The following is a 115,343-nucleotide window of genomic DNA, read 5'->3' as shown; positions in this document are numbered from 1 at the left end:
TCGTTAATGCATGACGGGGCGAGGAATGCGCCCCGTAGAGAGTAAAGCACTGTACTTAAAAACGCGTTGGTACGCGTGGTCAGCCACTCGGTGGCTGGTTTACTGCATTCATTTGTTGTCATTGCCTAAGCGATTCATCGCCTGTGCCATGGCCTGTCCGCTGCTGCGCATGGTTTGCTGATAATGGGCTGCTGCGCTGACAAAGGCCGCGAGCAGTTTTTTATCCTGTTGATGTTGGAAATATTCCGGGTGCCATTGCACGCCAAGACAAAAATCATAACCGTCACATTCTATGCCTTCGATAACGCCATCCGGCGCGACGGCATTAATGCGGCAGCCATCGCCCACCGTTTTCACGGCCTGATGGTGGGAGCTGTTGACCTCATAACGTAATGAATCAACACAGCGGCTGAGCAGGGTGCCCACAAAGATTTCTACTTCATGACGCGCGCGTTTTTTGCCACCGGCATTTTCAGTATCGACCGTGGTGCTGTGTTCGAGTGCGTGGGGAAGTGCATCGGGGATGTGCTGATGCAGTGTGCCGCCGGTAAGTACCGCCAGCAGTTGCTGACCACCACAGATGCCGAGCAGCGGCATATTACGGCGCATAGCGCCCTGCACAATGGCAGTTTCAAATTCAGTGCGTGCCGGTTTCAGGCGAATGTGCTCGCTCGATTGCCGTTCGTTGAACAACGAAGGTGGAACGTCAAAGGCACCGCCGGTCACCACAATGGCATCGCATAACGAGAGATACTCTTCAGCCAGCTCGCCGTAATGGGGCAGCGCCAGCGGTACGGCACCCAGCCCTGCCAGAGTGTCCAGGTAATTCTGGCGCAATGCATACCATGGGGAATCTGAGTACCCGCCACTCTCTTCACTATCCAGCGTCACCCCAATCACCGGTTTAGAATGAAATTTTGTGCCCATAATAATCTGCCGCGCCCCGAAGTTAGCTCAAAGAGAAACGAGAAGAAAAAGACTTTATCTCAACATATCAACAGGCCGGGGGCAGAAACAATACAAATCATCAATGGGAGAGGTATTTAGAATTTACCACTGTAATCGGGTGTTTGCGGGAGTTCGCGCACCCTATTACAAGGTTGTCCTATCATCAGGCAGTACAGACCCCCCACTTACCCAATTAGCTGTTAGAATTCATACAGTCGTGAGAAACATATGAAATCAATTGCTAACGTAATCTTTACGTTGTCCTAAAAACAGCCCGCGGCTATTTTCGCGATAATGTATCCTTCTGGTTGAAGGACCTAATTCAGCTGTTTTATCCTCATTTTTACTGCGAAACCAAGAAATTTATGCTGCCAAATGCCTCTTCCCGCTCTCAACGCCGCACAAGATTGTGGTTTGTCATTGCTGTGATCATCGCGGCTATTTTGGTCTGGTATTTTGCCTTCCATCACAGTTCGTCAACCACTGCCGGGAAAAATGGCGGGCCAGGACGTGGCGGAATGCGCGGAGGAATGAACGGTGCTGCGATGACCGGCGGCTCAACGCCGGTGCAGGCGGGAAAAGCCGAGCAGGCCGATGTGCCCGTATTTTTGCGAGCGCTGGGTACGGTTGTGGCCAATGCGACGGTGACGGTCACCAGCCGGGTTGACGGGCAACTGATGAAAGTCTATTTCACCGAAGGCCAGAAAGTGGAGCAAGGTCAACTGTTGGCGCAGATTGATCCGCGCAGTTATCAGGCAACGCTGGAGCAGTATCAGGGTGATTTAGCGCAGAATCAGGCACTGGCCAAAAGCGCCGAGCTCACGCTGGCCCGCTACAAAAAACTCTACGCGCAGGACTCTCTGGCGCGTCAGGATCTGGAAAGTCAGATGGCGACCGCCGGCCAGTACGCCGGTGCCGTGAAGGCCGATCAGGCACAGATTGCCGCTGCAAAACTGAATCTGGAATTTGCCAAAATCACCGCGCCGGTTAGCGGGCATGTCGGTTTGCGTCTGGTTGACCCGGGCAATATGGTGAGCAGCAGCTCGACGACCGGCATCGTCACCATCACCCAAACTCAGCCAATTGCCGTCACGTTCAGCGTGCCGCAAAGTAACGTGCAAACTCTGCTCAAAGCATTGCGCGGCGGCCAACAGCTGCCGACCACTGCCTTTGATCAGGATGGCAGCGGCGTGCTTGGACAAGGCAAACTGCAATTTATCAGTAACGAAATCGACACCAGCACCGGTAGCATTAAGCTGAAAGCGCTGTTCGATAACCATGATGAAAAGCTCTATCCGAACCAGTTTGTGAATGCCCGTTTACAGGTGGGGACTCTGGAGAAGACCACCGTGATCCCGGCTGCCTCTTTACAGCTGAGTGCTGCGGGAGATTTTGTCTACGTGGTGAAGGCCGATAGCACGGTCGAGCGACGCCAGGTGAAATCAGGCCCACCTTTCGGCGATAACAAAGTTGTCGTGCTGTCCGGTATTGTACCGGGCGAACAGGTGGTCACCACCGGTATTGACCGCCTGAACAATGGCAGCAAAGTGCAGGTTGTCACCGCCAGCGCCGCCGGTGAAGCCGCAGCGCCGAAAGAACCCTCTGTCAGTAATGCCACCGCCGGAAACACCACCACCGGTAAAGACAGCGGGTCGAAATGAATCCTTCACGCCTCTTTATACAAAGGCCGGTCGCCACCATTTTGCTGATGGTTGCGGTGCTGCTGTCGGGCATTTTTGCCTACAACATGCTTTCTACCTCGGCGCTGCCGCAGGTGGATTATCCGACGATACAGGTGACTACGCTCTATCCAGGCGCCAGCCCGGACGTTATGGCGTCGGGCATTACGGCGCCGCTTGAGCGCCAATTGGGGCAAATGGCGGGCCTGAGTCAGATGTACTCCTCCAGCGCCAGCGGTTCATCGATCATCACGCTTAAATTCTCGTTAGATCTCTCGCTGGACGTCGCTGAGCAGGAAGTGCAGGCGGCCATTAATGCCGCCGACAGCCTGCTGCCGAAAGACCTGCCCAATCCGCCGACCTACAAAAAGGTCAACCCGGCCGACAGTGCAGTGCTGACGCTGGCCGTGACCTCTGAATCACTGCCGCTGACGAAAGTGCAGGATTTGGTGAATACCCGCGTGGCGCTGAAGCTGTCGCAAATCTCCGGCGTCGGTATGGTGACGCTGGCGGGCGGTAATCAGCCAGCCGTTCGGGTACAGGTCAATCCGCGCGCGCTGGCGGCACACAGCCTGACGCTGGAAGATATCAACACGCTGATTGGCAACAGCAACGTCAACGGCTCCAAAGGCGGCTTTGACGGCAAATATCATTCGGTCACCATCGATGCCAACGATCAACTGCGCACCGCTGCTGAGTACGGCAATCTGATTATCACTTATCAGAACGGTGCGGCGCTGCGTTTGCGCGACATCGCCACACTTTCCGAAGCGCCGGAGAATCAGTACCTGTCGGCGTGGGCCAATAAACAACCGGCGATCATCATCAGCGTACAGCGCCAGCCGGGAGCCAACGTGATTTCGGTGGTGGATGCCATTAAACAGCAGTTGCCGAAATTGCAGGAAGCGCTACCGGACTCGGTCAACGTCACGATTTTGTCTGACCGTACCCAGACCATCCGCGCCTCCATCAGTGACGTACAGTTTGAACTGATGCTGTCGATTGCGCTGGTGGTGATGGTCACTTTCCTGTTCCTGCGCAACGTCGCGGCGACCCTCATTCCGAGCGTCGCTGTGCCCCTTTCGCTGGTTGGCACATTCGGCGTGATGTACCTGTGCGGATTTAGCCTGAACAATCTGTCGCTGATGGCGCTGACCGTTGCGACCGGCTTTGTTATTGATGACGCCATCGTGGTAGTGGAGAACATTACGCGGCGGCTGGAAGAAGGCGAAACGCCGATGCAGGCGGCGCTGAAAGGCTCGGCGCAGATCGGTTTTACCATCATTTCCCTGACGTTCTCGCTGATCGCCGTGCTGATCCCGCTACTGTTTATGGGCGACGTGGTGGGGCGGTTATTCCGCGAGTTTGCTATTACGCTGGCGGTGTCGATTCTGGTGTCGATGGTGGTTTCGCTAACCCTGACGCCGATGCTGTGCGCCTATTTACTGCGCCATATTCCCGAAGAGAAACAGAGCCGTTTTTACCGTAAAGGCGGGCAGCTATTCGACAAGCTGATTGCCGGCTATGACCGTATGCTGATCGTGGTGCTTAATCATCAACGTCTGACCTTGCTGGTGGCCGCCGCTACGCTGGTGTTCACCGCATTGCTGTATGTGATTGTGCCGAAAGGCTTCTTCCCGTCGCAGGATACCGGGATGATTCAGGGGATCACGCAGGCGTCACAGGATGTCTCCTTCGGCGAAATGGGCCGCCGCCAGCAGTTGCTAACCGCCGCCATTTTACAGGATCCGGCAGTTGACAGCGTATCTTCGACCATTGGCGTGGACGGTAACAACACCAGCCTGAACAGCGGGCGGCTGCAAATTAACCTGAAGTCTTTTGCTCAGCGTGACGAACGTGCTCCCGCGATCATTGCTCGTCTTAAGCAGGAAACAGCTTCGGTGCCAGGGATTGAGCTGTATATGCAGTCTTCGCAGGATCTCACGGTCGATGACCAGGTTACGCCAAGCCAGTACCAGTTCACGCTCGACGATGCCGACAGCGAAAATCTGGTCACCTGGACGCCGAAACTGATTGAGAAACTGAGTCAGCAGCCGGAGTTCAGCGATGTGGTCAGCAACCTGCAAAATCAGGGGCAGGTGGCCTACGTTGAATTGGACCGCGATGCCGCTGCGCGTTTTGGTATTACCGCTTCTGACGTCGATACCGCGCTGTATAATGCTTTTGGCCAGCGGCTGGTTTCCACCATTTTTACTCAGTCAAACCAATACCGGGTGGTGCTCGAAGTTGCGCCGCAGTTCCAGCAGTCTCCGGCCTCGTTTGAGGATATCTATCTGGCGACCAGCAACACTGACGCCTCTTCATCGTCGGATGCAAACAGTACTTCCACCACGAGCGCGTCGGGTTCCACCACCAGCACTTCCGCCAGCAACACGTCCAGCAATTCGACGGCGGGCATGGTAAAACTGACGTCGATTGCCAAAATACATCTGCGCACCGGTGCATTGTTGCAGGCACGTCTCAATCAGTTCCCGGCGGTGACCGTCTCTTTCAACCTCAAAGACGGTTATTCGCTGGAGCAGGCGCAGGCGACCATCAAACAAAGCGTGGCGGATCTTTCCCTGCCGGACAGTATTACTCTGCGTTATCAGGGGGCGGCATCATCCTTTGAAAGCGCTACCGGGAATACGCTGTGGCTGATCCTCGCCGCATTACTGACCATGTACGTGGTGCTCGGTATTCTGTATGAAAGCTTTATTCATCCGGTGACAATCCTCTCGACGCTGCCGTCGGCGGCGGTGGGCGCACTGCTCACCTTGTTGTTCGCCAATACCGAGTTCAGTCTGATTGCGCTTATCGGTGTGATCCTGCTGATCGGCATCGTCAAGAAAAACGCCATCATGATGATCGACTTTGCGCTCGAGGCCGAAAACAAACACGGCATGTCGCCGCGGGAGGCGATCCATCAGGCCTGTTTACTGCGTTTTCGGCCGATCCTGATGACCACTATGGCGGCACTACTCGGTGCGTTGCCGTTGATGCTGGCCAGCGGATCCGGTGCGGAACTGCGCCAGCCGCTGGGGCTGGTGATTGTCGGCGGCCTGATCTTCAGTCAGTTACTGACGTTGTTCTCTACGCCGGTGATTTACCTGATGTTTGATCGCCTGGCGACCCGCTGGAATCCGCGTCTGAAAAGAAAGCGTGCGCTTCAGGCTGAAAAAAAACAGGACCGTCAGCAATCGGCCGGTAATCAATAGATGAACATCTCGCGCTTTTTCATCTTCCGCCCGGTGGCGACGCTGCTGCTGACCGGTGCCATTGTGCTGCTGGGCCTGCTCGGTTACCGCCTGCTGCCGGTTGCACCGTTGCCGCAGGTGGATCTGCCGGTGATCATGGTCAGCGCCAGCCTGCCTGGTGCCAGCCCGGAAACCATGGCCGCTACGGTGGCGACGCCGCTTGAACGCGCTTTAGGGCAGATTGCCGGCGTCAGCGAAATGACGTCCAGCAGTTCGCAGAGCAAAACCACCGTGATATTGCAGTTTGATCTCGACCGTGAGATCAACGGCGCTGCGCGTGATGTACAGGCGGCAATTAACGCCTCGCGGGCTCTGTTGCCAAGCAGCATGCCGTCGTTGCCAACCTACCGTAAAGCTAACCCGTCGGACGCGCCGATCATCATGTTGGCGCTCACCTCGGCCACGCGCAGCAAAGGCGAGCTGTACGATATTGCTTCAAGCCAACTGCAGCAGAAAATTGCTCAGGTTGACGGTGTCGGCCAGGTATCGCTGGTCGGCTCTGCGCTGCCTGGCGTGCGTATCGATCTTCGCCCGGAAGCCGTCAGCCAGTATGGCATCTCACTCGACACTATCCGGTCCGCGATTGCTAACAGCACCACCAATCTGCCGAAGGGTATTTTACAAGGTTCCGGACAGTCCTGGATGATTGAAGGCAATGGTCAGCAAAGCACGGCAGCCCAGTACAAAACGCTGATTGTGACTTACATTAACGGCGCGGCAATTCGCCTGAGCGACATCGCCAATGTGTATGATTCTGTGGAAGATAAATACAACGTTGGCTACTACAACAGTACGCCGTCGGTGATGATTGGTGTTACCCGTCAGGCAGGTGCCAACATGCTGGAGACCATTCGTGCCATCAAAAGCGCGTTGCCCCAGATGGAAGAGAGCTTGCCGGGCGACGTGGCGCTACACATCGCGCTCGACCGTTCTGGTACTATTTCCGGTTCGCTGCGTGCCACCGAAGTGACGCTGCTTGAAGCCACGGTGTTGGTTATCGCGGTAGTATTTGTTTTCCTGCGCAATTTACAAGCGGTGATCATTCCTGCGCTGGCATTGCCAGTGTCGCTCATCGGCACCTGCTCGGTGATGTACCTGCTGGGATACAGCCTGGATAACCTGTCGCTGATGGCACTGATCATCGCCACCGGCTTTGTGGTCGATGACGCCATTGTGGTGCTGGAAAATATCACCCGCCACATTGAGGAGGGACTGGGGCCGGTGCGTGCCGCCATTAAAGGGGCGCAAGAAGTCAGCTTTACCGTGCTGTCGATGACGCTCTCACTGGTTGCCGTCTTCATTCCGCTGCTGCTGATGGACGGCCTGCTCGGACGGCTGTTTCGCGAGTTCGCAGTGACGCTGACCGTGTCGCTGATCATCTCCATGCTGGTGTCGCTCAGCCTGACGCCGATGCTATGCGCCCGTTTTCTGCGCCGCAAACCGGCGGTGGAAAAACGCCAACCGCGTATTTACCGCATTATTGAGAATGCGCTGAACCGCCTGCTGGCAGCGTATGCCGCCGCGCTGGGCTGGGTAATGCGCCATCAACTGATCACCATGTTTGGCCTGCTGCTGACCATCATTCTCAACGTCTACCTTTATACCGTGGTGGAAAAAGGCTTCTTCCCCAATCAGGACACCGGCATGCTAATGGGCATGATGCGCGCCGATCAGAACACGTCCTTCCAGTCGATTCAGCCCAAGGTGCTGGAATACAGTAAAATTATCCAGGACGATCCGGCTGTTGATGCGGTGATGAGTTCGGCGGGCAGCGGCGGGTTCGGGTCACGCAATACCGCGACGTTCTTCGTACGGTTAAAAGATTACAAACAGCGTACCGCTAACGCTAATGAAGTGGTTAACCGGCTGATGGAGAAAACCAGCAAGCTGGCCGGGGCACAGCTGTTCCTGATGGCGGCGCAGGACTTACGCGTCGGCGCACGCAGCGCCAATGCGCAATATCAGTACAGCTTACAGGCGGATGACTTATCGCTGTTGCGCGAATGGGCGCCGAAAGTGAAAGCCGCGTTCGAGAAACTGCCGCAGCTGACTGGCGTAGATACTGACTCGCAGACCGGTGGGCAGGAAGTGATGCTGACGATTGACCGCGATAAGGCTTCGCGTCTTGGCGTCAATATTAAGATGATCGACACGTTGTTGAACAATGCCTTTAGTCAGCGGCAAATCGCGACCATCTACAAAACGCTTAACCAGTATCACGTGGTGATGGGTCTGACGGACGACTACACCAGCAATCCTGACGTGCTCAATCAGCTGTATGTTATTACTGACTCCGGCAATCAGGTGCCGCTCTCGGCCTTTGCCCAATTTAGCGGAGCCAACGCGCCGCTGTCTGTGGCGCATCAGGGGCAATCGGCCACCACTACGCTGGCCTTTAATCTGGCTGACGGAGTAGCACTTGGCGACGCGCAGGGTTTGATTAAAACCGCGATGGCGCAAATTGGTCTGCCTGACACCATTCAGGCCGGATTTGCCGGTACCGCGCAGGCGTTTGGCTCCTCGGTTAGCATGATGCCGTGGCTGATTCTGGCGGCGCTGGCGGCGGTGTATATCGTGCTCGGCGTCTTATATGAAAGCTATATTCATCCGCTGACGATTCTCTCCACGTTGCCGTCCGCCGGGCTTGGTGCGTTATTGCTGATGTTAATGACCGGTACGCAACTGACGGTGATCGCGCTGATCGGGATTTTGCTGTTGATTGGCATTGTGAAGAAGAATGCGATCATGATGATCGACTTCGCGCTCGACGCCGAACGCCGCCTTGGACTGTCACCGCAGCAGGCGATCACGCAGGCCTGCCTGATGCGTTTCCGCCCGATCCTGATGACCACGCTGGCCGCGTTCTTCGGCGCTTTACCGCTGGCACTTGGCAGCGGCGGCGACGCTGACCTGCGCAGCCCGCTGGGACTGGCCATTGCTGGTGGGCTGGCATTGAGCCAGATATTGACCCTGTTCACCACGCCGGTGGTCTATCTGTATATGGACCGGTCGAGCCGCGCGACGCGCCGTTTCTGGCATCGTCTGCGCCCTCATGCGTCATCACCACAGGCTGATTTACATGACTAGTCTCTTCATGACTAAGAAATTTATGACTCATTCTTTGAAAAGCGAAAAGATTCTGATGACATCCGCTAACACCCGTTCCGTTCTATTCCGCTTGGCACCTCTGGCGTTTGCATTGCTGATCAGTGCCTGTACCGTCGGCCCTGATTATCAGCGGCCATCGGCTCCGCTTTCGCTGGAATTTAAAGAAGCCAAAGGTTGGACTGCGGCGGTACCGCAGGACAATCACACCAAGGGTGATTGGTGGACGGTGTATCAGGACCCGGAGCTGTCGTCTTTGTTGAGTCAGGTGCAGATTTCCAACCAAAATGTCGCACAATATGCCGCACAGTACCGGCAGGCGCAGGCGCTGGTGACAGAGGCGCGATCCGGTCTGTATCCGTCCGCTGATGCCACCGTGGGCAGCACCCGCAGCGGTACCTCTTCGGCGATCACTAAGCAACAATCGGCGCAACTCAGTGCCAGTTGGGAGCTTGATTTATGGGGCAAATTACGCCGCACGGTGGAAGAGGACAAGGCCAGCGCACAGGCCAGTAAGGCCGATCTTGCTGACGCCACGCTCAGCGCGCAGTCTGAACTGGCGCAGGATTATTTCCAGCTGCGTGTGATGGACCAACAAATTGCGCTGTATAACCGCAGTATTGCGGCCTATGAGCGTTATCAGACCATTATTCAGAATCAATATACCGGTGGGAATACATCGCGGGCCACGTTGGCGCAGGCGCAAACCCAGTTGGAAAGCGCCCGCGCCTCGGCGTTGCAGATACAGTGGCAGCGCGCACAGATGGAGCACGCCATTGCGGTGTTAATGGGCAAGCCTCCTGCGCAGTTCACCCTGACAGCGCGCGAGATCAAATTCACTTTACCGTCGATTCCGCCGGGATTGCCGTCGCAATTGCTACAGCGTCGCCCTGACATTGCAGCGGCTGAACGCACCATGGCTTCGGCCAATGCGGCGGTTGGCGTGGCAACTGCCGCTTATTATCCGGACCTGACGTTGAGTGCCAGCGGCGGTTTCGCCAGTAATGCTTTTCATAATCTGTTCTCCCTGCCGAACAGGGTCTGGTCGTTGGGGCCGGAACTGAGCCAGACCGTGCTGGATTTTGGCGCGACACGTAGCAAAGTGGCCCAGTCTGAGGCGGCCTATGATGCACAGGTTGCCGCCTATCGGCAGAGCGTGCTCAGTGCCTTGCAGGAAGTCGAAGATTATCTGGTTGAGTTGCATACCCTTGATGCACAAACCCTGGCCCAGCAACGCGCCGCCGACGCTGCCAAAGAGTCAGCCCGCGTTACCTACAATCAATATCAGGCGGGGATGATCGATTATCTCGACGTCGCCAGCACAGAAAACACCAGCCTCTCTCAGCAGCAAAATGTGCTGTCGTTGCTCAGCACCCAGATGGTCACCAGCGTCAAACTGATCGCCGCACTTGGCGGCGGATGGAACGGAGACGTCGGGGAGTAAATGCACCTGCATTATCTCTACACCAGAGACAGGTTTATGTGTCTTTGGTGTAGAGATAATCCCATAGAAATTCTGGAAGATTTACCGCATAAATCGCTCTGCAAGCTTGTCGTCACTCTGCGCAAAGATATGCTCTGAACAGTCCATTCTACTGAGAAGGGATATTCATGGCTGCGTGGTGATAAACATGTTTAATGCTTCAAAACATAAAGAACTACGTCAAAAACTCAGAGGAAATCTGACTCACCCAGAGTTTGTTTTATGGCAGGCTGTTCGGGGGAAAGCGCTGGGCGTAAAATTCCGCCGCCAGCACGGTGTTGGGAATTATATTGTTGATTTCTACGCGCCAGAAGTTGGGCTAATTATTGAGCTTGATGGTGAAAGCCATTTTAGCGTGCAAGGAATTCGGGCTGATGAACTGCGAACTCGTTTTTTGCAGGATTCAGGGATGACGGTTGTACGCTTTACAAACCTTCAGGTCATGCGGGATCTTCCAGCCGTTCTTATGTATTTGCAGAATAAAATTGAGAGTCTGAAAGTTTTACTGTAAGCCTGGAGTCGCCAGCCAAACCCCCTCCCCGCCTCCCCCTTGGCAGGTGGAGGGGCTAAAAACCAAACCTGAAAGCAGCTCGGTCGGCTCCTTCCCCTCTCACGAGGGGAAGGTAGGGATGGGGTGTGGGTTTCAGGTACTCAGTCGCCAGCCAAACCCCCTCCCAGCCTCCCCTTGACAGGGGAGGAGCTAAAAGCCAAACCTGAAAGCAGCTCGGTCTGCTCCTTCCCCTCTCACGAGGGGAAGGCGGGGATGGGGTGTGGGTTTTAGGAATATAACGTTAGCGCTTACCTACTTTCGCGACATCTCTTGGCGGGAGTTTACCATTCAGATACTCAACTTATTTACTTGAATCCCAATACATCCTTTTAAACCGGACAACTTCCATCTAAACAGAAAATAAATTTTCTTTGGGATTTATTTGGCTATTTACCAACATAATATTTCATATTATCTCATCTCCATTCCTTTGGTTTATCCCGTTTTGGGATTATTTTTCTGATGGTTTACTCTTCCTGGCAGGCGTATTCATTATTCACAGGAAAGGATGCTTTATGAAAACTAAACTCTCACGTACCGACTGGCATCAGGCCGATATCATTGCCTCACTGCGTAAGCGTGGTACTACGCTGGCGGCGGTTTCGCGCGCAGCGGGGCTGAGTTCTTCGACATTGGCGAATGCGCTTTCCCGTCCATGGCCGAAAGGGGAGAAGATTATTGCCGAAGCGCTGGACGTGAACCCAGCCGTGATATGGCCGAGCCGCTATTTTGATGCGCAAGGTGAGCGGGTGGTGAAGGTTATGCGCAGAAAAAGTGTAGCGGTATAAGCTTTGCTATAAGCCAGCAACACAAATGCCGACGGCAGTTGGCATTTTCCATCACATCAAAAATTCCAGCCATGAATACCCACCAAACTGTGATCCCTTTCATACTCTTGACCTCTATGTCTATACAACTATACATTCAATGACTTTACTCAATTAACGGCGCTTTTTTGCCAATTGACTGAGGGAAAACGGATGATGAAATTAGGCAGCAAAATCCACGATCTGGGTAAAGCGCTGATGACGCCGATTTCGGTGATCGCTGCGGCGGGGATTTTTCTCGGGCTGGCTGCGGCCTTACAAAACCCGGCAGTAACCGGTGAGTCCTTCGCACAAATAAAATCCCTGCAACTGATTATCGGTTTTATCCGCCAGGTTTCAGGTACGCTGTTTGCCAACTTACCGCTGTTTTTTGCAGTAGCCACGGCGATGGGGCTGGCGAATGCGGAGAAGGCGACGGCCGCTTTTTCCGCAGTGATTGGTTTTGTCGGTCTTCACGTTGGGGTTAATTACAGTCTGCTGGCGCAGAACATCACGCCAGAGACCATCACCATCGCCAAACTTACTGCCAAAGGCATGACTGAAAGTGATGCGATGATCTATGCGGCGGAGTTCACCAATACGCTGGGTATTTTCACTTATAACATGAGTGTGCTGGGCGGGGTGTTGGTGGGGTTGATCACCATGTGGCTGCACAACCGCTTCTATACCATTGTGCTGCCGACCGCGATCGCCTTCTTCGGCGGACGGCGTTTTGTGCCGATTATTACCATATTAGTACTGCCGATTGTCGGGGTCCTGATGTCACTTATCTGGCCGACGGTTGCGCAGGGAATTCAATGGGTCGGTGAGTTGATTGGCCGCACCGGAGAGATCGGCACTTTTATTTATGCCACTTCTGAACGGCTGCTGATCCCGACCGGCCTGCATCACATCATTAATGAGACCGTGCGCTTTACGCCGATTGGTGGTGTCACCACGATAGATAATCAGACCATTGTTGGTGCCCTGAATATTTTTAACGCCTCGCTGGCCGATCCTGGCGCGATAAGCGATCAGGTGACTCAGCAGGCCACTCGTTTTCTGGCGCAGGGCAAAATTCCGGTGATGATGTTTGGGCTGCCTGCCGCTGCGCTGGCGATGTATCACTGTGCTCGCCCGGAGCATAAAGGGCGTGTCAAAGCGCTGATGCTGGCGGGTGCGTTGGCCTCTTTCACCACAGGTATTACCGAACCACTGGAGTTCTGTTTCATCTTTGTCTCACCGCTGCTGTATGTCATGCATGCCGTGCTGACCGGTATCTCATTTGTGCTGATGCAGATGATGCATGTGATGATTGGTAATGTGCAGGGCGGGGCGATCGACTTCCTGATCTTCGGCGTGCTGGGCGGGGCGAAAACTCACTGGTGGTATCCGTTGATCCTCGGGTTCATTTATGCACCGCTCTATTACTTCAGTTTCCGCTGGGTGATCCTGCGTATGCGGATCAAAACGCCGGGGCGAGAGGATGAAAACGATGCCGATGAGCGCGCCGCACCTGCGCAAGGTAACGAGAAGACCCAAAATATTATTATCGGCCTGGGCGGGGAGGGTAATATTACACAGGTCGACTGCTGCTTTACCCGTTTACGGGTGAAGGTTAAAGATATGACGCAGATTCAGGATGATACCCTGTTGAAAACGGGGGCGATGGGGGTGAAACGGGTGACGGAAAATGATGTGCATGTGATTTACGGCCCGCAGGTTGAACAGGTGGCTAATCTGGTCAAAGCACAACTTTCCGGCATTGCTTAACGCTTCTGCCTACAACCAGGTTTGGCCCTCAGGTCACTCCTGGTCCTTACGTTTGACGATGGCACGGATACTGAAATTGTAGTGCTGCTGGTTGTAATAGACGTCAGAGACTTCAAACAGCGTGCCATCAGTGAATTCCGCCACGGCGCGGGAATGTAACACCGGCTCATCACGCGAAAGATTCAGCGCCAGACGAATTTTATTCGACGGCAATTCGGCCGATATCTGCTTATTACTGCCCAGTGGGTCATAACCTTTCGAGCGCAGATAAGCGTATTTTGATGTGGTCAGTGCCTGGCGGGTCATGTCCGGGAACATATCCGCCAGCAGCCAGCACTGTTCGTACACAAAAGGTTCCTGACCGAGTAAGCGTAACCTGACCATAAAATACAGCGAGGTACCCACTGGCACATTCAGCGCAGCAGAGATATCGGCGTCTGCGGCGATTTGTTTGAACTCCAACACGCGGTTTTCTATCGGTTGGTTGATTTCGATGGCCAGTTCACTGGCGGTGAGATGACGATCCAGAGGAAGATTAACTTTGCTGATTTTACTTTTTTTGACCACAAAAGTACCCCGGCCACGAAAACGCTCCACCTGCCCCTGACGTACCAGATAGTCCACCGCTTTACGTGCCGTCATACGAGAAACACCATAAATTTCGCATAGCGCGGCTTCGGTTGGAATAGGATCTCCCGGCTGGAACTCACCGGTATTGATCTTTTCAGTAAGCTGTTGTTCTATCTGTAGATAAAGTGGTATGAACGAGGTTTTGTCGATTTTCATCAGGCCTCCGATTGTCAGCGTAAATTGTATAGTGGGGTATACATTTGAACAAATTAAAAGCGAAAATTTGTGCGCTGGGATGGGTTTTATGGCAGGAACGAAAATGAAAACAACCAAACCCCGGTCGGGGTTTGGTTAGCGGTATTTACTCAGGCAGTAACGCCGATGAGGAGAATTGGCTGCCGCCCTCTTCCTGGCTTTTGAAGCGCCAGCAATGCTGGTGATATTTCGCCACGCTGTTACGGTGCGCCACGCTTATCACCGAAGTTTCAGGCAATTCGCTGACCAGCAGGCTGTACATCCGTTGCTCGGTTTCGTCATCCAGCGCGCTGGTGGCTTCGTCAAGGAACAAAATAGCCGGCTGAATAAGCAGCGCTCGAGCGAACGAGAGGCGCTGTTGTTCGCCTGGCGACAGGCGCTGGCTCCAGTTGGCGTAATCATCCAGCACACTTTGCAGATGCGGCAGACAACACTGCTCAAGCACCTTGTTAAGCTGGTCATCAGTGTAGTCGCGACTGGAATCTGGGTAGCTCAGCGCTTCGCGCAGAGTGCCAATCGGGATGTAGCTGCGTTGCGGCAGGAAAAGATGACTTTTACCGGCGGCAAGATGAATGCGTCCTGCGCCGTAGGGCCATATTCCGGCAATGGCGCGCAGTAGCGTGGATTTACCGCACCCTGAAGGACCGGCAATCAGCACGCGTTCACCGGCCTTAAGGCTGGCGGAAACGTTGCAAAATAGCGGGCTACCATTGGGGAGTTTCAGGGTGAGATCGTCGAGTTGCAGATCGACCTTCTCTGATTCAAGCACGCTGATACCGCGGGGTTGCGCGTTAACCTGCTCGATGGCCGCATTGAAACCAGCCAGACGGTTGACGCAGGCTTTCCAGCTCGCGAGATCGGTAAATGCATTGATAAACCAGGAGAGCGAACCCTGTACCTGCCCGAAAGCTGAGGCAATTTGCATCAGTGCGCCCATCTGAATCGCGCCGGAGAAATAGCGCGGAGAGGCCACCAGAATAGGGAATATATTGGCGAACTGGGCGTAGAAGGTTGATGCGACGTTGAGACTACGGGTGACCTTCATAATCGACCACCAGTTGGTCTTTATCGAATCAAACTTGCCGGACAGCTGCTCGCGCTCGCTTTTCTCACCGTGATAAAGTGCAATCGCATCGCTGTTTTCCCGAACACGGATCAGGCCGAAACGGAAGTTGGCTTCGAACCACTCTTGGTTAAATCCAAGGCGAACCAACGGTTTACCCACCCACCAGACAATGACTGAGCCGACAATGGCATACAGCAAAGCGAACCACAGCATATAGCCGGGAATGGTTATCTCATGCGAAGAGATGGCAAAGGTCAGCGGGCCGCTGATTGACCACAAAATAAACACGAAGGAGAACAGCGTGACTACGCTCGATAACAGCCCCAGCACCAGCGACAGCGTACCGCTGGTCAGCGCGTTGAGATCGTCGGATATACGTTGGTCCGGGTTATCAACCTGATGTTGATACTCCGTGTAATAATAGGCGTGATTGCCCAGCCACTTGTCCATATACTCTTCAGTCATCCAGCGCCGCCAGCTCATTTGCAGGCCTTGTGTCAGATAGACTTTATAGATGGCAATGACGATAAAGATCAGTGCCAGCCAGGTAAATTTAAACAACTGGGCTTTGAATATCGGATAGTTTCTGTTTTGCAGAGCATCATAAAACACCCGGCTCCATTCATTTAACAGGACGCTGAGGTAGACGCTAGCCAGCGAAAGGATAACGATAGTGGTCAACATGCCCCATGCACGCCATTTTTCTTCAGAGAGCCAATAAGGCTTAATGAGTTGCCAAACGGCACGCCACGGTGCCGATTTCCCAGGTTTATTAGTCATAGTTGCCGTGTTTCAAAGAGTTAAATGGAGAATGAATCATCATCCCAGAATGAGCGACCCAGTGCGAGAGGGCAATCGCACACATGTAAGGATGTTTTTCACGCGGTAAAGTTCAATCCCGCGCTAATAAAAGGGTTTTTGATGAAAGTGGCATTGAGTTTACTGCTGGTGGCGGGTTGGTCAGTGAGTCTTCAGGCATTGGCGAAGATCGATGAACCCGACATCAATGGCGACTGTTTGAAAGCCGGAATTTATGCTTCCGCCGGAAAAGTGGCCTATCAGCAGGGCGAATACGACAAAGCCCGTGAGGTCTTTCGCGATCAGGTGGCGTGGAGTGAGTTCTGCCACAAACCGCAGGAGAGTATCGCCACTGCTTATAACAACATTGCGCTGACCTATATTCGTCAGGAGCAGTATCGCAAAGCCAAAGCCTGGCTGATGCTGGCGCCGGATAATAAGAAATCCCAATACAATCTCAGCCAGATTAAACCGAAGCTGGATGCCCAGCCAGCAGTCCCTAGCGTTGCCGGTGAGTATTGGCAATATGCGGGTTTCGGCAATTGGAACGAAGTCGACGTTAAAGCCGAAGAGGCTCAATTTAGAATTGATTTCAGCGGAATGTATATGGGACTGATGTCACTCTATTACGGTCCGAACACCGGTGAGTTCTCTGTGGTGACTACGGTGAAAGAGGGCAAAGCGGTATATCGCGAAGCTGACGACCAGAGTGCGAGTGGCGGGCAATGTTTGGTCAGCATGGATTTCGCGGCCGAACAGGTCAATCTGCATACGACAGGGGACTGCGGTTTCGGCATGAATGTGCAGGCCGAGGGACCTTTCGTGAGAGTGTCGCCATAAATCTCTGATATTTTCCCTTAGTCCCGCTTAAGCCTCCACCTCGTCGCGGAGGGTTAAGCGGCTCTATAACAGCAATAATCAGAATCGAAGGCTTACTGTGGCCACTTCATTTCTCCCTTCAATACTTTGGCGCTCATTACCAGAGATGAATCATCCTTTAACTGCGAGTAATGACCTTTCATCGCGGCGATGAGGGCGGTGGAGTCTTTGGCCTTTGGCAGCTCTTTTTCCAGCGTCAAAAGATAATCTTTGGTGAATTTAACTGACTCCAACGTATGCGGTGCGCCTGGCAGAAAGTGGCCCGGCACGACGGTGGACGGTTTTAGCGCGGCAATCTGATCCAGTGCTGCAACCCACTGTTGGCGAGATTCAACCGTCTGGTTGTCGGCAACCCACAGATGCATGTTATTGCCATCGACCAGCACGCCACCTACCACCGCTTTCAGCGATGGGATCCACACGAAGGTACGGTCAGCGACCTGGCCCTTCACTTCAAACTTCTTGCCTTCCAGCTCAAAACTGTTGCCTTTCAGCGCTTCCGGGACAATCACCGCTTTCGGCGCATTGTCTTTTAACTGCGGGCCCCAAAAGGCCATTTTGCCTTGTTTGGTGGCGTTGATCTCATCGACAGTAGCCTGAGTGGCAAGGATCTTAGCCTTCGGGAAAGCCGCGTGGATCACATCCAGGCCGAAGTAGTAATCAGGGTCTGACTGGCTGATATACACCGTGGTCAGGTTTTTGCCGCTGGCTTTAATTTTCTCAACCAATTTTTCAGCGTCGTTACGCTGGAACTGCGCGTCGATTAATACCGCGTCTTTTTCGCCGGTAATGATTTCAGATGACACCGGGAAGATGCCGTTCTTGCCCGGATTGTAGACTTCCATTTTTAAATCGGCGGCATGGGTGGACAGACTGGTGCCAAGTAATAACGCGGCGGTCAGGGCTAATTTGTTCAGGCGCATAAGCGTTCCTCAGAGACGATAACGAAGTAAAAATAATAACCTTTGGTAAGTACATACTCTACGTTGCATAAAGCGTGAGAAAAACCGGATAATACACAACTGTTTGTTGCACAAATCGGACGAATACATGGACAGAGTGACTGCTGCTGAAGTTTTTGTCGCCATTGTCGAACGTGGAAGTATGGTCAGTGCCGCTGAGTCACTGAATATGTCGCGGGCGATGGTGACGCGCTATTTATCTGAAATGGAAAAATGGTCAGGCGCGCGGCTGCTGCACCGCTCGACCCGCAAATTGAGTTTAACGGATGCCGGTGAAAACACCCTGGCACGCTGTCGTAAAATGCTGGCGGTGGCGGCGGAGATGGTTAGCGTCGGGGAAAGTCAGGACGATGCCCTGCACGGATCACTTCGCCTGAGTTGTTCGCAATCTTTTGGCCAAGGTGCGGTGGTGATCGCCGTGGCCGAGTTTCTGCGCCGTCATCCGCAGGTCAACGTAGATCTGCAACTGGAGAGCCGGGCGATCAATCTGGTGGAAGATCGCATCGATCTGGCGCTGCGCATCACCAACGATCTTGATCCCAATCTGATAGCCCGCCCGCTGGCGCAGTGTCCGTCAGTCGTCTGTGCTGCACCGGCCTATCTGGCAGCGCAGGGTACGCCGCAAAAACCTCAGGATTTAGCATTGCACAACTGCCTGACGTACAGCTATTTCGGCAAAAGTCTGTGGCAGTTTGAGCGCGATGGCGAGAAAACGGCGGTGCCCGTGAGCGGCAATCTCAGCGCCAATGAATCGTTGGTGCTACTGACCGGTGCAGTGGAAGGTGCAGGCATTGTGATGCAGCCCTATTACTCTGCCGCGCCGCTGGTCGCCAGCGGACAGTTAGTGATGCTGCTGCCGCAGTGGCAACCGCAAAACATGGGGATCTATGCGATTTATGCGTCCCGTCGGCAAATGCCCGCTGCGCTGCGGGCGTTGTTGGACTTCCTGGTAGCGTGGTTCGCGGGGCATCCACGCTGGTTGTCACTGAGTACTGAAAAATAGCCCGGAAAAACGTTGTCAGTGCTATTTTTGAAATCATTATGAGCGTTTTTTAATATATAAAAATCATGCAGTTAATTTTAGTTTCATGTCAATTCGTGCCATCGTCACCGGTCAAAACTGGTCAAAAGTGTGATCTGCGTGGTATTTCTGTGCCGCTATGCAACATTGTTCTGAATAATAAATAAACCAACGGGGAATTCTATGCCTGTTTCACTTCTGGCACTGGCGCTCAGCGCGTTTGCCATCGGCACAACCGAATTTGTCATCATGGGGTTGTTGCCCAATGTGGCGAACGATTTACAGGTCAGCATTCCACTGGCGGGCTGGCTTATCAGCGGATATGCGCTGGGTGTGGCAATCGGTGCGCCGATCATGGCGGTACTGACCGCGAAATTACCGCGCAAGAAAACCCTGCTGTTACTGATGGTGATCTTCATCTTCGGTAACCTGATGTGTGCCCTGTCTTACAGCTACGGCTTCCTGATGCTGGCGCGGGTGATCACAGCGCTTTGCCACGGTGCCTTCTTCGGCATCGGTGCCGTGGTGGCCGCCAATTTGGTGGCACCTAACCGCCGGGCTTCTGCCGTGGCGCTGATGTTCACTGGCCTGACGCTGGCGAACGTCTTGGGTGTCCCTCTCGGCACCGCGCTCGGCCAGGTTCTGGGCTGGCGTTCCACTTTCTGGGCCGTCGCGCTTATCGGCGTTGCGGCGTTGTTTGCGCTGTATAAAAATCTGCCGGATAAGAAAGATGAAGAACCGACCGACTTACGCAAAGAGATGCGCGCGCTGCGCGGCCTGGGCCTCTGGTTGTCACTGTCGATCACGGTGTTTTTCGCCGCAGCAATGTTTGCATTGTTCACCTACATAGCGCCGGTGCTGACTGAAATTACCGGCGTTTCTGAGCATGGCGTCAGTTGGACGCTGCTGTTGATTGGTCTTGGCCTGACGATAGGTAATGTGGTCGGTGGGCGTCTGGCCGACTGGCGACTGGGCATCACCCTGACGCTGATTTTTTTGCTGATCGCGGTGTTCTCTGCGCTGTTCAGCTGGACCAGCACGAATCTGCTGGCCGCTGAAGTGACGCTGTTCTTTTGGGCTATGTGCAGCTTTGCCGCCGTGCCGGCGTTGCAGATTAACGTGGTGACTTACGGCAAAAACGCGCCAAATCTGGTTTCTACCCTTAACATTGCGGCGTTTAACGTGGGTAATGCACTGGGCGCCTGGGTCGGTGGGGCAGTGATTGCCAGGGGATTGGGTCTGACGGCCGTCCCGCTGGCCGCCGCCGGTCTTGGCCTGGTGGGTTTTGCGCTGTGTGTTGTGACTTTCCGCCGTGCAGCCAAAAAAGCGCAGAAATCCGCGGTCTGACTTTACCGTTAACAGCATATTGAAACGCCCAAGGGCCGGTGTGATGAGAACCTGCCCCTGATTATTTAGCGGTTTTTAGGGCTGCACCAGCACCTGTTCCAGACGCTGTGCAAACCGCTGTGCCTGCTGATGGCAATGTTCGATGAATGTCGTCACCAGCGCCGATGCAGGCCGATGCAGCGGGCGGACCAGACTGACCGTGAAAGGTACCGGCAAACTGAATTCCCGTACCGCCATGTCGCTGTTGCCTCTCCCGACGTAGTCCAGCGCAGTCAGCGGATTGACTATCGATACGCCGACACCTTCACGCACCATGCTGCATACCGACGCCGCACTGTGCGTTTCCATCACCAGACGGCGGTTGACCCGATGTTCATTGAACAGCGAATCGAGAAGTTGGCGGTAGCTGTCGGTGGCCGACAGGCTGATAAAATTGTGGCCAGAAAAATCCTCTGGTGTCAGACGTTTTTTAGCTGCCAGCACATGCCCGGCGGGCAATACGCACACTTCATTAAGCGTTAATAGCGGTTGCCGCTCGGTACCGGCCGGCGTATGGGTATTTTCAGTCAGCCCGAGATCGTGGCGCTGGGCCGACAGCCACTCTTCCAGCAGCGGCGATTCCTGCGGCACAATGTTAAAACTGACGTCAGGGTAACGGTCCAGAAAAGGTTTGCATACTGCTGGCAGCAGGGATTGACTGAACACCGGCAGGCAGGCGATGGAGAGCTGCGCCTGTTCAAACTGGCGGATGCCTTCCGCTGCGCTGACGATACGGTCCAGACCGTAGTAGGAGCGCTGCACTTCCTCGAATAGTCTCAGCCCCTGCACGGTCGGAAAGAGGCGGCCGCGCAGTCGCTCAAATAGCTGTAAATTCAAGAGTTTTTCGCAGCGTGCTAATTCGCGGCTTACCGTCGGCTGAGAGGTGTTGAGCAGCGCGGCCGCTTCGGTCAGGTTACCGGTGGTCATCACGGCGTGAAAAATTTCGATATGGCGCAGGGAAATTGCGGGCATCAGACTCTCCACAGAGGATGCTTGACGGGTTATATCCATATCATAAATGAATAGACTGGTGCGAAAAAGATATTTTCCCGCAATGTGTCAATCGGCGATACTCAGGTTAACTTCATTATAAAGATCTCAGGACTTCTTATGCCACGCGCCTTAAATGACACCTCCACCGCGCTAAATTCCGCCAATCTTCTGGCTCTGACGCAGCAATTTGGCTGCCCGGTCTGGGCATATGACGCGCAGATCATCAGCCAGCGTATTGAGCAGTTGCGCCAGTTTGATGTGATCCGTTTTGCGCAGAAAGCCTGCTCAAACATTCATATTCTGCGCCTGATGCGTGAACAGGGTGTGAAGGTGGATTCCGTGTCGCTCGGCGAGATTGAACGTGCGCTGCTGGCGGGCTTTAAACCGGGCCGTGACGCCAGTGAGATAGTCTTTACCGCTGATGTACTGGATCAACCGACGCTGGACCGGGTGACCGAGCTGGATATTCCGGTCAACGCCGGTTCAATTGACATGTTGGGGCAGATTGGCCGTCAGAAGGCGGGACATCCGGTTTGGCTGCGCGTCAATCCGGGCTTCGGTCATGGTCACAGTCAGAAAACCAATACTGGCGGTGAAAATAGCAAACACGGCATCTGGTATGCCGATTTGCCCGCTGCGCTGGCCGAGATCGCGCGTTATGACCTGCAGCTGATTGGCCTTCATATGCATATCGGCTCCGGCGTGGATTATGCGCACCTTGAACAGGTGTGCGATGCCATGGTGCGTCAGGTGGTTGAAACTGGCCACGATATTGAGGCTATTTCGGCCGGTGGCGGCTTGTCCATTCCCTACCGTTTCGGCGAAGAAGCCATAGATACCGCGCATTATTATGGATTATGGAACCGTGCGCGTGAACAGATTGCCGCACACCTTGGGCATGACGTTCATCTGGAAATTGAACCGGGTCGTTTCCTGGTCGCCGAGGCGGGTGTGTTGGTGGCGCAGGTGCGGGCGGCGAAAAACATGGGAAGCCGTCACTTTGTGCTGTGCGATGCCGGTTTTAACGATTTGATGCGCCCGGCGATGTACGGCAGTTATCACCACATTTCGCTGCTGCCGGCCGATGGCCGGGACCTCAGCTCGCAGCCGCTGATCGACTCGGTGATAGCCGGCCCTTTGTGTGAATCCGGTGATGTGTTTACGCAGGAAGCAGGCGGCGGTATCGAGACGTTTCCGCTGCCTGAAGTGCATATCGGCGATTATCTGGTGTTCCACGATACCGGTGCGTATGGCGCATCTATGTCCTCAAACTACAATAGCCGTCCGCTGCTGCCGGAAATCCTGTTTGAAAACGGCGAACCGCGTTTGATACGCCGTCGTCAGACGATCGAAGAGTTACTGGCACTCGAACTGATGTGATCGTAACGTATTCAGGGGCCGCTTTTCTGCCTTCTCAGGCAAACGGCCCCGGTATGACCGATTCGCGTAATTTCAGTTGGCCGACTCTTTTTGCGCAAACATTTCGCGGCGCAGCAACACAATTTCTCCGGCTAAATCCCGGCATAGCATGGCGGTCATCAGATGATCCTGCGAATGCACCATGATCAGGTTCACCGGGATCTTTCCCGTTCCTTCATCGAGACCAATCAACTGGGTTTGTACCTTATGCGCCTTGCGTGCTGCTTCATCTGAGGCTTTAAGCATGGCGTCTGCCTCCTCCCACTCCTGTTTACGTGCGCACTGAATGGCCATCATGGCATTGGATCGCGCTTCGCCTGCGTTGATCAATAACTCCATCACGGTTTGTTCGAGGTCGAATTCCATCTTAAACTCCAATTGGTATACCAAAGTTAGTGAAAATGATTATATTGGAATTCCAATATTCACATGTGAGATTGATGTCACAGAAATTAATGCAAATTAGGCTATTTTTTGGCATACCACATTGCGTTAATCCTCACGCAAGCGGTAAACAGGATGACCTCAGAAATGGACTCTGGCCTTAATTCGCGATGACGTAGTGATCTATATTTTCATACTCGTCTGCGTGAAACAAACACCTAAAACATTGTTCAAATAAACAGAGGTGGTGTCATGTCCCTAAAGGATCGTCTGATTGACTCTCTCGGAAGTTTTGCCAATACCTTTAACAGCTTGCGCTACATCATGGCGATCAAAGCGGCGTTTATTACCTTAATGCCGGTGATTATTGTCGGCGCTTTTTCGGTATTAATTTCCAATATGGTGATGGACCCTAAAAATGGTTTAGCTCATTTTGACATGTTTTCTTGGCTGGCAATGCTCAAGCCGATCATGAGCAGTATTAATTATGCTACGTTGAGTTTTCTAACCATCGGCGCAGTATTTTTAATTGGTATTGAACTGGGGAAAGTAAACGGCTCGCGGTCGTTATTCCCAGGATTATTAGCCGTTATCTGTTTTATTGCTGTCACGCCGACCACCGTCGATATGATGGTCAACGGCCACATGCAGGAAGTGAAAGACGTATTGGCGAAACAATTTTCCGATACTAAAAGTCTGTTCCTTGGCATGTTTATTGCCATTTTGTCGGTCGAGATCTATTCCGCGCTGGAAAAGGTTAACAGTCTGCGCATTAAAATGCCGGAAAGCGTACCCCCGAATGTTTCTGCGTCCTTCTCTGCCTTAATACCGGCCATTATTACCGTCGTGATCGTTGCCTCTTTTGGTTTCGTTTTCCATCGCGTAACCGGCATGTATTTGTACGATGCGGTATATCAGGTGATCCAGCGTCCCCTCGAGTCGGTGATGCAAAGCCTGCCAGGGATCTTGTTGCTGATGTTTGTTGCTCAGTTGTTTTGGGTGATCGGCATTCACGGTAACCAGATGATCAAACCTATCCGCGAACCACTGCTTCTGGGCGCGATCATGGTCAACATGACGGCGTTTGAGCAAGGTCATGAGGTGCCGAACATTATCACCATGCCGTTCTGGGATGTTTATATGAGTATCGGCGGTTCAGGCTGCACCATTGGTCTGTTATTGGCGGTGCTGATGGCTACACGTCGCAAAGAGATGAAAGAGATCGCCAAGCTATCATTGGGGCCAGGCTTCTTTAACATCAACGAACCGGTGATCTTCGGCATGCCGATCATGCTCAATCCGATCCTGGCCATTCCCTTTATTATCACGCCGCTTGTCACCGGCACCATCGGCTATTTTGCCACCAGCCTGGGTTTTGCCGGGCGTGCCGTGGTGATGGTGCCCTGGACTACGCCGCCAATCATCAACGCCTGGCTCTCCACCGCGGGGTCGATGGGGGCGGTGATCACACAAATTGGCTGCATCGTGGTCTCCGTGTTGATTTACCTGCCGTTTGTCAAAGTGGCATCGCGGCGTGCAGATCTGGCGCAGCAGCAGGCCATGCAACAAAAACAGCAACAGCCAGCTACCGCTCAGCGGACGATGTGATTGCATAACTTAATGAAGTAAAGACGAAAGGAGGAAAGTGATGAGTAAGGTTTCTATTGCCATCCCTGACGGCTTTATCCTGGGCGCTGCAGCATCTGCCTGGCAAACCGAAGGCTGGTGCGGTAAAAAATCCGGACAAGATTCATATCTTGACCTGTGGTACAAAAATCATCGCCATGTCTGGCATAACGGTTATGGTCCGGCAAAAGCCACGGATTTTTATAACCGTTATAAAGAAGATGTGGCCCTGATGAAGGCCAGCGGCCTGACGCATTACCGTACGTCGATCAACTGGTCACGCTTTCTTACTGACTATGAACTCGGCACCGTCGATGAAGAGTATGCTGCATACATTGATAACTACCTTGATGAGATGAAGCACAACGGTATAGAACCGATGCTGTGTCTCGAACACTATGAACTCCCGGCTTATTTGCTTGAAAAATATGACGGCTGGAGTTCGAAGAAAGTCGTCGAGTTGTTCGTGCTGTATGCCGGAAAAGTGTTTGAACGTTTTGCCGGTAAAGTCAGCCGCTGGTTTACGTTTAACGAGCCAGTGGTGGTGCAGACGCGCGTTTATCTGGATGCCATCCGCTGGCCATTCGAGCAGAACACCGCGAAATGGATGCAGTGGAATCACCACAAAGTGCTGGCTACCGCCAAAGTGATCGAACTGTTTCGCCGTCAGGGTTATGACACCCACGGTAGCATCGGCGTGATCCTCAATCCTGAAGTGACCTACGCTCGCTCGTCGTCAGCGCACGATCAACAAGCGGCGCATTTATACGATCTGTTTTATAACCGCGTATTTTTAGATCCGATGATCAAAGGAGAATACCCGCAGGAATTGCTCGATTTACTCGAAAAGCACCAGGTGCATTTCGATTATTCAGAGCAGGAACTGGCGGTCATCCGTAATAACACCGTCGATGAGGTGGGTATTAATCTTTATTACCCACACCGCGTAAAAGCCCCGAGCCGAGAATGGAATAAACAGACGCCATTCCACCCGGCTTTTTATTATGAACATTTCGAACTGCCGGGACGCAGGATGAATACGTCTCGGGGCTGGGAAATATATCCGAACATTGTGTATGACATGGCGATGCGCATAAAAACGGAGTACGGCAATATTCCGTGGTTTGTTGCTGAAAATGGGATCGGTATCGAAAACGAAGGAAGATTTCGCGACGCGGCCAGTGGCGAAATTCAGGACGATTACCGCATTGAGTTTGTCGCTGAACATCTTTATTGGGCGCTGAAAGCCCGTGAAGAAGGGGCAAACTGCCTCGGTTATATGCTGTGGGCCTTTACCGATAACGTGTCGCCCATGAACGCCTTTAAAAATCGCTATGGCCTGATTGAAATTGATCTTGATGATAAGCGCGATCGCCGCCAGAAAAAATCATCGTACTGGTTTAAATCACTGAGCGAATCTGGCGTGTTGTCATTCACGCTGGACGACGAAGAAAAATAACTAAGGAAAGCGCATGAAACGCATCATATTGGCCTGTTCGGCAGGCATGTCCACTTCGCTGGTGGTTACCAAAATGGAAAAAGAGGCCGCTGTGCGCGGTCTGGAATACAAAATCTACGCCATTCCTGAACAAGAATTACGCGATGAGCTGGAGCAATATGCGCAGGACGTCGTGGCGGTGCTGCTGGGTCCGCAAGTGCGTTTCAAGTTGACGGAAAATAAAAAACTTACGGATCACTACAACATCCCGATCGCCATCATAGATTCGGTTGCTTATGGTACGTTGAATGGCGCGAAAGTACTGGATCAGGCTTTGAATTTGCTATCCTAGCCGGAGGCTATCGACTTGCCCTTTTTAACTCGGGCTGCGCTCACTCTCACACTTACTGCATGTCTGCTGCGAGGTTGTGCGCTGGCCCCATCCAAACGGGCTGCGACAATATCGCCTTTGGCATTCCTGAACAGGGAATACAATCATTTTTTGGGTATTAAGGTGGAAGTGTGGAAAAGGGCGCGGTGCCGCAAGAGCGAAAACAGTATCAGGAAATAGGGCATGACCTGCGGGAGAAAATTCAGCAGGGGCATTTTGCTATTGGCTCGCGTTTACCGCCTGAACGTAATATGGCAGAAACCTACGGTGTCAGCCGGACCATTGTGCGTGAAGCCTTGCTGATGTTGGAGCTGGAAGGGACGGTGGATATCCGTCAAGGATCTGGCGTGTATGTGATCCGCATTCCTTCGGCAGAAGAGGGGGAAGACGACCTACTTTATCAGGGCCAGATCGGACCCTTTGAGATTTTACAGGCGCGGCAGTTGCTTGAGAGTAATATCGCCGCCTTTGCCGCCAAAATGGCGACCAAAAATGACATCGAAAACCTGCGGCGCACGCTAGAACAAGAGCAGAGCGCGATTGTTGCAAATGACGAAAGCGGCGATAACGACCGCCTGTTTCATCTGCTGGTTGCGGGCGCGACACAAAACCAGATGCTGCTCGACTCAGTGAAAAATATCTGGTTGCATCGGGATTCCAGCCCGCTGTGGAAGCAGTTACATAGCCACATCGCGACTCGGGGCTACCGGTTGAAATGGCTGGCTGATCACCAAAATATTCTGGCTGCGCTGCGCCGTCGCGATGTCATGGGCTCGTATGAGGCTACCTGGCAACATCTGGAGAACGTCAAAAACACCCTGATGGAACTCTCCGACGTGGACGCGCCGGAGTTCGATGGTTATTTGTTTGAATCGGTGCCGATTTTTCAGGGCAAGATGGTTTGACGTAGAGCTGCTACGTCTGAACTTAGTCGCGTTGCAGCCAACGCCTTTGTCGCCTGAAGCAGGACGTGTATTTAGGTCGCCGGGCCGGTCACCGAGTGTCGGCGCACTAACGTCGGGCTGAACATATGGGTCGTTTCTGGCAGCGGCTGACCTTTAGCTAAGGCGAGGGCCAGCTGTGCAGCCTGATTTGCCATGGCCACCACCGGATAACGAATCGTGGTCAAGCGCGGGCGCAGGTAGCGGGAAATCAGCACGTCATCAAAACCAATCAATGAGATCTCTCCTGGCACATCAATGCTGTTATCACTTAACACCGACAGCGCACCGGCGGCCATAGAGTCGTTATAGCAAGTCACTGCGGTGAAGCTGCGCCCTAATCCGAGGAGATCCGCCATTGCCTGTTCCCCGCCAATTTCGTCAGGCTCACCGTAGGCGATCAGTTTGTCGTCGACCGGAATATTGTGCTCTCTCAGGGCGTCGAGATAGCCTTGCAGGCGGTCTTTAGCATCGGAAATACCGTGATTGGAGCACAAAATGGCAATGCGCTGGTGGCCGCTTTGGATCAGATGGCGAGTCGCCAGCCAGGAGCCGTGACGGTCATCAAGGGCCACGCAGCGTTGTTCGAAATTAGGCAGCGTTCGGTTAACCAGCACCATACCAGGGATCTGTTGCATCAGGCTTTGCAGTTCGTCGTCGGGCAACATTTTGGCGTGGACCACCAGTGCTGCACAGCGGTGACGGATCAACTGCTCGATCGCCTGACGCTCTTTCTCGACATTGTGGTAACCGTTGCCGATCAGCAGAAAATTGCCGGTGGCATAGGCCACCTGTTCCACTGCTTTTACCATGGCACCGAAGAAGGGGTCTGAGACATCCGCGACAATCAGGCCGAGGGTTTCAGTGGATTGCTGCGCCAGCGCCCGGGCATTGGCATTGGGATGATATTGCAGATGTTGCATTGCGCTCTGCACCGCTTCACGCGAGCTGTCACTGGCCTTGGGGGAGTGATTAATCACGCGTGAAACCGTCGCAACGGAGACACCTGCCAGTTTTGCAACATCTTTGATGGTAGCCATTACACGTCCGAAATTTGTGTGAGGGTAAGCGTTTACATTATCAGTTTTGCGGACAAAGCGCGGTGGGGCAAGGGGTGCAGATCGCAACTTTGTGATGCAAGACAATATTTTGTGGATCAGGCACTCGACAGCCAAGGGCTGATTGACAGCCGCTTTACCTGCAAAACTGAGTGATTATCGATATTTGTGCTTTGAGTTCAGACTGCCCCCAATGCTATTTTTAACGTTATTCACTTGCCTATAATAATCCCATCAGAGAACAACATGACAATCAAACGCTATCCGCAATTGGCCCACTGGGGAGCCTACACCGCCGTGGTTGAAGACGGGCGCTTAATCCGCTGTGAGCCTCACTCTGCGGATGCAGACCCTTCTCCCTTGCTCGACTCCATCGTCCCGCTGGTTTATTCTGATAAACGTATCCGCAAACCGGCGGTGCGCCGTTCGTGGCTTCAAAAGCGTGAAAACAGCGATCGTACGCTGCGTGGTAAAGAAGATTTTGTCGAAGTGGACTGGGATCTGGCGCTGGATCTGGTGGCGGAAGAGAACAAACGCGTGCGGGATCGCTATGGCGCATCCGGTATTTTCAACGGTTCATATGGCTGGTCTTCCGCAGGTCGTCTTCATCATGCGCGATCTCTGGTGCGACGTTTTTATTTTGCCGGCGGTGGCGGTGTGGATCAGCAGGGCAATTACAGCTGGGGCTCGGCGCAATTTTTCCTTCCTTACGTGATTGGTACTTTTACACCTATGACCGGACGCGTTACATCGTGGCCGAGCGTGGTGGACAACGCGGAGATCCTGTTGGCCTTTGGTGGCCTGGCGTTGAAAAATGCTCAGGTGGCGTCCGGCGGTGCCGTTGAGCACACGCTGAAACCGGCGCTTGAGCAGTTGGCGAAGAAAGGTACGCCAGTGATTAATATCAGCCCCATGCGCGATGACTGCCCGGCATTTCTCAATGCTGAGTGGATCCCTATTCGTCCTAATACGGATGCCGCGCTGATGATGGCGGTAGCCTTCGAAATTCAGCGCCAGGGTGCTCAGGACGACGTCTTCCTCGCCAGCCACTGCGTTGGATATCCACAACTGGCGGCCTATCTGCAGGGCAAAACTGACGGCGTGGCAAAAACGCCGGAGTGGGCAAGCCAGATCACCGGCATTCCGGCAGAGCGTATCGCCCGGCTGGCGCAGCAGCTCATTGGCGTGCGTAGCTTCATTACTTGTTCATACTCAGTTCAGCGCGCCCATCGCGGCGAGCAGCCTTACTGGATGATGATTGCCCTTTCAGCCATGCTTGGGCAGGTCGGTCTGCCGGGCGGTGGCTTCTCATTTGGTCATGGTTCGATGAATAGCGTCGGTAATCCTCGCTTTGACACGCCGGGGCCGGCGGTCAGCGCCGGGCCAAACCCATCCGGTTTGTCGATCCCGGTGGCGCGTATCAGCGACATGTTGCTCAACCCCGGTCAGCCGTATGAGTTTCAGGGAGAAACGCTGAACTACCCGGATATCCATCTGGTGCACTGGTCAGGTGGCAATCCGTTCCATCATCATCAGCAGCTCAACCGGCTGGTGGAAGGGTGGCAGAAACCGGACACTGTGATTGTGCAGGATAATGTCTGGACACCGGCCGCTAAAATGGCGGATATCGTGTTACCGGCTACCACCACGCTTGAACGTAATGACATTGGTGGTTCGTCCCGTGACCGCTTCGTGCTGGCGATGCATCAGGCGATTGCGCCGCAGCATCAGGCGCGCAATGACTTCGACATATTTGCCGATCTGGCTGAGCGTCTGGGCTACCGCGAGCAGTTCACGCAGGGCCGCGACGAAGATGCCTGGCTGCGTCATATTTACCAAAAATGCGGTGAAGCGCAGAACGGCACCGGCGTAGAGTGGCCGGATTTTGAAAGCTTCTGGGAGCGTGGCTTTGTCGAGTTGCCGATGCCGCAGAAAGATTTCGTGTTCTTCGAGGCGTTTCGTAAAAGCCCGCGTGCGAATCCGCTCGGCACGCAGAGCGGCAAAATTGAGCTGTTCTCCGAGAAAATCGCCAGCTACGGTTACCACGATTTCGCCGGTCATCCTGAGTGGAAACCGCCGGTGGAGTGGTTGGGGTCTGACACCGCGAAACAGTGGCCGCTGCACCTGATTTCTATTCAGCCGAAAGATCGTCTGCACAGCCAGCTGGATCAATCCCCGCTGGCGCAGTCGAATAAAACGGCAGGCAAAGAAACGTTGATGATGCACCCGGACGACGCAGCCGGGCGCGGGCTACAAAATGGCGCGCTGGTGAAAGTCTCCAACGATCGCGGTAGCTGTCTGGCGGGCGTATCGATCAATGACGGGATCACCCGTGGCGTGGTACTGATGGCGACCGGTGCATGGTTTGACCCCGGCTTTGGTGGCAAATGGCAGGAGACTGAACAGGCGGGTAACCCCAACGTGCTGACGTTAGATATCGGTACTTCGCCACTGACTCAGGGGCCGAACGCGATGAGCTGTCTGGTCGAGGTTGCCAGCATAAATCCATAAGATTTTATCGGGTTACTGCCTGATGTGTCATTAATGACTGAATACAGGCAGTTTTTCACCACTGGTTACACTTTGCGGGATTATGTTGCGATTACTTGCTGGCTGGGAATAAGGCAAAGCGGCTAAATTGAACATCCCAGAGGTATTGATTGGTGAATCATCAACGTACTTTGTATGTTGATACCGATTAGATTTGCACCAACCTACGCGGATGCGTAGGTTTTTTTTTGCCTTTTTTCAGCATCGCTGAATGCGGGACTTTCCTAAACTATCTCCTATCCGTCGTAAAACGCCTCTCTCCTATAGTATGCTGTTTCCTTAACCTTTTTTCTTTCAGAATCAGGGATGGCTCATAAGGAGATGGCTCCGATGTACAACTTTCTGTTTCGGTTTTTCAGGCTGCTGTTCCGCCTGGCATTTCGCGTCACGGTCACGCCTGCCAACGCCAATTTTGATTATCCAAGATTGCTGATCACACCGAACCATGTTTCGTTTATCGACGGCGTGCTGTTGGTGCTTTTCCTGCCGGTCAAGCCGGTGTTTGCAGTCTATTCCAGCATTACCAACAGTTGGTATATGCAGTGGCTGAAACCTTACGTCGACTTCGTGCCACTGGATCCGACCAAGCCGATGGCGATTAAACGTTTGGTGCGCGAAGTTGAAAAGGGTCGCCCGGTGGTGGTATTCCCTGAAGGGCGCATCACGGTCACCGGTTCACTGATGAAAATTTACGACGGTGGCGCTTTTGTGGCGGCGAAGTCACAGGCTACTGTCATACCTGTGCGCATTGACGGTGCAGAATACACGCCGTTCGGCCGTCTGTTCGGCAGCTTTAAAATCCGTTGGTTCCCAAAAATCACTATCAACATTTTGCCGCCGCAGCAGGTACCGATGCCTGATGCCCCGCGCGCCCGTGAACGTCGTGTACTGGCCGGGCAGAAGCTGCATGACATCATGATGGATGCGCGGATGAATACCCGCAAGCCGGAAACACTCTACCAGGCATTACTGTCTGCGCAGACCCGTTATGGTCGTCGTAAACCGTGCATTGCGGACATCGCCTTCAAAGAAGACAGTTATCAGGGACTGTTGAAAAAATCCCTGGGTGTCAGCCGTATTCTGCAACGCTTCACCCGTGAAGGCGAACATGTCGGAATGCTGCTGCCGAACGCCACCATCATGGCCGCGGCGCTGTTCGGTGCTTCAATGCGTAACCGTATTCCGGCGTTGCTTAACTATACGGCGGGTGCCAAAGGCATCAAAAGCGCGATGAAAGCGGCGAAGATTGAAACCATTATCACCTCGCGCCAGTTTTTGGAAAAAGGCAAATTAACGCATCTGCCGGAAAACGTCCCGGAAGCGAAATGGGTCTATCTGGAAGATCTAAAAGATACCGTGACCACCGAAGATAAGCTGTGGATCCTGTTTCACCTGATCTTCCCGCGCCGGGCGATGCTGCCACAAAAAGCCGACGATGCGGCGCTGGTGCTGTTTACCTCGGGCTCCGAAGGTAACCCTAAGGGCGTAGTACATTCCCATGCCAGCCTGCTGGCTAACGTCGAGCAAATCCGCACTATTGCGGATTTCACTCCGCGTGACCGCTTTATGTCCTCGCTGCCGCTGTTTCACGCTTTTGGCCTGACAGTTGGCCTGCTGACGCCTCTTATTACCGGTGCGAGAGTGTTCCTCTACCCAAGTCCGCTGCATTATCGCATCGTGCCGGAGCTGGTTTACGATCAGAACTGTACCGTGCTGTTTGGCACCTCGACGTTCCTCGGCAACTACGCTCGTTTTGCCCATCCCTATGATTTCGCCCGTTTGCGTTACGTGGTGGCCGGTGCAGAGAAGCTGTCTGAAAGCACCAAGCAAATCTGGCAGGAAAAATTCGGTATCCGCATTTTGGAAGGCTATGGCGTGACGGAATGCGCGCCCGTAGTGTCTATCAATGTGCCGATGTCCACTAAAATTAACACCGTGGGCCGCATTATGCCGGGCATGGAGGCGCGCCTGATCAAGGTGTCAGGGATTGAAATAGGCGGGCGTTTACAACTGCGCGGGCCGAATATCATGAAAGGCTATCTGCGGGTGGAAAATCCCGGTGTACTGGAAGCACCGCAGGCCGAAAACGCTGAAGGCGATATGCAGGCTGGCTGGTACGACACCGGTGATATCGTCACGCTCGATGAGCAATGTTTCTGCGCCATTAAGGGCCGCGTGAAGCGCTTTGCGAAATTGGCTGGTGAAATGGTATCACTTGAAAGCGTAGAGCAACTGGCACTGAAAGCCTCGCCCGATGCCCAGCACGCCGCGACTTCGCGTAGTGACAGCAGCAAAGGCGAAGCGCTGGTGTTGTTTACCACCGATACCGAACTGCGCCGCGACGCACTCTCTAAAGCCGCCCGCGAGCTTGGGCTGCCTGAACTCACCGTGCCGCGCGATATTCGCGTGGTGAAAGCTCTGCCGTTACTCGGCAGCGGTAAACCTGACTTTGTCACCCTGCGCGAGATGGCAGAAAAACCGGAGAATGAGGCATGACCCAGCCTTTACCTGCAAAATCCCCCCTGATGTCGCGCAGTATGACCGCGGTGATCGTGGCGCAGTTCCTGTCAGCCTTCGGCGATAATGCGCTGCTGTTTGCTGCACTGGCGTTGATTAAGCAACAGCTCTATCCCGACTGGAGTCAGCCCATTTTACAAATGGCTTTCGTCGCCACTTACATCATTCTCGCGCCGTTTGTTGGCCAGTTCGCCGACAGCTTTGCCAAGGGCAGGGTGATGATGTTTGCCAATATTCTCAAACTGGCCGGCGCGGCCGTCATTTGCGCCGGACTGAACCCGTTCCTCGGTTATACATTGGTCGGGGTTGGTGCGGCAGCTTATTCACCCGCTAAGTACGGCATCCTTGGTGAAATTACCGCAGGTGAACAGTTGGTGAAAGCCAACGGTCTGATGGAAGCGTCAACTATCGCCGCTATTTTGCTGGGCTCGGTGGCAGGGGGGGCACTGGCCGACTGGAATATTCTGGCCGCGCTGAGTGTCTGCGTGCTGGCCTACGCGGCAGCAGTGGTGGCGAACTGGTTTATTCCAAACCTTGCGGCGGCCCGTCCGGGGCAGTCCTGGCGTCCGAAAGTCATGACCGGTACCTTCTTCCGCGCCTGCCGTATTTTGTGGAATGATGGAGAAACTCGTTTCTCACTGGTCGGTACCAGCCTGTTCTGGGGTGCGGGCGTCACGCTGCGTTTCCTGCTGGTACTGTGGGTGCCGGTGGCGCTCGGTATTACTGACAACAAAACTCCGACGCTGCTTAACGCCATGGTGGCGATCGGTATCGTCTTTGGTGCCGCTGCGGCGGCCAAATTGATCACCCTCAAAACAGTCAAGCGTTGTCTGCCCGCCGGCGTGGCGATTGGTGTCGCGGTCATTATTTTCGCCGTGCAAACCAGCATGATGAACAGTTACTTGTTGCTGGTGATTGTCGGGGTCCTCGGCGGATTCTTTGTGGTGCCACTGAATGCGTTGTTGCAGCATCGCGGCAAAGAGTCGGTCGGCGCGGGTAACGCGATTGCGGTGCAGAATCTCGGCGAGAACACCGCTATGTTGCTGATGCTTGGCTTATATTCACTGGTGGTCATGGCAGGCGTGCCGGTGGTCGGCATTGGTATCGGCTTCGGCGTGGTCTTCGCTCTCGCCATTACCGCGCTGTGGGTGTGGCAGGTGATGCAAAAGCACCGGGCGTAATACGTTTTCACCTCATTTTCAACCAATCTGAACCTCACTCAACGTGAGGTTCTTTTTTTAATGCCAGCTATCCCCCCTTTTTACCAGTACCCCAGCAATTTCCACCATAATCCCCCCGCGGTGATCCAGATAACCAGGTTGATCACGCTGAGGATCAATCCGGCTTTCCACCATTCAGTCAGCGTGACATAACCTGAGCCGAAGATGATGGGTGCCGTGCCGGTGCCGTAGTGGGTCAGGGACATCATCAGAGAGGAAGAGAACGCCAAAATTAAGCCTAAGAATGCAGGAGGAGCACCCAGAGCCAGACCTGCGGTGAAGAAGGCGGCAAACATGGCGGTAATATGTGCGGTGGTGCTGGCAAAGAAGTAGTGCGAATAAACGTAGACCAAAACCAGTAAAATGGTGCCACCAATCCAGCCGATGCCTAAGTTATCAATTGCGCCCCCCACACTCAGTGAAAGCCAGCGAATCAAACCAAGCTTACCGAGGAACGTTGCCATCATTACCAGCGCAGCGAACCAGATTATCGTGTCCCATGCACTTTTATTTTTTAGTAAATCATCCCAGCTTAGTACGCCTGTGACGAGTAGGATAGACAGCCCTATAAAAGCCGCCGTTGTGGGGTCTATCGCCCATGCGCTACCCAAAAAGAAGGCCGGAACGCCAGCCCACAATGACAATAGCAAACCAAATGCTGACAGCGTGATTTTTTCCGGCAGGGAAACGGGCCCCAATTCGCGTATTCTTTCTTTGGCAAAAAACTGTGCATTCGGCGTTTTTTTGATCTCCGGCGGATAAAGCCAATAAATGACCAGCGGAACCACAATCAACGAAATGAGTGCGGGCACCAGCGCCGCGATTGCCCACATTCCCCAGGTGAGCTGAAAGCTTGAGCCCGTCTCTTGCATTATCAAATTGACAATCAAAGGATTAGGGGCCGTCGCAGTAATAAACATTGCTGATGTAATAGGGTTGATGTTGTAGCCAACCAGCGCTAAATAACGCCCCATCTTTTCAGTCGATCCTGGCTCCGGTTTTGAATCAAAGCTGTCGGCGATAGAGCGCATAATCGGGTGAATAATACCGCCGCCCCGTGCAGTATTACTGGGTGTTACCGGTGCCAGCATGACTTCGGCAATTGCCAGCGAGTAGGCGATACCTAACGTACTTTTACCAAACAGAGATATAAAATAGTAACTGATACGCGAACCCAGTCCTGTTTTACTCAAACTTTGCGATAGCATGATCGCAATACCAATCAACCAGATAAGATTATTGGAGAAACCGCTTAACGCATCATTCAATGCGGCTGATGGTTTGCCAGGGTTGGTCACACCGGTTAAGGCAACCAGCGCAATAGCAACGATTGAAATAGCGCCGATAGGCAAGGCTTTGCCAATAATTGCTGCGATAGTACCGACAAACAACGCCAACAGATGCCATGCGTTGGGGGTTACATCCTGAGGGTGCGGAATAACAAACCAGATAGTCAGCGTAATGACTATGGCGATAAGGGAAGGAACAGGTTTCAGCGGGGTCATCCGATCCATAATATTTTCACTCTTCCAGAGATAATCAACATCTCAGAAAAGTTGGGGCAGTGATCTGAGATTAACGAATGTCTTTATTCTGTGATCAATGCGATCTGCATTGTTAGAGGTGCACCGACCGTTCAACGATAATAGATAGTGAGGGCGGCGTAATATATGTCCGAAATCATGATATTGCATGAAAGCGCCAAAAAAAGGCGCGGTGTCGTCAGTCACTCTGACCAACACCGCGCCTTTTTATTGTTTACTTATCGGTATTATGGAGCAGGAATGGTGAAACGCTTGTGGATCTCTTCCAACGAGTTAAGCACGTCCTGATCCAGCGTCAGATTCTGGCTGTCGATGTTGATCTTTAACTGCTCCAGTGATGTCGCGCCGAGCAAGGTACTGGCGACAAAAGGTTGTTGACGAACAAATGCCAGCGCCATCTGTGATGGGTCCAGACTGTGTTTTTTCGCCAGCGCCACATATTCGGCTACAGCGGCTTCAGACTGCGGCGAAGAGTAGCGGGTAAAACGGCTGAAGAGCGTATTACGCGCATTCGCTGGTTTCGCACCGTTGAGGTATTTGCCGCTCAGCGTACCGAAAGCCAGGCTGGAGTAGGCCAGTAGCTCTACGCCTTCATGTTGGCTAATCTCTGCCAGACCAATCTCAAAACTGCGGTTTAGCAGACTGTAGGGGTTTTGAATCGACACAATGCGCGGAAGATCGTGTTTTTCTGCCAGTTGCAGATAACGCATCACACCCCATGGCGTTTCATTTGATACGCCAATGTAACGAATTTTCCCGGCACGTACCTGTTCATTCAGTGCTTCCAGCGTTTCCAGAATGGTGACCGGTGAGCTGTCGTCTGTGTATTGATAACCCAATTTTCCGAAGAAATTCGCTGGGCGCTGCGGCCAGTGCAGTTGATAGAGATCCAGATAGTCGGTATTCAGACGTTTTAGGCTGGCATCGAGCGCTGCCCGGATGTTCTTGCGATCCAGGTATTGATCTGGACGGATGGCGTTGTCGCTGCCACGTGAAGGCCCGGAAACCTTACTGGCCAGCACGATCTTTTCGCGGTTACCGCGGGCTTTTAGCCAACTGCCAATATAGCTTTCGGTAAGACCCTGGGTTTGCGGACTCGGTGGCACCGGATACATTTCTGCCGTATCAATCAGATTGATGCCCGCAGCGACGGCGTAATCCAGCTGTTGGTGGGCTTCGGCTTCGCTGTTCTGTTCACCAAATGTCATGGTGCCAAGTCCCAGTAAGCTCACTTCTAAAGAACTGTGGGGTATACGGTGATATTGCATTGCCGGTCTTCCTTACTTTTGAGGATGTCAGGCTGATAAAAAGTGCCTTAACTGACTTTATATATCTTTCAAGCGTGATATTTCTTTCAGGGACGGTATCTATTTTAAAGTTAAGACGTTATCGGTTTTAAACCGTTGTCTGTGCGTCAGAGACGATATCTGACTATATACAAGCGATGCGGATGGGGGAAGTGGCAAGCTGAGTTGGGCTGGAAATGGTGAGGCTGGAGTTAATAAAAAGCTGAAATACCCGCAGTGGACTCGCCGCGGGTATTTCACTATGAAAGTCTTTTCTGACAGCGCTTAGCGTTTCATGACCTGGCTGACGTTGTCATTGTTGATTTGACGTTCATTACCTTGATCATCGGTATAGCTCAATAACCCGGTTGATTTATCCAGTTTAGGTTTGCCGTCTGTCAGGATCATGCTGCCGTCTTTGGTTGAGATGACATAATCACTGGCACAACCGGCCAGACCAACTACTATCAGCGCGGCGCTGATCATCAATAAGCCTTTCTTCATTGCTTTTCCTTAATTATGGGCTTGTTAAAACAGTTATTAGCGTAGCAAAACCTCTGGTTGAGGTTAGGTAAAAAATGTCTTTTATTTGTTTAAAATATCAACGATCAACTAAAGCAGAAAATGTCGCGCCAGCAAAGGTCCGGTAAAACTCTTTTTGAGGTAAAAACCGCGCGGCAGAGTCATTATGGGTTGACCAAATTCGCCGATGGCTTCAGTCAACGCTTTACTATTAGCGCCTTTCGGGCGCAGCTGCAACACCTCGCCGTGACGCGCGGTAATTGTTTCGACTTTTCCCAGTACGATCAAATCCATCAACTCTTCCCAGTCCAGACGCAGCTGTTGTTCCTCCTCAGCGGAAGGGCTCCAAAGCAGGGGGGTGCCAATTCTTCTTTCTGAAAGTGGGATCTGACGCTCTCCCTCCACCGGGATCCAGAGTACGCGGGCCAGTTTATGCCGGACATGGCTACTTTCCCATGTCACTCCGCTGTTGCCGGTCAGAGGCGCGACGCATACAAAGGTGGTCTCCAGCGGTTTGCCGGTGGCATCAATCGGGATGGTTTTAAGCTCTATGCCGATTTCGGCGAAATCCTGCTCAGGTTTACTGCCTGCCATTGCACCCAAATAGACCTCCAGCAACATGCCGACCCAGCCTTTTTCGCGTTTCAAATCTGGCGGGATAGCCAGATTTGCGTGCTCAGCTAATCCCCCAAGAGAATAACCCGCCAGCGATTGCGCGCGGGCCAGCAACGCTTGTTCGTCGTGGGGTGGGTCGATAATGGGCAGTGGAATTGACATACAGCAAGTCCCGCAATAGTTGGTTGATTTTCATACGCAGGAAAAACACTGGACAAAATTAAAAGTTATACCCGCGACTACCCCTAATAATAGCATGATTTATCGTGGTTTTTTTTTCGAAAAGTCCTGCAATGCTGATGGATAATTTAAGGTTAACCCACAGTTGAAGTGGACAATGAACAGGATCTTCCCCCTACTTATCCACAGATTTTCTGGATAACCTACCTTTATAACGATCACTGGTTCGATTTACAGGCTTGACTGTGGGGTTTTTTTGTCATTTTGCCCCATAAATAGTCAATGGGTCGCTTTTATCTGTGGATAAAAACGTCGTTGGTTGATCTTTCGCCAGCGATCGCTCGCTGTACCGTTAAAGCCACAAAATAACCCGGTGGAGAAGCTGTGGGTTGTTTTTAATTTATTGAAATTAAACAATTTAAAATCATGATGAAAACTGGACAGGAAAAAGCTTAAAATAGTTTTACCCCCTTGTCATGAAGTTCTTCACATACCTATCCACAGAAAAAGTGAATAAAATCGCCCTTGTATGAGGCTGCCTGTTTATAACTTTGCTTTTTCGTGTGAGTTATCCCATTTTTATTCGTGAAGATAGGGGCGAAGCAGTGGTTTACCGCCTGTTGGTAGTATGAAACAATCAGAACATCTATGATTTTAAGCTTATCGAGGTAGTCCGGTGATCGATGATGATGGCTACCGCCCGAATGTTGGTATCGTAATCTGTGACAAGCAGGGCCAGGTTTTATGGGCCAGACGATACGGTCAGCACTCCTGGCAGTTTCCACAAGGGGGTATCAACCCGGGTGAAACTGCTGAACAGGCCATGTACCGTGAGCTGTTTGAAGAGGTGGGGCTTGGCAGAAAAGATGTGCGTATTCTGGCTTCGACCCGCAACTGGTTACGCTATAAATTGCCAAAACGTTTGGTGCGTTGGGATACAAAGCCGGTATGTATCGGCCAAAAGCAAAAATGGTTCCTGCTGCAATTGATGTGTAATGATGCAGACATCAACATGCAGCGCAGCAGTACGCCAGAATTTGATGGTTGGCGCTGGGTGAGTTTCTGGTATCCGGTGCGTCAGGTCGTGTCATTCAAACGTGATGTTTACCGTCGCGTGATGAAGGAGTTTTCCATGACCGTGATGCCAATGCAGGAAATTCCTATGCTCCGGACGTCGCCCGTTTATCGCCGTAAAAGAGGCTAAGTCACGAAGAAATGCTCACGCGTTTGCGAGAAATTGTTGAAAAGGTAGCGATGACGTCCAGCCTGAATGATGCGCTGGACGTGTTGGTCAATGAAACCTGCCTGGCGATGGATACCGAAGTTTGTTCCGTTTATCTCGCTGACAATGACCGCCGTTGTTACTACCTGATGGCGACGCGAGGTTTGAAAAAACCTCGCGGGCGCACTATTGCATTGGCATTCGACGAAGGTATTGTCGGGCTGGTTGGGCGCCTGGCAGAACCTATCAACCTCGCCGACGCGCAGAGTCACCCCAGCTTCAAATATATTCCCCAGGTAAAAGAGGATCTCTTCCGATCCTTCCTCGGCGTGCCGATCATTCACCGTCGCCAGTTACTCGGCGTGCTGGTTATCCAGCAGCGTGAACACCGGCAATTCGATGAAAGCGAAGAGTCTTTCATGGTTACGCTTGCCAACCAGCTAGCGGGCATTTTGTCCCAGGCCCAGCTCAACGTACTCTATGGCCGCTTTCGTCAAACCCGTGTTAAAGCGTTGGCTGCTTCCCCCGGCGTCGCTATTGGTACTGGCTGGCAGGACAGCACACAACCTTCGCTAGATCAGGTCTATATGGCGTCCACGTTGGACACCGTGCGTGAACGTGAGCGTCTGACCCGCGCGCTGGAAGATGCGGGTGCCGAGTTCCGTCGTTTTAGTAAACGTTTTAGCGCCAGCGCACAGAAAGAAAGTGCTGCCATTTTTGACCTCTATTTACACTTGCTCAATGATGCACGGCTTAAGCGTGAGCTCTTCGCTGAAATTGATAAGGGCTCAGTAGCGGAGTGGGCAGTCAAAAAAGTTGTGGAGGAGTTTGCCGCGCAGTTTGCCAGCCTGCAAGACACTTACATGCGAGAACGCGGTAGCGATCTGCGGGCGCTCGGACTGCGGTTAGTTTTCCATCTTGATGACACTATTCAGGGCAATACTCAGTGGCCAGAGCGTTTTATTCTGGTAACGGATGAACTGACCGCCACCTTATTGGCTGAAGTTCCTCAGGACCGACTGGCCGGTGTGGTTGTGCGTGACGGCGCCTCTAACTCCCACGCTGCGATCCTGGTGCGTGCCATGGGCGTGCCAACTATTATGGGGGCAGATATTCAGCCATCGCTGCTCAACCAGCGCCAACTGATTGTCGATGGTTACCGTGGCGAACTGCTGATCGATCCTGAGCCGGTGTTGGTTAACGAATATAAGCGGCTGATCAGCGAAGAGATGGAGCTGAGTCAGCGTGCGGAAGATGACGTTGAGCAACCTGCGGCAATGAAAACCGGTGAGCGGGTTCAGGTGATGCTCAATGCGGGTCTGAGTGCCGATCACGAAAAATTGTTTGGCACTCGCGTTGACGGCGTGGGCCTCTACCGCACCGAAATTCCGTTCATGTTGCAAAGTGGTTTTCCTTCGGAAGAGGAACAGGTCGCGCAGTATCAGGGGATGTTGCAGCTATTTCCCACCAAGCCAGTGACCTTGCGTACGCTGGATATTGGATCTGACAAGCAACTGCCCTACATGCCAATCAGTGAGGAGAACCCTTGTCTGGGCTGGCGCGGTATCCGCATCACCCTCGACCAGCCGGAAATCTTCCTGATTCAGGTTCGCGCCATGCTGCGGGCCAATGCGGCTACTGGCAACCTCGGTATTCTGCTGCCGATGATCACCAGCCTGGAAGAGATTGATGAGGCGCGCCGCCTAATCGATCGCGCAGCGCGTGAGGTGCAGGAACAACTCGGTTACGACTTACCTAAAACGCGTATTGGCGTGATGATCGAAGTGCCATCGATGATCTTCATGCTGCCTTCACTCGCGGGACGGGTCGATTTTCTTTCCGTTGGAACTAACGACTTAACACAGTATCTGCTGGCCGTTGACCGTAATAATACCCGGGTCGCCGGGTTATACGATAGCCTGCATCCGGCCATGCTGCGGGTGCTAAAACAGATCGTGGCCGATGCCGAAATCGCCGATTTGCCCCTCAGCATTTGCGGTGAAATGGCCGGTGACCCGATGGGGGCACTGTTGCTAACCGGCATGGGATATCGAAACCTCAGCATGAACGGCCGCAGCGTTGCACGTATTAAATACCTGTTGCGGCGTATTGACTTAGCAGACGCACAGGAACTTGCCCGCAGAGCGCTTGAGGCGCAATTCACGACTGATGTCCGCCACATGACCGCGGCTTTCATGGAAAGACGTGGGTTGGGTGGTCTGATTCGCGGCGGTAAATAAATACTCTACATTCTTCAGGTGCCCGTGCATTGGCCGTTCCGGGAGCAGGGTATGTGACGTTTTTTTACAGAAATTTTCCAAACTGCCTTGTCCGCGGCAAGCACTGCCTGTGCTATGATCCAGCCCCTGCTGACCCCTAACCGGGCGATAACAATAAACTATTTGTGGTGATAGATGCGTAACAGCTATCTGGCGTTTCCCCAGTTTGATCCGGTCATATTCTCCGTAGGACCTGTTTCTCTGCACTGGTATGGTCTGATGTATCTGATCGGTTTTGTCTTCGCAATGTGGCTGGCGGTTCGCCGTGCCAACAAGCCGGGCAGTGGTTGGACGAAAGACGAAGTTGAGAATCTACTGTATGCCGGATTCCTCGGTGTTTTCCTCGGTGGCCGTATCGGTTATGTACTGTTTTATAACTTGCCTTTGTTCCTCGAAAACCCGCTCTATTTATTCAAAGTCTGGGACGGCGGTATGTCCTTCCACGGCGGTTTGATTGGCGTCATCGTAGTCATGCTGTGGTTTGCGCGTCGCACTAAGCGCACTTTCTTCCAGGTTTCCGACTTTATTGCTCCGCTGATCCCGTTTGGATTGGGGGCCGGTCGTTTGGGTAACTTCATTAACGGAGAATTGTGGGGCCGCGTCACCACCGATGTACCTTGGGCGATGCTATTCCCTGGCTCACGTCAGGAGGATATCGCCATTGCCGCCGCTGACCCTGCATTGCAGCCGTTGCTGAATCAATATGGTGTTCTGCCTCGTCACCCGTCGCAGGTGTATGAATTGCTGCTTGAAGGCGTGGTGCTGTTTATCATCCTCAACCTGTTCATCCGCAAGCCTCGCCCGATGGGGGCTGTGTCCGGTCTGTTCCTGATTGGCTACGGTGCTTTCCGTATTATCGTTGAACATTACCGCCAACCGGATGCACAGTTGGGCCTGTTTGACGGCTTCCTCAGCATGGGGCAGATCCTCTCCGTTCCAATGATTGTCATCGGTGTCATCGTGATAATCTGGGCCTATCGCCGCCCGCAAAAACAGTTGTCGTGAGGTAACATGAAACAGTATCTGGATTTAATGCGGAAGGTGCTCGATGAGGGCACACCTAAAGCTGACCGTACCGGTACGGGTACGGTGTCAATTTTCGGTCATCAGATGCGTTTCAATCTGCAAGATGGCTTTCCGCTGGTTACCACTAAAAAATGTCATTTGCGCTCTATCATTCATGAGCTGTTATGGTTCCTGAAAGGTGAAACCAACGTCGCTTATCTGCGTGAGAATAACGTCTCTATCTGGGATGAGTGGGCCGATGAAAACGGCGATCTGGGACCCGTATATGGCAAGCAATGGCGAGCCTGGGGCTCTGCCGACGGCAAGCAGATCGATCAGTTGACCAATGTGGTAAACCAGTTGAAGCAGGATCCAAACTCCCGACGCATTATCGTTTCTGCGTGGAATGTTGGGGAGCTGGATCAAATGGCGCTGGCGCCTTGTCACGCATTTTTCCAGTTCTACGTGGCCGATGGCAAACTCTCCTGCCAGCTATACCAGCGTTCTTGCGACATCTTCCTTGGCCTGCCTTTCAATATCGCCAGCTATGCCCTATTAGTTCATATGATGGCCCAGCAGTGTGACCTGGAAGTGGGTGACTTCGTCTGGACGGGCGGTGATACACATCTGTACAGCAACCACATGGATCAGACGCACTTGCAGCTGAGCCGTACACCACGTGCTTTGCCTAAACTCATCATCAAACGTAAGCCAGACTCGCTGTTTGACTATCGTTTTGAAGACTTTGATATCGAAGGCTATGATCCGCATCCTGCGATCAAAGCCCCGGTCGCTATTTAAGTCCTGACTTCCCCGTTGGCTCCACACTGGCGGGGAATCTTTTGCGCTAATCCTTCCTCCCGTTTCACGCCATCTTTTCTACGCTTTTTTCTGGTTTTCTCCACAATAATTCCGGCCTGTCTTACTGCCTTGCGAGCCATGTCGCATAAAATTTGTTATGTAAACTAATGCTCAAAAATGTTCCAGAGGATTGCTGGAAAGTGTTGCTTTGTCGGTTGTTGACCCGCCAGGGCTGAGTAAAATCTCCGCATGAAAAAATCCAACGACTCAAAACAACAAGGCATGAGCCTGATAGAAATCTTGGTGGTGATTATGCTGATCAGCATATGTAGCCTGTGGGGAATGCACGGCTGGCAGGGTTATCAGCAGGCGCTTCGCCTCGAACAGAATGCCCAGAGATTAAGGCTCTATCTCATCAGTTTACAGACGCAAGCTAATGCTTATAACCGTTCGATAATCTTATGGGCTATAGGCGGTATTCAAGGCTGTGTTGGCTATTCATTGCGCCCGGCAAGTTGTACTTCTTCTGAAGGTCTGCCGCGCTTTGTGATGTCTGAGTCTGACATGGAAGTTCTCGACTTCACTGAGAAAGTCATGGGGTTCTATGGCATACGTAATGCCGCACAGGCAGGGCATATCACATTGATGAATTCTGCGGGCAGCATTCGCTTGGTTCTTTCAGCCAGAGGGCGCATCAGATTATGTAGCGAAGGCAAACCTATGCCGGGATCGCCGCAATGCCTTTGAATCAAGTTCGTTCACAGGGCTTCACGCTGCCCGAGGTGCTGATGGCAATCAGCATTGGCAGCATGCTGATGCTCAGTGCGGCACAGCTCTATCCGATGTTCCGTCATCGTAGCCAAAGCCTTGGCCGGCACTTCCAACTGGATCAACTTCTAAGAGGAACGGCATTCAATATTGAAAAGGACTTGCGGCGTGCAGGGTTTTGCAATGGTGAGTGTAAAGGAAAGGCCGTAATGATCGGTAACAGTGACGGTGAGGCAGCGAATTCTTGCGTGATTATCATTTATGACCTGAACCGCAACGGCCGCTGGGATCCTCCAGGCAGCATTGAGCCAGACTATTTTGGCTACCGATTGCGTGACCGTGGGATAGAAACACAACGTGGAACAGACAATTGTTCAGAGGGCGGTTGGGAGAAACTTCTGGATCCATCGGAGGTGCAGGTGACTGGATTTAAGATCACAGACACTGTTTCGCCGAAAAATGGCCATTTATATTCAATAAGCCTGTCAGCCCGTTGGCGTGATGCGCTCACTATTCATCGGCACATTGAAAAGCGAGTGGCGGGGTATCAGCAGTGAGAGGTATTAGCAATCATACCGGCGGAAGTGAACGCGGCAGTGCGATGATATTGAGTATTTTGATGCTGATGTCGCTCGGTCTTTTGGTTCTGACTACCCTTGGACAGCATCTGTCTGGCGCGCTATTACTGACCGCGAATGAGCACCGCTATCTTATTGAATGGGAACAGGCGGAATCCTCGCTCAATTGGGGGATGCGACAATCCTGGGCAATATCCTCAGGGAACGGATGGCAGTGTCAGCGAAGAAATGTGAACGCCGCCGGACTGGGACAACCATTAAACAGCTGTATGCGACCCTCTTTACGGGAGGGTATTTTTTTGATCAAAGGTGAAGGGAAAACGACAAAGGGTGCATCGCCATTAACGTTGTACCAGCAAGTAACAGCGACAAAGACGCCAGGAGGACAATATGTTCTGGCTGCGCTTAAGCAGGGCTGGCTGGACTTCTGCCCCGAGTCTGACGCTGTCTATTGCGAGGCAACCAGCGCGGAGGCAACGGATGCAAAAGGGCTTTAGTTTGACGGAAGCCTTGATAGCCACTCTGCTATTGGCTGTTTCACTGCTGGGTTTGCTGCAATATTATCAGGCGCTGACTCAAGGTTTTATGCGTCAGTGGCAGTTCAGGCAGGCGTGGTCCGAGGCACATGCGCAACTTGATACCTACTCGATAACGGGTAAAGGTTATGCCATGACGCTGGCGGGCTGGCAGAGTCAGATCACGGTAACCGCCGGGCTTACCGGCTGTAAAATTGTTACTGTACGTATTCAGACTTTATCAGGATATATCGCGCAGTCCTCCCGCATAATATGTAACCCAGCTGTTTCACTGGGTTTGTGAGTGCCGTGAAGCCTGTGAGCACTGGTTTTCATTACCTCTTAAGCTGGGTAGAGTAGTCTGCTAAGTCCCTAAAAAGTTCTTTTCATTTTGTCCTCAAGGAAGCGCTAATGTTTACGGTTTATCATTCAAATCAATTAGATATTCTGAAAACGCTCACCACGGCGCTGATTGAAGGACGCCCGCTTGCCGATCCTTTCTGTCAGGAAGTGATACTGGTGCAAAGCCCCGGTATGGCCCAGTGGTTACAAATGGAGCTGGCGCAGACTTTTGGCATCGCGGCGAATATCGCTTTTCCACTACCCGCGACCTTTATCTGGGACATGTTTACCAAAGTGCTTCCCGATATTCCTAAAGAGAGCGCCTTCAGTAAAGATGCCATGACCTGGAAACTGATGTGGCTGCTTCCCCAGAAATTGGCCGATGAGGATTTCATCGCCCTGCGTCATTATTTGGATGATGATGAAGACAAACGCAAAATTCATCAGCTTGCCGCCCGCGTGGCGGACTTATTTGACCAGTATTTGGTCTACAGGCCTAAGTGGCTGCATGCCTGGGAAAACGAAAAGGAAATTGAAGGGCTGGATGCGTCTCAGCGCTGGCAGGCCTCACTGTGGCGTGCACTTTGTACTTACACCGAAGTGTTGCAGCAACCCGAATGGCATCGCGCCAACCTCTATCAGCGTTTTATTTCAGAATTAGATAAAGCCAAAGTGACGCCAGCCGGTTTACCCGCAAGAGTATTTATCTGCGGTATTTCCGCACTTCCGCCTGTTTATCTCCAGGCCTTACAAGCGCTGGGTAAGCATATTGATATTCACCTGATGTTTACCAATCCGTGTAAATACTACTGGGGCGATATTCAAAATTATGCTTTTCTGGCGCGGCTGCAAAGCCGTAAACGTCGTCATTTTATTGAGAAAACAGAAGCCTCTCTCTTTAGGGATCCCTCGCAGGCCGCCCAGCTTTTCAACGAGGAGGGCGAGCAGAATATCAGCAATCCTCTCTTAGCTTCGTGGGGCAAACTGGGGCGAGACCATATGTATTTATTGTCTCAAATAGATGACATTCAGGAGGTTCAGGCTTTCGTGGATGTAGGCCACAACCACCTTTTACATGCGATTCAGCAAGACATGCTGGAGCTGGAAGATAATGCCGTGATTGGCATGACCCCTGAAACCTTGTTGCACAGTAGGCAGAAACGGGTGCTGGCGCCGGATGACCGCTCCATAAGCCTGCATGTTTGCCATAGCCCGCAGCGCGAAGTCGAAGTACTGCATGATAATCTGCTGGCACTGATGGCTCAGAGTCCCGACCTCACTCCGCGTGACATTATCGTGATGGTTGCCGATATCGACAACTACGCGCCTTACATTCAGGCCGTGTTCGGCAATGCTCCGTCCGAGCGCTACCTACCTTTCGCGTTGTCAGATCGAAAAGCGAGTCAGGCTCATCCTGCACTTCAGGCTTTTATCTCGCTACTGGATCTGCCCCAAAGTCGCTTTACTGCGGAACAGGTGCTGGGGTTGCTCGAAGTTCCTGCACTGGCTGCGCGCTTCTCTATCGATGAAAATGGGCTACGCTTACTGCGCCAGTGGGTCGGAGAGTCCGGTATCCGTTGGGGATTGGACGATGACAATGTGCGTGAGCTATCGCTTCCCGCCACCGGCCAGCACACCTGGCATTTTGGCCTGACCAGAATGTTGTTAGGGTATGCCATGGATAGCCAGTCAGGTGAATGGCAGGGGGTTTTACCCTATGATGAGTCAACCGGGCTGGTGGCTGAGTTGGCCGGGCATCTGGCTGAGTTACTGATGCAACTCAGCCAGTGGCGAATGACCTTATCGCAGCCGCGTCCGGTGAGTGAATGGTTACCTTTATGTCAGGAACTGCTGGTCACTTTCTTCTCCGCCGAGGGCGAGACCGAAGTTGCGCTGGCATTGATTGAACAGCAGTGGCAAAAGGTGCTCAGCCATGGCGTGGCGGCGCAGTACCCCGATGTTGTTCCGCTGTCTATCCTGCGTGATGAACTCTCCTCAAGACTCGATCAGGAACGTATCAGTCAGCGTTTCCTTGCTGGCCCTATTAATTTCTGTACGTTGATGCCGATGCGTTCGATTCCCTTCAAAGTGGTCTGTCTATTGGGGATGAACGACGGTATTTACCCAAGGACCTTGCCGCCGTTGGGTTTTGATTTGATGTCGCAAAAAGTTGAACGCGGGGATCGCAGCCGCCGCGATGATGACCGCTACCTGTTCCTTGAAGCGCTACTTTCTGCTCAAGACCATTTGTATATCAGCTATATAGGACGCTCTATCCAGGATAACAGCGAGCGTTACCCTTCGGTTCTGGTCAGTGAACTGCTGGAATATATCGGGCAGAGTTACTGTCTTGAGGGCGACAGCGATTTAAGCGCCGACGAAAGTGCTGAGCGGGTCACTGAGCATTTACTTTGCTGGCATCCTCGCACCCCTTTTGATGCACTCAATTTTGAGGCAGGTAATGAGCATCAAAGTTATGCCGCAGAGTGGCTGCCTGCGGCCAGCCTGCAAGGTGATGAGGTTATTGAATTCAATCAACCGCTGGAACCTTTACCCCTCACGGAAGTGACACTTGATAACCTGCTGCGCTTTTATCGTCATCCGATAAAGGCCTTCTTCCAGATGAGACTGAATGTAAGCTTTGTGCTGGAGGAGACCGAACTCTCGGATGAAGAACCCTTCATTTTGGATAATCTCGATCGTTATCAGTTCAACTCGCAATTATTGAACACGCTCATTGAAGAACAAGACAGCAATCGGCTCTTTTCCCGCATTCGTGCCTCGGGCGGATTGCCCTACGGCCCATTTGGTGAAATCTACTGGCAGAAACAGCTCGAAGAAATGTCTGAACTGGCGGAACAGGTTCGTAGTGAAAGGCAGGAACACGCCAGTATTGAGCTGAATTTGGCGGTCGGAGATATTCAACTGACAGGCTGGTTACATCAGATACAGGAAAATGGGCCATTACGTTGGCGGCCTGCGGCATTATTGGCGCGGGATGGCTTATTGCTATGGATTGAACATTTGGCCTATTGTGCCTCAGGTGGCACGGCTGAGAGCCGCATGTATGGGCGAAGCGGAACTGCATGGCGCTATGCGGCTTTACCGCCTGAACAGGCGATGCAATATCTGGATGATCTTATTGCCGGCTATTTGCAGGGAATGACCGAGCCGTTAATTTTGCTCAATAAAAGTGGCTGGGCCTGGTTGGCACAATGCTTTGACCAAAGCTCCGGGGCTATTAGCCACGACGCAGAAAAGCAGGAGAAGGGCCGCAGTAAATTGCTGCAAGCCTGGCAGGGAGACTACCGAGTTTCCGGTGAAGGGGCTGACCCCTATATTCAGCGAGTTTTTCGGCAGATAGACACGCAAAAGCTACAGATTATTGTCCGTGAGGCAGAGCGCTTCCTTTTGCCTATTGCCCGGCACAATCTGGCATAGTAGAGCGATGATGCAAATTTATCTGATTGAGGGAGAGTGGCAATGTTAAAACAGCTTACCCGTATTTGCGGGTTACTGTTGTTATCGGTATTTTGGTTACCAGTCGCATGGTGTGCGACTGATTGGCAGCCGTATTCGCATGCAATCAATAAGAGTCAGAACGATCCGCGTCAGTATCAGGCAATAAAATTGGCCAACGGACTCACCGTATTGTTGGTTTCGGACCCTGAAGCGAGCAAGTCTTTAGCCGCATTGGCTATTCCGGTCGGGTCTCTGGAGGATCCTGATGCTCAATTGGGGTTGGCTCACTACACTGAACATATGCTGCTGATGGGGTCTAAAAAATATCCTGACCCTGAGAGCCTTTCTGAATTTCTGAAAAAGCACGGTGGTAGCCACAACGGCAGTACGGCTTCCTACCGCACGGCGTTTTATCTCGAGGTCGAAAATGATGCGCTGCAACCGGCGGTTGATCGCCTGGCCGATGCTGTTGCCGAACCCCTTCTTGACCCGACTAATGCCGATCGTGAACGTAATGCGGTTAACGCCGAGCTGACCATGGCACGTTCACGCGACGGAATGCGCATGGCTCAGGTCCGGGCGGAAACCCTTAACCCGGCACACCCTGGTGCGCGCTTTTCGGGCGGTAATCTTGATACCCTCAAAGATAAGCCTAACAGCAAGCTGCATGACGAACTCACGGCGTTTTATCAACGGTATTATTCTGCCAACCTGATGGTTGCGGTTATTTACAGTAATAAATCGCTGCCTGAACTGGCCCAAATGGCCTCCGATACCTTTGGAAAAATTGGCGACCACAATGCTGTGGTTCCGGCTATCACCGTGCCAACGCTGACTGACGCGCAAAAAGGCGTGATCATTCATTATGTTCCGGCCCAGCCGCGCAAGCAGCTGCGCATAGAGTTTGCTATCGCCAATAACAGTGCCGCTTTCCGCAGTAAAACTGACACCTATATCAGCTATCTGATAGGCAACCGCAGCCCCAATACGCTCTCCGACTGGTTACAAAAAGAGGGGCTGGCCGATGGCATTAACGCCGGTGCGGACCCTATGGTTGATCGCAATCAGGGCGTTTTTAATATCTCGGTATCCCTTACGGATAAAGGGCTTGCAGAACGTGATAGGGTGATTTCAGCGGTCTTCAGCTATTTAGCGCAAATGCGTCAACAAGGTATTAAACAAGACTATTTTGATGAAATTGCCCGCGTCATGGCGTTGGATTACCGCTATCCGGCACTGACCCGTGATATGGATTATGTCGAATGGCTGGTGGATACCATGTTGCGGGTTCCCGTTGAGCACGTTCTTGATTCGCCTTACCTGACCGATCAATTCGATCCTGCGGCCATCAGTTCACGTCTTGATGAACTGACGCCTGAGAACGCGCGCTATTGGTATATCAGCCCGGAGGAGCCGCATAACAAAACTGCCTATTTCGTCGATGCGCCTTATCAGGTGGAAAAGATACCGGCTGAGCAATTCGAAAAATGGAAAGCGGCAGAACAACAGATTTCGCTCTCTCTGCCTGAGTTGAACCCCTATATTCCGGATTCGCTGGCGTTAATAAATAAAGACGCTGAGGCTACGAAACCCCAACTCTTAGTGGAGAAAAAGGGGCTGAGGGTCTTTTATATGCCGAGCCGTTATTTCTCTGCCGAACCTAAAGCCAATGTCACGGTGTCATTTAGGAATGCTCAGGCGCTCGACAGCGCAAAAAATCAGGTGATGTACGGGCTGACTGATTATCTGACCGGTGTGGCATTTGATCAACTGAGCTATCAGGCCTCGATTGGGGGGATCAGTTTCTCCACCGCTCCTGATAAGGGTTTACAGTTTAGTGCCAATGGTTTCACTGAGCGTTTGCCGGTATTGCTCAGCAAACTGGTGGACAGTTACCCAAACTTCAAGCCAACGCAGGAGCAACTGGATCAGGCAAAATCATGGTATATAGAACGCCTCGCCTCTGCGGATAAAGGCAAAGCCTTCGAACTGGCATTACAGCCAGTGCAGTTGATGTCACGCCTGCCCTATACCGAAAGGGAAGAGCGTGAAAAGCTGGTCGCAGGTATCACACTGGAGCAGGTGAATGCCTATCGTGAGAGCCTGATCCACAATGCAGCCTTAGAGATCATGGTGATCGGCAATATGACACCGTCTCAGGTTAAAGCGATGTCTGAGGCGATCGTCAATAAAGTTGGCGCGCACGGTTCTACATGGTGGCGCGGCAGTCAGGTTGAAATCAGGCATCCGCAAAAGGTCAATATTCAGCGTCAGGGCAGCAGTACGGATTGCGCACTGGCCGCTGTTTACGTGCCAACTGGCTATAATGAAGTCCAGAGTATGGCTTACAGTTCACTGCTCGGTCAGATAATCCAGCCCTGGTTCTACAGCCAATTGCGTACTCAGGAGCAATTGGGGTATGCAGTGTTCGCGTTTCCTATTCCTGTAGGTAAACAGTGGGGCATCGGTTTCCTGTTACAAAGCAACAGCAAGCAACCTGACTATCTCTATCAGCGTTATCTGGCGTTTTATCCGCAGGTGGAGAAGCGCCTGCGCGAAATGAAAAATGGTGAGTTCGCCCAATACAAGCAGGGGCTGATGAACGAGATGCAACAACGACCTCAAACGCTGGATGAGGAGTCTGATCGTTTCGTCAATGACTTCAGCCGTGGGGATGACAGCTTTGCAACGCGTGACAAAGTTATCGCCGTTATGAATGACCTGACGCAGGTTCAACTGGCAGATTACTTCCACAAAGGGGTGATCAAGATGCAAGGATTGGCGATGCTCTCCCAGGTATCCGGTAATGACGGTAAAATCGCGAGCTATGCTGCGCCTGCCGGTTTCAAAACCTATCCAGACACTTCCGCATTGCAAAAAACCTTTCCCCATCAGGTGAGTCAATAATGACAGACATTACTCCGCAGAAACTTGAGCCTCTTACGCTGCCCTTAACAGGTACCCGGCTGATTGAGGCTTCGGCGGGTACGGGGAAAACGTTTACTCTGGCCGTGCTTTATTTGCGTCTGTTACTCGGTTTGGGTAAAGACGCCGCCTTCCCGCGCAGCCTGACGGTGGAGGAGATTCTGGTCGTGACCTTTACCGAAGCGGCCACCGAGGAGTTACGTGGTCGTATACGCAGCAATATTCACGAGCTGCGGCTCGCCTGCGTGCGCGGGCAAAGTGATAACCCGATGATGGTTGCGCTGATGGCGCAAATTGACGACCTGTTGTTTGCTGCACAAACCTTGCTGGCTGCCGAAAGGCAGATGGATGAAGCTGCGATTTACACCATTCACGGTTTTTGCCAGCGGATGCTCACACACAATGCCTTTGAGTCAGGGATCCTGTTCGAACAAACGCTGGTACAGGATGAACTGCCGCTCCGCCGTCAGGCTTGTGCTGACTTTTGGCGGCGCCACTGCTACCCGTTGCCTTTAAGTATTGCGCGAGCTATTTCGCAGGAGTGGAGCGGCCCGGAAGCCCTGTTAAGTGACCTCTCGGCCTATCTGCATGGTGAAATGCCTCAGTTGCGCCAACCGCCGTGCGATGATGAAACGATAGAAATCCGACACCAGCAAATAATTAGCCGCATAGATAATATCAAGAAAAAGTGGCGCGCTGCCGCAGCTGACCTCGGCGCTATCATTGCTGATTCTGGTGTCGATAAACGCAGTTACAGTACGCGTTTTTTACCGGCGTGGCTGGAGACGGTAGGTCAGTGGGTGGCACAGGATACGGAAGATTACAACTTTCCCAAAGAGCTGGAGCGTTTCAAACAGTCTGTCTTGTTTGAAAAAACCAAAAAGGGTAACCCGCCGAAGCACCCGGTTTTTGACTCAGTTGATGCTCTCTACGCTGAACCGCTGACGCTGCGAGATCTTATCGTCGCTCGTGCTCTGACGGAGATACGTTTTACGATCCAAAAAGAGAAGCGTCAGCGCGCTGAACTGGGTTTCGACGATTTGCTCAGTCGCCTCGACGGAGCATTACAGCAGCCCGGCGGTGAGTTGTTGGCACAGGCTATACGTGGTCGTTACCCGCTGGCGATGATTGATGAGTTTCAGGACACCGACCCCCAGCAATATCGGATATTCCAGCGGCTGTATCTAAACCAGGCACAGTGCGGCCTGTTGTTGATTGGCGACCCTAAGCAGGCGATTTATGCATTCCGTGGTGCGGATATTTTTACCTATATGCGTGCTCGTTCGGAAGTCAGTGCTCACTATACAATGGACACTAACTGGCGCTCATCTTCTGGTATGGTGCAGGGCGTTAACCATTTGTTTTCTCAGGTTGATTCACCTTTTCTTTTTTCACAAATTCCGTTTATTCAGGTTGTGCCCGCAGAAAAAAATGCTGCACTGGAATTCGATGTGGCCGGTGTGAAACAACCGGCGCTACATTTTTGGTTGCAACAGGGGGAAGGTGTCGGAGTCAGTGACTACCAACAGTTAATGGCGCGCCATTGCGCTGCGCAAATCCGAGATTGGCTGACGGCCGGTCAGCAACAACAGGCATGGTTGGTCACCGCTAAAGGGCGTCAGCCAGTGCAGGCGTCGGATATTACGGTTCTGGTACGAAGCCGTACAGAAGCCGCTTTAATTCGCGATGCATTAAGTAGCCTGAATATCCCATCGGTCTATCTTTCAAATCGCGACAGCGTATTTGATACCGCAGAAGCGAAGGATATTTTATGGATCCTGCAAGCTGTGCTGGCCCCGGAGCATGAACGCACGCTGCGCAGCGCAATGGCAACCGGTGTTATAGGGCTGGATGCCCTCACGCTCGATGGGCTCAGTAAAGACGAACACGCATGGGATGCGCTGGTCGATGAGTTTGATGGCTATCGTCAGCGATGGATGCGTCGTGGTGTTTTACCGATGCTCAAATCGTTAATCAGCCAGCGACATCTTGCAGAAAATTTATTGGTGATGAACGGCGGCGAACGGCGTCTGACCGACTTGCTGCATCTGGGAGAATTATTGCAGGAGGCGGCGGCTCAGCTCGATAGTGAGCACGCACTGGTACGCTGGGTGGCACAGCAGATCTCTGCCCCTGACCGGCAGTCGCAGAGTCAGCAGTTGCGCCTGGAAAGTGACCGGCATCTGGTACAGATAGTGACGATTCATAAATCTAAAGGACTGGAGTATCCGCTGGTCTGGCTACCATTTATCAGTAATTTCCGCCAACAGCAGCAAGGCTTGTACCACGATCGCGACACCTTTTCAGCCATGCTCGACCTTAACGGTGATGAGCAGAGCCAAACGTTGGCGGAAGAGGAGCGACTGGCGGAAGACTTACGTCTGTTGTACGTCGCGCTGACGCGTTCCGTTTACCACTGTAGCGTAGGGATTGCCCCGCTGATTCAGGGAGCGCGGAAAAAGCAGGGCAACACTGATTTGCATCTTGGTGCGTTGGGATATCTGGTTCAGAAATCACAGGCAGCTGATGTTCAGGGCCTTAACCAATATTTGTCGGCGTTGAGTAATGATGATGTGGTGTTTTCGACTATCAACTCTCCTGAACAAACGCCGTGGGTATCACCGGAAGAGGTCAGTAAGTTACTGTCTGCCAGAGTGGTTGAGCGGAAAATTCAGAACAACTGGCGCGTCACCAGTTATTCCGGTCTGCAACAGCACGGCACGGCGCTGGCACAGGATTTATTGCCACGTCTGGACGTAGAGGCGGCGGGGGAGCAGCAGCCTGCGCAAGAGGTGCAGATGAATGCGCACACTTTCCCACGCGGTGCTTCACCCGGTACCTTCCTGCACAGCATCTTTGAAGAGATTGCTTTTGACCAGCCGATAGATGATGAGTGGCTGCTCGGAAAACTGACCACGCAAGGGCTTGACCCAGTGTGGTTGCCGGTGCTGAAAACGTGGATCGACACCATTTTGCATACCCCACTCGGCGAGTCCTCGTTGACGCTGAGTGCACTTGACCGCAATAAGTTGCAGTCAGAACTTCAGTTTTACCTGCCTATTGATGGGTTGTTACAGGCCCCCCAACTTGATGCCGTTGTGAAGCGTTACGACAGCCTGTCTGCACTCTGCCCGTCGCTCGATTTCCAGCAGGTTAAAGGCATGTTGAAAGGGTTTATCGATCTGGTCTTTTACTGGGACGGACGTTATTACCTGCTTGACTATAAATCCAACTGGCTGGGTGAAGACAGCAGCGCCTATACGGAATCCGCCATGCAAAATGCTATGGCCGAACATCGCTATGACTTGCAGTACCAACTCTACACGCTGGCGTTGCACCGCTATTTGCACCATCGGGTGGTGGGCTATAACTATTCGCAGCATTTTGGCGGCGTTATCTACCTCTTCCTGCGTGGTATGGATATCGAGCATCCGGGCAACGGTGTTTTCCGCCGCAGACCGTCAGAAGATTTCATCGAGTCCCTTGACCGCTTATTCAAAGGAGAAACGGTGGCGGATGAAACGATGCTGACCCATTCGCAGCCTGCTGAAGGTGCTCAATGAACCTGTTATATGAACAAGCGCAGAACTCAGGCGCGTTGAGATCACTCGATGTTCAATTCGCCCGCATGGTTGCGTCGCGTAATACATCGGGCAGCGAACAAGCTGCATTAATGCTGGCAGCGGCATGCCTGAGCGCCGAAGCGGGGAGCGGCCATGTCTGCCTTCATCTTGAACAACTTCAGCCTGATAGGCTATTTGATGGTCGTTTCCCGGCTCTGGCTACGGCGCTCTGGCAAGGCGCTGGAGAGCCGGACATACAGCAATGGCTGGCACTGCTGCATCAGCACCCCTCCGTCAGTGATGGCTCACTTCCTGCGCCGCTGGTGCTGCAGGAAAATCGTCTGTACTTACAGCGCATGTGGCAGAGCGAAGGCGAGGTTGCGTCTTTCTTCAATGCTGAAAAAGTGGTGGAGGGAGCACCATTTGCTGTCGATGAAAAAAGGTTGCAGGTAATTCTAAATACGCTGTTTAGCGATGCTGATTCCGACAGCGACATTGACTGGCAGAAAGTGGCGGCCGCCGTGGCTGCGACCCGGCGCATTTCGATTATTTCCGGTGGGCCGGGGACAGGGAAAACAACCACGGTCGCCAAGCTGCTGGCGGCATTGGTTCAGCTTTATCCAGAACAAAAACTGCGTATTCAACTGGCGGCACCTACGGGTAAAGCTGCGGCACGTTTAACGGATTCCCTTGGGCATGCCATCCTGAAATTACCTCTCGATGCGGCAGAGCGTGAAATTTTCCCTAATGAAGCCTCGACGTTACACCGCTTGCTGGGTGCTCAACCCGGTAGTCAGCGTATGCGTTACCACCGTGGTAATACTTTACACCTGGATGTGTTGGTAGTAGATGAAGCCTCGATGGTTGATTTGCCTATGATGGCCCGGCTGATTGAAGCCTTGCCAGAGCAGGCGCGGGTGATTTTTCTCGGCGACCGCGATCAACTTGCTTCGGTGGAGGCCGGTGCGGTTTTAGGTGACATCTGCCGTTTTGCCGAACAAGGTTACAGCCCGGAACGTGCAGCACAGTTGAGCTATCTCACCGGCTGTCATCTCAAACCGACGCAAACGGCTCACCCCGCCACAGTGCGGGATAGTCTGTGTCTGCTGCGGCATAGTTATCGCTTTGACGCGGGATCGGGGATAGGGCTGCTAGCCACTGCTGTCAATAAAGGGGACAGCGCGGCGGCGGTGCGTCTTCTTGGCGGAGGTTTACCCGATGTTACAGGCTATCCGCTTAATGAAGCTGAAGACTTCCAGCCGCTGCTCGATGCCTGCGTCAGTGGGTATAAACCCTATTTACAAGCCGTAGCAAAGGGAGATTCAGCCGAGAGTATTTTGCTGGCATTCGGTCGTTTTCAGGTGCTTTGTGCTTTACGCGAAGGGCCATTTGGCGTGAAGGGGCTGAATGAGCGCATTGAGCAGTTACTCAACCGCAAAGGATTGATCCGCCGACCGGCGGTGCTGGCCGGTAAATGGTACGCGGGACGTCCGGTGATGATCAGTCGCAACGACAGTGCATTGGGGCTGTTCAATGGTGATATTGGCATTGCTTTACAGGATGGGCAGGGCGAGCTGAGAGTCTGGTTTCAACTGCCTGGTGGGGCAGTGAAATCAGTGCAGCCAAGCCGCTTACCGGCGCATGAAACTGCATATGCTATGACGGTGCATAAATCTCAGGGTTCTGAGTTCGAACATACGCTATTTGTGCTGCCTAATCACTTTCTGCCGGTACTGACCCGTGAGCTGGTTTACACCGCGATCACTCGTGCCAAGGCGAAGCTTTCGCTGTATGCCAGTGATAAAGTATTCAGTATTGCCACCCGCACGCGAACCCAGCGCCGGAGCGGGTTGGCGCATAGGTTGAGCGGTCAGGGATAGTCATCGGGTAGTGTTGACGGATAAGGCCAAATCGGACGCCCTCGTTGAAATGACGGCGTCCTTTTATTTATGGCTTAATGAGAAGCGGTTCAGAGCTCAATCAGCAATATTTTGGAGCGGCGCTGATAGTTATACATTTCCTGTTTCTGAATCGGCAGAACGTCAACTTCGGCCGGTTTGAAACCGCGCTCCTGGAACCAGTGAATGCTGCGCGTAGTCAGGACAAACAGGCGATCCAGTCCCATCTGTTTAGCCTGGCTGGCTACCCGTTTTAACAACATCTCACCGCGTGATGAGCTGCGGTAATCTGGGTGAACGGCTACGCAAGCCATCTCGCCAATTCGCTCTTCGGGGAATGGGTATAGTGCCGCGCAGGCGATGGTCAGGTTATCGCGTTCGATGATAGTGAACTTATCGATTTCCATTTCTAACTGCTCGCGCGAGCGGCGAACTAAAATGCCCTGTTGCTCAAGCGGGCGGATCAACTCGAGTATGCCACCAATGTCATTGATGGTGGCACGGCGAACCTGCTCGGCGCTCTCCATCACAATTTGTGTACCGATACCGTCACGTGAAAACAGTTCCTGCACCAGTGCGCCATCTTCCTGATAGCTGATTAGGTGGCTGCGGCGGACACCGCTACGGCAGGCTTTTACTGCACCACGCAGGAAACGCACGGTGCCTGATTGATAATCACCGCTTGCCTCCATGCTATCTATACGCTCCTGGCCGTCATTAGGGAAAAGCTCGGAGATAATTTTATCGTCTTCATCTACTACGCCCTGAGACGAACAGAAGCCGATCATTTTCTCCGCTTTTAGTTTAATCGCCAGCTGCGTGGCGACCTCTTCAGCGGTAAGATTGAAACTTTCCCCGGTAACGGATACCGCGACCGGACCTAACAGAACGATAGCGTTGCTGTCTAGCTGGCGGTGAATGGCCTCTTCATCAATACGACGGATACGGCCGGTATGGCAGTAATCAATACCGTCATCGACTCCCAAAGGCTGGGCGATGATAAAGTTGCCGCTGACCACGTTGATGTGCGCGCCCTGAAGTGGCGTATTATTCAGACTCATCGACAGGCGGGCAGTGATATCGAGCTGTAATAGACCCGCGGCTTGCTTCACCAATTCGAGGGTGCGGGCATCCGTTACGCGGGTGTTTTTATGGTAGATAGGTTCATAATTATGCTCCGCCAGATTTTTATCGATTTGCGGACGCGCACCATAAACGACCACCAGCCGGATCCCCAGGCTATGCAGCAGGCCGATATCGTTAACTATATTCGTGAAGTTCTCATGTTCAATGGCTTCGCCACCCAGCATGACCACAAAAGTTTTGCCACGGTGCGCATTGATATAGGGAACAGTGTGGCGAAATCCCTGAACCAGTTCAGTACTACGTTCCTTCACGGCAAAACCTCATTTGAATTTTTATTCGTAATTTATGTATTTTTATTCTTTTAAGCCGGTGTGGCAAGCAGGAAATATCTGTTTTTTCTCTTCTCTTTCACAAAGCGACAACAACACTAAAAATCAATGGTCGGTTTAAGAATGACATGTGGGGATCGATTGGTTAGAATTTTCTGCTTGAGTCGGTTTACGGCTATTTTTTATTTTTAGCTCTGTTTTGAGCCCTTATCTTTGAGACTGCATGACTGACGATAATCACAATTCTGGCCGCAGACGGCTGTTACAAAGCGTGGCTGCCTCTTGGTTATTAAGCGTCAGCCGGGTGGGTTTTGCCGCCAGTGCGCAGGTGGTGGCCATTCGTGTGTGGCCTGGGTCTACGTATACCCGCCTTACGCTTGAATCCAGCACTCCTCTGAAATATAAGCAATTTCTGTTAACCAATCCTCACCGTGTAGTAATCGATATCGAAGGAGTACACCTTAATAGCGTGCTTAAGGGATTAGGACAGCAGATTCAGCAGAGTGATCCCTTCATTAAACAAGCCAGAGTCGGGCAGTTCGACCAGAAAACGGTGCGCCTGGTGATGGAGCTAAAACAGCCCATTAACCCGCATGTTTTCACGTTGAAACCGGTTGCTGGGATCCACAACCGGCTGGTGGTTGATCTCTACCCGGTTGAAGGTACCGTCAGTGCGGATGATGATCCACTGCTGGCATTGCTGGAAGATTACAATAAAGGTGACGTTGCAAGAACTTTACCGCCGGAGAGGGCAAAAGATGGCAAGGCTGGGCTAGAACGGCCGCTGGTGATCGTGCTCGACCCAGGACACGGCGGTGAAGACCCTGGCGCTATCGGGAAATATAAAACTCGCGAAAAAGATATTGTGCTGCAAATAGGGCGTAGGTTGCAGAAACTTATCCAGCGTGAGCCGAATATGAAAGTTCACATGACTCGTAACGAGGACGTGTTTATTCCGCTAAAAGTTCGGGTGGCGAAAGCGCGTAAACTGCGGGCAGACCTCTTCATTTCTATCCATGCGGATGCTTTTACGAGCCGCGCGGCACGCGGTTCTTCCGTATTTGCTCTTTCGACCAAAGGGGCGACCAGTACGGCGGCGCGTTTTCTGGCGCAAACTCAAAATGAGTCTGACCAGATTGGCGGCGTAGGTAAAAGTGGTGATCGCTATCTCGACCATACCCTATTTGATTTGGTGCAGACCGCCACCATCAATGACAGCCTGAAATTTGGCAAAGAAGTGTTGTTACGTATGAGCAAGATAAACCATCTACATAAGAACAAGGTCGATCAGGCCGGATTTGCTGTCCTGAAAGCGCCTGATATACCCTCGATCCTGGTAGAGACTGCATTCATCAGTAATGTAGAAGAGGAGCGAAAACTGAAAACCAGTCATTTTCAGCAGAAAGTGGCGGAGTCAATACTGGCAGGGATTAAGGCATACTTCGCGCAGGGAGGAATGTCGACAAGAAGATAATGTACGGCAGGCCAGCTTAATGTATGCCTGGCCTTTAATAGCGTGAATTGTTCAGACGTCAGAAACAAAAAAACACCCGTTAAGGTGTCTGATGTTCTTTTACCGCTTATGTGTAGTTGGTTGCGGGGGCCGGATTTGAACCGACGACCTTCGGGTTATGAGCCCGACGAGCTACCAGGCTGCTCCACCCCGCGTCCGTCACTACAATGTACTTCTTGCTACCCATCCATACTGCAGTTGGTTGCGGGGGCCGGATTTGAACCGACGACCTTCGGGTTATGAGCCCGACGAGCTACCAGGCTGCTCCACCCCGCGTCCGTCACTACTGTATTGCTTTCATCGGTAAGTCTTTCATTCCAATCTCGCTTTTACTTCAGCGTCGAATTGGTTGCGGGGGCCGGATTTGAACCGACGACCTTCGGGTTATGAGCCCGACGAGCTACCAGGCTGCTCCACCCCGCGTCCGATGAGGGCGAACTATACGCTGCGTGAGAATTCGTGCAACCCTTTTTTCGAAATTGATGTGATAAACCACCCAGTTACTTGCTTTTTAAACAGAGTGCTGTTTTTTTCTACGGGTTTAACGGAATTCATTATTTTCGTTGATGCCAATTCCTTTCTGATAGCCCGTTTGTTATCGTTTTGGCGCAAGTCCACCTGAAAGTAAGAGAGCGCGGTAATAATGAAAGGACGTTGGAGTAAATATCTGTTGAGTGGTCTGGTAATCGCAGTGTTGGCGGGGTGTTCGTCCAGACCTACCGATCGCGGTCAGCAGTATAAAGATGGTCGGCTGGAAAATGCGCTTGAGTACGTTAATGAGCCGAACGCCACCGGCAAACCGGTTAACGCCAAAGATTACGCCAATCAGGTGATGGAAGTGCAATACGCCTCCTCATCTCTGTATGGCCGTAACAACACGACTTTTCAGGCGGTGGAGCAGTGGATCCGCTCCGGTGCTGATACTCGGACCCTGAGCCAGTACGGTATCAGTGCCTACCAGATGGAAGGGGCAGACAACTTCGGTAATGTGCAATTTACCGGGTATTACACACCGGTACTGCAGGCCCGCTATACCCGTCAGGGCGAATTCCAATACCCGTTATACCGCATGCCACCGAAACGCGGGCGTCTGCCTGATCGCGCTTCTATCTATTCCGGTGCACTGAGCGAAAACTATGTGGTGGCCTGGACTAATTCCCTGATGGATAACTTCATGATGGAAGTTCAGGGCAGCGGTTATGTCGATTATGGTGATGGTCGCCCGCTGATGTTCTTCGGCTATGGTGGTAAAAATGGTCACGCTTACCGCAGTATTGGTAAAGTGTTGATCGACCGTGGCGAAGTGGCACGTGAGAATATGTCCATGCAGGCAATTCGCCAGTGGGCTGACACACACAGCGCCGCAGAAGTTGAGGAGCTGCTGGAACAAAACCCATCATTTGTCTTCTTCAAGCCAGTGCCTTTTGCGCCGGTCAAGGGCGCCAGTGGTGTTCCGCTGGTTGCGAAAGCTTCCGTGGCGTCTGACCGTTCACTGATCCCGGCGGGAACCACAATATTGGCGGAAGTGCCGGAACTGGACAATAAAGGTAAATTCACCGGCAAATACCATATGCGTCTGATGGTTGCACTGGATGTCGGTGGCGCGATTAAAGGCCAACATTTTGATATGTATCAGGGGATTGGCCCTGAAGCCGGGCATGCAGCCGGTTATTACAATCACTATGGCCGCGTTTGGGTGCTAAAATCAGCGCAAAATGGCAAACCGCTTTTCACTGCTTATAATGCAGCGGGAAGTACGCCTTCCAGCGCGACGCCATCTGCGCTGGCCCCCGCACCGGCGGCCACCAGCCACAGCGGATCTTTCCTGCTGAAATAGCCCGGTTGCGGTAAAATGCTTAACTCAAGGCAGCCCTGCGGGCTGCTTTGTTTTTGCGAAAAATCAGTATCACGTTGAGTTTCATAGCAAGTACAGAGGTTAATTCGTCATGACAGCAGTTTACTCTGATGCCTATCAACAGCGTTTTGGCGGCACCGCGCGTCTTTATGGTCAACATGCGCTGGCGCTGTTCTCGCAGGCGCACGTCTGTGTTATCGGTATCGGCGGCGTGGGTTCGTGGGCGGCTGAAGCGTTGGCACGTACCGGTATTGGTGCTATCACGCTGATTGATATGGATGATGTCTGCATGACAAACACTAATCGTCAGATTCATGCGCTGCGTGAAAATGTGGGGCAGGCAAAAACAGAGGTTATGGCGCAGCGTATTCTGGCCATTAATCCGGAGTGCAACGTCACCTGTATCGATGATTTTATTACTCCAGACAATGTGGCAGAAATGCTCAATTGTGATTTCAGCTATGTGATTGATGCTATCGACAGCGTGCGGGCAAAAGCCGCATTGCTGGCTTATTGTCGTCGTTATAAGATCCCTGTTGTGACGACCGGTGGTGCGGGTGGGCAGATTGATCCTACGCAAATTGCAGTCGTGGATCTGGCGAAGACCATTCAGGATCCGCTGGCGGCAAAATTACGTGAACGGCTGAAAAGTGATTTTGGCGTAGTGAGGAACAGCAAAGGGAAATTGGGTATTGATTGCGTCTTTTCCAGCGAACCGCTGATGTATCCGCAGGCAGACGGCTCTGTGTGTGCGTCACGAGCTGCAGCTGAAGGGCCAAAACGCATGGACTGCGCAACGGGGTTTGGTGCGTCAACCATGGTCACCGCCACGTTCGGTTTTGTTGCGGTATCTCATGTGCTAAAAAAGATGATGGCTAAAGCGCAGCGGCAGCGAGCCGCCGCCTGACATTCACACTGAACTACAGCGCCTGGCGGGCCAGTTGCATTATGCCTTCTGCAAGCGCTTTTAAACCGCTGGCGCGGCTGGTGCTAAGTTGTTCGCGCAGGCATAGCGTATCAAACAACATCAGAGGATCATCTTCCAGAACCGCCCGCGGACTTTTTCCTTCTACTTTCGTCAGCAAAATAGCCAGCAGACCTTTGACTATGCGGCCTTCACTGTCGCCATAGAAATGCATACTGCCATTTTCCAACAGCTCCGCCCCCAGCCACACCTTATTCTCGCAGCCTGACAGCTCATTTTCCGGCGTTTTTAAACTGTCGTCCAACGCGGGCACATTTTTCGCCAGCAGGATCAACTGACGGTAGCGATCTTCCCACTGGCGTAAGCAGGAAAAGCGCTCGACCAGCGACTGTTCGGTAATGTCATGTCCAAATGGATGAGGTGCTAACATACTGTTTCTCTGTTTCAAAAGTTGTTAATCGGCCAGCAGGTCAAGTGCATACTTCATCGATTTTACCAGACGATCGACATCATCTACCGTATTATAGGGAGCAAAAGAGGCACGAAGTGTACCACTCACACCCATTGCCTCCATCAGTGGTTGCGCACAATGCTGACCGGCACGTAACGCGATGCCCTGCTGGGCGAGTAATGTCACGATATCGTTGTGGTGCACACCTGCGATATCAAAGGCCAGTATTGAGGCGTTCTGCCAGCGGAAACTGCGAAAACCCGGCAGTTGCGCCAGTCGCTGTTCAGCCAGCGTCGCCAGATGCTGAGCGTATCTTTCGCCTGCCGCAGTATCAATATTCTCCAGCCAGCCAAGGGCGGCATCAAACCCGACTACGCCGGCGATATTCGGTGTGCCTGCTTCAAAACGATGTGGCACTGTTTGCGGGGTAAAACCTTGCATCGAGGCGTGCGTCAACATTTTACCGCCGCCGTGCCAGGCCGGCATGGCGTCGAGCAATGCCGTTTTGCCATACAGCACGCCGATACCGGTCGGACCATAAAGTTTATGGGCGGAAAATACATAAAAGTCGATATCTAACGCCTGAACATCGGCAGGGCAATGGACCACGCCCTGCGCGCCGTCTACCAGCACCGGTGTATTGTTGGCATGTGCCAGCGCAATGGCGCGCGATAATTCTGGCATACCGCCGGTCACGTTCGACATCTGCCCGAGTGCCAGCAGGCGCGTTCTTCGATTAAGCAGTGCGGGCAAATGGTCGAGATCCGGTAAGAATTTTTCGTCAAGTGGCAGGGTGATCACGTTCGCCTGATAGCGTTCTGCCAACATCAGCCAAGGGATCAGGTTGGCATGATGCTCCGCCTGGCTGACGATAATTTCATCGCCCGGTTGCAGACGTGGTGCCAGATAGCTTTGCGCGACAAGATTGATCGATTCGGTAGTGCCACGGGTCCACACAATATTTTCGGGCAGCGGGGCGTTGATCAATCTGGCTACCCGTTCGCGTGCGTGCTCATATTTTTCGGTCAACGATTGCGCTGCATGATGCTGGCTGCGGTGAACTGTGGCACCTTCTTGTGAGTAAAACTCAAGGGTTGCATCAATCACATGTTTTGGCTTAAGGGCCGTTGCAGCGCTGTCCAGGTAGCATTGGCCGTGGATAAGCGCAGGAAATTGAAGAAGAAATTTAGCAAAATCAAAGTCAGTCATACGTGTTCAACTCTTGTGAGTAAGCAGCCAGGCATGAAGTTTTCCCTTATCGGCAGCCAGGATATATTCATTTTAGGAATGGTTACCGTGGAAATATATCGGAAGCTTGTTATGCTGAATTACGAAGGCAAGAAGAATTAGGCAGATGTATTGACTGCCATTAAAAGCATTTTAATCTACAAGGAGTCTATGATGAAGAAGATCGCCGCCGTAGTTTCAGCTGTATTGCTGACCTGTACTCTCGCTGCGTGTTCAAGCAACTACGTTATGCATACCAATGATGGTCGCACGATTGTTGCAGAAGGGAAACCAAGCACAGACAGTGATACCGGTATGATCAGTTATACCGATGCGTATGGCAACAAACAGCAGATCAATAAATCTGAAGTTAAAGAGATGGCTCAAGGTAACTAATCCTTAAGTCGCGACTTTCCCCGGCGGAAAGTTCCCTCTGCTTGCATTAACAAAACCGGCCATCTTAAGATGCTGCCGGTTTTGTCATATTATGCGGCCCTGCCTGCTAACCAGCAATAAAGTGACAGGCAAAAAAAAGCACCGCTAAATGCGGCGCTAAAAAATCACTTTGGACAGACAGGGTAATGTACAGGAAGTGAAAAATTTGTGGCATTCAAGCCACGTGTCCGGATTGCCAGACAATGCAAACACAACATCACAACCACAAGCCAAAAGCATTTCAGCATCCTCATACTAAACTACTTTTCGTTCCGGCCAGGGAAGTGGCGCCACTATAGGTTTTTGCCTGTACATCCTCAACGGACAATTTATAATGTCTCGGATTAAAAAAACTAATAGTGCAATCCACGGCTAAGCACGTCGCTCGCCGGCGAATGAGAAGTATCCATTCCATGTCAAAACGTTTACCGCCTCTTAATTCCCTGCGCGTTTTCGACGCCGCAGCGCGCCACCTTAGTTTTACTAAAGCGGCAGAGGAACTTTTTGTCACGCAGGCGGCAGTAAGCCACCAGATTAAGTCACTTGAGGACTTTTTAGGGCTGAAGTTATTTCGTCGGCGTAACCGCTCCTTGTTACTGACTGAGGAAGGCCAGAGCTATTATCTGGATATCAAAGAGATTTTTTCTTCGCTGAATGAAGCGACGCGTAAGCTTCAGGCGCGAAGTGCGAAAGGCGCGCTGACCGTCAGTTTACCCCCAAGCTTTGCTATTCAGTGGCTGGTGCCGAGACTTTCTGGCTTTAACTCAGCTTATCCGGGAATTGATGTGCGTATTCAGGCTGTTGACCGTGAAGAAGATAAACTTGCGGACGATGTTGATGTGGCGATTTTCCACGGGCGGGGTAATTGGCCTGGCTTACGCGTCGAACGTTTATATGCCGAATATCTGTTGCCGGTCTGTTCCCCTTCGCTACTGATGGGGGAGCAGCCACTGAAAGTCCCCGGAGACTTAGCCAACCATACGCTTTTGCACGATGCTTCGCGCCGTGACTGGCTGGCTTATACCAAGCAACTGGGATTACAGCATATTAATGTGCAGCAAGGGCCGATCTTTAGCCACAGTGCGATGGTCGTTCAGGCCGCTGTTCATGGACAAGGTGTGGCTCTGGCGAACAATGTCATGGCGCAAACCGAGATTGAAGCGGGGCGACTGGTCTGCCCGTTCAACGAAGTATTGATCAGTAAAAATGCTTTTTATCTGGTTTGTCATGACAGTCAGGCAGAACTGGGTAAAATAGCCGCCTTTCGTCAGTGGATCCTTGCCCGTGCCGCCAACGAGCAGGAGAAATTACGCTTTCGTTACGACCAGGCCTAAGCCTGATAATACGTCTCGTAGATTATATTGCTGGGCTGCCGGTTCCGGGCAACTCACCAATCAAACGATAATAGGTAATGCTTCATGAACAGTCGTTCAATGTTGATCTTCGCCGCTATCAGCGGCTTTATCTATGTTGCTTTCGGCGCTTTTGGCGCCCATATACTGAATAATTCACTGGGGCAGGCTGAAATGGCCTGGATCCAAACCGGTTTAACTTACCAGAGCATGCATACGCTGGCGATTCTGGCGTTGGGTGTTGCGATGCAACGTCAGCGTAATATCTGGTTTTATTGGAGCAGCGCGTGTCTGGCACTTGGCACCGTGCTGTTTAGTGGCAGCCTTTATTGCCTGGCGCTGTCACACCTCAGATTGTTTGTATTTGTTACGCCGATTGGTGGCACTTTCTTCCTGATCGGCTGGATATTGATGTTGACTGGCGCTTTGCGTCTGAAAAATAAGGCAGAACGCCATGAATAAAGTTGCTCTCTATTGCCGCTCTGGTTTTGAAAAAGAGTGTGCTGCAGAAATTACGGCCAAAGCCGCCAAGCTGGAAATTTTTGGCTTTGCCCGCGTTAAAGAAGGCAGCGGCTATGTGCTGTTTGAATGCTACCAGCCTGAAGATGCTGACCGTCTGGCGAAAGAGATCCCCTTCCGCGAGCTGATTTTTGCCCGTCAGTTGATTGTGGTCGGCGAATTGCTGAAAGATCTTCCGCCGGAAGACCGCGTATCACCGATTGTTGGCATGCTGCATGGCGTGATCACCAACGGCGGCGAGCTGCGCGTTGAAATGCCGGATACTAATGAAAGTAAGGAGTTGACCAAGTTCTGCCGTAAATTGACCGTTCCCCTGCGTTCTGCAATGCGCGAGCAGCGCATCCTGGGAAAACGCGAAAATCCGCTGCGCCCGGTAGTCCATGTTTTTTTTATTGCGTCCGGTTGCTGCTATGTCGGCTATTCATACAGCAATAATAACTCGAAGTTCTACATGGGTATTCCGCGTCTTAAGTTCCCGTCAGAGGCACCAAGCCGCTCGACGCTGAAACTGGAAGAAGCGTTCCACGTATTTATTCCTGCCGATGAATGGGAAGAGCGTCTGGCAAGCGGGATGTATGCGGTGGATCTCGGTGCTTGCCCGGGCGGCTGGACCTATCAGCTTGTGCAGCGCAGCATGATGGTTACCGCAATAGATAACGGCCCGATGGCACCGAGCCTGATGGATACCGGGCAGGTTATTCACTTGCGCGAAGATGCTTTCAGATATAAATCGACGAGTTGGAAAAATTACTGGCTAGTGTGTGACGTCGTAGAGAAACCGGCGAAAGTGGCGGCATTAATGTGTGACTGGCTGGTCAACGGCTGGTGTCGTGAGGCTATTTTCAACCTGAAACTACCTATGAAGAAGCGTTATGAGGAAGTGACGAACATTCTCGAACGTATTAAAGAGCGTCTGGAAGAAAACGACATTCACGCTGAGATTTTTGCCAAGCATCTCTATCATGACCGCGAAGAAGTCACTGTCCACGTGCGCCGCTTCTGGGCTACCGTAGGTGGACGCCGCGACGAGCGTTAACTGGCGATAACCTGGCCGCTATTCAGGTAGAAATACGAACGCCGGTGCTTGCGAAGCCCGGCGTTTTTTATTGCTTCATAGTCGACTAGGGCAGGCGTAATTGTTGTAGGTTTCCGTCAAGGGGTAGATCAGTTTGCAGGGTTGAAACTCGTTTGCAGGCGTAGGCCAAATCCCGATGTTCGGCTAATTTGGCTCGCCATTTCTCAGGAATAGATTCGAGGTTTTCATAGAGCGCATCCAGCGTTTCGGCCTGAGCCAAAAGTGTCACAGCAGTTTTCGGACCAATGCCCGGCACACCGGGTATCTTACTGCTGCTGATCCCCGCCAGCCCCCAGTAATCGGTTAACTGCTGTGGCATAACGCCAAATGCTTCGTGTACAAAAGGCATATCCAGCCAGCGCTTTTGAAAATAATCACGGATCTGCACGTTGGGCGCCAGTAACTGACAGTAGCCCTTGTCGGTAGATACAATGGTCACCTGATGCCCCCCACCCGCAATTTTGGCTGTCAGCGTAGCGGCTAAATCATCAGCTTCGTTGCCTGGTGAATGCCAGCAAGCGACGCCGCGGGTAATAAATCCCTCTTTCAGGCTCGCCATTTCAGCAAACAGGTTGTCGGGCATGGGGGAGCGGCCGGCTTTATAGTCGGGCAGACACTGATGACGCCAGCTATTGTCGCGATCATCTTCATCAAATACGGCAACGGCATGGGTGGGTTGGGTATGTTGAATTAACTGCCCGACGGCATTCTGGCAGGCAATCAGACAGGGAGAGCCCTGAACCGAGTGGATGCGGCGTATCAGGTTTAGTGCGTCAATAATCAGCAGGTGTATTGGCATATTGAAGTGGCTTCCATTAATGAACAGGGCAACCTGTCCGCCGCCCTGTATCAAGCCTTTTTGAAATGATGTAACCCACTATCAGGCACAAATTTCATAACATGGAATGTACGCACTGCCCGGCAATTTCATGCGGTGCTGAGCGACAAACCCTTGCAGCAGGCTGTCCATTTTTTTCATTAACGCCGGATCGCCATGTACCTTAAAGCGTCCGTGTTTTTCAATTTCCTGAATACCGAACTCTTTCACGTTACCGGCTACAATTCCCGAGAAGGCTCGGCGCAGTGCGGCAGCCAGTTGTTCTGGTGGCTGATCGTGGTAGAGATTCAGTGCCGCCATATTCTCATGATTTGGCTCAAACGGCATTTGCAGGTCAGGCGCGATACGGATAGACCAGTTGAAGCTATAGGCATCACCGCTGTTACGGCGGTTCTCTTTCACGAGCGGCATGGCACGTTTCATTTGACGTGCTACTTCGGTCGGGTCGTCAATGATGATGGTGTAATGCTTACGCGCGTCTTCGCCCAAGGTGTCTTTGATGAAAGCATCGAGTACGGTGAAGTAATCGGCACTCTCTTTCGGGCCGGTGAGGATAAGCGGCAGAACCTGATCGCTGTTTTCTGGATCCATCAAAATACCCAACAGGTATAGTAGCTCCTCTGCCGTACCCACGCCGCCAGGGAAGATAATGATCCCATGGGCGATGCGGACAAAGGCTTCAAGCCGTTTTTCAATGTCCGGCATGATGATCAGTTCATTCACCAGCGGGTTTGGTGGTTCAGCAGCGATGATAGAAGGTTCGGTCATCCCGATGAAACGGCCAAGTTTGTAGCGTTGTTGCGCATGGCCTACTGCGGCACCCTTCATGGGTGCTTCCATAGCTCCCGGGCCGCAACCGGTACAGATATTCAGTTCGCGCAGGCCGAGTTGACTGCCAACGCTGCGGGCGTATTGATATTCGACTTCGTTTATTGAATGTCCACCCCAGCAAACCACCATGTTCGGATCTTCATCCAGATGGAGGGCGCGGGCGTTACGCAGAATCGAGAACACCATGTTGGTGAGGTGCACCGAGTTTTCACTGTTGAAATTCTCAAAGCGGGTGTTATTGCTGATTTGCGCATTGACGAACAATATGTCGCGCAGTACGGCAAACAGATTGGCCTGCAGTGAGCGGATAATACGGCCATCCACAAAGGCATCTTCGGGCGGATTGACCAGCTCAAGTTTAACACCACGTTCGCGGCGCAATACGTTGATATCAAAGCTTTCGTAGCGTTCAAGTAGTTCTTTGCTGCTGTCGGTCTGACTGCCACTGTTGAGTACAGCTAATGAGCAGTTACGGAACAGACGATATAAGTCGCTGCTCGCAGTGCGCTTTAGCATGTCAACTTCTAACTGCGACAACAGATCCATTGAGCCAAGAGGGCTGATATGTGTAATCAAAGTTGCTCCTTTACACCCATTATGGGATGTCATTTCTGCCGGCGAAAGGTTGCACATGTTTTTTGGGAACTCGCTTTTTGCGGCGTGCCGAATCCTGTTGGCAGAAATAATTGACTGATTTTTAAGGTGTATCTGCCGGGTCTGGTGCCCGGCAGTATCGCCTCTGAATTAACAGTAACCTTGTCCCCAGGCTTTTACCAACCGTTGCTGACTGTTAGCTCAGTTCTTGAGCAATGCCTCGCATTATTGCCTGACTAGTCTTGCCGTTGCGGGTGTAAACGGGAAGTTGGATCGCCATGGGTTGATGTCTAACCCTCCGCGTCGTGTATAGCGGGCGTATACGGCTAAATATTCAGGCGCACAGAATTGCAGAATGTCATTGAAGATGCGCTCGACACACTGCTCGTGGAATTCATTATGATTACGGAAGGAGACCAGATAACGCAGCAGCGCTTCGCGGTCTATTTTCGGCCCGCGATACTGAATTTGCACTGAACCCCAATCTGGTTGATGTGTGATTAAGCAGTTGGATTTAAGCAGATGGCTCACCAGTGACTCTTCGGCAACCTCGCTATCCGTTGCACCAGCCAGATATCCGGCGTTAAATTCGTAGCTATCAATTTCGATATCTTGGTCGTCGATACACTCGCCGATAAAGCCGCCAATGGCACTGCCTTCAGCATCGTCAAGGCGGGTCAGGGTGGCAGTCACATGGCCTTCCGCGCAGGCGCTAAGGTCGTGCGTAAGCGTAGTCAGAACGCTATCCCAATTGTCGAATTTGGTCTGATTGAAACTGTTGAGGTAGAGCTTGAAGCTTTTGGACTCAATCAGATTGATGCTGTCCGCATTCAGACTGATTTCGCCTATGGCAACCTGCGGCAACCCTTTAGCATTAAGCCAGGAGAGTTCATATAGCGTCCAGATATCCGCACCATGGAAGGGCAACGCATCGGGTAAAAGACCCAGCGGCTCCCGATTCATGCTGCGAGGAACGGCTTGTAATAAGGACGCGTCATAGTGATCGCGATACGGAGTCTGTTTGCCCAATGTCAGTTGAGAGAGGGCCGGGTTATCCTGATAAGAGGACATGCTGTCACCTTGGTCTAAGTTCTGGGTACAATAGCGTTTGAGAAATCATTTCCCCCTAGTTTAACTTAGCCTGGTCTGAAGATGAGAGAATTTATGGAGTCGGATGTTTCTGTCGCGTTGCGGGAATTTACCCAAAGGTATGTGGATTTATGGCAGCGGGAGACAGGCTTCCCTCCTTCAAGCGACGCGTTGCTGGGTGTTGAGTCGCCCTGTACGGTGAAAAGTAGCGACACGGCCGTCTACTGGTTGACGCAGATTTTCAGTCCGGCCGATACGCTGGCTAATGTCGAGCGTGCACTGGAGTTGCAACTGCGGCCCGAAGCCCACGCGTTTTATACCACCCAGTTTGCTGGAGATATGACTGCTAAATGGGAAGATAATGCCCTGACATTACTGCAGGTCTGGAGCCCGGAAGATTTCACCCGCTTACAGGAAAATCTGATAGGGCATCTGGTCACTCAAAAGCGGCTCAAGCTCACACCGACGGTTTTTCTGGCTACCACAGATTCAGAAATGAGTATGGTGTCGCTGTGTAATGTGAGCGGTGAAGTGATACTGGAACAGTTTGGCAGTAAGAAGCGAACTCTTCTCTCGTCTTCGTTGTCTGAATTCCTTACAATGCTCTCCCCCGTTTTCCCCAGCTGATTTTCGATTCCCCATGCCTTGAGCATTGACTCACAAGCGTGTGAGAGATCTCTCACACTGCCTGTAAGAGATCTCGTTTAATCCTTGCGGTAATATCTCAGACCAAGTCAAATAACCATTTAAAATCAAAGCAATAATGATTTTTTATTCTCCGGGAGGCTTACAGTCGCTGTATTTGTCTTACAGGCGGTATTGTTTGAAGGGACAAAATCAACGATTCTAACTGCGCCGAAGGATGGCATGAAACGGAACATTAGGATGATGGCTGTTTCATAAAGTAGGGGAGAGGGCTCAGGAAGAGTCAGGACGGCAGCGGAACTTGCCAGGATGTTTCAGGATGAAACAAGGGACACCTCCAGGACGTAGATTGAGAGCTCGGAAAGGATATCGAGTGGGTCAGGAAGACTGAAGGAAACATGTCAGGAAGACATTAGGAAGACACGTCAGGATGAAAGTAGGACGACGCAAAGGATGGCCGGTTAGGATAACCACTGGAAAAGTTTTCAAGGATGAGCAGGGAGCACTTGGGTAGCTGGATTGCTATAAAACGAACCGGGGGCACTGTGAAAACGGTGCCCCCAACTTTTGGTATTCGCTTTATGACGTATACCCGTGTCATGCAGTGTCTGAGTACAACCCTCTTTCATGCAGTGTCTTAAATTAGCCTGCAATCAGCCTTAGCCAATCGCTCCCAGCACATCTTCTTTGCCCTGACTTTTTGGCAGCAGAAAGAGCGTTGCATAAATATCCAGCAGATAAATCGCCGCCAGCAGGGTTAATGCGGCAGTAAACGACACCTGCGATACCAACATGCCAATCACTAACGGCCCAAATCCGCCGACACCTCGCCCGATATTAAACAGAATATTTTGCGCTGTAGCCCTCACCCTGACAGGGTAAGTATCAGAAATCAATCCGCCGTAACCGCCAATCATGCCATTCACAAACATACCCATTACCGCGCCAGCAAACAGCATTGCTGTTGCATCGGTTAACTGTGCATAGCACACCACCATCACAACGGCACCAACCTGATAAATCAGGAAAATCTTCCAACGCGGGAAGCGGTCAGCAAGCAATCCGAACAGCCAGATACCGAAAGTCATCCCTACCACGGTGACGGCCGTCCATAACCCCGATTTGGTCAGTGAGAAGCCAAAGTTCTTCGAGAGATAAGTTGGCATCCAGATCATCAGTCCGTAATAACCAAAGTTTTGGACTGAACAGAGTATCAGGATCCCAATACTCGCTTTCGTGGTTGGCAGATCCTTAAACAGTAGTTTTATCCGGCTGAACAGGGATTCATTGGGTGTCTGGCCGACGTGCTTTACAAATTCTTCAGGCTCACCCATCGTTCGGCGAATCAGAAAGGAGGCCAGTGCTGGCAGCAGACCGACCAGGAACATACCGCGCCAGCCAATTACACCCAGCAGCAACGGCGTGAGAAAAGCAGCGAGCAGCACGCCGAGTTGCCAGCCCATGCCGACATAAGCCGAGGCTCGGTTACGTTTTTCTGCGGGCCAGGCTTCGGCAATCAGCGCCATGCCGATACCAAACTCACCGCCCAGTCCCACGCCAGCCAAAGTGCGGTAGGCCAGTAAATCCCAGTAACCTTGTGCCACGGCGCACAAGCCTGTGAACAGGGAGAACATCAAAATGGTGAATGTCAGGACACGGATACGGCCATATCGGTCGCTGATGGGGCCAAAAAGTACGCCGCCCAACACGGCACCAATCAGCGTCCAGGTCACCAGTGAACCGCTTTGGGACGAGGTCAGGCCGAGTTCGATGGCGATAGCTGGCAACATAAAACCGAGGATTAATAAGTCAAAGCCGTCCATTGCATAGCCGGTGACGGAGGCGATCATGGCTTTTGCCGGTGTCGCGTGGGCTTTTTTAGAACGTTGAGCAGGCATAGGTAGCGTCAATTTATGTAAAGTTGATTTATTTTGCCCGGTCACGAGGTTGAGTACCAGTATGAAAAACTGATGGCTGAGATTTTGCGATTACCATTAAAAGAGTCGGCAGGAGAAAGTTGGGGCTAAACGCCTTCAATGCTATGCTTTGCCACTTTGTGCCCGCACTGTGGCGGTCACGAATGATCCATTCAAGAGAGATTGATGAGTACAAAAAATCAGGTTCGCCAGATATTGCAGGATATCGAACAGGTCATGCGTGACCTGAAATTGTGGCATGCCACGCCTCCGGAGGACTCGGCATTTGATAGCGTCGAGCCTTTCTCCGTCGATACCATGTCTTCAGATCAATGGCTGCAATGGGTATTAATTCCGCGGATATATGCATTGTTGTCCGCCGATGCTGCATTGCCGACCCGTTTTGCCATTACTCCCTATTTTGAAATGGCACTGCCCGATGCAGTCCCTTTGCTGGCTGAATTACAGCGCCTTGATGATTTGCTGAACATAGAAGACTGACATGCTGGAAATCTTGTATCAGGACGAACATCTGGTGGCGGTGAATAAACCTGCCGGGATGCTGGTCCATCGTAGCTGGCTGGACCGGCACGAAACCATTTTTGTGATGCAAACGTTGCGCGACCAGATTGGTCAGCACGTGTTTACCGTTCATCGCCTGGATAAGCCCACGTCTGGGGTTTTACTGCTGGCACTGTCAAGCGATGTGGCCCGCCTTCTTTCACAGCAGCTTGAAAATCATCAGGTGACTAAGGTCTATCACGCCGTGGTGCGCGGATATATGCCTGAAGACGGAAAGGTGGATTATGCCCTAACCGAAGAGCTGGACAAGATTGCAGACAAGTTCGCGAACCCAGACAAGGCGCCGCAGCCTGCAGTCAGTCATTATCGCGTGCTGGCCAAAGTGGAAATGCCCGTGCCGGTTGGCCCTTATGATACGGCGCGCTATAGCCTGGTAGAACTGAAACCTGAAACCGGGCGCAAGCATCAGCTTCGCCGTCATATGTCCCATTTGCGCCACCCGATTTTGGGTGACAGAGCGCATGGCGACCTCAGGCAGAACCGCGGCATGATTGAACATTTTTCCTGCCCTGGTCTGATGTTGCACGCCAGCCATATGCAGTTGTCGCATCCGGTGACCGGAGAGACGCTTGAGTTAACCGCCAGGTGGGATAAGCGGTGGCAACATGCGGTTGAGCAGTTCGGCTGGCAAGACACTGTTCCTGCGCTTGAAAGGGTTGAGTTTGCAGCGGACTGCGGTCAGGATAACTAACAATTTTTAATGATATTCAGGACAACAAGGGAGTAAAACCATGGCTGAAATTGGTATTTTTGTCGGCACCGTTTACGGTAACGCGCTGCTGGTGGCAGAAGAGGCTGAAACTGTCCTGAAGAAACAAGGGCACCAGGTCAAACTGTTTGAAGAAGGCACGCTGGAAGCCTGGCAGTACTATCGCCATCATTTTGTTCTGATTATCACCTCAACCACCGGTCAGGGTGATTTGCCTGACAGTATTGCGCCACTGTTTACGGCGATCCGCGATACGGTGGGCTATCAACCTGAATTGCGTTACGGGATCATAACTCTCGGTGACAGCAGTTATGATCACTTCTGCGGTGGCGGCCATAAGATGGATGATTTATTGCAGGAGCAGGGCGCATCGCGCATCGGGGACTTGCTGGAAATTGATGCCATGGAAACGCCAGAGCCGGAGTCTGTTGCCATACCATGGGTAACGAAATGGGCGGAGTTGCTTAAGCAGTAAATGTGCGGATAAACCCGCGTATTTTACAGAGCAATAAAAAAGGTCAGGCGATCCCTGACCTTTTTATGTTCTGTTTTCACCGAAAAGAAAGATGAATTATTAACGGCCGTTGGTTAATTTTTCCAGATCGGATTCGATCTCGGTAATTTTATTTGCCACAACGGATTCTAGATGGCGAAGGTCATCAAGAATTTTGCGTTTCAGATCCACTTCAACCTGATCGCGTTGACAGATTTGGTCAAGTTCATCAATCACATAACGGAGGTTAGGGCTGATTTCGTGAATTTCTTTATAACCCTGACCTGCATTATCGGCCACGATAGTTTTGCGCTGGCGTGGATATTTGAATTTCACGCTTTTGGCAAAAAACTCGCCTTTATCTTTGCGAAAGTAAATTTTCAGGATGTCGTTATTGGCCTCCTGACGCAGGCTATAACGATCAATATCGTCGGGATTACTAATACCCAAGCTTTTCAGGTTGTCATACATAGCGGCACCTTTTAGTTTTTACAGAGGGTTATCATGATGAACCGAACGGCGGTCAGATTCGTTGATTCGTGACATCGTTTGCCGCCATGAAAATATAAAATGGCGGGTTAAACAACCCGCCCGATTCAGTTTAGTCGATAGAGCGTAATAACTCATTAAGACCCGTTTTACCTAGCGTTTTGGCATCCACTTTCTTAACAATAACTGCACAGTACAGACTGTATTTGCCATCTTTTGACGGCAGGTTGCCGGAAACAACCACAGAACCTGCCGGTACGCGGCCGTAGTGTACTTCACCGGTCTCGCGGTCATAAATTTTGGTGCTTTGGCCGATATAAACGCCCATAGAGATCACCGAGCCTTCTTCTACGATCACTCCTTCTACGATTTCAGAACGCGCGCCGATAAAGCAGTTATCTTCGATAATGGTCGGGTTTGCCTGTAATGGCTCCAAAACGCCGCCGATGCCGACGCCGCCGGATAGGTGTACGTTTTTACCTATTTGCGCGCAAGATCCAACGGTAGCCCAGGTATCAACCATCGTGCCTTCATCGACGTAGGCGCCAATGTTGACATAAGAGGGCATCAGTACGGTATTGCGTGCGATGAATGCGCCTTTGCGCACCGCTGCGGGTGGCACAACACGGAAACCTTCGCGTTGGAAGCGGGCTTCGTCATAGTCGGCGAATTTCATCGGCACTTTGTCATAGAAGCGATTTTCAGCGCCATCCATAACCTGGTTGTCGTTGATTCTAAAAGAGAGCAACACCGCCATCTTCAGCCACTGATGTGTTACCCACTGGCCATTAATCTTCTCTGCAACGCGTAATTCGCCGCTGTCGATCTTATTGATAACCTGGTTAACTGCATCGCGCGTTACGCTGTCTGCGTTTGCCGGAGTGATTTCTGCACGGCGTTCGAAGGCCTGCTCAATAACGGTTTGTAGTTGCTGCATGCTGTTCTCTTTCCTGATTAGTGATGTAAAAAAGTCAACGTTACTTGTATCACATTTTTTCGTTAGGGTTGAGCGCCTGTGTTAAGCGACGTCGTATTTCATGCCGTGTCTTTTTATCCAGCGCCCGGCGTTCGGCGTTCGCCAGAATGAATAAATCTTCTACGCGTTCGCCAATAGTTGAGATTCGCGCACCGTGGAGCGACAGTCCTAAATCAGAGAACACCTCCCCGACACGTGCCAGCAAACCAGGCTGATCCAGCGCGACCAGCTCCATATAGCTGCGCCGGTCGGTATGGGTTGGCAAGAAGCTCACTTCAGTCGGTACGCTGAAATGACGTAGTTTTGGCGAAGGCCGGCGGGCACGCGGAGGCTGGTAGGGCTGGGTCATTGATTGTTCCAGCGCATAGCGGATAGCTTCGTGGCGGTCCTGTGCCAGCGGGCTGCCGTCCGGTTCCAGCACGATGAAGGTATCCATTGCCATTCCATCACGGTTGGTGAAGATTTGTGCGTCATGGATACTTAGATTACGGCGGTCCAGTTCACCGGCGACGGTGGCAAACAGGTAAGGACGGTCGGGGCTCCAAATAAATATTTCCGTACCGCCGCGCGTCGCCTGACGGCTGACCAGCACCAGCGGTTGGGTCGAATCATGTTCGAGCAGATGGCGGGCATGCCAGGCTAGCTGATTTGGGGAGTGACGCAGGAAATAGTCTGCGCGACAACGGCTCCAGATGCGGTGCAGCGCCTCTTCATCAATATTGTCCATCCGCAGCAACGCCAATGCCTGAAGACGATGATGACGAACGCGCTCGCGCAAGTCAGGCGTATTTTGCATTCCCCGGCGCAGCTGTTTTTCGGTGGCGAAATAGAGTTCGCGTATTAGGCTTTGTTTCCAGCTGTTCCACAGGGTTTCATTGGTGGCACAGATGTCTGCGACGGTCAGGCTGACCAGATAACGCAGGCGGTTTTCGCTTTGTACTTCGGCAGCAAACTGCTGAATTTCCATCGGGTCCTGAATATCACGACGCTGTGCCGTTACTGACATCAGCAGGTGGCAACGCACCAACCAGGAAACCAGCTGTGTTTCGCGTGAATTCAGACCATGCAGCTCCGCAAATTCCAGAACGTCCTGTGCGCCGAGGATTGAGTGATCGCCGCCACGTCCTTTGGCGATATCGTGGAACAGCGCGGCCATTAGCAGCAGTTCAGGCTGTGGCAGACGTGGATATAACTCCACGCATAGCGGATGTTTTGGGCGGATGTTTTCGTCGGCAAAACTTTCCAGTTTTTGCAATACGCGGATCGTATGTTCATCGACGGTGTAAGCGTGGAACAGGTCAAACTGCATCTGACCGACAATCAGTCCCCATTGCGGCATATAGGCCCAAAGCACGCTGTGGCGGTGCATCGGCACCAGCGCGCGGGAGACCGCACCAGGATGGCGTAAAATCGCCATAAATACATCGCGCGCTTCCGGGATCATGCACAGCGGCGTTTTCAGATGGCGGCGTGCATGGCGCAGCAGACGAACCGTTGTGGAGTAGATACCTTTAATTTCGCGATGACGCACCATCAGGTAAAACATACTGATGATAGTTTCCGGTCGGCGGGTGAAGAGCGTTTCGTCACGCAGGTCGATCAGGTCGCCACGCAGTTGGAAATTATCGTCCAGTGGTCGGGGTTTTTCGTTTGGACCTATGGCCAGAATCGCTTCATCAAACAGCTGTAACAGCATTTGATTTAGTTCGCCAACCCGGCGCGTCATGCGATAAAAGTCTTTCATCATGCGTTCTACCGGCTCATTGCCTTCGCCTTGATATTGCAGGAGCTGGGCGACATTGAGCTGGCGGTCAAACAGCAGGCGGTTATCGTAACGCGGCAGAATCAGATGCAGTGCGAAGCGGATGCGCCACAGGAAGCTTTGGCACTCAATCAGCTCATTACGTTCAGCTTTGGTCAGGAAACCAAACGCAACCATTTCATCCAGTGAGGTTGCGCCGAAGTGACGCCGCGCCACCCATAAAATGGTGTGTATATCGCGCAGGCCGCCGGGGCTGCTTTTGATGTCAGGTTCAAGATTGTAGCTGGTGCTGTGGTAGCGCTGATGACGCTCGTTCTGCTCATCAATCTTGGCACGGAAGAAGGTAGGCGAGGGCCAGAACCCTTCGCTAAACACGTGTTTTTGCATGTTGAGAAACAGGGCTACGTCACCGCAAATCATCCGCGACTCAATGAGGTTGGTGGCGACAGTGAGATCGGCCAGACCTTCCAGCAAACACTCTTCCAGCGTACGCACGCTGTGGCCGACTTCGAGCTTTAAGTCCCACAGTAGGGTGATCAGTTCACCAATACGCTGGGCTTGTTCGTCATCAAGGCGTTGCTGGCTAAGCACCAGCACGTCGATATCAGAAAGCGGGTGTAATTCACCACGGCCATAGCCGCCCACGGCCACCATGGCAGTTTCTGCAATATTATCAAAACCATAGAAGGTCCATAGTCGTTGCAAGAGGCGATCAATAAACAGTGATCGGGCATCCACCAACTCTTCGGCCCGCTGCCCAGCGTTAAAGGCATCGGCCAGCCAAAGCTGAAATTGCTCCATGTGTTGCTTGAGACTCTGGCGGTTGAGATCGTCATCAGGATAGGTAAAAGGAGAGGCGGGCTGCGGGAGGTGCTCCCGGATAAGTTCGGGCAGTATCTGAGGCTGAAGACCCTTTTCAGAGGGAAGATGTTCAATCATATGTGCGCAGCCCATTCACGGTAAAAGACAAAAAAGCCAGCTTTCGCCAGCTTGGTCACCAGATTCAACCCTCCATTGAAGAGCGGGTTACTGCTGGTCGTGCGTAATAATATTCGGGATGGTGTCATCCATACGCAGCGTCATAATTTCACAACCATTATCGGTTACCACAATAGTATGCTCGTACTGAGCCGACAAGCTGCGATCTTTAGTTTTTACTGTCCAGCCATCTTTCATGGTGCGAATGCGATAGTCGCCGGCATTGACCATGGGTTCGATGGTGAAAGCCATTCCCGCTTGCAGGATTACACCGCCGTCATCTGCGTCATAATGCAGGACTTGAGGCTCTTCGTGGAACACTTCGCCGATACCATGACCGCAATATTCGCGGACTACAGAAAAGTTTTCAGCTTCAACGAATTTTTGAATTTCTTTGCCCAGTGTTCGTAGACGAATGCCTGGCTTGACCAGCTTCAACGCCAGGTAGAGGCTTTCCTGCGTAATACGGCATAAACGCTCACCCAGAATGGTTGGCTTACCCGCGATAAACATTTTGGATGTGTCGCCGTGAAAGCCATCTTTAATGACGGTAACGTCAATATTAACAATATCACCGTCTTTCAAAATCTTGTCTTCACTTGGGATGCCGTGACACACCACTTCATTGACAGAGATACAGACTGATTTTGGAAAGCCGTGATAATCCAGACAGGCTGAAATCGCCTGCTGTTGGTTACTGATGTGATCGGCGCAGATGCGATCCAGTTCACCGGTGCTTACGCCAGGTTTGACGTGAGGCTCAATGATTTCCAGCACTTCGGCTGCCAGGCGGCCAGCGATGCGCATTTTTTCGATGTCTTGAGGTGTTTTGATTGAAATTGCCATGAATAGTCCTGCAGATATCCTTTTTTGACGCGCTTCTTTCAACTGCACGTCATCAATAATTAGCTAAGACTCATGGTATCAGCCCTGATAATAGCTGCCAAATTATCATTTCCCATGCAGCAAACACCCTAACAAAAGTTGCTCTGTGGTGGTGAATTATGGTATAAAGCGCGCCGGCAATCCGCTGTGACTGAGAGGTTCCAGTGTGATTAAAGCCGAACACTCATATGTGTACTTACTGGTTTATCGTAAGTAATAACACACACGTATCGACACATACGCCGGGGTGCTCTGGGAATTCGTTCTGCAGGGTCGGTGTTATGGGATACGTGGAGGCATAACCCCAACATCTACTATTAGAGGTTTTATCATGGCAACTGTTTCCATGCGCGACATGCTCAAGGCCGGTGTACACTTCGGTCACCAGACCCGTTACTGGAACCCGAAAATGAAGCCATTCATCTTCGGTTCACGCAACAAGGTTCACATCATCAACCTTGAGAAGACTGTTCCAATGTTCAACGAAGCTCTGGCTGAGTTGCAGAAGATCTCCTCCCGTAAAGGAAAGATCCTGTTCGTTGGTACTAAACGCGCTGCAAGCGAAGCGGTAAAAGAAGCTGCACATAACTGCGATCAGTTCTTCGTGAACCATCGCTGGTTGGGCGGCATGCTGACTAACTGGAAAACAGTTCGTCAGTCCATCAAACGTTTGAAAGATCTGGAAATCCAGTCTCAAGACGGCACTTTCGAAAAGCTGACCAAGAAAGAAGCGCTGATGCGCACTCGTGAGCTTGCGAAGCTGGAAAATAGCCTGGGTGGTATCAAGGATATGGGTGGTCTTCCTGATGCACTGTTCGTTGTCGACGCTGATCACGAACACATTGCAATCAAAGAAGCTAACAACCTGGGTATCCCGGTATTCTCCATTGTTGATACCAACTCCGATCCGGATGGCGTTGACTTTGTTATCCCTGGTAACGATGACGCAATCCGTGCAGTTAATCTGTACCTGAGCGCTGTTGCTGCCACTGTCCGTGAAGGCCGTTCGCAAGATCTGGCTGTTCAGGCAGAAGAAAGCTTCGTAGAAGCTGAATAATAAGGCAAGCTCTACGCTAGAGCCCTTATTAACCAGGTATTGAATATGTTGGTTAGGGGGCCTTAATTGGCCCCCTTTGCTTATCTTAAATGCGAGAAATATCTCACTGCGAAATCCCTTTTCGCACCGAGATAATCGAGGAAAATACAATGGCTGATATTACCGCTGCCCTGGTAAAAGAACTGCGCGAACGTACTGGCGCTGGCATGATGGATTGTAAGAAAGCGCTGGTTGAGTCTGATGGCGACATCGAACTGGCGATTGAGAATATGCGTAAATCTGGCGCGATCAAAGCGGCGAAAAAAGCAGGCAACGTAGCTGCTGACGGCGTGATCAAAACTAAGATCGAAGGCAACTACGGCTTGATTCTGGAAGTTAACTGCCAGACCGACTTCGTTGCTAAAGATGGCGGTTTCCAGTCGTTTGCTGAAAAAGTGTTGGATGCTGCTTTTGCCGGCAAAATTACTGACGTTGAAGTGCTGAAAGCTCAGTTCGAAGAAGAACGTGTAGCGTTAGTGGCCAAAATCGGTGAGAACATCAACATTCGTCGCATTACTTCCCTGGAAGGCGATGTGCTGGGTAGTTACTTGCACGGCGCACGTATTGGTGTTCTGGTTGCAGCTAAAGGCGCTAACGAAGAGCTGGTTAAGCAGATCGCAATGCACATTGCGGCAAGCAAGCCAGAGTTCGTGAAGCCGGAAGACGTGTCGGCAGATGTGGTAGAAAAAGAGTACCAGGTTCAATTGGACATCGCCATGCAGTCTGGCAAGCCGAAAGAAATCGCAGAGAAAATGGTTGAAGGCCGCATGAAGAAATTCACCGGCGAAGTTTCTCTGACTGGTCAACCTTTTGTTATCGATCCAAGCAAGACTGTTGGACAAGTGCTGAAAGAGCACAATGCTGACGTTATCAACTTTATCCGTTTCGAAGTGGGTGAAGGCATCGCGAAAGTTGAGACTGACTTTGCTGCTGAAGTTGCAGCAATGACCAAACAGTCTTAATTCGTACTTGATGCACAAAAATGGAACCGCGCTAAGTTTAGCGGTTCCATTTTATCCAGCTCCAAATTCTAATAACATTGTGCGCTGTCTTTTTCGCTATCTGTTTATGACAACACGCTATGATGTAAAGATTGACTCCCATTACGACACATTGCTTCTAGGACATACACCATGGCTACCAATGCGAAACCCGTTTATCAGCGTATCCTGCTAAAACTCAGTGGCGAAGCCCTGCAGGGCAGTGAAGGTTTTGGTATCGACGCGAGCGTTTTGGATCGCATGGCTCAGGAAGTTAAAGAGCTGGTCGAACTGGGCATTCAGGTCGGCGTTGTCATTGGCGGCGGGAACTTGTTCCGCGGTGCGGGTCTGGCGCAAGCCGGTATGAACCGCGTTGTGGGCGACCACATGGGTATGCTGGCCACGGTAATGAACGGTCTGGCAATGCGGGATGCATTACACCGTGCCTATGTGAACGCTCGCCTGATGTCTGCAATCCCACTTAACGGCGTGTGTGACAACTACAGCTGGGCTGAGGCTATTAGTCTGCTGCGCCATAACCGTGTCGTAATTTTCTCTGCCGGCACCGGTAATCCGTTCTTTACTACGGATTCTGCAGCTTGCCTGCGTGGTATTGAGATTGAAGCCGATGTCGTGCTGAAAGCTACGAAAGTGGATGGCGTCTATTCTGCCGATCCGGTGAAAAACCCGGAAGCAACACTGTACGAAGAACTGACTTATCAGGAAGTGTTAGAGCAGGAGTTGAAAGTGATGGATCTGGCGGCCTTTACACTGGCACGCGACCATAATCTGCCAATCCGTGTCTTTAATATGAATAAACCTGGCGCACTGCGCCGTGTGGTGATGGGCGAAAACGAAGGCACGTTGATCACCAACGGCAAAGTCAGCGTTTGATATTTCGCCAATTCTATAAGTTCAGACAGCAAGTTTGCCAGCCTTTGCTGGCATTGAGTATTCACGGACTATACTGATGTTATGGTCTGCCAAGTAACCAGTTTTAAAGGGTTCGCAACGTGATTAACGACATTAAAAAAGATGCTGAAATCCGTATGGAAAAATGCGTCGAAGCATTCAAAAACCATATAAGCAAAATCCGCACTGGCCGTGCCTCTCCTGGCATTCTTGACGGCATCATGGTGGATTACTATGGTTCTGCAACACCGCTGCGCCAGCTGGCTCAGGTGACAGTTGAAGATTCCCGTACTCTGGCTATTTCAGTGTTTGACCGTTCAATCGGCGCAGCCGTTGAAAAAGCGATCATGTCTTCTGATTTAGGCCTTAACCCTTCCTCTGCCGGTGCCACTATTCGTGTGCCATTGCCAGCATTGACCGAAGAGCGCCGTAAAGACTTGATCAAAGTGGTTCGCGCTGAAGCTGAACAGGGCCGCGTATCAGTACGTAACGTGCGCCGTGATGCGAACGATAAAACCAAAACACTGCTTAAGGATAAAGAGATCAGTGAAGATGAAGATCGTCGTTCTCAGGACGAGATTCAAAAAATGACTGATGTCTTCATCAAGAAAATCGACGTCGCGTTAAGCGAGAAAGAAGCGGATTTAATGGATTTCTAATCCCAGCTTCAGCAGCTTCAATAGTTCCTAAGCGCCGCAATTGCGGCGCTTTATTTTTTAGTAGGGTTCCACTTTTGACATCTGCTTCCTAAATTTCATAGACAAGCTGTTAAAGAGGTTTCAGACTGATGTACTTTCCGAATTTACACTCGTTCTACCGGGTATTTTCATGAAACAACTGACTATCCTTGGTTCGACAGGGTCTGTTGGCACCAGCACCCTTGCGGTTGTTCGCGCTAACCCTGAAGCATTTAACATCACCGCATTGGTTGCAGGCAGTAACGTTAACGTCATGGCGCAACAATGTATCGAATTCTGCCCACGCTTTGCCTCCATGGCAAATGAAGAGTCTGCAAAGGCACTGCGTATTATTCTTGCAGAGCAGGGCGTGAATACTGAGGTATTGTCAGGTTCTGAGGCCGCTTGCGAGTTGGCTGCGCTTGATGACGTTGACCAGGTATTGTCGGCAATTGTCGGTGCGGCGGGCTTGTTACCTACCCTTGCAGCCGTTCACGCAGGGAAACAGATTTTACTTGCCAATAAAGAGTCCCTGATCACTTGTGGCCGCATCTTCATGGATGCAGTCCGTCATAGCCGTAGCCAGCTTCTGCCAATCGACAGCGAACACAACGCTATCTTCCAAAGTTTACCTGAGAGAATTCAGCAGCAATTAGGCTATGCCTCATTGGAAGAACATGGTGTTTCGCGCATTATTCTGACCGGTTCCGGTGGCCCATTCCGTGAGTTACCGTTAGCTGATTTCGGCAGTGTCACCCCCGATCAAGCCTGCGCTCATCCTAACTGGTCGATGGGGCGTAAGATTTCTGTCGACTCCGCTACAATGATGAATAAAGGCCTTGAGTATATAGAAGCCCGCTGGCTGTTTAATGCGTCTGCTGAACAGATGGAAGTCATCATTCATCCGCAGTCCGTTATCCATTCGATGGTGCGTTATCGTGATGGCAGCGTGCTGGCTCAGCTCGGATCACCTGATATGCGCACGCCGATTGCTCATGCGATGGCTTATCCGCAGCGTGTGGAGGCTGGGGTTGAAGCGCTCGACTTCTGTCGCATTGGTGCGTTGACGTTCAGTGAGCCCGACCACAACCGCTATCCGTGCCTCCATTTGGCGATTGAAGCCAGCCGGATCGGGCAAGCTGCCACCACGGCGCTGAATGCGGCAAATGAGGTTTCAGTTGCTGCATTTCTCGCCGGGCATATTAGTTTTACCGATATTGCTAACATTAATCGCGAAGTGATGGAGCAGTCGGTGGCGAAAGAGCCGAGCTCGGTGGAAGAGGTGTTGGAAATTGACCGTTTTGCCCGCGCCTCTGCACGAGAGAAGCTACAAGCCTTTGCACTGTGATGTGTTGCACTTATATTTGCGGCAATTTGTTCGCATCACATTGAAATGATATAGTCTGCACCACCTGATAATGTCCTCAGGGCTTATGCCTGAATGTGTTTATCTTATGTAGCGATAAATTGTCAGGATGAGCCGTGCCTGATCAGGAGGCACGGCTTTTTTGCGCATTGAATGGCGACAGTCGGTTAGTGAATGCCGTTGTGTTCTGATAAAGGAAATGTGTACGCGCTATGTCCCTCGAAAATCAACAGATGTCTGACCTGTCTTGCGAGACACCGCGCCATGTCGCTATTATCATGGACGGCAATGGCCGTTGGGCAAAACTTCAGGGAAAAATGAGGGTGTTTGGTCACAAAGCGGGAGTGAAGTCTGTGCGTAAAGCCGTTAGCTTTGCAGCCGATCATAAGTTTGATGCCCTCACGCTTTATGCCTTTAGTAGTGAAAACTGGAACCGTCCGATCCAAGAAGTTTCAGCATTAATGGAACTTTTCGTGCGTGCACTGGACAGTGAAGTCAAAAGCCTGCACAAACATAACGTCAGGTTACGGATAATAGGTGATGTCAGTCGTTTTAGCACACGTCTGCAGGAAAGGATCCGTCGTTCAGAAGCACTTACAGAAAATAACGATGGTCTTACGCTTAACATTGCTGCCAATTATGGCGGGCGATGGGATATTATTCAGGGTGTGAAAAAACTGGCCAGCCAGGTTGAAGCCGGCACTTTACAACCTGAGCATATTACAGAAGAGGCATTAAGTGCCGCAGTATGTATGAGCGAACTGGCACCAGTCGATTTGGTGATCAGAACCGGTGGGGAGCATCGCATCAGTAACTTTCTTTTGTGGCAAATCGCCTACGCTGAACTTTACTTTACCGATGTCCTCTGGCCTGATTTTGATGAAAATATCTTTGAAGATGCGCTTAATGCTTTTGCACAACGCGAGCGTCGCTTCGGGGGGACTACACCTATTGGCGCCAATGCGTCCTAGGGAGAACTTTTGCTGAAGTATCGCATCATCACAGCTTTGATTTTAATCCCGATTGTCATTGCGGCGCTGTTCTTATTACCGCCACTTGGTTTCGCCATTGTGACTTTGGCTGTTTGTATGCTGGCAGCCTGGGAATGGGGCCAGTTGTCCGGTTTTTCATCCCGGTCGCAGCGTATTTGGCTGGCTATTCTTTGCGGCTTTGTACTCATAGCAATGATGCTGAGTTTGCCTGCTTATCGACAGTTGGTTGACTTGCCTCAGGTGCGCGCTTCACTTTGGGCATCGTTAGCGTGGTGGGTTGCTGCATTCCTGCTGGTGATTTTTTATCCTGCATCTGCCTCGCTATGGCGAAATTCACGCGTATTGCGCGTAGTTTTCGGTTTATTAACCCTCGTTCCTTTCTTTTGGGGTATGGTGGCGCTCCGCCAGTATGGCTATGCTGACAATCACCACACCGGTGCATGGTGGCTGCTGTATGTGATGCTACTGGTCTGGGGGGCTGATTCCGGTGCTTATTTGTTCGGTAAGCTTTTCGGCAAGCACAAGCTGGCCCCGAAAGTATCCCCAGGAAAAACATGGGAAGGATTAATCGGCGGTCTTCTGACTTCAGCCTTGATATCATGGTTATTTGGCCGGTATGTTCCGCTAAACGTCATGCCTGCCACGTTGCTAATGTGTTCGGTGATTGCGGCGCTAGCCTCGGTATTGGGTGATCTCACAGAAAGTATGTTCAAGCGCGAGGCCGGTATAAAAGACAGCGGGAGTCTTATCCCCGGTCATGGTGGGATACTGGATCGTATTGATAGTCTGACTGCTGCAGTCCCTGTATTCGCATGTTTAATGCTGTTGGTGTTTTAACTGTTTGAGACGGGAAGTCTTCTAAGGAATAGTTGCGAATATGATGAACATACTCTGGAGCTTGGCCGCCTTTATCGTTGCATTGGGGGTGCTAATCACCGTGCACGAGTTTGGCCATTTCTGGGTTGCTCGTCGTTGTGGCGTGCGGGTAGAACGCTTTGCAGTGGGTTTTGGACGCGCAATATGGAAACGAACTGACCGCCACGGCACGGAGTTTGTGCTCGCGGTGATCCCTCTCGGCGGTTATGTCAAAATGCTCGACGAGCGGGTTGAAACTGTTCCTGAAGAACTTCGTCATTTGACATTTAACAGTAAGTCAGTCTGGCAGCGTGCCGCAATTATCAGCGCAGGCCCGATCGCGAACTTTATTTTTGCCGTGTTCGCTTATTGGCTGGTCTTCATTATCGGCGTTCCTTCTGTGCGTCCTGTTGTGGGCGAAATCACCCCGCAATCCATTGCTGCACAATCCAAAATTTCTCCGGGCATGGAACTTAAGTCAATCGACGGTATCGAAACGCCTGATTGGGAATCAGTTCGTCTGTCTTTAATGGGGGAGATTGGAAACAATCAAACCACTTTAGGTGTCTCACAGTTTGGGTCATCTGAGGTGATTGAAAAAACGCTGGATTTACATCAGTGGCAATTTGATCCCGAAAAACAGGATCCGGTGGTCGCATTGGGTATTATTCCTCGCGGCCCACAGATAGAATCAGTGCTTGCGGAAGTACAAAAGGATTCCGCCGCCCAGAAAGCAGGTTTGCAAGCTGGGGACAGGATCGTTAAAGTCGATGGTCAAGTTTTAGCAAATTGGCGTACGTTCGCCTTGCTGGTACGCGACAACCCGGGTAAACCCATCGCGCTGGATATTGAGCGCGCGGGCTCGCCTGTTAGCATGACGCTGGTGCCGGACAGTAAGTCGGTAGGGAAGGGTAAAGAGCAGGGATTTGCCGGGGTAGTTCCGAAAGTAATACCTCTGCCTGATGAGTACAAAATTATCCGTCAGTATGGGCCGTTTGTGGCGTTTTATGAGGCTGGGGACAAAACCTGGCAACTGATGAAGCTGACGGTCAACATGTTGGGCAAGTTAATAACGGGTGATGTAAAGCTGAACAATCTGAGTGGCCCAATCTCTATAGCACAGGGCGCAGGAATGTCAGCAGAATATGGTTTGGTGTACTACCTAATGTTTTTGGCACTTATCAGTGTCAATCTTGGGATCGTAAACCTTTTTCCATTGCCCGTGTTAGATGGTGGTCATCTGGCTTTTCTGGCTATAGAAAAGCTAAAAGGTGGGCCAGTTTCCGAGCGAGTTCAAAACTTCAGTTACCGTATCGGTGCAGTACTGCTGGTGATGGTAATGGGGCTTGCACTTTTCAATGATTTCTCCCGTCTTTAAGGCTGGGGATTAGGTTAGGAAGAACGCATAACAACGATGGCGATCAAAAAGTTGCTCATAGCGTCGCTGCTGTTTGGCAGCGCCACCGTATACGGTGCAGACGGTTTCGTAGTGAAAGATATTCATTTCGAAGGCCTGCAGCGAGTTGCCGTCGGTGCGGCGTTACTCAATATGCCGGTTCGCGTAGGTGATACAATCACCGACGACGACATCAGTAATACCATTCGTGCATTGTTTGCCACTGGCAACTTTGAGGACGTTCGCGTCCTACGTGATGGTAATACTCTGATTGTTCAGGTCAAAGAGCGCCCTACAATCGCCAGCATCACTTTCTCCGGCAACAAATCGGTGAAAGATGACATGCTTAAAGAAAATCTGGAAGCCTCTGGCGTCCGGGTTGGCGAAGCGCTGGACCGGACCACACTCACCAGCATTGAAAAAGGTCTTGAAGATTTCTACTACAGCGTTGGTAAATACAGCGCCTCGGTGAAAGCCGTTGTCACGCCTTTACCGCGTAACCGTGTCGACCTGAAGCTGGTCTTCACCGAAGGTATGTCTGCTAAAATTCAGCAGATTAATATCGTTGGGAACCATGCATTCAGCACCGATGAATTGATTTCGCGCTTCCAGTTACGTGACGAAGTGCCTTGGTGGAACGTGGTCGGCGACCGCAAATACCAGAAACAAAAACTGGCAGGCGATCTTGAAACCTTGCGTAGTTTCTATCTGGATCGCGGTTATGCGCGTTTCAATATTGATTCGACTCAGGTCAGCCTGACTCCGGATAAGAAAGGTATTTATATCACCCTCAACATTACCGAAGGCGATCAGTACAAGCTTTCCGGTGTTGAAGTGAATGGCAGCATGGCTGGGCATTCTGCGGAAGTAGAAAGCCTGACAAAAATTGAAAAAGGTGAGCTTTATAACGGCGCTAAAGTAACCAAGATGGAAAACGACATCAAGCAAATGCTGGGTCGTTATGGTTACGCTTATCCGCGCGTCCAAACTCAGCCGGAAATCAATGATGCCGATAAAACCGTTAAACTGCATGTGAGCGTAGATGCCGGTAACCGGTACTATGTTCGTCACGTACGTTTTGAAGGTAATGACACCAGTAAAGACAGCGTTCTGCGTCGCGAAATGCGTCAGATGGAAGGCGCTTGGTTGGGCAACGATCTGGTTGATAAAGGTAAAGAGCGTCTTAATCGCTTAGGGTATTTCGATACCGTTGATGTTGATACACAACGTGTTCCAGGGACTCCGGATCAGGTTGATGTCGTCTACAAAGTGAAAGAACGCAACACCGGTACTTTCAACTTTGGTGTGGGCTACGGTACTGAGAGTGGCGTCAGTTTCCAGGCGGGTGTCCAACAGGACAACTGGCTGGGTACGGGTAACTCAGTGGGTATCAGCGGCACCAAAAACGATTATCAGACCTATGCGGAATTCACGATCACTGACCCGTACTTTACCGTTGATGGTGTGAGCCTGGGCGGGCGTGTCTTCTACAATAACTTTAAAGCTGATAACGCCGATCTGTCTGACTATACCAACAAAAGCTATGGTTTAGGCGGAACACTGGGCTTCCCGATCAACGAAAACAACTCGTTGCGCCTTGGCCTGGATTACGTACATAACGACCTGTCCAATATGGAACCTCAGGTTAGTATGTTCAGATACCTGAATTCAGTAGGGATTAACCCACCGGTTACGGTGGGTACCAATACCACGTCGGATTCCAACTTCAGTGCGAATGACTTCTTTGCCAACCTTGGCTGGGGTTACAACAATCTGGATCGCGGTTACTTCCCGACCTCCGGTACTAAAGCCAGCTTGAATGGTAAAGTGACCGTTCCAGGTTCTGATAATGAGTATTACAAAATCACGTTCGACTCAACCAGCTATATGCCGTTGAGCGAAAGCCGCAACTGGGTGCTGATGGGGCGTGCGCGTGCAGGCTATGCAGATGGCTTAGGTGGTAAAGAAGTGCCGTTCTACGACAACTTCTATGCCGGCGGCTCCAGCAGCGTCCGTGGCTTCCAGTCGAATACTATTGGTCCTAAGGCGGCATATTATAATTGTGCCGCCGGTAGTGCTTCTTACAGCAACTGTGCGGTTAATAACTCGGACGATGCTGTTGGTGGTAACGCGATGGCTATTTTGAGTGCTGAACTGATCGTTCCTACACCGTTCATCAGCGAAAAATATGCTAACTCTGTACGTACTTCATTGTTTGTTGATGGCGGTACCGTATGGGATACATCGTGGAAGAATACAGCACAAACTGAAGCGGCTGGCGTACCTGATTACAGTAAACCAGACAACTTCCGTGTTTCGTCAGGTGTTGCGCTGCAGTGGATGTCTCCACTGGGACCATTGGTCTTCTCTTACGCGCAACCGGTTAAGAAATACGACGGTGATAAAGCGGAACAGTTCCAATTTAACATCGGTAAAACGTGGTAATACGTTGGGTGATCTAAGCCTTTACGCAGGAATCGCAAAGGTTTGAGCTTGCCTCAACTCACGGGTGTATCGCCCGTGAGTTGTTTTTCAACTCATGCTTATTGTGTACTTATCGTGCCATATGGCACAAACGGGTGATGGAAGGAGTTCTATAGTGAAAAAGTGGTTATATGCCGCCGGCCTAGGCTTAGTTATGGCTTCTTCAGCAAGCGTTCAAGCTGCTGACAAAATTGCTGTTGTTAACGTCCAAAGTATTTTCCAACAAATGCCAGCACGTGATGCTGTAGCAAAACAGTTGGAAAATGAGTTCAAAGGTCGTGCAACTCAGTTGCAGTCTCAAGAGCGTGATCTGCAGAGCAAAATGCAGAAATTGCAGCGTGATGGCTCAACCATGAAAGCCAGCGATCGCAGCAAGCTTGAAAAAGACGTTATGGCTCAACGCGAAACTTTCTCTACGAAAGCTCAGGCTTTTGAACAGGATAACCGTCGTCGCCAGGCTGAAGAACGTAATAAAATCCTGAGCCGTATTCAGGATGCTGTTAAAACTGTTGCCAGCAAAGAAGGTTACGATGTTGTAATAGATGCTAACGCTGTGGCTTACGCTAACAGTGACAAAGACATCACTGCTGATGTGCTGAAACAGGTTAAATAACATGTCTTCAATTCGACTGGCTGATCTCGCACAGCAGTTGGATGCACAATTGCACGGTGATGGCGATCTCGTCATCACCGGCATTGCTTCAATGCATTCCGCACACTCTGAGCAAATCACGTTTTTATCAAACAGCCGTTACCGTGAACAGTTAGCTACCTGCGCTGCAGGGGCCGTAGTGTTGACCGAAGCGGATCTGCCATTTTGCCAAGCTGCGGCATTAGTGGTTAAAAACCCTTACCTGACTTACGCACGTATGGCGCAGTTGCTCGACACTACGCCGGCTCCCGCACAGGATATCGCTGCGAGTGCGGTCATTTCTGACAGCGCAATCTTAGGTAAGCATATCTCGGTAGGCGCGAATGCAGTGATCGAGTCTGGCGTTGTTCTTGGCGATAATGTGGTTATCGGCGCCGGCTGTTTCATTGGTAAGAATGCAAAGTTAGGTGCAGGAACGCGTATTTGGGCGAATGTATCTATTTATCATAATGTTGAAGTGGGTGAGGCTTGCCTTATCCAGTCTGGTACCGTCATCGGTGCCGATGGTTTTGGTTATGCCAATGACCGTGGCAATTGGATTAAAATCCCGCAACTCGGTACGGTTTTAATTGGTGATCGCGTTGAAATTGGTGCTTGTACCACAATCGATCGCGGTGCGCTTGACGATACCATAATTGGCAACGGTGTCATCATCGACAACCAATGTCAGATTGCGCACAACGTCGTGATTGGAGACAATACGGCGGTTGCTGGTGGTGTCATTATGGCCGGTAGTCTGAAAATTGGACGCTACTGCCAGATAGGTGGAGCCAGTGTTATCAATGGTCACATGGAGATTTGTGACAAGGCCGTGGTAACCGGAATGGGAATGGTGATGAGGCCAATCACTGAACCTGGGGTATACTCCTCCGGTATTCCGTTACAGCCGAATAAAGTGTGGCGTAAAACCGCTGCGTTGGTAATGAATATCGATGAGATGAATAAGCGCTTGAAAGCTGTCGAGCGTAAAATCGAAGAAGACTAAGTTACCGACTACTGTGTTGCTGGGACTTGGCGCTGAATGCCATATCCGGTAGTACAAGTTTCTATTTGCGGCCTGCCTAATGACCCTCTTTGAGGATCAAGCAGGCCGTGTTATTGATGCCATCAGTTTTTAGACAGGAAGAGTATTTTGACAACTGACACTCATACTCTGCGTATTGAAGAGATATTGGATCTGCTACCACACCGTTATCCATTCTTACTGGTTGACCGCGTGCTGGATTTCGAAAAAGGGAAGTTTTTACGCGCAGTGAAAAACGTTTCTTTCAATGAACCGTTCTTCCAGGGCCATTTCCCGGGCAAACCTATTTTCCCAGGCGTGTTGATTCTTGAAGCGATGGCGCAGGCTACCGGTATCTTAGCGTTCAAAAGCGCAGGTAAATTAGAACCGGGTGAGCTGTACTATTTTGCCGCCATTGATGATGCGCGTTTCAAACGTCCGGTATTGCCGGGTGACCAGATGATTCTTGAAGTTGAATTTATTAAAGAGCGCCGTGGCGTTGCTCGATTTAAAGGTGTCGCTAAAGTAGATGGTGAGATTGCTTGCGAGGCATCAATGATGTGCGCCCGCCGCCGGGAGGCTTAATACGTGATAGATAAAACCGCCTTTATTCATCCAAGCGCTATTGTTGAAGACGGTGCCGTTATCGGTGCCGGTGTTCATATCGGTCCTTTTTGTTATGTCGGTTCCCAGGTGGAAATCGGTGAAGGTACTGAGCTTAAATCACACGTTGTTCTCAATGGCGTGACCAAAATTGGTCGCGACAACCGCATTTTCCAGTTCGTTTCCATTGGTGAAATTAACCAAGATCTGAAATATGCGGGCGAACCAACACGCGTTGAAGTCGGCGATCGCAACAATATTCGTGAGAGCGTTACCATTCATCGTGGTACCGTTCAGGGCGGTGGCTTGACCAAAGTGGGTAACGATAACCTGTTAATGGTTAACGCACATATTGCCCACGATTGCGTCATAGGGAATCATTGTATTCTGGCTAATAACGCGACGTTAGGTGGCCATGTCGAAATTGACGATCACGCTATCATTGGTGGTATGACCGCTGTGCATCAGTTCTGTATTATCGGCGCACACGTGATGGTCGGTGGCTGTTCTGGTGTGGCTCAGGACGTACCGCCGTTTGTTATTGCTCAGGGTAACCACGCGACACCATTCGGTATTAATATCGAAGGGCTGAAGCGTCGTGGTTTCGATAAGCCTTCACTGCACGCCATCCGTAACGCTTACAAATTATTGTACCGTAGCGGAAAAACGCTGGAAGAGGCCCAACCCGAAATAGCTGAAATTGCCGCAGAATTCCCGGCAGCCAAGCCCTTTAGTGATTTCTTTGCCCGTTCTACACGCGGCATTATCCGCTGACAGGTTGGTCATTCGGTAAACTCTTTATTGGGCAAACTCTTTATTGGGTAAATAAGCGGTAAATAATGCAAAAGCCTTTTCTGACGATCGGCCTGGTGGCCGGTGAAACATCCGGTGATATTCTTGGTGCAGGCTTGATTCGCGCCTTGAAGAAATACCATCCTGACGCCCGTTTTGTCGGTGTCGCTGGCCCGCTAATGCAGGCCGAAGGGTGTGAAGCCTGGTACGAAATGGAAGAATTGGCTGTCATGGGCGTGGTAGAGGTTCTCGAACGTTTGCCGCGCCTGTTGAAAATCCGCAAAGACTTGACTCAGCGTTTCTCTGCACTAAAACCTGATGTGTTCGTGGGTATTGACGCTCCTGACTTCAATATCACCCTTGAAGGACGTCTGAAGCAGCACGGTATTCGTACCATCCATTATGTCAGCCCTTCCGTCTGGGCCTGGCGACAAAAGCGTGTTTTCAAAATTGGGAAAGCCACCGATATGGTGCTGGCGTTTCTGCCTTTTGAAAAAGCGTTTTATGATAAATTCAACGTTCCCTGCCGTTTTATCGGCCACACGATGGCTGACTCTATGCCGCTGCAGCCTGATAAACCGGCGGCGCGCGCAGCATTAGGTATTCCTGCGGACGTACATTGTCTGGCGTTGCTACCGGGCAGTCGTCACGCCGAAGTGGAAATGCTCAGTGCGGACTTCCTCAAAACGGCGTTACAGCTGCGTCAGAGTTACCCTGACTTGCATATCGTGGTGCCGCTGGTCAACGCCAAGCGGCGTGAGCAGTTTGAGCGTATTAAAGCTGATATTGCCCCTGACTTGCCTGCGCATTTGCTGGACGGACAGGCGCGGAATGCGATGATCGCCAGCGATGCCGCATTGCTGGCTTCGGGTACGGCAGCCCTTGAGTGCATGCTGGCAAAATGTCCGATGGTGGTCGGTTATCGCATGAAACCTTTCACTTACTGGATTGCGGAACGACTGGTGAAAACGCCTTACGTTTCATTGCCAAATCTGCTGGCTGGACGTGAAATTGTCACCGAGCTTCTGCAAACCGAATGCGTTCCGGATAAATTGTCAGCCGCACTGTTGCCACTATTAGCCGGTGGCGAACAGAGCCACGAGTTGCAGAAAACCTTCCTGACACTGCATGAAAGTATTCGTTGTGATGCCGATGAACAGGCTGCTCAGGCAGTGATGGAACTAGCAAAACGATGAGCGATATTTTTATCTACCCGCAGGCGCTATACATTGCAGGTGTGGATGAAGTGGGTCGCGGACCGTTAGTCGGTGCCGTTGTCACTGCTGCGGTTATCCTTGATCCTGCAAGGCCTATCGTCGGTCTTGCGGACTCTAAAAAACTCAGTGAGAAACGTCGCGAAGTCCTGTATATCGAAATTACAGAGAAAGCGCTGGCCTGGAGTTTAGGGCGTGCTGAGCCACATGAAATCGATGAGCTGAATATTCTGCATGCCACGATGCTGGCCATGCAAAGAGCGGTGGCAGGTCTTGGTATCACGCCTGATATGGTGTTAATTGACGGCAACCGTTGTCCGGTATTGCCAATGGCCTCTCAGGCCGTGGTCAAGGGCGACAGTAAAGTTGCGGAAATCAGCGCAGCCTCTATTTTAGCTAAAGTGACACGTGATCGTGAGATGGTCGAGCTAGATCGTCAGTTCCCTGAATACGGTTTTGCCAAGCATAAAGGCTATCCGACCCCAGTTCATCTCGAAAGTCTATCGAGGCTGGGGGCCACGTTGCACCACCGACGCAGTTTCGCGCCGGTCAAACGTGTGCTGGGTCTGGCTTAGCTCGTGCTTTTTCGCGTTAGCCACAATAGTTTGTCATTCCGACAATCGTTCATTCATTACTCATTTCTGGACTCTGGATATGGCCGAACCTCGTTTTATTCATCTTCGTGTACACAGTGACTACTCCATGGTGGATGGATTAGCCAAAGTGGGGCCGTTGGTGAAATGTGCGGCGTCGCTCGGCATGCCTGCGCTGGCCATTACCGACTTTACTAACCTTTGCGGACTGGTGAAATTCTACGGTTCTGCTCACGGAGCGGGGATTAAGCCGGTTATCGGCGCAGATTTCAACGTGCAAAGTGAGATCCTCGGCGACGAGCTGGCTCAGTTGACCGTGCTGGCGATGAACAATCAGGGCTATCAGAATCTTACCCTGCTTATCTCACGGGCTTATCAACGTGGCTATGGCGCCGCAGGGCCGATCATTGACCGTGAATGGCTGGCAGAGTTAAACGAAGGCTTGATTCTGCTTTCTGGCGCAAAAATGGGGGATGTCGGTAAATTCCTTATCCGTGGCAATCAGCCTCAGGTTGAGCAATGCCTGGCGTTTTACCAGCACTATTTTGCAGACCGCTATTATCTTGAACTGATCCGCACCGGCCGTCCTGAAGAAGAGAACTATCTTCATGCCGCTGTGGCGTTAGCGGCTGAGCGCGATCTGCCGGTTGTTGCTACCAATGACGTACGTTTTCTGGTGCCAGGTGATTTTGATGCCCATGAGATCCGCGTTGCTATTCATGATGGCTTCACCCTAGACGATCCTAAACGCCCACGGCATTACACGCCGCAGCAATATATGCGCAGTGAAGATGAGATGTGCGAGCTGTTCGAGGATATCCCTGAAGCTCTGCTTAACAGTGTAGAGATCGCCAAACGTTGTAACGTTACCATTCGCCTCGGTGAGTATTTCCTGCCTCAGTTCCCGACCGGAGATATGACCACTGAAGATTTCCTGGTTGCGAAATCAAGAGAGGGGCTGGAAGAGCGTCTGGAGTTTTTGTTCCCGGACCCGGAACAACGTACGCACAAGCGCCCTGAGTACGATGATCGTCTGGAACTCGAACTAAAAGTGATCAACCAGATGGGGTTCCCCGGTTACTTTCTGATCGTGATGGAGTTCATCCAGTGGTCCAAGGATAACGACGTGCCGGTAGGGCCAGGGCGTGGTTCAGGTGCCGGTTCTCTGGTGGCTTACGCGCTGAAAATCACGGATTTGGATCCGCTGGAATTTGACCTGCTGTTCGAACGTTTCCTCAACCCGGAACGTGTCTCCATGCCTGACTTCGACGTCGATTTCTGCATGGAAAAACGCGATCTGGTGATTGATCACGTTGCGGAAATGTACGGACGTGAAGCAGTTTCACAGATCATCACTTTCGGTACCATGGCGGCCAAAGCCGTGATCCGCGATGTCGGCCGTGTACTCGGCCATCCTTATGGTTTTGTCGACCGCATTTCAAAACTGGTGCCACCTGATCCGGGAATGACACTGGAAAAAGCCTTCGCCGCTGAGCCTCAACTGCCAGAAATTTATGAAGCAGATGAAGAGGTTCGTGCGCTCATCGACATGGCACGCAAGCTCGAAGGCGTTACCCGTAACGCCGGTAAACACGCCGGTGGTGTGGTGATTGCACCCACTAAAATTACTGACTTTGCGCCGCTGTACTGCGACGCTGAGGGCAACCATCCTGTTACCCAGTTCGATAAAAACGATGTGGAATATGCCGGGCTGGTGAAATTTGATTTCCTTGGCCTGCGTACCCTGACAATCATCGACTGGGCGCTGCGTATGATCAACGCCCGCCGGGCGAAAACAGGTCTGGGGCCTATCGACATCGCGGCAATTCCGCTGGTAGATAAGAAAAGCTTCGACATGCTGCAGCGTTCCGAAACGACTGCGGTATTCCAACTTGAATCACGCGGTATGAAGGACCTGATCAAACGCCTGAAGCCTGACTGTTTCGAAGACATGATCGCACTGGTTGCCCTGTTCCGCCCAGGCCCTTTGCAGTCCGGCATGGTGGATAACTTCATCGACCGTAAGCATGGCCGTGAAGAGCTCTCATACCCTGATATTCAGTGGCAGCACGAATCCCTGAAGCCCGTGTTGGAGCCAACCTATGGCATTATCCTGTATCAGGAACAGGTTATGCAGATTGCTCAGGTACTGGCCGGATACTCGCTGGGCGGGGCGGACATGTTGCGTCGCGCCATGGGTAAAAAGAATCCGGTCGAAATGGCCAAACAGCGTGGTGGTTTCGAAGACGGTGCCAAGTCGCGCGGAATTGACGGCGAACTGGCGGTTAAAATCTTCGATTTGGTAGAAAAGTTCGCCGGTTATGGTTTTAACAAATCGCACTCCGCAGCTTATGCGCTGGTTTCCTATCAGACTTTATGGCTGAAAGCGCACTACCCGGCTGAGTTTATGGCAGCGGTAATGACCGCCGATATGGATAACACCGAGAAGGTGGTCGGCCTGGTGGACGAATGCTGGCGCATGGGGCTTAAGATCCTCCCACCAGATATCAACAGCGGCTTGTATCACTTCCACGTCAATGATGAGGGAGAGATCGTTTACGGCATCGGTGCTATCAAAGGCGTGGGTGAAGGCCCGATTGAAGCGATTATCGAAGCGCGTAATGAAGGCGGTTATTTCAAAGAGTTGTTTGATCTCTGCGCACGCGCCGATGTGAAAAAACTCAATAAACGCATCCTTGAAAAACTGATTATGTCCGGTGCGTTTGACCGCCTGGGCCCGCATCGTGCAGCATTGATGAGTTCGTTACCGGATGCGCTGAAAGCCGCCGATCAACATGCTAAGGCGGAAGCCATTGGTCAGGTTGATATGTTTGGCGTACTGGCTGAAGCACCTGAGCAGGTTGAGAAGTCCTATGCTAATGTTACGCCGTGGCCAGAGCAGACGGTATTGGATGGCGAGCGTGAAACCTTAGGGCTCTACCTCACCGGACATCCCATCACCCAATATTTGAAAGAAATCGAGCGTTATGGTGGTGGCCAGCGTCTGAAAGATATGCATCCGACCGATCGGGGTAAAATGACTATCGCCGTTGGGCTGGTTATTGCTGCAAGGGTGATGATAACCAAGCGTGGAAATCGCATTGGTATCTGTACGCTGGATGACCGCTCAGGGCGTCTCGAAGTGATGCTGTTCACCGAAGCTTTGGAAAAATTTCAGCATTTATTGGAAAAAGACCGTATCCTTATCGCGACAGGACAGGTCAGCTTTGATGACTTCAGCGGTGGCCTTAAAATGATGGCCCGCGATGTTATGGACATCAGTGAAGCACGGGAAAAATATGCTCGCGGTCTTGCTATCTCGCTGACTGACAGGCAAATTGATGACCAGCTTTTGAACCGTCTCCGCCAATCGTTGGAACCACATCGATCGGGGACGATACCAGTACATCTCTACTACCAACGAGAAAATGCGCGTGCCCGGCTACGATTCGGTGCGTCATGGCGTGTAACGCCAACTGATAAACTGTTGCTAGATCTGCGGATGCTTGTAGGTACTGAGCAGGTGGAACTGGAATTTGACTAAAATAGGAATGCTATGAGTCTGAATTTTCTTGATTTTGAACAGCCGATTGCGGAGCTTGAAGCGAAAATTGACTCGCTGACAGCAGTCAGCCGTCAAGACGAAAAATTGGATATTAATCTGGACGAGGAAGTTGAACGCCTGCGTGAGAAAAGCGTTGAACTGACTCGTAAGATTTTCTCTGATCTGGGTGCCTGGCAGATTGCCCAACTGGCACGCCATCCGCGTCGTCCTTACACCCTTGACTACATCAAACATATTTTTACCGATTTTGATGAGCTGGCGGGTGATCGCGCATACGCCGATGATAAAGCTATTGTTGGTGGTATCGCGCGTCTGGGTGAACGTGCCGTGATGATCATTGGTCATCAGAAAGGCCGAGAAACCAAAGAAAAAATTCGTCGCAACTTCGGTATGCCAGCACCTGAAGGCTATCGTAAAGCACTGCGTTTGATGGAAATGGCTGAGCGTTTCAAGCTGCCCATCATTACCTTCATCGACACGCCGGGAGCTTATCCGGGCGTTGGCGCTGAGGAACGCGGACAGTCTGAGGCCATCGCGCACAACCTGCGCGAAATGTCCCGTCTGAACGTGCCAGTGATCTGCACCGTAATTGGTGAAGGTGGCTCAGGCGGCGCGTTGGCTATCGGTGTGGGTGATAAAGTTAACATGCTGCAATACAGCACCTATTCGGTGATTTCACCAGAAGGTTGTGCCTCGATCCTGTGGAAAAGCGCGGATAAAGCCCCTTTAGCTGCCGAAGCAATGGGTATTGTTGCGACGCGTCTGAAAGAGCTTAAATTGATTGACTCGGTGATCCCTGAACCACTGGGCGGCGCGCATCGTGACGTCCCTGCCATGGCAGCTTCGTTACGTGCACAGCTGGAAGCCGATCTCAGCGATCTGGATGTGCTGAATAATGAAGAACTGCGCAACCGTCGTTATCAGCGTTTGATGAATTACGGTTATTGCTGAGTTTCATCCAGGCATCTAAAAACTCCGAAAGGCCGTGCTTGCACGGCCTTTTTTATTAGAAGGATTTGTCAGATGAATATTCTCGCTATCATGCGCCCGGAAGGGGCCTACTACAAAGATGAGCCAATCCGCGAACTGGATCAGGCGCTGACTAGCCTTGGCTTCAAAACAGTTTATCCACGGGACAATGCCGATCTTCTCAAACTGATCGAAAATAACGCCCGTATTTGTGGTGCCATTTTTGACTGGGACCAGCACAGCAACGAGCTGTGCACTGAAATTAACGAGCTGAATGAATACCTGCCTTTGTACGGTTTTATCAACACCCATTCGTCACTTGATGTCACCGTAAACGATATGCGCATGGTGCTCTATTTCTTCGAATATGCCCTGAATGCAGCCGATGACATTGCTAAACGTATCCGACAATATACCGACGAGTACATTGACACTATCACGCCTCCGCTGACCAAAGCTCTGTTTCGCTATGTCGAAGAGGGCAAATATACGTTCTGTACGCCGGGGCATATGGCGGGAACGGCTTTCTTAAAGAGTCCGGTTGGCACGCTTTTTTATGATTTTTTTGGCGCGAAAACGCTAAAGGCTGACGTCTCTATTTCGGTCACCGAACTTGGCTCGCTGCTGGATCACACCGGCCCACATCTCGAGGCGGAGGAGTATATCGCCCGAACATTTGGCGCAGAGCAGAGCTATATCGTTACCAATGGCACGTCGACCGCTAACAAAATTGTTGGCATGTACGCGGCTCACGCTGGAAGTACGGTATTGATTGATCGCAATTGCCATAAATCGCTGACGCATCTGATGATGATGACCAACGTGGTACCGATTTATCTGTGCCCAAACCGCAATGCTTACGGCATTCTGGGCGGTATTCCGCAGCGAGAATTTACCCGTGAAAGTATTGAGGCGAAAATTGCCCTGACGCAGAATGCAACCTGGCCAGTACATGCGGTGATCACCAACTCCACCTATGATGGGCTGCTCTACAACACGGACTACATTAAGAAAACGCTTGATGTCGCCTCTATTCACTTTGACTCAGCCTGGGTGCCTTACACCAATTTTCACCCAATTTATGCCGGGAAAAGTGGCATGAGCGGCGAGCGGATAGCCGGAAAAGTGATTTATGAAACGCAATCCACGCATAAATTACTGGCGGCTTTTTCACAAGCCTCAATGATCCATATTAAAGGTGATTACGACGAAAGCACCTTCAATGAAGCTTACATGATGCACACCACGACATCGCCTAACTACGGTATTGTGGCCTCGGCTGAGACCGCGGCGGCTATGCTACGTGGCAATCCGGGTCGTCGTTTAATCAACCGTTCGGTTGAACGCGCGCTACACTTTCGTAAAGAGATCCAACGCTTGCGTGAGGAGACTGAAGGTTGGTTCTACGACATATGGCAGCCTGAAGAGATCGACGAAGCCGAGTGTTGGCCGCTCAATCCCGATCAAAACTGGCATGGCTTTGCTAATGCAGACACCGATCATATGTATCTGGATCCCATCAAAGTGACGATTCTGACACCGGGCATGGACGAACAGGGACAGCTCGGGCCTGAGGGGATCCCGGCGGCTTTGGTGGCGAAATTCCTCGATGAACGTGGCGTGGTAGTTGAGAAAACCGGGCCTTACAATTTACTGTTCCTATTTAGCATCGGCATCGACAAAACGAAATCCATGAGTTTGATGCGTGGGCTGACGGACTTTAAGCGTGGTTACGATCTGAATTTGCGCGTTAAGAATATGCTGCCGGATCTCTACGCCGAGGATCCTGATTTTTACCGGCATATGCGCATTCAGGATCTGGCACAGGGCATTCATAAGCTGATCCGTAAACACGATCTGCCCAGCCTGATGGTTAGGGCGTTTGATGTGCTGCCAGAAATGATCATGACGCCTTACGACATGTTCCAGCATCAGGTGCGTGGTCACATAGAAGAGTGCGAAATTGGTGATTTGGTTGGCAAGGTTGCGGCGAATATGATCCTGCCTTATCCGCCGGGTGTGCCGGTGGTGATGCCCGGAGAGATGATCACGCAGCAGAGCCGCGCCGTACTGGATTTCCTGATTATGCTCTGTTCCATTGGGGAACATTATCCGGGCTTTGAAACCGACATTCACGGCGCCAAACTTACGGAAGATGGCCGGTATTTGGTGAAGGTTCTCAAACTGCCTGCCGCATAAGTCCTATAGCGCAGTCTGAGCCCCGTCATTCACAAGAACTGACAGGAATTGTTATGCTTAATTTACGCCAGATTCACCATATTGCGATCATCGCTTCGGACTATGTCCGCAGCAAAGCTTTCTATTGCGATGTGTTGGGTTTTACTCTGCTGGATGAGTTTTATCGTGAAGAGCGGGACTCGTGGAAAGCCGATTTGGCCCTCAATGGACAATACACTATTGAGCTGTTCAGTTTTCCGCACCCTCCGGCGCGTGTTAGCGACCCTGAAGCCTGTGGTTTGCGCCATCTGGCCTTCAGCGTTGACGATATTGACTTGACGATTATCGGGCTAACCAGCGCGGGTGTAGCATGTGAACCCGTGCGGGTTGACCCTTATACATCCAGACGTTTTACTTTCTTCTGCGATCCCGATGGCTTGCCATTGGAACTTTACGAAATCAGCTGAACCACCATGAAGAAAAACCTTTCCCAAACGGGTGTGGCCGCTCATCTAGCGCGACAGGTCGGTGACGAACGTAAACTCTGTGTCGCCTTCAGTGGTGGGCTGGATTCCACCGTATTGCTGGCAGCGCTCGCACAGCTACGCGCAGGCCCATGCCCCGATCTTTCTCTGCGCGCTATCCATATCCATCACGGGCTGAGTAAGCTGGCCGATGATTGGGTGACGCACGCAGTGGCATTCTGCCAACAGTTACAGGTGCCTTTAGAAGTGATCTATGTCAGCCTTGATGTGAAGAGTGAGGGAATTGAAGCTGCGGCCAGAGCAGCCCGTTATCAGGCCTTTGCCGATCGTCTTACGGTTGGCGAAACGCTGCTTACCGCTCAGCATCTGGATGATCAGTGTGAAACTTTTTTGCTGGCGCTGAAACGGGGAAGTGGTCCGGCGGGTCTTTCGGCCATGGCCGCGCTATCTGACAATAAGGGCTATCCACTATTACGGCCTTTTTTGTCACTTTCCCGCCAGCAACTGGCGCAGTTTGCGACAGATGCTGGCCTTAAGTGGATTGAAGACGACAGCAACCAGGACGCGCGCTTTGATCGTAATTTTCTAAGGCTTAGTGTATTGCCAGCGCTTTATGCGCGCTGGCCGCATCTCCCGCAGGCGGTTTCCCGCAGTGCTACCCTGTGCGCAGAACAGGAAGCGTTACTGGATGAACTGCTGGGTGAATCCTTGCAAGTTTTAACAGACCACAGCAACGGCAGTCTGGACATTCCCGCTATGGCAGCGATGTCTGTACCGCGTCGTCAGGCCCTATTGCGCAGGTGGCTGGCGGAGCAGGGCGCGCGCATGCCTTCACGCGATCAGTTGCAGCGTATATGGGATGAAGTCGCTCTTAGCCGTGATGATGCCGAGCCTCAACTACAACTTCATCTTCTGAGCGTGCGTCGTTTCCGGCAGCGTTTATATCTTCTGCCGCCGATGGTTTCGTTAAAACAGACAGTCTTGCTCTGGGATACGGCTTCACCGCTGACCCTTCCTGATGGGCTCGGTCAGTTGCAGGCCAGTCAGGCATTTGCGCAAAGCGCTGAAGGTATCCGTCTTCCACGTGACGATGAACAGGTCAGCGTGCGTTTTCAGGCGCAGGGCAGAATTGAAAAAGTCGGGCGTCAGCATGCCAGGCAGAGTAAGAAGCTGTGGCAGGAACTCAATATCCCGCCGTGGCAGCGTGAACGTACGCCGCTGGTTTATTACAATGAACAATTGATGGCCGCACCGGGATTGTTTATTACTCGTCAGGCGCTGGCAGAAGATAATGCTTCACAATGGCAGATAGTTTGGCATCAGTAAGTTGTTTATAAACTATTTGATAATGAAGGCATTTAAGGTGTAAGTATCTGGCGGGCTATCCCGTCTCAGGGGCAGTAATGCGCGTTGCAGTGGGTGTGGTGCTATTATTCGGTCTGGTTAGTTCGCCGTTGCTGGCAGGCGGGAATATCGCGCAGGGACAGTCAAAGACAGCCAGTTGTGTGGCATGTCACGGGGCAAGCGGTAAGGCGACTAATCCTATTTATCCAAGCCTTGCAGGTCAAAACGAAGCCTATCTGGAGCGGGCAATGCACGCCTATAAAAAAGGCCAACGCAGTGGAGGACAAGCAGGAGTGATGCAGGCATTTACGTCATCACTGTCCGATGAGGATATCCGTGATTTGGCCGCTTATTACGCCAGCCTGACGCCGCTTAAATGACCCGCTCGCAAGAGAGCTTCTTGCAGAAATGCAAACGGGCAATCCTGAGATTGCCCGTTTAGCGCACACTGCCGGCCAGTATTATTCGATGCTGACCACCACGGTACCGATTTCCGGATGGATATAACTTTCAATATGGTCAAGGCGCAGATCGCGTTTTTCGCCGTTGATATTGACGACCAAATATTCGACTTTCTTGCGCATTAACAGTTCGCAGGCTTTTCCTTCAACGATTTCTCCGCTACGCAATGTTAACGTCAAAACCACATCATTATCGCAGGCGAGCTCAAGATTATCGTAGTCATCACAATTGATGGGTTGGTACTCATCATTCATCGACATAATCGCTCACCAATAAGTTAGCGGCGGCATAGGCCGCCTGTTCCCGGATGGAAGACGGAAGTTCGGCATTCGCTGCCACATCGTCCAATGCTTTCAACACACAGCCCAACGCATCGGGCACATAGCCGAGATCACCGCTGGCAATCTCCGCATATTTACGGCGTACAGATTCACAGTACTGTTGCATAGGTTCTCCTTAAAAGCATATCCCGCTGGGGTAATTATCGTATTGAAAGCCCAGAAAGATAAACTCTCAGTATCTACAGACTATAGCACAGGGAAGGTCCAGTTATTAGCGAGCAAATGCAGGTTTCTCGTTAGTTGAGAGTCAGTTAATCCATTGCAAAGTGGCGTTAAACTGGCCGCCTGACCCTGCTTTCAAGTACACTGTGCGTCTATTATCAAGAGGTTTCCAATGGCGTTAAAAGCGACGATCTACAAAGCGGTAATCAATATTGCAGATATGGACCGCAATTTTTTCTACGATGCGAACCTGACGCTGGCGCAGCACCCTTCAGAAACCGAACAGCGCATGATGTTGCGTTTACTGGCTTGGATCTGCCATGCCGATGAGCATCTTAGCTTTACCCGCGGACTGAGTGCAGAAGACGAGCCTGAAATCTGGCGGAAAAACGATCACAACGGCATTGAGTTATGGGTCGAACTTGGCTTGCCGGATGAGAAGCGCCTGAAAAAAGCCTGCAACCAGTCACGTCATGTGGTGCTGTATGTCTACAGTGAGCGGGCAGCCAAAGTCTGGTGGCCGTCAGTGCAGAATAAAGCGAACGGGTTCGGTAACCTGACGGTGCGTTTCATTGATGATGAATTACTGGCCCAACTTACGGCTTTCGCTAACCGCAGCATGACCTTGCAGGCAACGATCCAAGACGGCACTATTTGGCTTTCTGATGCTCAGAACAATTTGGAAATTCAATTTTCCGAATGGAAAGAGTCTGATGGGAAATAAGCAGGACATTAAGTGTGTTAATTCTTTCCGGTAAACTCGAACTTCCTGACAATGAAATTGAATTAACGGCCATCCGCGCTCAGGGTGCGGGCGGTCAGAACGTGAACAAAACCTCGACGGCAATTCATTTGCGCTTTGATATTAAAGCCTCAAGCCTGCCTGATTATTATAAAGAACGTTTGTTGGCGTTTAATCATCATTCGATAACCGCAGACGGGCTGGTGGTTATCAAAGCCCAGGAGTACCGCAGTCAGGAGCAAAATCGGGAAGCGGCTATCGCGCGTTTGAGCAGCCTGATTTCCCAGGCCATGGTGGTTGAAAAACCACGTCGTGCAACGAAACCGACCAAAGGGTCGAAAATCCGACGTGTGGAAGGCAAAGTGCGAAAAGGTGCGACAAAGGCATTGCGCGGTAAGATTCGCTAGTCTTAACAAGCTAAACAGTGGCAGCGTGAAGGATCTTTGACCACCTCGTAAAGCTAGATGCCAGTAAAACATGCCCTTGATTTACTGAGGTTAGTACCTGATGTAAAAATGCCCGCAATTAAGCGGGCATTTTTATTGGGACAGTGTCAAGCCTTGGCTGGGATCAATGCGGGATCTGACTCAGCAAATGATCAACAATATCGCTTTGCTTGATCATTAATTTCTCACCGGTACGGCGATTTTTGTATTCCAGCTCTTGCGCATCCAGATTTCGATCGCCGATAACCACCTGGTGCGGCACGCCGATCAGTTCCATATCCGCAAACATTACGCCCGGGCGCTCTTTACGATCGTCGAGGATCACATCAATGCCTTTGGCTCGCAGAGTCTGGTAAAGCTCTTCTGCAACGTCTTTAACGCGGAATGACTTGTGCATATTCATTGGCAGAATCGCTACCTGGAAAGGTGCAATCGCATCTGGCCAGATGATACCGCGCTCATCGTGGTTCTGTTCGATGGCCGCAGCTACTACGCGGGTTACACCGATGCCGTAACAGCCCATAGTCATGACCTGATTACGGCCATCTTCGCCCTGGACTGTGGCATTCATCGCTTCTGAATACTTGGTACCCAGTTGGAAAATATGACCTACTTCGATACCACGTTTAATCAGCAATGTACCCTGACCATCCGGGCTGGCATCCCCTTCCACCACGTTACGGATATCGGCAATTTGCGGCAGCGGTAGATCGCGCTCCCAGTTGATACCGAAATAGTGCTGGCCATCGATGTTAGCACCCGCGCTGAAATCGCTCATGGCAGCAACAGTGCGATCGGCCACAATTGGCATCGGCAGATTTACCGGGCCTAATGAACCTGGGCCTGCATTAACGATGGCGCGGATCTCGGCTTCAGTAGCAAAAGTTAGCGGAGAGGCAACGTAGAGCAGCTTCTCGGCTTTGACTTCGTTCAATTCGTGATCGCCGCGTACCAGCAGTGCAACCAACTTGTGGCCGCTCTCTTGCTTAGCATGCACCATCAGCGTTTTGACCGTTTTCTCAATCGGAGTCCGGAATTGCTCAACCAGTTCGGCGATGGTTTTAGCATCCGGTGTTGCGATCTGGCGCAGTTCTTCGGTGGCCGCCGCACGCGGTGCCGCGGGTGCTACCGCTTCAGCCAGTTCGATGTTGGCCGCATAGTCGGATTCGGTGGAGAAGATGATGTCATCTTCTCCACTTGATGCGAGTACCTGGAACTCATGAGATGCGCTACCGCCGATCGAGCCGGTATCAGCCTGCACAGCACGGAAATCCAGGCCCATACGGCTGAAAATTTTGCTGTAGGTCGCATACATGGTGTCGTAGGTTTCTTGCAAAGATTCCTGCGTAGTATGGAAAGAGTAGGAATCTTTCATGATGAATTCACGTGAGCGCATCACGCCAAAACGCGGACGAACTTCATCACGGAATTTAGTCTGGATCTGGAAGAAATTCAGCGGCAGTTGCTTATAAGAGCTGATCTCGTTACGGATCAGGTCAGTGATCACTTCTTCATGCGTCGGGCCAAGGACAAAGGCACGATCGCCGCGATCCACAAAGCGCAACAATTCAGGGCCATATTGCTCCCAGCGACCACTCTCCAGCCATAAGTCTGCAGGTTGTACCACCGGCATAGAGACTTCAATGGCACACGCGTTGTTCATCTCTTCGCGGACGATGTTTTCGACTTTACGAAGTACGCGCAAACCGGTTGGCAGCCAGACATAGAGACCTGATGCCAGTTTGCGGATCATCCCGGCACGTAACATCAGCTGATGGCTGATCACTTCGGCGTCGGCTGGCGTCTCTTTCAGTGTGGAGAGCAGATATTGAGTTGTACGCATGTTGTGTTGATTCCGTTAGCACTGCTAATTGCAATCGGGCTGTCATCGGGCAGCCAAAGCGTGAAAAGTTTCTTAGTTTACCAGCGACTGAGGGTTGTCAAAAGAGAAGGGATGGAAAATTAGTTTTTGTCGAGGGATAAGACCTGGTTCAATCCAGCAACAACGCGCCAGCGTACATTGAATTCCAACAAATTTACGGCGTAATCTCGTTCATTTTCCGAACCTTTACGGTAAGCAGGACGAGGATCCTGACCTAAAACCTGAGTAATAAAACGACGCAGGTGAGGATATTGCCGAAAATGTTCTGCCAATTGTTGCTCAGCCTGAGGCAGAAACTCCACCGGCATGTCTGAGTCTGGGGCATATTGGGCAAAGCCCGCACGCGCATCCGGATGACTCTCAGCAAAAGGCAGATAGGGCTTGATGTCCACTACTGGCGTGCCATCAACCAGATCGAGGCTCCCTAATTCCAGAACAACATTCTGGCCCTGACAACGAATTCCCTTTAGTTCGATCAACGACATCCCCAGTGGATTCGGCCTGAAGGTCGAGCGGGTCGCGAATACTCCGGTACGCGTATTACCGCCCAAGCGGGGAGGCCGAACGGTTGGGCGCCAGCCGCCATCCATGGTTTGATGAAAAATAAACATCACCCAGATGTGGCTAAATTCTTCAAGGCCTCGCACCGCCTCCGGCTGATTGTAAGGGGAGTGCAGATGCAGCTCTCCCCCTCCATCTTCAATCAAACCAGGCTGACGGGGGACAGCAAACTTCTCTTTATAGGGCGAATGAATGGTCCCTATTTGAGCGAAGGGAAATGAGGTCATTTAAAGGTAACGTTTAGCGCAGATCCCTGGCAAACAGCTTGTTGATGACAGCCAGGAACACCACTTAGAATCTGACACTGATGCAATAAGACGGCATTTGCTTTCATGTAAGAGGCTCGTGTCAGCATTCTTTTGCGGGCCGTTGCCAGACTTGGTGGAGAATCTTGTATGTCTGCCTGACAAGATTCTCCAGATACTTCACCTAAGTCGCGGAAAGGGGTGCCTACCAGTGCTTCAGCATCTTTGTACAATTTAACCGGTGCCGGGCGAACAGGAACGGGTTTTGGTTTAACGATTTTTGGTTCTACCGGAGTTGGCTGTACAGGAGCGATTGGCTGCGTCTTATGAGTCGCGGAACAACCAGCTAGCAAGAGAGCTAACAAACAGAGAGGTAAAGCACGCATGGTATATCCTCTGCTTTTACTATGTTAGGGGAATAATGTGGCGTTATTGAAGCAAGGTATTGAGAAAATAACAAGGCGAGCATAAGCCCGCCTTGTTATTTTTCTAAAAGAAATCTTAATAAAGGATTTCTTTTCAAGCTCAGCGATAGAAGAGTGAGAAGGCTTACCAGCCTTTCACTGCGCCACCGTTGAAGATTTTATTCGCCGCTGCATTTACTTCGTCTGACTGATAGGCCTGAACGAATTTCTTAACGTTCTCAGCATCTTTATTGTCTTCGCGAGCAACCAGCAGGTTCACATAAGGAGAGTTTTTATCTTCTACGAAGATACCGTCTTTCTCAGGCGTCAAACCAATCTGGCTTGCGTAAGTGGTGTTGATCACCGCCAGTGCAATTTTGTTGTCATCCAGTGAACGTGGTAGCTGTGGTGCTTCCAGTTCAACCAGTTTCAGATTTTTAGGGTTCTCAGTCACATCAAGTACGGTTGGCAACAGGCCAACGCCATCTTTCAGCTTGATCAAACCTTGTTTTTGCAGCAATAGCAGAGAACGTCCCAGATTAGTCGGGTCATTCGGTATGGCAATCTGGTCACCTTCCTTCAACTCATCAATAGATTTGATTTTCTTCGAGTAGCCGGCGATCGGATAAACAAAGCTATTGCCGACTGGAACCAGTTTGTAGCCGCGATCTTTGATCTGTTGATCCAAATAAGGCTTGTGCTGAAAAGCGTTAAGGTCGATATCTCCTTTGTTAAGCGCCTCGTTAGGCAGAACGTAGTCATTGAAGGTTACCAGCTCGACATCCAGCCCATATTTTTCTTTAGCTACTTTCTGTGCAACTTCGGCAACCTGCTGCTCAGCACCCACAATTACGCCCACTTTTATATGGTTTGGATCTTGTTCTTTAGGGCCGCATCCAACCAAAGCCAGCGTTCCCAGAAGCGCGCCAACCAACGCGATGGATTTAAATTTAGTAGACATGTCCTTTCCTCTATAAGCGGAGATAAATTATTCGCAATGTTTAGGTTACAGCTGTTGTTGCCTTACTTATGGGTAACCGCTTTAACGATACGGTCTCCACAGAATTGAATCAGATAAACCAGAACCACTAACAAAACTAATACAGTATTCATCACGGTGGCATCATAACCGATGTAACCGTACTGATAACCTATTTGCCCCAGACCGCCTGCACCCACAGCCCCCCCCATTGCTGAGTATCCCACCAGAGTGATCAATGTGATGGTTGCGGCATTCACCAGACCTGGTAATGCTTCGGGCACCAGCACTTTACGGATGATTTGCATTGGGGTTGCGCCCATTGCCCGGGCAGCTTCGACCAAACCACTCGGGATTTCCAGCAGAGCATTCTCAACCATACGGGCGATAAAGGGTGCTGCGCCTACGGTTAAAGGAACAATAGCCGCCTGCAGACCAATCGACGTTCCTACAATTAAACGGGTGAATGGAATCATCCACACTAATAGGATAATGAACGGGATCGAACGAAAAATATTCACCAGCGCCGACATAATGCGGTAAACCTTTTTATTCTCAGCGATCTGCCCCGGGCGGGTGACATATAAAAGCACACCGAACGGTAAACCCAGTACGAAGCCAAAGAAGCCGGAGGTCAGCGTCATTATTACTGTTTCCCAGATGCCCCGGCCCATTAACCACATCATTGCCTCAGACATAACCCAGTACCTCTACTTTAACTTGATTTTCATGCAGGAACTGAATGGCTGCCTGCGTACTGGCTTCTTCGCCATGCATTTCTGTCAACATGATGCCGAATTTAACACCGCCTGCGTAATCCATCTGCGCGCTAATAATGTTGTTGTTAATGTTGAAGCGGCGAACGACTTCAGATAACAGCGGTGCATCCACCGATTGACCTGTAAACTCAAGACGTAATAAAGGAACGCGACCCTCAGTGGGTTCGGCAATCAAACGATCCGCATAATCATCCGGAATATCAAGATGCAATGTGGACTGAATGAACTGCTGGGCCAGTGGTGTTTTAGGATGCGAGAACATTTCGCTGACTTTATCTTTCTCAATCAGTTTACCGTCACTGATCACTGCAACCTGATCGCAAATGCGTTTAACGACATCCATTTCATGGGTAATCAATAAAATGGTCAACCCCAAGCGACGGTTAATGTCTTTAAGTAATTCAAGAATGGAACGGGTCGTTGCAGGGTCCAGAGCGCTGGTGGCTTCATCACACAGCAAAACCTTGGGGTTACTGGCTAAAGCACGGGCGATCGCCACACGTTGTTTTTGGCCACCGGAAAGGTTGGCTGGGTAAACATCGTGCTTATCTTCCAGGCCAACCAGTTTCAGTAATTCCGCGACCCGCTTTTTAATCTCATCGGAAGAGAGGTTATCGAGCTCCAAAGGCAGTGCAATATTGCCGAACACTGTGCGGGAAGACAGCAAGTTAAAATGCTGGAAAATCATACCAATCTGGCGGCGGGCACGAGTCAATGCTTTCTCTGAAAAGGCCATCAAATCCTGGCCGTCGACCACCACGTGGCCTTCTGTCGGACGTTCCAACAAATTTACGCAACGGATCAACGTGCTTTTACCTGCGCCTGAAGAACCTATCACGCCATAAATCTGCCCAGCAGGGACGTGAAGGCTCACGTCAGAGAGCGCGACGATAGAGCGCGAACCCTGCTGAAACACTTTGGTGATGTTAGAAAGTTTAATCATATTCTTCTTATTCTATCTTTGGGACCGTGACTTAATGAAAGTAACGCTATGGCACAAGCCATAAGTATGTTGTGGATGCTAAGGCGTCTAGACGTCCAAGTCAACTGGGATAGCATTCTCACTCCCGCTTAAAACATGCAATACTATTCACTTAATCAGCTATCAGGAGCCAAGACGTGGCACAAACTGTTCCAGCAATTTTTTTAGATAGAGACGGTACCCTTAATGTTGATCACGGGTATGTCCATGAAATCGATGATTTCCAATTTATTGAAGGTGTAATAGAAGCCTGCCTGCAATTAAAGGAAATGGGTTTTGCTTTAGTGCTGGTCACTAACCAGTCTGGTATCGCGCGCGGTAAATTTACAGAAGAACAATTTATGCGCTTAACAGAGTGGATGGATTGGTCACTTGCAGACCGTGGCGTTGATTTGGATGGCATCTATTTTTGTCCTCATCATCCTGAAGGGGCGGTAGAATCTTTTACTCAGGTATGTGAATGCCGTAAGCCCATGCCTGGAATGTTCCTTCTTGCAAAAGATGAATTGAACATCGATATGTCAGCTTCCTATATGGTAGGTGATAAAATCGAAGACATGCAGGCGGCAGCGGCTGCTGGCGTGGGGCACAAAATATTGGTCAAAAGCGGTAAGCCGATTACCGCAGAAGGTGAAGCTTTGGCTGACGGCGTGCTTCCAAGCCTTGCAGAGCTACCTTCTTTCATCAAAAAAGCCGCTAAATAAGGCTTTATGAATAAAAAACAGGCAAACGGAATAAAACTGCATTTATTCGCTTGCCATTCCGTCCCGGCCCCCTATAATGCCGCTCCATCGACAGGGAACAACGTGAACAACATCACGGAGTAACCGGGTCGGAAAGATTAAAAACAGCGGCAACCGAATGAAATAAACGGTTGACACTGAAAGAGGAAAGCGTAGTATACGCCACCTCGAGTTGCCAAGAGAAAGCCGTAACTCACTGCTCTTTAACAATTTATCAGACAATCTGTGTGGGCACTCACAAGACGATATCAGCCACCTCGGTGGCAAAATAATATCAAGTCTTGAAGAGTGACCAAGCAGTAATTCATTTAGTTGAATTATTACG

General features: G+C 51.5%; 95 protein-coding genes and 3 tRNA genes. 65 read left to right on the top strand and 33 right to left on the bottom strand.

What is annotated here, in order from left to right; translation table 11 throughout:
* Positions 1 to 108: 108 nt before the first annotated feature.
* Complete coding sequence (locus tag ACMV8I_RS13875; protein ID WP_498865798.1) at positions 109 to 927, bottom strand: gamma-glutamyl-gamma-aminobutyrate hydrolase family protein; 819 nt, start codon at positions 925 to 927, stop codon at positions 109 to 111.
* A 386-nt stretch (positions 928 to 1,313) separates the two neighbouring features.
* Between ACMV8I_RS13875 and ACMV8I_RS13870 the strand changes: the two genes are divergently transcribed.
* From ACMV8I_RS13870 to ACMV8I_RS13840, 7 genes are all read left to right on the top strand, one after another.
* Positions 1,314 to 2,609 carry an MdtA/MuxA family multidrug efflux RND transporter periplasmic adaptor subunit gene (locus ACMV8I_RS13870; protein ID WP_498865797.1) on the top strand — a complete coding sequence of 432 codons (1,296 nt, stop codon included), beginning with the start codon at positions 1,314 to 1,316 and terminating at the stop codon, positions 2,607 to 2,609.
* The gene (locus tag ACMV8I_RS13865; protein WP_498865796.1) at positions 2,606 to 5,845 is read left to right on the top strand and encodes an efflux RND transporter permease subunit; all 3,240 of its coding nucleotides are present in this window, start codon (positions 2,606 to 2,608) and stop codon (positions 5,843 to 5,845) included. Before ACMV8I_RS13870 ends, ACMV8I_RS13865 begins: the two co-directional genes overlap by 4 nt.
* The gene (locus ACMV8I_RS13860) at positions 5,846 to 8,971 is read left to right on the top strand and encodes an efflux RND transporter permease subunit (protein ID WP_498865795.1); all 3,126 of its coding nucleotides are present in this window, start codon (positions 5,846 to 5,848) and stop codon (positions 8,969 to 8,971) included.
* Between the two features lie 55 nt (positions 8,972 to 9,026).
* Positions 9,027 to 10,433 carry an efflux transporter outer membrane subunit gene (locus ACMV8I_RS13855; protein WP_498865794.1) on the top strand — a complete coding sequence of 469 codons (1,407 nt, stop codon included), beginning with the start codon at positions 9,027 to 9,029 and terminating at the stop codon, positions 10,431 to 10,433.
* 187 nt (positions 10,434 to 10,620) lie between these two features.
* Positions 10,621 to 10,983 carry an endonuclease domain-containing protein gene (locus tag ACMV8I_RS13850; protein ID WP_498865793.1) on the top strand — a complete coding sequence of 121 codons (363 nt, stop codon included), beginning with the start codon at positions 10,621 to 10,623 and terminating at the stop codon, positions 10,981 to 10,983.
* A gap of 554 nt (positions 10,984 to 11,537) precedes the next feature.
* Positions 11,538 to 11,810: a helix-turn-helix domain-containing protein gene (locus ACMV8I_RS13845; RefSeq protein WP_498865792.1), complete on the top strand. Its 273-nt coding sequence runs from the start codon at positions 11,538 to 11,540 to the stop codon at positions 11,808 to 11,810.
* A 192-nt stretch (positions 11,811 to 12,002) separates the two neighbouring features.
* Complete coding sequence (locus tag ACMV8I_RS13840) at positions 12,003 to 13,601, top strand: PTS transporter subunit EIIC (RefSeq protein ID WP_498865791.1); 1,599 nt, start codon at positions 12,003 to 12,005, stop codon at positions 13,599 to 13,601.
* A 33-nt stretch (positions 13,602 to 13,634) separates the two neighbouring features.
* Here the strand turns inward: ACMV8I_RS13840 and ACMV8I_RS13835 are convergent, their stop codons facing one another.
* Positions 13,635 to 14,387 (bottom strand): GntR family transcriptional regulator, encoded by a 753-nt coding sequence (locus ACMV8I_RS13835; protein WP_498865790.1) that lies wholly within the window; start codon positions 14,385 to 14,387, stop codon positions 13,635 to 13,637.
* A gap of 145 nt (positions 14,388 to 14,532) precedes the next feature.
* Positions 14,533 to 16,272, bottom strand: a complete 1,740-nt coding sequence (locus tag ACMV8I_RS13830) for an ABC transporter ATP-binding protein/permease (protein WP_498865789.1) — start codon at positions 16,270 to 16,272, stop codon at positions 14,533 to 14,535.
* 141 nt (positions 16,273 to 16,413) lie between these two features.
* Between ACMV8I_RS13830 and ACMV8I_RS13825 the strand changes: the two genes are divergently transcribed.
* On the top strand, positions 16,414 to 17,130 hold the full coding sequence (locus tag ACMV8I_RS13825; RefSeq protein ID WP_498865788.1) for a tetratricopeptide repeat protein: 717 nt from the start codon (positions 16,414 to 16,416) through the stop codon (positions 17,128 to 17,130).
* Between the two features lie 92 nt (positions 17,131 to 17,222).
* Here ACMV8I_RS13825 and ACMV8I_RS13820 read toward each other — a convergent pair whose 3' ends face one another.
* Positions 17,223 to 18,092, bottom strand: coding sequence for an MBL fold metallo-hydrolase (locus tag ACMV8I_RS13820; protein ID WP_498865787.1), 870 nt, complete (start codon positions 18,090 to 18,092; stop codon positions 17,223 to 17,225).
* A 127-nt stretch (positions 18,093 to 18,219) separates the two neighbouring features.
* Here ACMV8I_RS13820 and ACMV8I_RS13815 point away from each other — a divergent pair, with 127 nt between their 5' ends.
* Together ACMV8I_RS13815 and ACMV8I_RS13810 are read left to right on the top strand one after the other, a co-directional pair.
* Positions 18,220 to 19,134: a LysR family transcriptional regulator gene (locus tag ACMV8I_RS13815; protein ID WP_498865786.1), complete on the top strand. Its 915-nt coding sequence runs from the start codon at positions 18,220 to 18,222 to the stop codon at positions 19,132 to 19,134.
* A gap of 201 nt (positions 19,135 to 19,335) precedes the next feature.
* Positions 19,336 to 20,499 carry an MFS transporter gene (locus ACMV8I_RS13810; protein WP_498865785.1) on the top strand — a complete coding sequence of 388 codons (1,164 nt, stop codon included), beginning with the start codon at positions 19,336 to 19,338 and terminating at the stop codon, positions 20,497 to 20,499.
* A gap of 75 nt (positions 20,500 to 20,574) precedes the next feature.
* Here the strand turns inward: ACMV8I_RS13810 and ACMV8I_RS13805 are convergent, their stop codons facing one another.
* A complete protein-coding gene (locus ACMV8I_RS13805) occupies positions 20,575 to 21,510 on the bottom strand; it encodes a LysR family transcriptional regulator (protein ID WP_498865784.1) in 936 nt (311 codons plus the stop codon).
* A gap of 138 nt (positions 21,511 to 21,648) precedes the next feature.
* On the opposite strand from ACMV8I_RS13805, the gene lysA reads away from it, so the two are divergent.
* Complete coding sequence (lysA, locus tag ACMV8I_RS13800) at positions 21,649 to 22,911, top strand: diaminopimelate decarboxylase (RefSeq protein ID WP_498865783.1); 1,263 nt, start codon at positions 21,649 to 21,651, stop codon at positions 22,909 to 22,911.
* A 72-nt stretch (positions 22,912 to 22,983) separates the two neighbouring features.
* Here lysA and ACMV8I_RS13795 read toward each other — a convergent pair whose 3' ends face one another.
* Positions 22,984 to 23,316 carry a PTS lactose/cellobiose transporter subunit IIA gene (locus ACMV8I_RS13795; RefSeq protein WP_498865782.1) on the bottom strand — a complete coding sequence of 111 codons (333 nt, stop codon included), beginning with the start codon at positions 23,314 to 23,316 and terminating at the stop codon, positions 22,984 to 22,986.
* Positions 23,317 to 23,586: 270 nt separating this feature from the next.
* On the opposite strand from ACMV8I_RS13795, the gene ACMV8I_RS13790 reads away from it, so the two are divergent.
* From ACMV8I_RS13790 to ACMV8I_RS13775, 4 genes are all read left to right on the top strand, one after another.
* Entirely contained in the window at positions 23,587 to 24,942 is a 1,356-nt protein-coding gene (locus ACMV8I_RS13790; protein WP_498865781.1) for a PTS sugar transporter subunit IIC, read from the top strand.
* Positions 24,943 to 24,982: 40 nt separating this feature from the next.
* Positions 24,983 to 26,419: a glycoside hydrolase family 1 protein gene (locus tag ACMV8I_RS13785; RefSeq protein ID WP_498865780.1), complete on the top strand. Its 1,437-nt coding sequence runs from the start codon at positions 24,983 to 24,985 to the stop codon at positions 26,417 to 26,419.
* Between the two features lie 13 nt (positions 26,420 to 26,432).
* Positions 26,433 to 26,750 (top strand): PTS sugar transporter subunit IIB, encoded by a 318-nt coding sequence (locus ACMV8I_RS13780; RefSeq protein WP_498865779.1) that lies wholly within the window; start codon positions 26,433 to 26,435, stop codon positions 26,748 to 26,750.
* 170 nt (positions 26,751 to 26,920) lie between these two features.
* Positions 26,921 to 27,694: an FCD domain-containing protein gene (locus ACMV8I_RS13775; protein WP_498865778.1), complete on the top strand. Its 774-nt coding sequence runs from the start codon at positions 26,921 to 26,923 to the stop codon at positions 27,692 to 27,694.
* A gap of 71 nt (positions 27,695 to 27,765) precedes the next feature.
* On the opposite strand, the gene galR is transcribed toward ACMV8I_RS13775, so the two are convergent.
* Positions 27,766 to 28,770, bottom strand: coding sequence for an HTH-type transcriptional regulator GalR (gene galR, locus ACMV8I_RS13770; RefSeq protein WP_498865777.1), 1,005 nt, complete (start codon positions 28,768 to 28,770; stop codon positions 27,766 to 27,768).
* Positions 28,771 to 29,034: 264 nt separating this feature from the next.
* Between galR and ACMV8I_RS13765 the strand changes: the two genes are divergently transcribed.
* From ACMV8I_RS13765 to lplT, 3 genes are all read left to right on the top strand, one after another.
* Entirely contained in the window at positions 29,035 to 31,299 is a 2,265-nt protein-coding gene (locus ACMV8I_RS13765) for a molybdopterin guanine dinucleotide-containing S/N-oxide reductase (RefSeq protein ID WP_498865776.1), read from the top strand.
* A 369-nt stretch (positions 31,300 to 31,668) separates the two neighbouring features.
* A complete protein-coding gene (gene aas / locus ACMV8I_RS13760) occupies positions 31,669 to 33,834 on the top strand; it encodes a bifunctional acyl-ACP--phospholipid O-acyltransferase/long-chain-fatty-acid--ACP ligase (RefSeq protein ID WP_498865775.1) in 2,166 nt (721 codons plus the stop codon).
* Positions 33,831 to 35,036 (top strand): lysophospholipid transporter LplT, encoded by a 1,206-nt coding sequence (gene lplT, locus ACMV8I_RS13755; RefSeq protein WP_498865774.1) that lies wholly within the window; start codon positions 33,831 to 33,833, stop codon positions 35,034 to 35,036. The genes aas and lplT overlap by 4 nt, the downstream gene beginning before the upstream one ends.
* A gap of 80 nt (positions 35,037 to 35,116) precedes the next feature.
* Here lplT and ACMV8I_RS13750 read toward each other — a convergent pair whose 3' ends face one another.
* The 4 genes from ACMV8I_RS13750 to mutH all read right to left on the bottom strand — a co-directional run bounded on the left by ACMV8I_RS13750 (position 35,117) and on the right by mutH (position 39,204).
* The gene (locus tag ACMV8I_RS13750; RefSeq protein WP_498865773.1) at positions 35,117 to 36,589 is read right to left on the bottom strand and encodes a DASS family sodium-coupled anion symporter; all 1,473 of its coding nucleotides are present in this window, start codon (positions 36,587 to 36,589) and stop codon (positions 35,117 to 35,119) included.
* Between the two features lie 257 nt (positions 36,590 to 36,846).
* The gene (locus tag ACMV8I_RS13745; protein ID WP_498865772.1) at positions 36,847 to 37,887 is read right to left on the bottom strand and encodes an NADP(H)-dependent aldo-keto reductase; all 1,041 of its coding nucleotides are present in this window, start codon (positions 37,885 to 37,887) and stop codon (positions 36,847 to 36,849) included.
* Positions 37,888 to 38,190: 303 nt separating this feature from the next.
* On the bottom strand, positions 38,191 to 38,409 hold the full coding sequence (locus tag ACMV8I_RS13740; RefSeq protein WP_498865771.1) for a YgdI/YgdR family lipoprotein: 219 nt from the start codon (positions 38,407 to 38,409) through the stop codon (positions 38,191 to 38,193).
* A 108-nt stretch (positions 38,410 to 38,517) separates the two neighbouring features.
* A complete protein-coding gene (gene mutH / locus ACMV8I_RS13735; protein WP_498865770.1) occupies positions 38,518 to 39,204 on the bottom strand; it encodes a DNA mismatch repair endonuclease MutH in 687 nt (228 codons plus the stop codon).
* A gap of 694 nt (positions 39,205 to 39,898) precedes the next feature.
* Here mutH and rppH point away from each other — a divergent pair.
* From rppH to recD, 12 genes are all read left to right on the top strand, one after another.
* Positions 39,899 to 40,426 (top strand): RNA pyrophosphohydrolase, encoded by a 528-nt coding sequence (rppH, locus tag ACMV8I_RS13730; protein WP_498865769.1) that lies wholly within the window; start codon positions 39,899 to 39,901, stop codon positions 40,424 to 40,426.
* 11 nt (positions 40,427 to 40,437) lie between these two features.
* Positions 40,438 to 42,684, top strand: coding sequence for a phosphoenolpyruvate--protein phosphotransferase (ptsP, locus tag ACMV8I_RS13725; RefSeq protein ID WP_498865768.1), 2,247 nt, complete (start codon positions 40,438 to 40,440; stop codon positions 42,682 to 42,684).
* A 174-nt stretch (positions 42,685 to 42,858) separates the two neighbouring features.
* On the top strand, positions 42,859 to 43,728 hold the full coding sequence (lgt, locus tag ACMV8I_RS13720; RefSeq protein ID WP_498865767.1) for a prolipoprotein diacylglyceryl transferase: 870 nt from the start codon (positions 42,859 to 42,861) through the stop codon (positions 43,726 to 43,728).
* A 6-nt stretch (positions 43,729 to 43,734) separates the two neighbouring features.
* The gene (gene thyA, locus ACMV8I_RS13715) at positions 43,735 to 44,529 is read left to right on the top strand and encodes a thymidylate synthase (RefSeq protein WP_498865766.1); all 795 of its coding nucleotides are present in this window, start codon (positions 43,735 to 43,737) and stop codon (positions 44,527 to 44,529) included.
* A 249-nt stretch (positions 44,530 to 44,778) separates the two neighbouring features.
* Positions 44,779 to 45,276: a prepilin peptidase-dependent protein gene (locus ACMV8I_RS13710; RefSeq protein ID WP_498865765.1), complete on the top strand. Its 498-nt coding sequence runs from the start codon at positions 44,779 to 44,781 to the stop codon at positions 45,274 to 45,276.
* Positions 45,267 to 45,854: a prepilin peptidase-dependent protein gene (locus ACMV8I_RS13705; RefSeq protein WP_498865764.1), complete on the top strand. Its 588-nt coding sequence runs from the start codon at positions 45,267 to 45,269 to the stop codon at positions 45,852 to 45,854. Before ACMV8I_RS13710 ends, ACMV8I_RS13705 begins: the two co-directional genes overlap by 10 nt.
* Positions 45,851 to 46,372: a YgdB family protein gene (locus tag ACMV8I_RS13700; RefSeq protein WP_498865763.1), complete on the top strand. Its 522-nt coding sequence runs from the start codon at positions 45,851 to 45,853 to the stop codon at positions 46,370 to 46,372. The genes ACMV8I_RS13705 and ACMV8I_RS13700 overlap by 4 nt, the downstream gene beginning before the upstream one ends.
* Complete coding sequence (locus ACMV8I_RS13695; protein ID WP_498865762.1) at positions 46,356 to 46,694, top strand: prepilin-type N-terminal cleavage/methylation domain-containing protein; 339 nt, start codon at positions 46,356 to 46,358, stop codon at positions 46,692 to 46,694. The genes ACMV8I_RS13700 and ACMV8I_RS13695 overlap by 17 nt, the downstream gene beginning before the upstream one ends.
* A 107-nt stretch (positions 46,695 to 46,801) precedes the next feature.
* Positions 46,802 to 50,173, top strand: a complete 3,372-nt coding sequence (gene recC / locus ACMV8I_RS13690) for an exodeoxyribonuclease V subunit gamma (protein WP_498865761.1) — start codon at positions 46,802 to 46,804, stop codon at positions 50,171 to 50,173.
* 42 nt (positions 50,174 to 50,215) lie between these two features.
* Positions 50,216 to 53,101, top strand: coding sequence for a pitrilysin (gene ptrA / locus ACMV8I_RS13685; protein WP_498865760.1), 2,886 nt, complete (start codon positions 50,216 to 50,218; stop codon positions 53,099 to 53,101).
* Positions 53,101 to 56,682, top strand: a complete 3,582-nt coding sequence (gene recB / locus ACMV8I_RS13680; RefSeq protein WP_498865759.1) for an exodeoxyribonuclease V subunit beta — start codon at positions 53,101 to 53,103, stop codon at positions 56,680 to 56,682. Before ptrA ends, recB begins: the two co-directional genes overlap by 1 nt.
* Positions 56,679 to 58,562 carry an exodeoxyribonuclease V subunit alpha gene (gene recD / locus ACMV8I_RS13675; RefSeq protein ID WP_498865758.1) on the top strand — a complete coding sequence of 628 codons (1,884 nt, stop codon included), beginning with the start codon at positions 56,679 to 56,681 and terminating at the stop codon, positions 58,560 to 58,562. The genes recB and recD overlap by 4 nt, the downstream gene beginning before the upstream one ends.
* Before the next feature lie 89 nt (positions 58,563 to 58,651).
* On the opposite strand, the gene argA is transcribed toward recD, so the two are convergent.
* On the bottom strand, positions 58,652 to 59,977 hold the full coding sequence (gene argA, locus ACMV8I_RS13670; protein WP_498865757.1) for an amino-acid N-acetyltransferase: 1,326 nt from the start codon (positions 59,975 to 59,977) through the stop codon (positions 58,652 to 58,654).
* 241 nt (positions 59,978 to 60,218) lie between these two features.
* On the opposite strand from argA, the gene amiC reads away from it, so the two are divergent.
* On the top strand, positions 60,219 to 61,469 hold the full coding sequence (gene amiC, locus ACMV8I_RS13665) for an N-acetylmuramoyl-L-alanine amidase AmiC (protein WP_498865756.1): 1,251 nt from the start codon (positions 60,219 to 60,221) through the stop codon (positions 61,467 to 61,469).
* Positions 61,470 to 61,586: 117 nt separating this feature from the next.
* On the opposite strand, the gene ACMV8I_RS13660 is transcribed toward amiC, so the two are convergent.
* The 3 genes from ACMV8I_RS13660 to ACMV8I_RS13650 form a co-directional block, all read right to left on the bottom strand.
* Positions 61,587 to 61,663, bottom strand: a tRNA-Met gene (locus tag ACMV8I_RS13660).
* 44 nt (positions 61,664 to 61,707) lie between these two features.
* Positions 61,708 to 61,784 (bottom strand) — tRNA-Met (locus ACMV8I_RS13655).
* 70 nt (positions 61,785 to 61,854) lie between these two features.
* Positions 61,855 to 61,931 (bottom strand) — tRNA-Met (locus ACMV8I_RS13650).
* 220 nt (positions 61,932 to 62,151) lie between these two features.
* Between ACMV8I_RS13650 and mltA the strand changes: the two genes are divergently transcribed.
* Together mltA and tcdA are read left to right on the top strand one after the other, a co-directional pair.
* Complete coding sequence (gene mltA / locus ACMV8I_RS13645; protein ID WP_498865755.1) at positions 62,152 to 63,345, top strand: murein transglycosylase A; 1,194 nt, start codon at positions 62,152 to 62,154, stop codon at positions 63,343 to 63,345.
* A 109-nt stretch (positions 63,346 to 63,454) separates the two neighbouring features.
* On the top strand, positions 63,455 to 64,270 hold the full coding sequence (gene tcdA / locus ACMV8I_RS13640; protein WP_498865754.1) for a tRNA cyclic N6-threonylcarbamoyladenosine(37) synthase TcdA: 816 nt from the start codon (positions 63,455 to 63,457) through the stop codon (positions 64,268 to 64,270).
* 13 nt (positions 64,271 to 64,283) lie between these two features.
* Here the strand turns inward: tcdA and csdE are convergent, their stop codons facing one another.
* Together csdE and csdA are read right to left on the bottom strand one after the other, a co-directional pair.
* The gene (csdE, locus tag ACMV8I_RS13635) at positions 64,284 to 64,718 is read right to left on the bottom strand and encodes a cysteine desulfurase sulfur acceptor subunit CsdE (RefSeq protein WP_498865753.1); all 435 of its coding nucleotides are present in this window, start codon (positions 64,716 to 64,718) and stop codon (positions 64,284 to 64,286) included.
* A 24-nt stretch (positions 64,719 to 64,742) separates the two neighbouring features.
* Positions 64,743 to 65,948, bottom strand: a complete 1,206-nt coding sequence (gene csdA, locus ACMV8I_RS13630; RefSeq protein ID WP_498865752.1) for a cysteine desulfurase CsdA — start codon at positions 65,946 to 65,948, stop codon at positions 64,743 to 64,745.
* A 192-nt stretch (positions 65,949 to 66,140) separates the two neighbouring features.
* Here csdA and ACMV8I_RS13625 point away from each other — a divergent pair, with 192 nt between their 5' ends.
* The 4 genes from ACMV8I_RS13625 (at position 66,141) to rlmM (ending at position 69,308) form a co-directional block, all read left to right on the top strand.
* Positions 66,141 to 66,362: a YgdI/YgdR family lipoprotein gene (locus ACMV8I_RS13625; RefSeq protein WP_188475314.1), complete on the top strand. Its 222-nt coding sequence runs from the start codon at positions 66,141 to 66,143 to the stop codon at positions 66,360 to 66,362.
* A gap of 452 nt (positions 66,363 to 66,814) precedes the next feature.
* Positions 66,815 to 67,735, top strand: coding sequence for a transcriptional regulator GcvA (locus tag ACMV8I_RS13620; RefSeq protein ID WP_498865751.1), 921 nt, complete (start codon positions 66,815 to 66,817; stop codon positions 67,733 to 67,735).
* A gap of 84 nt (positions 67,736 to 67,819) precedes the next feature.
* On the top strand, positions 67,820 to 68,215 hold the full coding sequence (locus tag ACMV8I_RS13615; protein WP_498865750.1) for a DUF423 domain-containing protein: 396 nt from the start codon (positions 67,820 to 67,822) through the stop codon (positions 68,213 to 68,215).
* Positions 68,208 to 69,308 carry a 23S rRNA (cytidine(2498)-2'-O)-methyltransferase RlmM gene (gene rlmM / locus ACMV8I_RS13610; RefSeq protein WP_498865749.1) on the top strand — a complete coding sequence of 367 codons (1,101 nt, stop codon included), beginning with the start codon at positions 68,208 to 68,210 and terminating at the stop codon, positions 69,306 to 69,308. The genes ACMV8I_RS13615 and rlmM overlap by 8 nt, the downstream gene beginning before the upstream one ends.
* A gap of 85 nt (positions 69,309 to 69,393) precedes the next feature.
* Here the strand turns inward: rlmM and xni are convergent, their stop codons facing one another.
* The 3 genes from xni to queF all read right to left on the bottom strand — a co-directional run bounded on the left by xni (position 69,394) and on the right by queF (position 72,681).
* A complete protein-coding gene (gene xni, locus ACMV8I_RS13605) occupies positions 69,394 to 70,146 on the bottom strand; it encodes a flap endonuclease Xni (protein ID WP_498865748.1) in 753 nt (250 codons plus the stop codon).
* 81 nt (positions 70,147 to 70,227) lie between these two features.
* A complete protein-coding gene (ppnN, locus tag ACMV8I_RS13600) occupies positions 70,228 to 71,592 on the bottom strand; it encodes a nucleotide 5'-monophosphate nucleosidase PpnN (RefSeq protein WP_498865747.1) in 1,365 nt (454 codons plus the stop codon).
* A 243-nt stretch (positions 71,593 to 71,835) separates the two neighbouring features.
* Positions 71,836 to 72,681 carry an NADPH-dependent 7-cyano-7-deazaguanine reductase QueF gene (gene queF, locus ACMV8I_RS13595; RefSeq protein ID WP_498865746.1) on the bottom strand — a complete coding sequence of 282 codons (846 nt, stop codon included), beginning with the start codon at positions 72,679 to 72,681 and terminating at the stop codon, positions 71,836 to 71,838.
* A gap of 93 nt (positions 72,682 to 72,774) precedes the next feature.
* On the opposite strand from queF, the gene syd reads away from it, so the two are divergent.
* Positions 72,775 to 73,326: a SecY-interacting protein gene (syd, locus tag ACMV8I_RS13590; RefSeq protein ID WP_498865745.1), complete on the top strand. Its 552-nt coding sequence runs from the start codon at positions 72,775 to 72,777 to the stop codon at positions 73,324 to 73,326.
* A 677-nt stretch (positions 73,327 to 74,003) separates the two neighbouring features.
* On the opposite strand, the gene ACMV8I_RS13585 is transcribed toward syd, so the two are convergent.
* A complete protein-coding gene (locus ACMV8I_RS13585; RefSeq protein WP_498865744.1) occupies positions 74,004 to 75,242 on the bottom strand; it encodes an MFS transporter in 1,239 nt (412 codons plus the stop codon).
* Between the two features lie 204 nt (positions 75,243 to 75,446).
* On the opposite strand from ACMV8I_RS13585, the gene ACMV8I_RS13580 reads away from it, so the two are divergent.
* The 3 genes from ACMV8I_RS13580 to ACMV8I_RS13570 are packed head-to-tail and all read left to right on the top strand — an operon-like array spanning position 75,447 to position 77,026.
* Positions 75,447 to 75,761 carry a YqcC family protein gene (locus tag ACMV8I_RS13580; RefSeq protein WP_498865743.1) on the top strand — a complete coding sequence of 105 codons (315 nt, stop codon included), beginning with the start codon at positions 75,447 to 75,449 and terminating at the stop codon, positions 75,759 to 75,761.
* Position 75,762: 1 nt separating this feature from the next.
* On the top strand, positions 75,763 to 76,533 hold the full coding sequence (truC, locus tag ACMV8I_RS13575) for a tRNA pseudouridine(65) synthase TruC (RefSeq protein ID WP_498865742.1): 771 nt from the start codon (positions 75,763 to 75,765) through the stop codon (positions 76,531 to 76,533).
* 40 nt (positions 76,534 to 76,573) lie between these two features.
* The gene (locus ACMV8I_RS13570; protein ID WP_498865741.1) at positions 76,574 to 77,026 is read left to right on the top strand and encodes a flavodoxin; all 453 of its coding nucleotides are present in this window, start codon (positions 76,574 to 76,576) and stop codon (positions 77,024 to 77,026) included.
* Between the two features lie 99 nt (positions 77,027 to 77,125).
* Here ACMV8I_RS13570 and ACMV8I_RS13565 read toward each other — a convergent pair whose 3' ends face one another.
* The 4 genes from ACMV8I_RS13565 to map all read right to left on the bottom strand — a co-directional run bounded on the left by ACMV8I_RS13565 (position 77,126) and on the right by map (position 82,095).
* Positions 77,126 to 77,515, bottom strand: coding sequence for a DUF3461 family protein (locus ACMV8I_RS13565; RefSeq protein WP_498865740.1), 390 nt, complete (start codon positions 77,513 to 77,515; stop codon positions 77,126 to 77,128).
* Positions 77,516 to 77,645: 130 nt separating this feature from the next.
* Positions 77,646 to 78,470, bottom strand: a complete 825-nt coding sequence (dapD, locus tag ACMV8I_RS13560) for a 2,3,4,5-tetrahydropyridine-2,6-dicarboxylate N-succinyltransferase (protein WP_498865739.1) — start codon at positions 78,468 to 78,470, stop codon at positions 77,646 to 77,648.
* A 49-nt stretch (positions 78,471 to 78,519) separates the two neighbouring features.
* On the bottom strand, positions 78,520 to 81,210 hold the full coding sequence (gene glnD / locus ACMV8I_RS13555) for a bifunctional uridylyltransferase/uridylyl-removing protein GlnD (RefSeq protein ID WP_498865738.1): 2,691 nt from the start codon (positions 81,208 to 81,210) through the stop codon (positions 78,520 to 78,522).
* 87 nt (positions 81,211 to 81,297) lie between these two features.
* Positions 81,298 to 82,095, bottom strand: a complete 798-nt coding sequence (gene map, locus ACMV8I_RS13550) for a type I methionyl aminopeptidase (RefSeq protein WP_498865737.1) — start codon at positions 82,093 to 82,095, stop codon at positions 81,298 to 81,300.
* A gap of 370 nt (positions 82,096 to 82,465) precedes the next feature.
* Here map and rpsB point away from each other — a divergent pair, with 370 nt between their 5' ends.
* From rpsB to ACMV8I_RS13445, 21 genes are all read left to right on the top strand, one after another.
* Positions 82,466 to 83,191 carry a 30S ribosomal protein S2 gene (rpsB, locus tag ACMV8I_RS13545; RefSeq protein ID WP_188475279.1) on the top strand — a complete coding sequence of 242 codons (726 nt, stop codon included), beginning with the start codon at positions 82,466 to 82,468 and terminating at the stop codon, positions 83,189 to 83,191.
* A gap of 149 nt (positions 83,192 to 83,340) precedes the next feature.
* Positions 83,341 to 84,192 (top strand): translation elongation factor Ts, encoded by an 852-nt coding sequence (tsf, locus tag ACMV8I_RS13540; RefSeq protein WP_498865736.1) that lies wholly within the window; start codon positions 83,341 to 83,343, stop codon positions 84,190 to 84,192.
* A 171-nt stretch (positions 84,193 to 84,363) separates the two neighbouring features.
* A complete protein-coding gene (pyrH, locus tag ACMV8I_RS13535) occupies positions 84,364 to 85,104 on the top strand; it encodes a UMP kinase (RefSeq protein ID WP_498865735.1) in 741 nt (246 codons plus the stop codon).
* A 119-nt stretch (positions 85,105 to 85,223) separates the two neighbouring features.
* The gene (gene frr, locus ACMV8I_RS13530; protein WP_498865734.1) at positions 85,224 to 85,781 is read left to right on the top strand and encodes a ribosome recycling factor; all 558 of its coding nucleotides are present in this window, start codon (positions 85,224 to 85,226) and stop codon (positions 85,779 to 85,781) included.
* A 169-nt stretch (positions 85,782 to 85,950) separates the two neighbouring features.
* Positions 85,951 to 87,147 (top strand): 1-deoxy-D-xylulose-5-phosphate reductoisomerase, encoded by a 1,197-nt coding sequence (gene ispC / locus ACMV8I_RS13525; RefSeq protein ID WP_498865733.1) that lies wholly within the window; start codon positions 85,951 to 85,953, stop codon positions 87,145 to 87,147.
* 230 nt (positions 87,148 to 87,377) lie between these two features.
* Positions 87,378 to 88,136, top strand: coding sequence for a (2E,6E)-farnesyl-diphosphate-specific ditrans,polycis-undecaprenyl-diphosphate synthase (gene ispU, locus ACMV8I_RS13520; protein WP_498865732.1), 759 nt, complete (start codon positions 87,378 to 87,380; stop codon positions 88,134 to 88,136).
* Positions 88,137 to 88,145: 9 nt separating this feature from the next.
* A complete protein-coding gene (gene cdsA / locus ACMV8I_RS13515) occupies positions 88,146 to 88,994 on the top strand; it encodes a phosphatidate cytidylyltransferase (protein WP_498865731.1) in 849 nt (282 codons plus the stop codon).
* A gap of 40 nt (positions 88,995 to 89,034) precedes the next feature.
* The gene (gene rseP / locus ACMV8I_RS13510) at positions 89,035 to 90,390 is read left to right on the top strand and encodes a sigma E protease regulator RseP (RefSeq protein WP_498865730.1); all 1,356 of its coding nucleotides are present in this window, start codon (positions 89,035 to 89,037) and stop codon (positions 90,388 to 90,390) included.
* Positions 90,391 to 90,426: 36 nt separating this feature from the next.
* A complete protein-coding gene (gene bamA / locus ACMV8I_RS13505; RefSeq protein ID WP_498865729.1) occupies positions 90,427 to 92,853 on the top strand; it encodes an outer membrane protein assembly factor BamA in 2,427 nt (808 codons plus the stop codon).
* A 154-nt stretch (positions 92,854 to 93,007) separates the two neighbouring features.
* Positions 93,008 to 93,505, top strand: a complete 498-nt coding sequence (gene skp, locus ACMV8I_RS13500; RefSeq protein ID WP_498865728.1) for a molecular chaperone Skp — start codon at positions 93,008 to 93,010, stop codon at positions 93,503 to 93,505.
* A gap of 1 nt (position 93,506) precedes the next feature.
* Positions 93,507 to 94,529, top strand: coding sequence for a UDP-3-O-(3-hydroxymyristoyl)glucosamine N-acyltransferase (lpxD, locus tag ACMV8I_RS13495; RefSeq protein WP_498865727.1), 1,023 nt, complete (start codon positions 93,507 to 93,509; stop codon positions 94,527 to 94,529).
* Positions 94,530 to 94,676: 147 nt separating this feature from the next.
* Entirely contained in the window at positions 94,677 to 95,132 is a 456-nt protein-coding gene (gene fabZ, locus ACMV8I_RS13490) for a 3-hydroxyacyl-ACP dehydratase FabZ (protein WP_498865726.1), read from the top strand.
* 3 nt (positions 95,133 to 95,135) lie between these two features.
* A complete protein-coding gene (lpxA, locus tag ACMV8I_RS13485) occupies positions 95,136 to 95,924 on the top strand; it encodes an acyl-ACP--UDP-N-acetylglucosamine O-acyltransferase (protein WP_498865725.1) in 789 nt (262 codons plus the stop codon).
* Positions 95,925 to 95,989: 65 nt separating this feature from the next.
* Positions 95,990 to 97,138 (top strand): lipid-A-disaccharide synthase, encoded by a 1,149-nt coding sequence (gene lpxB / locus ACMV8I_RS13480; protein WP_498865724.1) that lies wholly within the window; start codon positions 95,990 to 95,992, stop codon positions 97,136 to 97,138.
* Positions 97,135 to 97,731, top strand: a complete 597-nt coding sequence (gene rnhB / locus ACMV8I_RS13475) for a ribonuclease HII (protein ID WP_498865723.1) — start codon at positions 97,135 to 97,137, stop codon at positions 97,729 to 97,731. The genes lpxB and rnhB overlap by 4 nt, the downstream gene beginning before the upstream one ends.
* Before the next feature lie 79 nt (positions 97,732 to 97,810).
* Positions 97,811 to 101,293, top strand: coding sequence for a DNA polymerase III subunit alpha (dnaE, locus tag ACMV8I_RS13470; RefSeq protein ID WP_498865722.1), 3,483 nt, complete (start codon positions 97,811 to 97,813; stop codon positions 101,291 to 101,293).
* 12 nt (positions 101,294 to 101,305) lie between these two features.
* The gene (gene accA / locus ACMV8I_RS13465; protein WP_498865721.1) at positions 101,306 to 102,265 is read left to right on the top strand and encodes an acetyl-CoA carboxylase carboxyl transferase subunit alpha; all 960 of its coding nucleotides are present in this window, start codon (positions 101,306 to 101,308) and stop codon (positions 102,263 to 102,265) included.
* A gap of 72 nt (positions 102,266 to 102,337) precedes the next feature.
* Complete coding sequence (locus tag ACMV8I_RS13460) at positions 102,338 to 104,482, top strand: lysine decarboxylase LdcC (protein ID WP_498865720.1); 2,145 nt, start codon at positions 102,338 to 102,340, stop codon at positions 104,480 to 104,482.
* A gap of 53 nt (positions 104,483 to 104,535) precedes the next feature.
* Positions 104,536 to 104,928 (top strand): VOC family protein, encoded by a 393-nt coding sequence (locus ACMV8I_RS13455; protein WP_498865719.1) that lies wholly within the window; start codon positions 104,536 to 104,538, stop codon positions 104,926 to 104,928.
* Positions 104,929 to 104,934: 6 nt separating this feature from the next.
* Positions 104,935 to 106,272 carry a tRNA lysidine(34) synthetase TilS gene (gene tilS / locus ACMV8I_RS13450; RefSeq protein ID WP_498865718.1) on the top strand — a complete coding sequence of 446 codons (1,338 nt, stop codon included), beginning with the start codon at positions 104,935 to 104,937 and terminating at the stop codon, positions 106,270 to 106,272.
* A 77-nt stretch (positions 106,273 to 106,349) separates the two neighbouring features.
* Positions 106,350 to 106,670 (top strand): c-type cytochrome, encoded by a 321-nt coding sequence (locus ACMV8I_RS13445; RefSeq protein WP_498865717.1) that lies wholly within the window; start codon positions 106,350 to 106,352, stop codon positions 106,668 to 106,670.
* Positions 106,671 to 106,751: 81 nt separating this feature from the next.
* On the opposite strand, the gene rof is transcribed toward ACMV8I_RS13445, so the two are convergent.
* Positions 106,752 to 107,012, bottom strand: coding sequence for a Rho-binding antiterminator (rof, locus tag ACMV8I_RS13440; protein ID WP_498865716.1), 261 nt, complete (start codon positions 107,010 to 107,012; stop codon positions 106,752 to 106,754).
* Positions 106,999 to 107,199, bottom strand: coding sequence for a YaeP family protein (locus ACMV8I_RS13435; protein WP_188475300.1), 201 nt, complete (start codon positions 107,197 to 107,199; stop codon positions 106,999 to 107,001). Before ACMV8I_RS13435 ends, rof begins: the two co-directional genes overlap by 14 nt.
* Before the next feature lie 228 nt (positions 107,200 to 107,427).
* Here ACMV8I_RS13435 and ACMV8I_RS13430 point away from each other — a divergent pair, with 228 nt between their 5' ends.
* Positions 107,428 to 107,979 (top strand): YaeQ family protein, encoded by a 552-nt coding sequence (locus ACMV8I_RS13430; RefSeq protein ID WP_498865715.1) that lies wholly within the window; start codon positions 107,428 to 107,430, stop codon positions 107,977 to 107,979.
* A gap of 14 nt (positions 107,980 to 107,993) precedes the next feature.
* The gene (gene arfB, locus ACMV8I_RS13425) at positions 107,994 to 108,404 is read left to right on the top strand and encodes an alternative ribosome rescue aminoacyl-tRNA hydrolase ArfB (RefSeq protein WP_498865714.1); all 411 of its coding nucleotides are present in this window, start codon (positions 107,994 to 107,996) and stop codon (positions 108,402 to 108,404) included.
* A gap of 163 nt (positions 108,405 to 108,567) precedes the next feature.
* Here arfB and proS read toward each other — a convergent pair whose 3' ends face one another.
* The 6 genes from proS to metN all read right to left on the bottom strand — a co-directional run bounded on the left by proS (position 108,568) and on the right by metN (position 114,236).
* Positions 108,568 to 110,286 (bottom strand): proline--tRNA ligase, encoded by a 1,719-nt coding sequence (proS, locus tag ACMV8I_RS13420; RefSeq protein WP_498865713.1) that lies wholly within the window; start codon positions 110,284 to 110,286, stop codon positions 108,568 to 108,570.
* Positions 110,287 to 110,405: 119 nt separating this feature from the next.
* Positions 110,406 to 111,113: a tRNA (N6-threonylcarbamoyladenosine(37)-N6)-methyltransferase TrmO gene (tsaA, locus tag ACMV8I_RS13415; protein ID WP_498865712.1), complete on the bottom strand. Its 708-nt coding sequence runs from the start codon at positions 111,111 to 111,113 to the stop codon at positions 110,406 to 110,408.
* Positions 111,110 to 111,517 carry an envelope stress sensor lipoprotein RcsF gene (rcsF, locus tag ACMV8I_RS13410; RefSeq protein ID WP_497231215.1) on the bottom strand — a complete coding sequence of 136 codons (408 nt, stop codon included), beginning with the start codon at positions 111,515 to 111,517 and terminating at the stop codon, positions 111,110 to 111,112. Before rcsF ends, tsaA begins: the two co-directional genes overlap by 4 nt.
* 163 nt (positions 111,518 to 111,680) lie before the next feature.
* Positions 111,681 to 112,496: a methionine ABC transporter substrate-binding lipoprotein MetQ gene (locus ACMV8I_RS13405; RefSeq protein ID WP_497231216.1), complete on the bottom strand. Its 816-nt coding sequence runs from the start codon at positions 112,494 to 112,496 to the stop codon at positions 111,681 to 111,683.
* A gap of 62 nt (positions 112,497 to 112,558) precedes the next feature.
* Positions 112,559 to 113,212, bottom strand: a complete 654-nt coding sequence (locus ACMV8I_RS13400; RefSeq protein ID WP_498865711.1) for a methionine ABC transporter permease MetI — start codon at positions 113,210 to 113,212, stop codon at positions 112,559 to 112,561.
* The gene (metN, locus tag ACMV8I_RS13395; protein ID WP_498865710.1) at positions 113,205 to 114,236 is read right to left on the bottom strand and encodes a methionine ABC transporter ATP-binding protein MetN; all 1,032 of its coding nucleotides are present in this window, start codon (positions 114,234 to 114,236) and stop codon (positions 113,205 to 113,207) included. Before metN ends, ACMV8I_RS13400 begins: the two co-directional genes overlap by 8 nt.
* Positions 114,237 to 114,412: 176 nt before the next feature.
* Between metN and gmhB the strand changes: the two genes are divergently transcribed.
* The gene (gene gmhB / locus ACMV8I_RS13390) at positions 114,413 to 114,979 is read left to right on the top strand and encodes a D-glycero-beta-D-manno-heptose 1,7-bisphosphate 7-phosphatase (protein WP_498865709.1); all 567 of its coding nucleotides are present in this window, start codon (positions 114,413 to 114,415) and stop codon (positions 114,977 to 114,979) included.
* Positions 114,980 to 115,343 lie beyond the last annotated feature (364 nt).

This window comes from Ewingella sp. S1.OA.A_B6 (assembly GCF_049889095.1).
Lineage (GTDB): Bacteria > Pseudomonadota > Gammaproteobacteria > Enterobacterales > Enterobacteriaceae > Ewingella.
Note: the sequence above shows the minus strand (reverse complement) of the source record. Positions and strands in the feature narration are given on the sequence as shown.

What these genes read in the sequence shown, in the direction of transcription:
- ACMV8I_RS13400 (WP_498865711.1), bottom strand. Translation starts at nt 113,212, where the DNA reads ATGTCTGAGGCAATGATGTGGTTAATGGGCCGGGGCATCTGGGAAACA.
- ACMV8I_RS13565 (WP_498865740.1), bottom strand. Translation starts at nt 77,515, where the DNA reads ATGTATGACAACCTGAAAAGCTTGGGTATTAGTAATCCCGACGATATT.
- rnhB (WP_498865723.1), top strand. Translation starts at nt 97,135, where the DNA reads ATGAGCGATATTTTTATCTACCCGCAGGCGCTATACATTGCAGGTGTG.
- ACMV8I_RS13820 (WP_498865787.1), bottom strand. Translation starts at nt 18,092, where the DNA reads ATGCGCCTGAACAAATTAGCCCTGACCGCCGCGTTATTACTTGGCACC.
- mltA (WP_498865755.1), top strand. Translation starts at nt 62,152, where the DNA reads ATGAAAGGACGTTGGAGTAAATATCTGTTGAGTGGTCTGGTAATCGCA.
- lpxD (WP_498865727.1), top strand. Translation starts at nt 93,507, where the DNA reads ATGTCTTCAATTCGACTGGCTGATCTCGCACAGCAGTTGGATGCACAA.
- tcdA (WP_498865754.1), top strand. Translation starts at nt 63,455, where the DNA reads ATGACAGCAGTTTACTCTGATGCCTATCAACAGCGTTTTGGCGGCACC.
- rseP (WP_498865730.1), top strand. Translation starts at nt 89,035, where the DNA reads ATGATGAACATACTCTGGAGCTTGGCCGCCTTTATCGTTGCATTGGGG.
- ACMV8I_RS13865 (WP_498865796.1), top strand. Translation starts at nt 2,606, where the DNA reads ATGAATCCTTCACGCCTCTTTATACAAAGGCCGGTCGCCACCATTTTG.
- ACMV8I_RS13740 (WP_498865771.1), bottom strand. Translation starts at nt 38,409, where the DNA reads ATGAAGAAAGGCTTATTGATGATCAGCGCCGCGCTGATAGTAGTTGGT.
- ACMV8I_RS13860 (WP_498865795.1), top strand. Translation starts at nt 5,846, where the DNA reads ATGAACATCTCGCGCTTTTTCATCTTCCGCCCGGTGGCGACGCTGCTG.
- queF (WP_498865746.1), bottom strand. Translation starts at nt 72,681, where the DNA reads ATGTCCTCTTATCAGGATAACCCGGCCCTCTCTCAACTGACATTGGGC.
- ACMV8I_RS13785 (WP_498865780.1), top strand. Translation starts at nt 24,983, where the DNA reads ATGAGTAAGGTTTCTATTGCCATCCCTGACGGCTTTATCCTGGGCGCT.
- ACMV8I_RS13780 (WP_498865779.1), top strand. Translation starts at nt 26,433, where the DNA reads ATGAAACGCATCATATTGGCCTGTTCGGCAGGCATGTCCACTTCGCTG.
- ACMV8I_RS13625 (WP_188475314.1), top strand. Translation starts at nt 66,141, where the DNA reads ATGAAGAAGATCGCCGCCGTAGTTTCAGCTGTATTGCTGACCTGTACT.
- csdA (WP_498865752.1), bottom strand. Translation starts at nt 65,948, where the DNA reads ATGACTGACTTTGATTTTGCTAAATTTCTTCTTCAATTTCCTGCGCTT.
- ACMV8I_RS13455 (WP_498865719.1), top strand. Translation starts at nt 104,536, where the DNA reads ATGCTTAATTTACGCCAGATTCACCATATTGCGATCATCGCTTCGGAC.
- mutH (WP_498865770.1), bottom strand. Translation starts at nt 39,204, where the DNA reads ATGTCAATTCCACTGCCCATTATCGACCCACCCCACGACGAACAAGCG.
- ACMV8I_RS13790 (WP_498865781.1), top strand. Translation starts at nt 23,587, where the DNA reads ATGTCCCTAAAGGATCGTCTGATTGACTCTCTCGGAAGTTTTGCCAAT.
- pyrH (WP_498865735.1), top strand. Translation starts at nt 84,364, where the DNA reads ATGGCTACCAATGCGAAACCCGTTTATCAGCGTATCCTGCTAAAACTC.
- ispC (WP_498865733.1), top strand. Translation starts at nt 85,951, where the DNA reads ATGAAACAACTGACTATCCTTGGTTCGACAGGGTCTGTTGGCACCAGC.
- csdE (WP_498865753.1), bottom strand. Translation starts at nt 64,718, where the DNA reads ATGTTAGCACCTCATCCATTTGGACATGACATTACCGAACAGTCGCTG.
- dnaE (WP_498865722.1), top strand. Translation starts at nt 97,811, where the DNA reads ATGGCCGAACCTCGTTTTATTCATCTTCGTGTACACAGTGACTACTCC.
- map (WP_498865737.1), bottom strand. Translation starts at nt 82,095, where the DNA reads ATGGCAATTTCAATCAAAACACCTCAAGACATCGAAAAAATGCGCATC.
- ACMV8I_RS13445 (WP_498865717.1), top strand. Translation starts at nt 106,350, where the DNA reads ATGCGCGTTGCAGTGGGTGTGGTGCTATTATTCGGTCTGGTTAGTTCG.
- ACMV8I_RS13745 (WP_498865772.1), bottom strand. Translation starts at nt 37,887, where the DNA reads ATGCAATATCACCGTATACCCCACAGTTCTTTAGAAGTGAGCTTACTG.
- ACMV8I_RS13830 (WP_498865789.1), bottom strand. Translation starts at nt 16,272, where the DNA reads ATGACTAATAAACCTGGGAAATCGGCACCGTGGCGTGCCGTTTGGCAA.
- bamA (WP_498865729.1), top strand. Translation starts at nt 90,427, where the DNA reads ATGGCGATCAAAAAGTTGCTCATAGCGTCGCTGCTGTTTGGCAGCGCC.
- rof (WP_498865716.1), bottom strand. Translation starts at nt 107,012, where the DNA reads ATGTCGATGAATGATGAGTACCAACCCATCAATTGTGATGACTACGAT.
- rpsB (WP_188475279.1), top strand. Translation starts at nt 82,466, where the DNA reads ATGGCAACTGTTTCCATGCGCGACATGCTCAAGGCCGGTGTACACTTC.
- ACMV8I_RS13795 (WP_498865782.1), bottom strand. Translation starts at nt 23,316, where the DNA reads ATGGAATTCGACCTCGAACAAACCGTGATGGAGTTATTGATCAACGCA.
- ACMV8I_RS13615 (WP_498865750.1), top strand. Translation starts at nt 67,820, where the DNA reads ATGAACAGTCGTTCAATGTTGATCTTCGCCGCTATCAGCGGCTTTATC.
- ACMV8I_RS13845 (WP_498865792.1), top strand. Translation starts at nt 11,538, where the DNA reads ATGAAAACTAAACTCTCACGTACCGACTGGCATCAGGCCGATATCATT.
- ACMV8I_RS13835 (WP_498865790.1), bottom strand. Translation starts at nt 14,387, where the DNA reads ATGAAAATCGACAAAACCTCGTTCATACCACTTTATCTACAGATAGAA.
- proS (WP_498865713.1), bottom strand. Translation starts at nt 110,286, where the DNA reads ATGCGTACAACTCAATATCTGCTCTCCACACTGAAAGAGACGCCAGCC.
- recB (WP_498865759.1), top strand. Translation starts at nt 53,101, where the DNA reads ATGACAGACATTACTCCGCAGAAACTTGAGCCTCTTACGCTGCCCTTA.
- ispU (WP_498865732.1), top strand. Translation starts at nt 87,378, where the DNA reads ATGTCCCTCGAAAATCAACAGATGTCTGACCTGTCTTGCGAGACACCG.
- amiC (WP_498865756.1), top strand. Translation starts at nt 60,219, where the DNA reads ATGACTGACGATAATCACAATTCTGGCCGCAGACGGCTGTTACAAAGC.
- ACMV8I_RS13705 (WP_498865764.1), top strand. Translation starts at nt 45,267, where the DNA reads ATGCCTTTGAATCAAGTTCGTTCACAGGGCTTCACGCTGCCCGAGGTG.
- ACMV8I_RS13435 (WP_188475300.1), bottom strand. Translation starts at nt 107,199, where the DNA reads ATGCAACAGTACTGTGAATCTGTACGCCGTAAATATGCGGAGATTGCC.
- ACMV8I_RS13580 (WP_498865743.1), top strand. Translation starts at nt 75,447, where the DNA reads ATGAGTACAAAAAATCAGGTTCGCCAGATATTGCAGGATATCGAACAG.
- rlmM (WP_498865749.1), top strand. Translation starts at nt 68,208, where the DNA reads ATGAATAAAGTTGCTCTCTATTGCCGCTCTGGTTTTGAAAAAGAGTGT.
- ACMV8I_RS13405 (WP_497231216.1), bottom strand. Translation starts at nt 112,496, where the DNA reads ATGTCTACTAAATTTAAATCCATCGCGTTGGTTGGCGCGCTTCTGGGA.
- ptsP (WP_498865768.1), top strand. Translation starts at nt 40,438, where the DNA reads ATGCTCACGCGTTTGCGAGAAATTGTTGAAAAGGTAGCGATGACGTCC.
- ACMV8I_RS13620 (WP_498865751.1), top strand. Translation starts at nt 66,815, where the DNA reads ATGTCAAAACGTTTACCGCCTCTTAATTCCCTGCGCGTTTTCGACGCC.
- metN (WP_498865710.1), bottom strand. Translation starts at nt 114,236, where the DNA reads ATGATTAAACTTTCTAACATCACCAAAGTGTTTCAGCAGGGTTCGCGC.
- ACMV8I_RS13855 (WP_498865794.1), top strand. Translation starts at nt 9,027, where the DNA reads ATGACATCCGCTAACACCCGTTCCGTTCTATTCCGCTTGGCACCTCTG.
- lysA (WP_498865783.1), top strand. Translation starts at nt 21,649, where the DNA reads ATGCCACGCGCCTTAAATGACACCTCCACCGCGCTAAATTCCGCCAAT.
- ptrA (WP_498865760.1), top strand. Translation starts at nt 50,216, where the DNA reads ATGTTAAAACAGCTTACCCGTATTTGCGGGTTACTGTTGTTATCGGTA.
- ACMV8I_RS13810 (WP_498865785.1), top strand. Translation starts at nt 19,336, where the DNA reads ATGCCTGTTTCACTTCTGGCACTGGCGCTCAGCGCGTTTGCCATCGGC.
- syd (WP_498865745.1), top strand. Translation starts at nt 72,775, where the DNA reads ATGGAGTCGGATGTTTCTGTCGCGTTGCGGGAATTTACCCAAAGGTAT.
- ACMV8I_RS13570 (WP_498865741.1), top strand. Translation starts at nt 76,574, where the DNA reads ATGGCTGAAATTGGTATTTTTGTCGGCACCGTTTACGGTAACGCGCTG.
- ACMV8I_RS13815 (WP_498865786.1), top strand. Translation starts at nt 18,220, where the DNA reads ATGGACAGAGTGACTGCTGCTGAAGTTTTTGTCGCCATTGTCGAACGT.
- ACMV8I_RS13710 (WP_498865765.1), top strand. Translation starts at nt 44,779, where the DNA reads ATGAAAAAATCCAACGACTCAAAACAACAAGGCATGAGCCTGATAGAA.
- ACMV8I_RS13875 (WP_498865798.1), bottom strand. Translation starts at nt 927, where the DNA reads ATGGGCACAAAATTTCATTCTAAACCGGTGATTGGGGTGACGCTGGAT.
- dapD (WP_498865739.1), bottom strand. Translation starts at nt 78,470, where the DNA reads ATGCAGCAACTACAAACCGTTATTGAGCAGGCCTTCGAACGCCGTGCA.
- tsaA (WP_498865712.1), bottom strand. Translation starts at nt 111,113, where the DNA reads ATGACCTCATTTCCCTTCGCTCAAATAGGGACCATTCATTCGCCCTAT.
- tsf (WP_498865736.1), top strand. Translation starts at nt 83,341, where the DNA reads ATGGCTGATATTACCGCTGCCCTGGTAAAAGAACTGCGCGAACGTACT.
- tilS (WP_498865718.1), top strand. Translation starts at nt 104,935, where the DNA reads ATGAAGAAAAACCTTTCCCAAACGGGTGTGGCCGCTCATCTAGCGCGA.
- ACMV8I_RS13850 (WP_498865793.1), top strand. Translation starts at nt 10,621, where the DNA reads ATGTTTAATGCTTCAAAACATAAAGAACTACGTCAAAAACTCAGAGGA.
- aas (WP_498865775.1), top strand. Translation starts at nt 31,669, where the DNA reads ATGTACAACTTTCTGTTTCGGTTTTTCAGGCTGCTGTTCCGCCTGGCA.
- galR (WP_498865777.1), bottom strand. Translation starts at nt 28,770, where the DNA reads ATGGCTACCATCAAAGATGTTGCAAAACTGGCAGGTGTCTCCGTTGCG.
- lpxB (WP_498865724.1), top strand. Translation starts at nt 95,990, where the DNA reads ATGCAAAAGCCTTTTCTGACGATCGGCCTGGTGGCCGGTGAAACATCC.
- ACMV8I_RS13870 (WP_498865797.1), top strand. Translation starts at nt 1,314, where the DNA reads ATGCTGCCAAATGCCTCTTCCCGCTCTCAACGCCGCACAAGATTGTGG.
- ACMV8I_RS13840 (WP_498865791.1), top strand. Translation starts at nt 12,003, where the DNA reads ATGATGAAATTAGGCAGCAAAATCCACGATCTGGGTAAAGCGCTGATG.
- ACMV8I_RS13750 (WP_498865773.1), bottom strand. Translation starts at nt 36,589, where the DNA reads ATGGATCGGATGACCCCGCTGAAACCTGTTCCTTCCCTTATCGCCATA.
- rcsF (WP_497231215.1), bottom strand. Translation starts at nt 111,517, where the DNA reads ATGCGTGCTTTACCTCTCTGTTTGTTAGCTCTCTTGCTAGCTGGTTGT.
- ACMV8I_RS13585 (WP_498865744.1), bottom strand. Translation starts at nt 75,242, where the DNA reads ATGCCTGCTCAACGTTCTAAAAAAGCCCACGCGACACCGGCAAAAGCC.
- lplT (WP_498865774.1), top strand. Translation starts at nt 33,831, where the DNA reads ATGACCCAGCCTTTACCTGCAAAATCCCCCCTGATGTCGCGCAGTATG.
- thyA (WP_498865766.1), top strand. Translation starts at nt 43,735, where the DNA reads ATGAAACAGTATCTGGATTTAATGCGGAAGGTGCTCGATGAGGGCACA.
- accA (WP_498865721.1), top strand. Translation starts at nt 101,306, where the DNA reads ATGAGTCTGAATTTTCTTGATTTTGAACAGCCGATTGCGGAGCTTGAA.
- xni (WP_498865748.1), bottom strand. Translation starts at nt 70,146, where the DNA reads ATGCCAATACACCTGCTGATTATTGACGCACTAAACCTGATACGCCGC.
- ACMV8I_RS13805 (WP_498865784.1), bottom strand. Translation starts at nt 21,510, where the DNA reads ATGCCCGCAATTTCCCTGCGCCATATCGAAATTTTTCACGCCGTGATG.
- ACMV8I_RS13765 (WP_498865776.1), top strand. Translation starts at nt 29,035, where the DNA reads ATGACAATCAAACGCTATCCGCAATTGGCCCACTGGGGAGCCTACACC.
- ACMV8I_RS13460 (WP_498865720.1), top strand. Translation starts at nt 102,338, where the DNA reads ATGAATATTCTCGCTATCATGCGCCCGGAAGGGGCCTACTACAAAGAT.
- glnD (WP_498865738.1), bottom strand. Translation starts at nt 81,210, where the DNA reads ATGATTGAACATCTTCCCTCTGAAAAGGGTCTTCAGCCTCAGATACTG.
- ACMV8I_RS13695 (WP_498865762.1), top strand. Translation starts at nt 46,356, where the DNA reads ATGCAAAAGGGCTTTAGTTTGACGGAAGCCTTGATAGCCACTCTGCTA.
- recD (WP_498865758.1), top strand. Translation starts at nt 56,679, where the DNA reads ATGAACCTGTTATATGAACAAGCGCAGAACTCAGGCGCGTTGAGATCA.
- ACMV8I_RS13825 (WP_498865788.1), top strand. Translation starts at nt 16,414, where the DNA reads ATGAAAGTGGCATTGAGTTTACTGCTGGTGGCGGGTTGGTCAGTGAGT.
- ACMV8I_RS13430 (WP_498865715.1), top strand. Translation starts at nt 107,428, where the DNA reads ATGGCGTTAAAAGCGACGATCTACAAAGCGGTAATCAATATTGCAGAT.
- recC (WP_498865761.1), top strand. Translation starts at nt 46,802, where the DNA reads ATGTTTACGGTTTATCATTCAAATCAATTAGATATTCTGAAAACGCTC.
- truC (WP_498865742.1), top strand. Translation starts at nt 75,763, where the DNA reads ATGCTGGAAATCTTGTATCAGGACGAACATCTGGTGGCGGTGAATAAA.
- lgt (WP_498865767.1), top strand. Translation starts at nt 42,859, where the DNA reads ATGCGTAACAGCTATCTGGCGTTTCCCCAGTTTGATCCGGTCATATTC.